Source organism: Brevibacterium sp. MGP-B1, from assembly GCF_057766545.1.
Map to the genome: position 1 here is coordinate 1,602,346 of NZ_CM173407.1, position 115,343 is coordinate 1,717,688.

Genomic DNA, 115,343 nt, shown 5'->3' on the forward strand with positions numbered 1-115,343 from the left:
CGGCGCCGAAGATGATGTTCGCCTCGGGGTGCGCGGCCTCCTGGACCAGGCGTGCGGCCTCATTGACCTCGAAGAGTCCGAGGTCGCCGCCGCCGGTGATGCAGAAGAGCACTCCGTGGGCGCCGTCGATGCTGGCTTCCAGCAGCGGGGACGCGATCGCGGATTCGGCGGCCTGCACAGCGCGGTCGTCGCCGGTTGCGGCACCGATGCCCATGAGCGCGGTCCCAGCATCCTGCATGACCGACTTGACGTCGGCGAAGTCGAGGTTGATCAGACCCGGAACCGAGATGAGGTCGGTGATGCCCTGGACACCGGAGCGCAGGACCTCATCGGCAGAGCGGAATGCTTCGACGACGGAGACGCTGCGATCGGAGATCGAGAGCAGACGGTCGTTGGGGATGACGATGAGGGTGTCGACCTCTTCGCGCAGCGCCGCGATGCCGGCTTCTGCCTGCGCGGAACGACGGCGTCCCTCGAAGGTGAAGGGGCGGGTCACGACACCGATGGTCAGTGCGCCGAGCGACCGGGCCACGCGGGCCACGACCGGGGCGGCACCGGTTCCCGTGCCGCCGCCTTCGCCGGCGGTGACGAAGACCATGTCCGCGCCCTCGAGAGCGTCGCGGATGGCGTCTTCGGATGATTCGGCAGCCTTCTTGCCGATCTCCGGGTCTGCGCCGGCGCCGAGGCCTCGGGTCTGGTCACGGCCGATCTCGAGCTTGACATCGGCGTCGGAGAGGACGAGAGCCTGGGCGTCGGTGTTGATCGCGATGAACTCCACGCCGCGCAGGCCGACGTCGATCATCCTCTGTACAGCGTTGACACCGCCGCCGCCGGTTCCGGCAACTTTGATGTCCGCTCCGGATTGTGGGAATTCAGCCAAGTCGGTTCCTCGTCTCAAGCGCTTGCGCTCCGCAGGGTCTGCGTGCGCATTCGGTCTGTGTTCTCTGCCCTGAGGCTATTGGGCGGGGCAATCTCACTGCAACCATTCTCGCCGGAGTGTCGGGGTTCGGCCAAACTTCACACCCGGTGTGTCGGGGCCAAACGGAGGCAATCGCAGCGACTGGCCCATACGGGGCAACTCACGGAGGCCCGGCGCGGCCCCGACGGAGTGTTCGACACCGGCTCAGTGCCGACGACTGGCCGGGCACGCCTCAGTCGGTCACGGGCACCGAAGGCACGGAGACATCGATCTCGGTGCGGCCCTCGGCGGCCAGCTGGGCGGCGGTGCGTACCTTGAGGCTGGAGTCCGAGGAATCGCCGAACACGACCGTGGCCTTCTGCTTTCCGGTGTCGAGACGTCCCGTGAGGCTCATGGCATCCTTGGCCTCGATCGTCACCAGCTGACGCCTCAGCTCCGGTCGCAGTTCGCCCATGAAGCGGATGACCGCGGAGACGGTCTCTCTGTCCGGCTGGTGTCCGCCGCCGCTGAGCACCGTGAGCTTCTTCGGTGCTGTGTCGACTGTGCCGAGGTCGACGGCTTCGGAGTCGTAGAGGCGATAGCCGGATTCGCCTTTGATCGCGATGACGGGCGTGCGGTCGGTGATCTCGATCTTCAGCGCTCGGGGACCCGCGTAGTGGACGGAGGCCGCTTCTGCTTTCGGGAATTCCTTCAGCACGGCGTCCTCAACGCTGCCGGGGCGCACCTGCGGAAGCGGTCGACCGCCCTGATCGTCGAGCACGAAATTGCTGACCTTATCGGTGTCGAGCAGTCGACTGCCGCTCACCTGCACCTTCTGCAGGGACAGCACGGGTGAGAACCAGGCGACGGCGACGAGGGCGATGAGCGCAGCCACGATGCCGATGCCGATGAGACGTCGTCGCCAGGTCTGGCGACGGCGGGCCCGGATGACTCCGGTGAGGTCCGCGGTGGAGTTGTCACCGGCCTGGGCCGGAGGAAGCGGCACCATGGGCGTCAGCCCTCCAGCGCGCTCAGCAGCTCGGGCCCGAGGATGGTCACGTCACCGGCACCGACAGTGAGCACGAGATCCCCGGGCTTCACTCGAGCGGCGACGAAGGGGACCGCCTCGGCGAAGGACTCCAGGAAGGTGACGTTCTCGTGCGGGACCCGGTCGGCGATGAGCGCGCCGGTGACTCCGGGCACGGGGTCTTCGCGCGCAGGGAAGACGTCGAGGACGACGACCTCATCGGCCAGACCGAGGGCCTGTCCGAATTCCTCCCGGAATTCCATCGTCCGCGAGTACAGGTGGGGCTGGAAGACGGCCCAGACCCGTCCCCCGTCGGTGACGACTCCGCGCGCGGCGCTGAGCACCGCGCGCACCTCCGTCGGGTGATGGGCGTAGTCGTCGATGACGCGCACGCCGGCGGCGATTCCGCGTTCTTCGAAGCGGCGGCGGGTGCCTCCGTAGCCGGCGAGACCCGTGGCGGCGCGTTCGACATCGGCGCCGAGGCTGTGCGCGACGGCGATGGCGGCGGTGGCGTTGAGTGCGTTGTGCATTCCCGGCTGCCGCAGTTCGACTCGCAGCTCACTGGCCCGGCCGGGCAGGTCGAGGACGAAGCTCGAGCCGATTCCGGAGTCGAGGTCGCGCAGCACGATATCGGCATCCTCGGACGTGCCGTAGAGGACGACATCGGCTCCCTGGCTGCGGGAGTGCAGGGCGACATCGTGGGAGCCTGGGTCGTCGGCGCAGGCGATGATCGTTCCGCCCCGGGTCTGGATGCCGTCGCAGAACTCGATGAAGGCTTCGCGCACCTTCTCCGGGGTGCCGTAGTGATCGAGGTGGTCGGCTTCGACGTTCGTGAGGATGCCGATGGCCGGTTCGTAAAGGAGGAACGATCCGTCGGATTCGTCGGCTTCGGCGACGAAGACGTCTCCGGTGCCCAGATGGGCGTTCGTGCCCGTCGTCGACAGCACTCCCCCGATGACGAAGGACGGGTCGACTCCGCAGGCCTGCAGTGCCACGGTGGTCATCGACGTGGTCGTGGTCTTCCCGTGGGTGCCCGCCACGGCCACGGCCCGCCGGTCGACCATGAGCGAGGCGAGTGCTCCGGAGCGGTGGAGGATGCGCAGTCCCCGGCGTTGTGCTTCGACGAGTTCGAGGTTGTCCTTGCGGATGGCCGATGAGATGACGAGGGTGTCGGCCTCGCCGAGGTTGTCGGCCGAATGTCCGATCGTGACCGTGGCGCCCAAGGTCCGGAGAACGTCGACGACGTTGGATTCCTTCGCGTCCGAACCGGAGACGGTGACTCCGTTCATGACCATGATCCGGGCGATTCCGGACATTCCCGATCCGCCGATGCCGATGAAGTGGACGGCTCCGAGTTCGCCGACGGGAACGATGTTCGCGGGGCTCGTGTTCGCAGAGGTCATGGTCAGCCTTCCAGCGCGCGGTTGACGATGGCGGCCATGCGGGCCGCGGCATCGGTGGGGTAGTTGAGATGCAGTGCCGCCTGGCTCATCTGCGTCAGACGGGACTCGTCGGCCAGCAGCGGCAGAATGGTGTCGACGACCGTCGACGGTGAGAATTCGGCATTGTCGACCATGAGTGAGGCACCGGCCGAGACGCTTCCGGAGGCGTTGAGGCGCTGTTCGCCGTTGCCGATGGCCAGGGGCACATAGACAGCCGGGACTCCGGCGACCGTGGCTTCGGAGACGGTGGCGGCACCGGAGCGGGCGACGAGCAGATCGGCGACCGCATAGGCCCGATGCATTCCGTCGACGTAGTCCACGACGTGGTAGTCGGGCAGTTCGGCCGCCGCCTCCCGCAGGGCCTCGCCCTTTCCGGCCCCCGTGATATGGAGGACTTGAACTCCGGCCTCCTGACACGCGGTCGCGGTGGCCAGGAACGCTTCGTTGATCTTCTGCGCACCGGAGGAACCGCCGGTCACGACGAGGACCGGACGGTCGTCGCGCAGCCCGAGATCGGCACGGAACCCCGCGCGCTGTCCCGCGTCGCTGCGGTCGAGATCCGTGATCTCGGTGGGCATGGGCATGCCGACGAGGGTAGAATTCCGCAGCTCGGTGTCCGGGAAGGTGATCCCGACGCGCCCGGTGGTGGTCAGTCGGGCGCCGAGGCGGTTGGCCATTCCCGGCTTCGCATTGGCTTCGTGGACGATCAGTGGGATCTTCGCCTGTTTGGCGGCGAGGAAGGCCGGCGGGCAGACGTAGCCGCCGACGCCGACGACGGCGTCGACGCTGCGGGAGGCGATGATCTGCTTGACGGCGGAGATGTTGCCGCGGAAGCGTCCCGGGAACTTCAGCAGGGCGGGACTGATCGACCGCGGCATGGGCACCTTGTCGATGGTGAGCAGTTCGAACCCGGCACGCGGTACGATTTCGGCTTCGAGCCCGTCTGGGGTGCCCAACGCGACGACATCCCAGTCGGGGTGCTGCCGGCGCAGCTCGCGGCCGATCGCCAGCATCGGCGAGATATGGCCGGTGGTGCCTCCACCGGCGAGGAGGATACTCGTCATCTCATTTCCTTTTCTTGCGGGCAAGCACGGCGAGTGAGGATCGCAGACGATCCTTGTTGGCGGCGATGGCTGCCTCGGCGCCCGGTTCGGTGCGAGCGAACGACAGCACCACTCCCACGGCGAGGAGAGAGGCGATGATCGAGGAGCCGCCGTAGGACACGAACGGCAGCGGCAGACCGATGACCGGCAGCAGTCCGGTGACGACGCCGATATTGATTCCGGCCTGCCCGATGATGAGGGCGAAGAAGCCGGCAGTGGCGACCTGGACCATGAGACTGTTCGAACGCATCACCACGCGCACCATGCCGAAACCGAGGACGGCGAAGATGAGAATGACGACGAGGGTGCCGACGAGACCCAGCTCCTCTCCGATGATGGCGAAGATGAAGTCGTTGTGGGCTTCGGGCAGCCAGGACCATTTCTCACGGCTGGCGCCGAGCCCGACCCCCAACCATCCGCCCGAGGCCAGCGAGAACAGTCCGTGGTTGGACTGCCAGGCTTGGCCCATGGTGTCCGCGGCGCTCTGATCCGCGTGACCGGTGAGCATCGACTGGATGCGATCGAGACGGTTCTGGGAGCTGAGCACGAAGAAGGTGACCGCCGCTGCGAGCACGCTGCCCAGGAGGATGAAGTACTTCATCGGGAATCCGCCGACGAACAGGCAGACGACGGCCATGGCCATGATGACCAAACCGGTGCCGAGGTCGTTGCCGGCCACGACGAGTCCGGCGGCGGCGAGGACTCCGGGCACGACGGGGATCATGGCGTGGCCGAAGGTGGTCATCTTCCCGGCCTTCTGGGCGAGGATGAAGCCGAGCCACAGGGCGAGGGCGACCTTGAGGAACTCCGAGGGCTGGATCTGGAATCCGCCGAACCCGATCCAGTTCGCATTGCCCTTCGTCTCTTTGCCGAGCCCGGGAACGAAGACCGCCGCCTGCATGAGGAGTCCGCCGATGATGGCGAACCATGCGATCCGCTTCCAGAACTGCAGCGGCATCCGACTCGCGATGTACATGAGGACGAGACCGACCCCGGCGAACATCGCCTGCTTGTTGAAGTAGGCGAATGAGGAGCCCGCTCCCCCGTCGTAGGAAGTGATCGATGAGGCGGAGAGCACCATGACCAGGCCGAGTCCTGTGAGCAGGATGACGGAGACGAGGATGAGGAAGTAGGTCGTCAGCGGGTGCGCGGAGAGGCTGGAGACGTCACCGCGCAGATGGGTCCATGCCTTCTTGAGCACCGAGGCGGTCTTGTTCTTCCCCGCGGCCTTCGCAGGCTTCTTCGCGGTCCCCGACTTCGGTCTGGAGTCGCGTGCGGCAGATGTCGACCTGCCGGTTCCTGCCGGACGTCGGCCTGCGGTCGTCGTCGGCGCTGTCTTCGCGGCAGACGCTGTGCCCGAAGACTTCGCGTTTCGCGTCTTCGGTGCGGTCTTCACTCCCGTCTGCTGCTGCCCACTCGTCGAACGTGACGTGGTCGACGTCGTCGGAGCGGATGCGGAGACAGACGTCCTCGCAAGCTTGCGGCGGCGGCGTTCATCCGCCTTCGCGGTGGTCTGCCGTCCCATTTCAGCGCTCCAGGTGCGAGTTGACGGCCTCGGCGAAGAGGTCGCCGCGAGTGTTGTAGTTGAGGAACTGGTCCATGCTCGCGGCTGCCGGTGCCAGGAGAACGGTGTCTCCGGCTTCGGCCAACCGTGCGGCTGCGTCGACGGCGGCCGCGGCGACGGCCTCACCGCGGCGTTTCGGGACTCCGGAGTCCACGGCCAGGGCCGGTTCGATGCGGACGACTTCGAGGTCGGGGACGGTCGCGGCGATGGCCTCACGGTAGGCCGAGTCGTCCGATCCGATAAGCACGAGTGCCTTCAGCCGTTCGCGGTGGTCGGCGAACAGCGAGGTGAAGTCGGCGCCTTTGGGCAGTCCCCCGGCGATCCAGATGATCGAGTCGAAGGCGGCCAGCGAGGCATTCGCGGCGTGGGTGTTCGTCGCCTTGGAATCGTCGACCCAGCGGATGCCGTCCGCCTCGGCGACGGTGACCATGCGGTGGGCGCCGAGCGAATGGTTCTGCAGTCCCGCAGCGATCGCCTGACCGGGCACGTCGATGGCGCGGGCCAGACAGGCTGCGGCCAGAGCATTGGCGACCTGGTGGGGGGCGGGCCGCGAACCCGCGACGCCGGTGGCCGTCGCCACATCGTCGAGGGAGGCGAGTTCGGCGGCCGATGAGTAGCGCTGCGGAATGAAGGCCCGGTCGACCAGCAGGTCCTCGACGACGCCGAGCTCGCCGGGGCGAGGCACACCGGTGGTGAAGCCGATGGCCTTGGCCCCTTCGATGACGTCGGCGTCCTCGACCATGTGCAGAGTCACCTCGTCGGCGCAGTTGTACACGCAGGCGAGCTTCGCATTGTGGAAGATCTTCGCTTTGTCCGCCGCATAGGCGTCGGCGCTGCCGTGCCAATCGAGGTGATCGGGAGCGATGTTGAGCACGACTGCGGCGTCGGCGCTCATCGACTCCTGCCAGTGCAGCTGGAAGCTCGAGAGTTCGATTGCGAGAACCTCGAGTTCGGGTTCGAGCACGGCTTCGAGCAGCGGGGTGCCGATATTGCCGCAGGCCCTGGCCTTGAGCCCTGCTGCCAGCAGCATCGATTCGAGCATCGTCGTGGTCGTCGTCTTGCCGTTGGTGCCGGTGATGGCGAGCCATTTGGCGTCGTTGGTGCCGCGGATCCGCCACGCGAGTTCGACTTCGCCGATGACCGGGATGCCGGCCTTCGCTGCGGCCGCGAGCACCGGCTGGTCCGGACGCCATCCGGGTGAGGTGACGACGAGGTCGAGTTCGCCTTCGGGCAGAGCTTCGACGTGTTCGGGTCCCCGTCGGATGTCGACGTCGAAGACCTCGAGGATCTGCGCCTTCTCGCTGACATCGGCGGTGGCGTCGCCGTCGATGACGATGACATCGGCTCCGCGTTCGCCGAGGTGGACGGCAGCGGGGAATCCCGTCACTCCGAGACCGGTGACGAGGATGCGCAGTCCGGCCAGGGATGAGCTCGGTCCGTGCAGTGCGGCCGGGATCTCCTTGGTGGTGGGTTCATCAGCCAATGCGCGCCACCCAATCGGCGTAGAACAGGCAGATTCCGGCGATGACGAAGAGGGCGGCGATGATCCAGAACCTCACCACGATCGTCACTTCGGCCCAGCCCTTGAGTTCGAAGTGGTGCTGCAGGGGCGCCATGCGGAACACGCGTTTGCCGGTGGTCTTGAAGGAAGCGACCTGGATGATCACCGACAGGGTGATGATGACGAAGAGACCGCCGAGGACGATGAGCAGCAGCTCGGTGCGCGACATGATCGCCAGTCCGGCGAAGGCACCGCCGATGGCCAGCGAACCGGTGTCGCCCATGAAGATCTTCGCCGGCGAGGTGTTGAACCACAGGAAGCCGAAGCAGGCCGCGGCCATGGCGCCGGCGACCATTGCGAGGTCGCGGGGGTCGCGCATGTAGTAGCAGGCGTTCGTGGCCTCGGACATGAGGTTGCAGTTCTGGGTCGACTGCCAGGTGCCGATGACGACATAGGCGGCGAAGACGACCACCGAGGCGCCGGCGGCCAGTCCGTCGAGGCCGTCGGTGAGGTTGACCGCGTTCGAGACAGCGGTGACGATGAGGTTCGCCCAGATGACGAACAGGATGAGGCCGAGGATCGCGGAGCCGAAGGCGAGGTCGAGGTTCGTGTCGCGGATGAACGAGACCTTCGTCGACGCCGGGGTCTCGCCGAAGGAGTTCGGGAACTGCAGCGCGAGCACGGCGAACGAGATTCCGACGAAGGCCTGACCGATGAGCTTCGGCATCGGGCGCAGACCCAGAGACCGCTGCTTCTTGATCTTGATGAAGTCGTCGAGGAATCCGACGACCGCCAGTCCCGCAGCCAGCCACAGCACGAGCAGGCCCGACGCCGTGGGCACGGAACCGGTGAACAGGTGTCCGAGCAGGTAGGCGAGCACTGCGGCGCCGATGATGACGACTCCGCCCATGGTCGGGGTTCCGCGCTTCGTCGCGTGCGAGGTCGGACCGTCGTCACGGACGAACTGGCCATACCCCTTCTTGACGAGCACCCGGATGAACAGCGGTGTCCCGACGAGGGCGAAGATGAGAGCCAGGCAGGCTGCGAGCAGTACGGCAATCATTGGGCCCCCGATACTCCGGCGATTTCGTCTCCCAGGTAGCGCAGACCGGCATCGCGGGAGGATTTGAACAGAACGATGTCGCCGGGAGCGAGTTCGGCGCTCAGAAGGTCCTTCGCCTCGGCCGCGGTGGCGACCCAGGCCGCCTCGTTGCCCCAGGAGCCTTCGAGGTTCGCCGCGTTGAAGATCGGCTTCGCACCCTCTCCCACGACGATGGTGCGAGTGATGTTGAGGCGCACGACGAGTTCGCCGATGTCCGAGTGCGCGGACACCGATTCGGACCCGAGTTCGAGCATCTCGCCGAGCACGGCGAAGGTGCGACGCGGGCTGGTCTCCTCATCACCGCGGCCCATCGAGGCCAGGGTCTTCAGGGAGGCCCGCATGGATTCGGGGTTCGCATTGTAGGCGTCGTTGAGCACAGTCACGCCCGACGGCGAATCGATGAGCTCCATCCGCCAGCGGCTGGCCGCCGAGGAGGTCGACAGGGTGGTGACGATCGACCTGGCCGCGACGCCGCAGGCGTGGGCGATGGCGGCTGCTGCCAGAGCGTTGCCGACGTGGTGCTCGCCGATGAGCGCCAGACGCACATCGCGGGGCTCCTCACCGGGCAGGGAGAGGGTGAACGTCGGATGACCGGAGGAATCCGTGGACACCGAGGTGCCGCGCACGACCAGGTCGTCGGCACCGACCCATTCGGGCAGGGACTCACGCTGTGAGAACCACAGAGTGGTCACGTCCGGAGCGAGCACCTCGCGCATCGCCGACACGCGGGGGTCATCGGCGTTGAGCACGGCGGTGGATCCGGCCGTCAGGGACTCGACGAGTTCGGCCTTCGCCCGCGCTGTGTTCTCGATCGAACCGAAGACTCCGGAGTGGGCGGTGCCCACGGCCAGCTCGACGGCGATATCGGGGCGGATGAGGCTCGTCAGATAGGCGAGGTTGCCGATCGACCGAGCCCCCATCTCGAGGACGAGGAAGCGGGTGGATTCGACCGCCCGCAGAGCCGTCAGCGGGACTCCGACCTCGTTGTTGTAGGAGTTCGGCGGCCACACGGTCTCGGCCTCACCGGAGAGCAGATCCGCGGCGAGGTCCTTCACCGTGGTCTTGCCGACGGAACCGGTGATCGCGATGACAGTGAGTTCGCCTTCGGCGCGCAGGCCTTCGATGCTGTGCTTGGCCAATTGACCCAGCGCTTCGGTGGCATCGGCGACGACGACGACCGGCAGCGGTTCGTCGTCGATGGTGGGGACGGATTCGCCGATGATCAGGGCCGCTCCCGCCTCGACGGCGGCGGCGGCGAATTCGATGCCGTCGAAGCTCTCGCCTCGGCGGGCGACGTAGATATCGCCGGGTCCGACTTCTCTCGAGTCGGTCACCACACCGGCGGTCAATGGGGTCTCGGGGTCGATGCCGTACAACTCGCCGCTCAGGGCGGTTGCGATTTCGGCTGCAGTCAGTCGCTTCATATCATCTGTGAACTTTACCTGGTTGTGCGCCGCCCAGTCGCATGGACAGCGCTGAGCGTGTCCTGGCCCGGTCGTCGAAATCGGTGACCGTGGTGCCCACGGTCTGGCCTGTCTCATGCCCCTTGCCCGCGATGAGCACGGTCGCCGAGGCGTCTGCTTCGGCAATCGCCTCATCGATGGCGGCACCGCGGTCGGGGACCTCGATGATCTTTTTCACACGGGCCCGTCCCGCATCCACCTCGGCTTCGATTCCCTGCCTGATGGCTGCCCGGATCGTGTCGGGATCCTCGGTGCGCGGATTGTCGTCGGTGAGAACGATCACATCGGCTTCACGTGCCGCCGCCTGACCCATGCCGAAGCGCTTGCCGCGGTCGCGGTCGCCTCCGGCGCCGAAGACGATGATGAGCTCATCGGAGTCGGCGTGGAGCGTCGCCAGCGCCTTCGCGATGGCGTCGGGGGTGTGCGAATAGTCGACGATGGCCCGCGGCAGGATCTCCGGGTGGGATTCGCTCAGCGCCCGCGGACCGGAGACGTCGATGATCTCCATCCGTCCGGGCACCGTGGCCACGAAGCTGCGGCCGATCGCATCGATCTCTTCGGCACTCACGCCGGCCTCGACGAGCATCGAGGCCGCCAGAGCCGTATTCGTGACGTTGAAATCGCCCGGCAGCGGTGAGCGGAGCCGGATGCTCTCCCCGTCGTCGAGGTGGAGCACGAAGTCCGATTCGCCCGGGGTGTGCTCGATGCGCCATTGGCTGCGTTCGTCGCGTCCCAGCGTACGCACGGGCACCTGTGCGGCCTCCGTCATCCGCTCGCCCCATTCGTCTTCGACGACGATGACGGCCTTGTCGGAGAAAGTGCGGGTGAACAGCTGGGCCTTCGCCTCGAAGTACTCCTCCATCGTGTTGTGGTAGTCGAGGTGATCCTGGGACAGGTTCGTGAACCCTGCGACGCTGAAGTGAGCCCCGTCGACGCGGTGCTGGCTGAGCGCGTGGGAGGAGACCTCCATCGAACAGGTGTCGACCTCGGCCGCGCGCATCTTCGCGAACAGGGCGTGCAGTTCGGGGGCTTCTGGCGTCGTGCGCACGCTGGGCACCGTATCGCCGGCGATGAGGATGGCGACCGTGCCGATGACGGCGGTGCGATGGCCCAGTGCCGCGAGCATCCCGTCGGCCAGGTAGGTCGTCGTCGTCTTCCCGTTCGTTCCCGTGACTCCGATGAGCTCCGGCACCGAGGTGGTCCCGTAGACGGCGGCGGAGACGAACCCGAGCACGGCGCGGGGTGCTTCGACGATGAGAGCGGTGACCCCGGCGAGCAGGTCCCGGTCCGCCTCGTCCGTGCTCAGCGCTTCGGTGATGAGGTGCCAGCCGGCGTCGTCGGTGAGGATGGCGTCGACACCGGCGCGGATCAGCTCGGGGGCGAACTTCGCACCGTGGACGTTCGCTCCCGGCAGGGCGGCGTAGAGCTGGCCGGGTGAGACCGCACGCGAGTCATGGGAGACTCCGGTGACCTCTGTCTCGGGGTCACCGTGGAGGGTGCCGGGTGCGATCGGCAGCAGCTGTGAAAAGCGCATCATTTCCATTCTCGGGCGGGCAGGTCGGGCTTCTGCGTCGACGGTGGGATCTTGAGATGCCGCATGGCGAAGCCCGCGACATCGGAGAACACGGGGGCTGCGGCCTGTCCACCGTAGTAGCCGTTCCGAGGACGTTGCAAAGTCACGGAGATCGCGAGTTCGGGATCTTCGGCGGGCAGGACGCCGACGAAGGAGGCGGTGTATCCGTCGTAGCCTCCGCCCTCGGCTGCCGGTGCCTGCGCGGTGCCGGTCTTTCCTGCGACCCTGTAGCCGGAGACCTGGGCGGACTTGCCTGTGCCTTCGGCGACGACGCCTTCGAGCATCCGCAGGGTCTCGTCGGCGGCCTTCTTGCTGACGACGCGTTCCTTCTCTCCTGCGGGGGTGGAGATGGTGCGTCCGTTCGGGGAGATCATTCCGTCGACGAGGCGGGAGGGCACGTGGACTCCACCGTTGGCGATGGTGGAGATGACGTCGGTGGTCTGGATCGCGTTCGCGGCCACACCCTGACCGAACATCACGGTGTACTTCGTCCGTCCGTCCCACTCCTCGTACGGATGCAGGATGCCCGAGGTCTCGGCCGGGAAGTCGATTCCCGAACTGGTGCCGAAGCCGAACTTCTTCATGTATTCGTAGCGCTGGGCCTCGGTGAGTTCCTTACCGGCCAGCACGGTGCCGGTGTTCGAGGATTCGGCGAGGATACCGGCGAAGGTGAGCTTCTCATCGGGGTGCTCGTGGGAGTCGCGGAACTCCTCGTCGTTCGGCGCCTTCCACTTGTCCGGGACGGTGAACTCCTGTTCGGGCGTGACGAGTCCCTGGTCGAGCAGCGCTGCGGCGGTGACCATCTTCGCGGTCGAACCGGGCTCGAACATGTCGGTGAAGATGCGCGAACCGCGGTCGGAGCCGTCGACCTTGCCGGGAGAGTTCGGGTCGACGGTGGGAGCATCCGCGGCGGTGATGATGCGTCCCGTCTTGATCTCTTTGATGACGATCGACGCGGATTCGGCTTCGTGCTTCTTCCGCTGCTCTTCGATGGCCTGCTGAGCGTAGTACTGCATCGCCGGGTCGATCGTCGTCTGCAGACCCTCGCCGTCGACGGCGTCCTTCATGTTGTTGTCGCCGAGCGGGATGATCTCTCCGCGTGCTCCGCGTTCGTACTGCTGCTGGCCGTCCTTGCCCGACAGCTGTTCGTCATAGGCCGATTCGAGACCGGCCTGGGCCGTGCCGTCGGAGCTGAGGAACCCGACGAGGTTGCCGGCGACGCCTCCGGCAGGATACGAGCGCACCGAGTACTCCTCGGCGGAGATGCCGAGGACCTCGAGCTTCTTCACCGCACGCCAGGTCTCCGAGGTCAGCCCCTTGGCGACGGGGTTCCAGCGTTTATCGCCGACGAGTTTCGGATAGAGCACACCGGGGTCGGTCTTCAAAGGCTTCGACAGGGCTTCGGCTGCACCCCAGGCTCCGACGAGCTTGCCGTCGACTTCGTACTGGGCGACGTTCTGCTGATCGACGACGAGCTGGTAGCGGGAGACGCTGTCGGCAAGCACTGTGCCGTCGGCGGCCAGGATCTGTCCGCGATCGGCCGGCAGGGTCCGGGTGACGAGTCGATTCGACAACGCCTTCTCCGCCAGTTTCATCGAGTCCATACCCTGGATCGATACGAGGCGGACGGAGGTGATGAGGAGGACGAGGACCGACACCGCGGCGATGAAGCCCATCCGCCAACGCAGATCGGGGCCACCGCCCTTGCGCTTCTTCTTCAGTCGGGTCTTGGCTGAGCCCATAGCTTGAGTCCTCGGTCCTTGGTGTGGTCGGCGAATGTTTCGGTCAGGCCGTTCCCTGGTCCCGGTGAGCTCGGACTACTTCGGCGCCTCCTGGCTCGGAGCCGCCACGTCCTGGCTCGGGCTGCCCCCGACGACCGGGAGCTTCTCATCCGATCGTAGATTGGGTCGGATGTCATCACGTGTATCGGCGCGCGGGCCGGGCACGACTGTGGGCTCTTTCTCACCGCTGACGTCGATTCCGGGGGCGTCGATCATCTTCCCGGTCTTCGCATCGAGGAATTCCGGTGAGGAATCACGGACTAGGCCGAGCTCTTCGGCGGCCAGGGCGATGTTCTGCGGGGACTCACGGTATGAGTTGTCTTCGACGAGGCGGTCCTTCTGCTCGGCCAGGGCTTCCTTCTCACTCGTCAGCTGGTCGACCTTGTAGGAGGTGTTGGCGACGAAGATGTTGAGCAGCAGCACGGCCACGAGGGTGGCGAGAAGGATCCCCACGCACAGCATGGAGAAGGGCAGACGGGACTTCGGCAGTTCGAACTTGAGCAGCCGCAGCTTCGCCCCGCCCTGCTGACCACCGGCCTCTTCGAGCCGGCGGGAGCGTTCGGTGAAGTGGGGCTGACCCGCGGTCGCCTGGGAATTCCTCACGATCGTGCCTCCCTGATCTTCTGCACTGCCCGCAGTCGGACGCTTGCCGCCCGCGGGTTGGTCTCTGCTTCTTGCTCATCAGCCATTTCGGCGCCCCGGATGATCTCGGTCAGCCAGGGCTGGTGCTCTTCGGGCACGACCGGCAGATCCGGCGGCGCCGAGGAGGTCGTGGCCGCCCGGAAGGTCTTCTTCACGATCGTGTCCTCCAAAGACTGGTAGGACTCGATGACGGCCACTCCCCCGATGTGCAGCGCTTCCAGTGCCGCCGGCAGTGCGGTGCGCAGCACCCCGAGCTCGTCGTTGACCTCGATGCGCAGGGCCTGGAAGGTGCGTTTGGCGGGATGCGACTTCTTCTTCGTCTGCGGGATCACCCGCGAGAGCATGGCCGCCAGCTGGTCCGATGTCTCCCACGGGGTGTCGACCCGGTCGGTGACGATGATCTTCGCGATCTTGCCGGCCAGCTTCTCCTCCCCGTATTCGCGGAGGATGCGGCGCAGCTCGGATTCCGAGTAGGTGGCCAGCACCTTCTCGGCCGTGAGCTCCTGGGTGCGGTCCATGCGCATATCCAGGGGTGCCGGCCGGGAGTAGGAGAATCCGCGTTCGTCTTCGTCGAGCTGCAGTGAGGACACTCCCAGGTCGAGCAGGATCGCGCTGATCGATGAGATGCCGAGGTCGTCGAGGACCTCGGGCAGCTCGTCGTCGACTGCGTGGACGATATCGATGCGGTCGGCGAACGGGGCCAGGCGTTTCGCGGCGATGTCGATGGCCTGCAGATCGCGGTCGATGCCGACGAGGTGGACATCGTCGAAGGCCGTGAGGACCGCTTCGGCGTGACCGCCCATTCCGAGCGTGCCGTCGACGACGACCGGGGTGAGTCCGGCGTCCCTGGCGGCTTCGACTCCGACGCCGATGAGTTCGACCACGCGCGTCAGGAGCACCGGTACGTGCTGAGCTGTCATTCGTGGGTCCTTCATACGGGGGTGGTCGGGGGTGCGCTGCTGGAGCCAGAACCTTGACCGCCGTGGCCCTGCCACCGGGGAAGTGTGTCAGGACGTCCGAGCTTCGGAAACGGGGAAGTTCCCCGAAACTCGAGCACGGCGGGCAAGGATCAAACCCGAGCAGAATCAGATCACTCCGGGGATCACCTCCTCTTCGCGTTCGGCGAAGGCCTGCTGAGCGCCGACGAGGTAGTCCTCCCAGGTCGGTGCATCCCAGATCTCGACTCGGTTGCCCATGCCGATCACTGCGACTTCCCGATCGAGTGATGCGTACTGCCGCAATATGTTCGGGACCGTGATGCGTCCCTGTTTGTCCGGTTGATCCGCAAATGCCGCCGACAGGAACACACGCTGGTAATCGCGGGCTTCCTTATTCGTCTTCGGCGCGTTCTGGATTCGCGCGTGCTCGGCTTCGAACTCCGTGGTGGGGAACAGGGTGAGGCAGTTCTCCTGGCCACGGGTCAGAACGAGTCCGGGCGACAGCTCCTCGCGGAACTTTGCGGGCAGGATGAGGCGACCTTTGTCGTCGAGCTTCTGCATATGAGTGCCCAAGAACATGTCGTCTCACCCCTTTCGAAACCCATCGGCTCCGATAGCAACCACAGTACTCCACTTCCCTCCACAGATTCCAGCTTTTCACCCTACCGATGCTCCAGACTCATTGTTTTCCCAGGTCAGATAGGTGGAGGAAAGTGGGGAAAATTTCTCAGAGGCGCGTCGCGGGAGTGTCGGACACGGGGAGAACGGCGGGTCCGCGAAGGCGGTGGGCCGTCTCGGCGACGAGGGTGGAAACGGCACAGATCCGCGAGAATCCGGGGATCTCAGCCGATTCCCCGCACCGAGGTGGAGGCGAGTGGGGAGGAAAGTGGAGGGTCCGCGTGGAGGAAAGTGGGGAGGGTGGTGGGGAGTGGGGTGGGGCGACTCGGGGAGGGAATGGGAGTGGGGAGGAGAGCGGAGTGACGAAGCTGAAAGAAACTCGTGTGGCTGGGGTGCGGGCTTTCAGGGACAATGGAGGGTATGTCGACCAGCCAAGAAGGTACACAGACCAATTCCGTGATCGGCGCCGAACACATCGAGTGGGTGCAGAATCTGACCTCGCGGGCACGCACAGCGATGAACTCGGTGCTCGAGGGCAAGGATGAGGCCGTCGGGCTCTCGCTCATCGCACTGCTCGCCGGCGGACATGTCCTCCTCGAAGACGTCCCCGGGGTCGGCAAGACCCTGTTGGCCCGTGCCATGGGCAAGGTCGTCGACGGTTCCGTGCGCCGCATCCAGTTCACCCCGGACCTGCTGCCCACCGACGTCGTGGGTGTGAACCTGTTCAACCAGGAGACTCGCCACTTCGAGTTCCGACAGGGACCGGTGTTCGCGAACATCGTCATCGCCGACGAGATCAACCGCGCGTCCCCGAAGACGCAGTCGGCGATGCTCGAGTGCATGGCCGAGGGACAGGCGACGATCGACGGGCAGACCTATCCGATGCCCACGCCGTTCATCGTCGTCGCCACTCAGAACCCGATCGACATGGAGGGCACCTACGCCCTGCCCGAGGCGCAGCGCGATCGCTTCCTCACCCGCATCTCCCTGGGATATCCGGCGACATCCGATGAGGTCGATCTGCTGGACAACCAGATCCAGAACGATCCCCTCGAGACCGCTGCCGCGGTGACGAACCTCGAGCAGATCACTCAGGCCCGCACCATCGTCCGCCATGTCTCCGCGAGCCGGCAGCTGCGCGAGTACATCGTGGCGATCCTCCATGCCACCCGCAACGATCAGGCGATCCTGCTCGGCAGCTCCCCGCGCGGCGGCGTCCATCTGCTGCGGGCGGCGAAGGCCCGCGCGGCACTGTCGGGGCGCACCTTCGTCACCCCCGACGATGTGCAGGCCCTGGCCCCGTACATCCTCGCCCACCGCATCATCCCCCGCGACGGAGACGACGCAGACCTGGCGGCCGACCTCATCGGTCGGGTGCTGTCCCGAGTGCCCGTCTCGGCGAACCAGTGACCGCATGCGACTGAGCACTTCGGGCATCATCTTCGTCCTGGCCGGGGCGGCCCTGATCATCACGGCCTACCGCTTCGCGCTGCCCGGCCTGCTGCCGGCCGGTCTTCTGCTGCTCGGCCTGGTCCTGCTCTCGGCGCTGCTCATCCTGTGGGGCACCCGCCGGGTGTCGATCGCGATGAGCACGAACCTCCACGAAGTGGCGATGTCCCCCTCGGGAGACCGCTACCCGCTGGCCGCCGAAGGCAAAGAGGTCGAAGTCCAGGCGCGCGTGACCAATATCGGCCAGCTCGCGATTCCCGCCGCGACGATCGATTTCACTCCGGCCGAGGGATTCGGCGACTCCACTTCCGGTGATGTCCCGGCTCTGGCCCATGGGGCATCGCAGACGGTGCTGACGTCCTTCACCCCCAATCGCCGTGGTGTCTCCGGGATCGACGCGGTCCTCATCACCGTGTTCGGCCCTTTCGGCCTGGTGAAGATGAAGAAGAAGGTCCACGGGGTCTTCCCCGTGGCTGTGTCCGTGCCGATCCTGCCCGCGCGCATCCCGCAGGATTCGTCGATCCGGCCCGCCCGCCTCGATGACGGCAAGGTCCGCACCGGTCATACCACCCGGGACTTCCACACACGTGAGTACGTGCCCGGCGATGACCTGCGGCATGTGCATTGGCCCTCGACGGCGAAGTCCGGCGAGCTCATGGTCCGGCACGAAGCCGATGAGGAGACACTCTATGCGCTCATCCTCATCGACCTCGTCGCCGATGAGGGCGCCGAGGAGCCGAGCGATCTCGAGATCGAGTTCCTGCTGGCCGCGGCGACCGCGGCCGGAACCGCGTTCCTCAAGGCCGATTACGAAGTCAATGTCGTCGCTCCCGGACACCAGATCAGATTCAAAGGAGCCCGCGAGATCGACAAGCTGCGTCTGCTCTCCGCCCTTGTGCGCCCGGGCAGGGTCGAACTGCCCTCGCACGACAACCCCAACCACATCGTCATCTGCTCCGTCGGCGATCAGCGCGGGCAGGAACTCGCCTCGCACTTCTCCCGCCGCATGCCGGTGACTCTGCGCACTCTCAGCGAGATCGACGATCTGACGATGCTCGGTCTCAGCGAGGACCTGCCGGAGTCGTGGACGACGTTCGAATCCAAGCGCTCTCGCAGCGGCACCGGTCGGACCTCGGCCGAGCCCGGAGCGGGAACCGCCGGCGCCGCCGGCGCATCCGCGGCTCCGGGTGGTGCGAGCTCGACTCCGCAGGGGGTGCGCCGATGAGTCTGAATACTCCTGACACACGTCTGCGCGGAGCCGATTCCGAGTCCCCGGCGAACGACCATTCGACACCTGTGTCGACGGGCGATGAGCGTCCGAGCACGGGTTGGCTCGAGGCGATCGTCGTCTTCGTCGCCATGGCTCTGACCGCTGTCGCCGTATCGGCGGTGTTCAAGGACTTCGCCTGGGTCTCGCCCGTCCTGGTCGCCGTCGCCGTCGTCGTCATCGTCGGCGCCGTGTTCCGCACCGTTCCGGCACTGCGCTCGACCGGAACCGCGGTCATCGCCCAGTGCGTGGCCGGTCTCATCGCGGTCTTCATCGTCTGCGCCGGGGATTCGCTGCTGTTCGGGTTCATCCCGACCGGTGAGTCCTTCGGAACGGTGATCGATCTGCTCTCCGAGGGGGTCAGCGACCTCTACGCGACCGCTCCCCCGGCGGCGAGCACACCGGGCTTCATCGCGATGCTCACGATCGCCTTCACCCTCATCACGATCCTCATCGACGGCCTCGTCTCGGATCTGCGGGCACCGAAGGTCGGCGGTGTGCTGCTGCTCGTACTGTGGATGATCCCCGTCTACTTCGCCGCGCAGGAGGTGAAGTGGTGGCACATCGTCGCGATCCTCGCGGCGTTCCTGCTGCTCATGCTCAGCCCCTATCTGCCCGCGACCCGGTGGCGCGGAGGGATGACGGCGATCCTCGCCGGAGCTCTGGCTCTGGCGATCGGCATCGGCCTGCCCATTCTGCTGCCCCCGGTGCCCACGCTGCCCGACCGGGCGTCGAAGGGCCAGGGCGACCTGACGGTGACGAACCCCTTCCTCAACCTGCGCCAGAACCTCGGCGACCGGGACGATAAGACGCTGTTCAGCTACCAGACGACGGACGAGGACGCGGATCCGGTCCGGTTGACCTCGATCGATGACTTCGACGGTGAGAACTGGGCGCCGAGCCCATTCAGCCTCGATCCGTTCGCGATCGCCTCCGACGGAATGCCGTGGCCCGCGGGGATGCCCCGGGACAAGAACTTCAAGGAGCAGACGATCAGCGTCGCCGTCGGCGACAGCTACGACCAGCAGTACCTGCCGTCGCCGTATGCTCCGCAGCAGCCGAAGGACCTGGACCGTCGGTGGATCTTCGACGAGAAGACCCTGACGATCGTCGGCAACGGTGAGAAGACCGGTGGTCTGCAGTATTCGATGGACTATCTGTCCCCGAATCCCGATGTCGAGGATCTGCAGTCGGCGACTCCGGTGTCCGAGAGCGATTTCGAGACCGAACTCGCCGTCCCCGATTCCCTGCCGACCAGTGTGAAGGAGACCGCAGAGCGAGTCACCGCCGATGCGGAGAACCAGTGGGAGGCCGCAGTGATGCTGCAGGCGTACTTCCGCGGCGGCGCTTTCGAGTATTCGCTCGATGCTCCCGAGCGGGCCAGCGGCGACGCGATCTCGGACTTCCTGGCCGATAAGCAGGGCTACTGCGTCCAGTTCTCCTCGGCCATGACGATCATGGCCCGGACGATGGGAATTCCGGCCCGCATCGGCGTCGGATACGCCGGCGGGGACGAATCCGAGAACGGCGTCGACGTGAGCATGCAGGATTCGCATGCCTGGCCGGAACTCTACTTCGAAGGTGCCGGCTGGGTGCGCTTCGAACCCACCCCCGGCGGTCCCGCCGGCGATCCGCCGAAGTGGACTCTCGCCGATGGCGCCGACCAGCAGGAGGAGGGCGACGAGACGGAGTCTGCGAGCCCGAGCGAAGAGCCGAGCGAATCTGCTTCGCCGACCGGTGGCTCCGAGGAACCCACCGAGGAGGAGACGAGCACTCAGGCCGCAGAACCGGCCGGTTCGAACCTCGGCACTGTCTTCGGCATCGCAGCGATCGTGCTCGTCCTGCTGCTGCTCGCCGCACTGCCCGCGATCTGGCGTTCGATCCTGCGCTCGCGCAGGACGAAGGATCCGCAGAATCTCGAAGCGGTGTGGACAGAGGTCCGTGCTCTGGCCACCGACTACGGGCAGAGCTTGGATTCGAGTCGGACGCTGCGCTTCAACGAGCTCGTGCTCGCCGGTGCTGTCCCAGCAACAGGTGCTGCCGGTGCCGCCGGCGGCGGGGCTGCGGATGCTTCGAGCTCGACCGGTGCGGATGCCGGCTCCACGGCACCAGAGATCGATCCGGACACCGGCGAACCGATGCGAAAGTCTGCCGCCGAGGCGGCTGCCGGTTCCGGTGCTGCCGCACAGAGCGCAGAAGGCGCCGGTTCCTCGACGCTCGATCGTTCGGACGAACGGCTGCGACGTTTGAGCAGTCCGGCCCCGTCACGTCTGTCAGAGTCGGGTCATGATGACTCTGCGCTGGGAGCGTTCGTCGATGCCCTCGAAGCCCAGCGCTACGGTGCCGCTCCCGAGGCGCTCGATGACTCGGAAGTGCGTGCGCTCGTCGACGAAGTCAGTACGGACTTGTCGGAGCGGGCCACGCCGGGCAGTCGGATCTCTGCGAAGATCTGGCCGGCCAGCCTGTTCAATCGTCCGAAATGACGATGAGCTGACGATCCTGGCCGATACCTGACGGTCCTGGTCGATGTGCGAAGAGGCGGTCCTGCGGGGCCGCCTCTTCGCTTCCTCATCCTCCACGGCGGGCTCGCCGCTCTCTCTTCCCCGCGAAGCGGCTCGTCGCAGTCTCTGAGAGCCTGGGAGCTCAGTGCGAGGGCGTGGGACCTCAGTGCCCTGCCGCGTGTTTCGCGTTCTCTCGATCGAGTACACGCAGGGCGAGCAGGCCGCGTACGGCGGCGATGGGCTTCACCAGCGGCTGTTCACCGAACCGGTAGTCTCCCCCGCGGACCAGTCGTCGTGCCAGGTCCGGGCGCATCTGCCACAGGTGGTCACGGGCTTTCTCGGCATGGTGGGAGTTCGAGACGATGCTGATCGTCGTGGCTGGGGTGAGTTCGCGGTCGATGATGGGGATCGCGTTGGCGATGTTCTCCCACGTCGTTGTGCTCTGCCCTTCCAGCACAGTTCGGCCGGTGAAGCCGAGTTCGTCCCGGGCGAAGCGTTCGAGGATGCGGGCCTCCGGTGTTCGTCCTGTGACGGCCCCTCCGCAGAAGATGAGGAGAGTCGACCGGGCTGCCGGATCGATCGACCGCAGACCCGCGCGGGCCCGAAACCGGTTGATTCCGTTCGGTCGCTGACCGCGGTTGGCATAACCGAGGACGATGATGATCTGGTCGCTGTCGGCTGTGGTCAGGGCCCGAGTGTCTGGACTCGACCGCCGGTCGCTCCGTGGTCGCCGGTCAGCAGAGCCAGAGCCAGAGCCAGAGCTATCACAGTCTCCCAGCCGACGGCGGCTCGATCGCCAGTGGGCCGCCTCGGCGAAGGCGAAGACGCCGGCAAAGACAGCAAGGACAGAACCGGCGAACGCGCGGGCCGGCATCGAAAAAGGCACCCTCATGTCGAGAGTGCCTTGATCGCCCCGAGCAGGATCATTCGCCGCGCTGGCGCTTCTCCCACCGGTCTTCCATTCGGCTCATGAACCCGGAGTTGCCCTTGGCACCGGTCTTCGCTCCGGAGTTCCGAGAGTCCGTCTGAGTGGTGTGCACATGGCCGGGACGGCTGAACGCCCAGTACATTCCGGCGACCATGAGGCCGAAGCCGACGACGCCGAGAGCGATCCACCAGGCGGAGCTGGAGACGAGCGAGATCGCGAGGATCGTCGCGGCCAGCCCGGCGAGAGCGATGAGGATGCCGAGGACGAAGCGCTTCGCCGAGAACCCGGGACCCGTGGCAGCGGCCTGGGTTTCCGAGATATTCCGGGCAAAACGAGGGTCTTCACTGCGCAGCTGCTTCTCAAGTTGATCCAACAGCTGCTGTTCGTGATCGGAGAGTGGCATCTCGAACCCCCGTTTCGCTTCCCAAGTCTTTCCCTCAATCATAGTCTCTGAGGGCCGAAAAAACATCTCCGGGGGCCGTCAGGAGCCGGATTCCCACGGGGTCTTCAGACTGTGCTCCCGCTCACCCGCTCTCAGGCCTCGGGGCGTTTGCGCAGAAGCGAGGCCTGCGAGATCGCTTCGCTGCCGAATCGCCGCCTCACCTCGTCGAGGGCGACCTCGGCTTCACGTCCGGAATGTTCCGGTTCGTCCAAGGTGGCCTGCCGTCCCGTGACGGCGAAATCGCTGAGGCCGGCGGCTCGGACGCCGAGCAGCCTGACTCCCTGGGAGCGCTGCTCACGCAGCTTGCGCAGAGCCGGGCGCAGCGCCTCGTACATCTCCCGGGCCAGATCCGTCGGCGCCGACAGAGTCACCGACCTCGACAGGGTCGTGAAATCGCCGAGGCGGTACTTCAGTCCGAGGCTTGTGGCGACCTTTCCTTCTGCACGGACTCGGTAGGCGACCTTGTCGGCGAGGCGCAGCAGTTCGTGTTCGAGCACGGCGACGTCCCAGATGTCCTCGCCGAACGTGTTCTCGGCACTGATCGAGTGTTCCTTGGCTTGGTGGTCGAAACCGGACGAGTCCTGACCGCGGGCAGCCCGCCACAACTGGTGGCCGTGCGCACCGAAGACGCGTGCGGCCCAATCCTCGTCGACTGCGGCGAGGTCGCCGATAAGACGGATTCCGTAGCGGAAGAACCCCTCCTGTGTCTTCTCCCCCACCCCGGGCAGGGCTTCGATCGGCATCGGGTCGAGGAACTCCTGGGTAGCGGCCGCGGGCACGAGCAGCTGGCCGTTCGGCTTCGCTCTCGTCGAGGCGAGTTTGGCCACGACTCGGCTGACGGCGATGCCGACCGAGGCGCTCAGACCGGTGCGCTCTTGGATCTGGGCTCGCAGCTGCGTGGTGATCTCCACCGGGGAGCCGAGCCGTCGCACGGCTCCGGAGACGTCGATATAGGCTTCGTCGACGCTGACCTGCCGTACGTCGGGGGTCACCTCGGCGACGAGATCGAAGACTTGTCGGGAGTACGAGGAATACAGGCCGTGGGACGGTGGGATCACCTCGGCGACGGGGCACAGGTTCATGGCCCGCGACATCGGCATCGCCGCATGCACTCCGAACTCGCGGGCTTCATAGCTGGCCGAGACGACGACTCCGCGTCCGCTGCGTCCGCCGACGATGACGGGACGGCCGACGAGGTGCGGGCGACTGAGCAGCTCGACGGAGACGAAGAACGAGTCCATGTCGAGGTGGAGCATGGTGGCACCGGTGTCGTCCGTGCCCAGACGGCTCAGATCACCTCCGGATCGTGCCAGCTGCTTCCGACTCATCGCCTGCCCCTCGCGTTCGTTCCTTTCGGCTCCGCCGAACAGTCCAGGTACTCTTGAAGCATGGTATCGCGCACCGCTGTCATGACACTGCCCATCGTTGCCGCGCTTGCTCTCGCGGGCTGCTCGGGAACCGGTGGAGACAAGGTCGAATCGACCCCTTCGGCTTCTCAGGAGGCCTCGACCTCCGCGTCCCCGACCGAGGACGAGACCGCCTCGGCCGAAGCATCGACCGAGGCCACAGGCTCGGACCCCGATACGTCGAACGATGTGAAGGATCTGCCCGAGTACATCAAGCCGTACCCGGATTCCGAGGTGCTGTCGGCGTCGATCGTCAAGGCTCACAACGACAAGGACAAGAAGCTGCCGGAACAGGTCAGCCTCGTCGTCCGGGCGAAGGCCGATGCCAAGGACATCTTCGAGTTCTACGAGAAGGAGCTCGGCAAGGCGGACTTCGAACGCCTCGGCGATGAGGTGAAGACGAAGAGCGCCCGCGTGGTCAACTTCAAGCACAAGGACAATGACAGCGTCCTCGTCGTCACGGTCGCCGAGGATTCGGAGGACAAAGCGAATTCGATCGTGACCGTCGGCGGAAACATCGGTTCATGACCTCGCACAGATCAGGGATGACCGGCGACCCCCATGAGCCCGCCCCGTCCGTCGCACCCAGCTCGGCCGACGCCCTTCCCACCCTCGTCGAGTCCCTCGACTCTCCCGAGTCCATCGCCGCCGAGGTGTCCGCCCAGTTGGAGGCCTTCCTCGCCGAGAAGGCTGCCGAGTTCGAGGCGATCTCACCCGATGCCACAGCGATCGGCGACGCGCTCATCGAGTTCACCCGCGGCGGCAAGAGGATCCGTCCCGTCCTGCTGTGGTGGGGCTTCCAGCTCGCCGGCGGCACCGCCGCCGAGGTCACCGCGGGTCTGGCTCAGGCAGCCGGTTCGCTCGAGCTGCTCCACGCCGCCGCGCTCATCCATGATGATGTCATCGACAATTCGGACACCCGTCGCGGCCGGCCGGCCCTGCACCGACAGTTCGAAGCCCGTCATCAGCACTCCGGCTTCCATGGCGACGGCGCGTCCTTCGGCGTCTCCGCTTCCATCGTCATCGGCGATATCTGCCTGGCGCTGAGCGAGGAGCTCTTCGAACGCTCGCAGGAGGCCCTGGGCAACAGCCGCGCCGCCCTCGAACTGCGCGGAACCGTGCGCCGAGACGTCATGGTCGGCCAGTATCTCGATGTGCTTGCCGAGGTCATCCCCCTCGGCGACGACCGGATCGCCGATCGCGCGTGGGAGGTGCTGAGCTTCAAGTCGGCGAAGTATTCGGTCGAACAGCCGCTCCTCCTCGGCGCGGCCCTGGCCGGAGCGGACGCTGGACAGCTGCAGGAGATCTCCGCTTTCGGTCTTCCCCTCGGACAGGCATTCCAACTGCGCGACGATGTGCTCGGCATCGCCGGTGACCCCGAGGCCACAGGCAAACCCGCCGGCGACGATATCCGGGAGGGCAAGCGGACCGTGCTCATCGCCGAGACCGCGGCCCGGATCTCGGCGGACCAGCTCGAGATCCTCGCCGCGCGGTTGGGCGATCCGGATCTCAGCGACGCCGAGGTGGCCGAATGCGTTGACATGATCACGGACTCGGGCGGACTCGCCGCCGTCGAATCCTTCATCGATGCCAAACACGCACAGTCGACGGCCGTCCTCGACGGCTGGCTGGAAGAGGCTTCGACGGTCACTGCTATCGGCGATCTCGCTCATGCCCGATTGCACGGATTCGCCACAGCTCTCAGCTACCGCAACAGCTGAACCCGCGAACTGCTCCAGCTGAGTCCGCGAACCGCACCGGCTGAACCCGTCGGAGCTCCGGCTGAGCCCCTCGGACAAGGGCGCTGACGACTGGACGCGCTCACGAAGACGTGGGCTCGCCACACGGAGAGGGCAGCCCCGATCAGAACGCGAGGGCCTGAGCGCGGCGGCGCACTTCCTTCTTGTTGCCGGAGCGAAGCAGGTCGATGGGCCGGCCGGGCAGGGACTCGTCATGGGTGAAGAGCCACACGATGGCTTCTTCGTAGTCGAATCCGGCGTCGTAGAGGGTGTGCAGGGTGCCCTTGAGCGGTTTGACGACCTCGCCGTCGACGAAGAAGGCCAACGGAACCCGCAGAACCTTCGGATTGCCGATCTTGATTCCGCAGATGGCGCCGTCTTCGAGCAGCCTCCGCACCTGGGAGATGCCGAGCCCGGTGAGTTCTGCGATGTCGGGCAGCGGGGCCCAGTCCTGGACGAGTTCTTCGGTATTCACGCCCTCAAGCGTAGCAATATTCGGCAGAAACACCCCGCCATGCGGTGCCGAATGCTCGGGTCGAGCCCGCCTACTCGTTAGGCTGGAGACCGTAGCTTCCCCACTCGACATGAAGTCAACAGGTGACAGATGACACGACCGCGACGGCACAGGCCCGTCACCGCCGCTCCTGACATCCGCGCCGCATCGAAGGTGAATTCGACCGGTCCGATCCCAGGAGCCGAACGGGTCGACCCCGAAAACGACTCTCCCACCGAGGTGGCCCCCACCACCGAATCCCCAGACGAGGACTCACCGGCCGCCTCGGCGACGACGAACCTGGGCTCTACCGTGTCCGCTGACGATCGGTCCCCCGCCGCCGCAGAATCGGCCACCCCCGATGATCAGTCTGAAGACGGCGTCGAGGACACATCCGACCGTCGCTCCGCTGACGAGGACGCAGCCACCTCGAGCACCGGTCCACAGTGGATCTCGGGCACCGCGAGTGCCACCGTTCCCGTCACCCACGGCGGCCGCACGTACAAGGTCAAGCAGGGCGACACCCTCTACGGTGTGGCCAGCAAACACGGCGTCTCAGTGCCCGCGCTGGCCGAACTCAACCGCATCTCGCCGCGTCAGAACCTCCACCAGGGGCAGGTTCTGTCCCTGCCGGAGAAGAACGATCTGCCCGATGATGATCCCTCACACGTCGTTGCCCCGGGTGACACCCTGCAGGGAATCGCGGCGCGGCACGGAATCTCGCCGGCGACCCTGCGGCAGGCCAACGCCATGGGCGATGACTCGTTCATCACGGTCGGCGAACTCCTCCTTCTGCGACCGTCGAAGGCCCGCCCACGTCGCACCCCGGCCGAACCGCCGAGCGACGTCCCCCGCGTCGCCGCCAGCGCGCAGGTCGAGGGCATCCGCCCCTCGGTGCTCCACGCGGCACGACTGAACAAATACACTCTGCTGCACCGCCGCCATCCGGCCCCGGCGCAGGCGAAGCTGCTCGTCGCCTCGCTGGCTGTCGAGCTCGGTGCCGATCCCGCCCTCATGCAGGCCGTCGCCGCCGCGGAATCCGGATTCCAGCACACGACGGTCTCGGCCGGCAACGCGATCGGAATCATGCAGATCACTCCCCGATCCGGTCGTTGGGCGTCCGATATCGTCGGTCGCGGACTCGACCTGCTCGACATCGAAGACAATATCGTCGCCGGCACCGTCATCCTCGGCTGGCTCATCGAAACCGCCGAATCGGAGAACGAAGCCGTCGCCGGCTACTACCAGGACCTGCGCTCGGTTCGCGCCGACGGATTGCTGCCGGAGACGAAGGCCTTCGTCCGCGCCGTCCAGCTGCAGCGGGCACGTTTGGAGGAGGCCCTGTGACCGCCCGCCGAGATCCCCTCATCGGCACGGTGCTCAATGACCGCTACCGCATCGATGCCAAGATCGCCCGCGGCGGCATGGCCATGGTCTACCGCGGCACCGACCTGCGGCTCGACCGTGAGATCGCGATCAAGGTCATGCACGAGCACCTCATCTCCGATGACACCTTCGTCGAACGCTTCCGTCGGGAGGCCATCAACGCCGGTCGGCTCACCCACCCGAACCTCGTGGCCATCCACGATCAGGCGCGCGACGGCGACATCGTCTACCTCGTCATGGAATACCTGCCGTCGGTGACGCTGCGCCGCGAGCTCAAGCACCGCGGAACCTTCACGCCCAGACAGGCGATCGTCGTCCTCGATGCGATCCTCGCCGCACTCGAGGCCGTGCACTCGACCGGGATCATCCATCGCGATCTCAAACCCGACAATGTGCTGCTGGGCACCGACGGTCAGGTCAAGCTCGCCGACTTCGGTCTGGCCCGGGCCGTGACGACGGCAACGACGACGAAGACCCTCATCGGCACGGTCGGCTATGTTGCTCCCGAGCTCGTCACCCGAGCCGGAGCAGATGCCCGCACCGATCTGTACACGGTCGGCATCATGTTCTACGAGATGCTCACCGGTGCTCAGCCGTATACCGACGACGTCCCGATCCAGGTCGCGTACCGTCACGTCCACGACACGGTTCCGCCGCCGTCGGACGTCGTTGCCCGCCTGAGTCCGCGTCTGGACGCGATCGTGCTGTGGGCGACGTCGAAGGACCCCGAGGACCGTCCTGCCGATGCCGCCGAATTCCGCTTGGCGTTGGCCGAAGCGCGCGCGGAGATGTCCGAGGCCGAGCTCGACCTCGGAGATCCGCAGATCGCCACCGGCGAGCACTCCCCCGTGCTCACCGCGAGCATCGACCTCGGCGAAGAGGTGCCGAAGGAGAAGCGCTCCCGCACCGACGAGATCCCGTATCTCGAAGGCGAAGAGGACGACACCGAGACGGACACCGGTGCGGCTGATCCGGACCGTGCCGGCGGGGTCGACAGTACCGAATCGGACGACTCTGATCCTGACGAGGACGCCGACTCCGATGACGCCGATCGTGGCGATGACGACCACACGAGCGGTGCTGCCGGCGCGGCCGGAGTCGGAGTGGCCGGAGCCGCGATTGCCGGCGCCGGTGCCGCCTCCGATTCCCCCGACGCAGACACGACAGGTGCGGAAGCCGCGGGCGCTGCTGCCGATTCAGCTGATTCTGACGCTTCGGACGGTTCCGGTGATCGAGAGGACTCCGACGACGAACCGGTGTCGAAGGAATCGGATTCCGACCGCAACGATAAGGCTGCGGTCGTCGCCGGCTCTGCGGCCGCCTCGGCGGGGGCATCTCCCGTCCGACGTCGCCGACGTCGTGTCCTCACGGGACTCGTCGCCGTGGTTGCCGTGCTCGCTCTGGTTGCCTGGTTCGTGGTGGCGAACCTGCCGACACCGAAATCGATCGTTCCCGGTGAGTTGGCGGGTCAGCCCGTCGAGGAAGTCACCTCGCAGCTGGAGGACAACGATCTCAAGGCCGAGCCCAAAGAGGTCTTCGACGACAAGGTTCCCGCCGGGACTGTCATCGGCACCGAACCCGTCAGTGGTGCGGAGCTGGCCCCCGACTCTTCCGTCACGGTCGTCGTGTCCAAGGGTGAGGAGAAGTTCGCGGTTCCGAAGCTCGAGGGCACGACCCGCGACGAAGCAGAGGCCGCGCTGAAGAAGGTCAACCTCGCGGTCGGCAAGGTCGAGGAGAAGTACAGCGACACTGTCGCCAAGGACTCCGTCATCTCGGCATCGCAGAAGGCCGGAACCAAGCTGTCGAAAGGCGAGAAGATCGATCTCGTCGTGTCCAAGGGCGTCGCGCCGATCCCGGTTCCCAACGTCGAGGGGCTGACCTTCGACGCCGCCTATGCGACCCTGGCCAAGCGCGGATTCCGCGTCGGCAAGGACGAGGTGTTCTCCGACGATGTCCCCAAGGGCAAGGTCGTCTCGCAGTTCCCGAAGAGCACCGAGGCGAAGCCCGCGAACTCGCTCATCATCGTCCGCGTGTCCAAGGGCGAGGAGAAGAAGCAAGACTCCGACTCGAAGGATGACAAGAAGGACGAGAAGGACAGCTCGAAGGACAAGAAGTCTGACGACGACAAGAAGGACGACAAAGACAAATAGGACTCGTCGGTCGGGCACGACGTCGGTCAGGCACGACGGTCGGTCAGGCACGACGGCTGGTCAGGCACGACGGCTGGTCAGGCACGACGGGTCGGTCGGGCACGACGGGTCGGTCGGGCGAAGATGATTCCCGTCGGTCAGACGACAAAGCCGGGGGCTCCGCAGAGATTCTGCGGAGCCCCCGGCTTTGTCAGTGTTGGCGATTACTGCCGACGGGTGAGGTACTCGGCGACCTGGAACGCCATCTCCAGCGACTGATCGTGGTTGAGGCGCGGGTCGACGAGGGTCTCGTAGCGGCGACGCAGGCCCTCGTCGTCGATCTCGGTGGCCCCGCCCATGATCTCAGTGACGTCATCGCCGGTGAGTTCGATGTGCAGTCCACCGGGGATCGTGCCCGCATCGCGGTGCGCGTTGAAGAATCCTTCGACCTCGGCCATGACGTCTTCGAAGCGGCGGGTCTTGTACCCGGTGTTCGAGGTGATCGTGTTGCCGTGCATCGGGTCGCAGACCCAGGTCACATGCGGCAGACGGTCGCCGATTCCCGACAGCAGAGCCGGCAGCGACTCACCGATCTGACCGGCACCCATGCGGGTGACGAAGGTCAGGCGGCCGGGCTCGGCGTCCGGGTCGAGTTTCTCGGCCAGGGCCAGGGCGTCATCAGCCGTGGCAGTGGGTCCGAGCTTGACGCCGATGGGGTTGCGCACCTTGGACAGGAAGTCGACATGGGCGCCGTCGATCTCGCGGGTGCGTTCACCGATCCACAGGAAGTGTCCGGACACGTCGTAGGCTTCACCGGTGCGTGAGTCGATGCGAGTCAGTGCACGTTCGTATTCGAGCAGCAGCGCCTCGTGGGCGGCGTAGAACTCGGTGGTCTTGAGCGCATCGAAGTCGGCTCCGCAGGCATCCATGAAGCGGATGGCACGGTCGATCTCGGCAGCGGTCTGCTCGTAGCGCTGGTAGCCGGGGTTCGATGCGAGGAAACCGCGGTTCCAGTCGTGGACGAATCGCAGATCGGCGAAGCCGCCCTGGGTGAACGCACGGATGAGGTTCAGCGTGGAAGCGGAGATGTGGTACGCCTTGAGCAGACGTTCCGGATCGTGGCGGCGGGATTCCTCGGTGAACTCGTAGCCGTTGACGATGTCGCCGCGGAACGACGGCAGGGTGACTCCGTCACGGGTCTCCATATCGGCCGAACGCGGCTTCGCGAACTGACCGGCCATGCGGCCGATCTTCACCACGGGCATCGATCCGCCGTAGGTCAGCACGGCCGCCATCTGCAGAACCGTCTGCACACGAGCCCGGATCTTGTCCGCCTGGGCTCCGTCGAAGGATTCGGCGCAGTCGCCGCCCGCCAGGACGAAAGCTTCTCCGCGCGAGGCGGCGGCGATACGCTGCTTGAGCACATCGGCTTCACCGGCGAAGACCAACGGGGGTGAGTTGCGCAGATCGGTGAGCACCTCGTCGAGCGCAGCACTGTCGAGATACGTCGGCTGCTGCTTCGGATCCATCTCTCGCCAGTCGTCGAGACCGCGGAGATTGTCGTGGCCGGCAGCGGCGATTTCTCTGTTGGACAGGACCGGATCGGTGTGGAGGCTCAATGTTTCACTTTCATGGGTTTTCGGTACCGGTCTCGAAGTCCTCGGCCGAGACATTGTCGAGGAAGTCTCTGAACTGTGCGACTTCCTCTTCATCGGCCTCGGGGGCTTCGATTCCGGATTCTTCAAGCAATTGTGTTTCGACGAACACGGGGCAGTCGGCTGTCAGCGCCAGAGTCACCGCGTCCGAAGGGCGCGCGGAGATCGACTTCCCGTCATTCGTGTGCAGCTCGGCCAGGAAGATCTGACCGTCCTTGCCGGTGATCGTCACGTCCTGCAGCTCGGCCCCGTACTTCTCGAGCACGTCGAGCAGCAGAGCATGTGACATGGGGCGCGGCGGGGTCAGTCCCCGCTGCGCGATCGAGAGCGCATTGGCCTCGATCGCACCGACCCAGATCGGCAGGTAGTACGCGGGCTCGTTGGCCTTGAGCAGCAGAATCGGTTGGTTGGCGGGCATTTCGATGCGGACGCCGACAACCTCGACTTGGACTTTTGACATTATCCCCCGGTCAGGAGCGCGGACGCTGCTGGAAGATCATTCGGAACTTGCCGATCTGCACATCGGCTCCGTTCTGCAGTTCGATGGAGTCGATGAGCTGACGGCCCACATAGGTGCCGTTGAGCGAACCCGTGTCGCGCAGAGTGAACCCGCTGGGAGTGCGGATGAACTCGGCATGCTTACGCGAGACCGTGACGTCATCGAGGAAGATGTCGGCATTCGGGCTGCGACCCACCGTGACCACGTCGGTGTCGAGCAGGATCTGTGAACCGGAGTCCGGTCCGGAGACGACGACGAGCAGAGCATCGGCGTCCTGCAGACCTTCGAGGTCGGGCACAGGGTGGATCTCGCCGGTGTGCGGATCCAGGATTCCCTGGAACTGCTGGCTGCCCGAATCGTTCATCGGGTCCTGTCCACCGTTCGTCGGAGCGCCCTGGGGCTGCCCGGACTGCGGCTGGCCACCCTGGGGCTGACCATACTGGCCGGGGCCGGGCTGGCTGCCCTGCTGCTGGTTGGGATCGAACTGGTCGTACTGGCCGGCACCGTTCGAACCGTACTGCTGCTGGCCGCCCTGCTGCGGATGGTTCCCGTACTGCGGCTGACCTTGGCTACCCTGAGGCTGCGCAAACTGACCGGCACCATTGGAGCCGTACTGCTGCTGACCCTGGCCGCCCTGAGGCTGACCGCTCTGCGGCCGGCCGTAGTTCTGCGGCGGATACTGATTCTGCTGAGGCTGATACTGCGGCTGCCCCTGGCTGCCCTGACCCTGTCCGGCATACGGCTGATTCGCCGGCTGCGACGCACCATAGTTCTGTCCGTCCTGCGGGGTGCCGCCGAACTGCTGACCGTTGCCATACTGCTGGCCACCCTGGGGCGTTCCGCCGTAGTTCTGGCCACCCTGGGGCGTTCCGCCGAACTGCTGGCCGTTTCCGTAGCTCTGTCCGCCCTGCGGTGTTCCGCCGTGGTTCTGGCCATTGCCGTACTGCGGTGCCTGCGGGGCCCCGTCGGCAGGCTGACCGTACGGAGGGGTGTTCCCCTGGCCGTTCTGGTCGACCTGAGGGTTCATCCGAGTCGCCGACTCGTCAGCGCCATTGCCGTTTCCGGCCCCGAACGGGAACTTCTTCGACTGCGGGACCTGTCCGTTGTCATACCAGGGCTGCGAGGGGGTCGGACGATTCTGATCGTGGTTCTGCGACATTACGCCTCCTCGCTCTGAATGAGCTCTTTGTACGCTTCGCTGTCCATCAGCGATTCGAGCTGTGCGGGGTCACTGAGTTCGACGAGATACATCCATCCGTCTTCGAAGGGAGACGAGTTCACGGTCTCCGGTGAATCGTCGAGTGAGTCGTTGACCTCTGTGACGGTCCCCGACACAGGTGCGATCAGGTCGGAGACACTCTTCGTGCTCTCGACTTCGCCGCAGGACTCCCCTGCGGTGACCGAATCCCCGGCTTCAGGCAGGTCGACATAGACGACGTCACCCAGCTGTTCCTGGGCGAAATCAGTGATACCCACACGGACTACTGCATTGTCTTCCGTGGTCGCAACCCACTCGTGGTCGCGCGAGTACCGCAAAGACACTGGATAATCCAGATCTGCCATGTCGACTCCTCTAGTTTGTCGGTGTACCAAGCATAGCCGCCTGGGCCACTTTCATAACAATCACGAAACGGAAATGTTACCGAGTCACCCTGTCAGGCATCTGCAAGACCCGCTTCTTCGGTATCTACCTGGGATGATACCTGTTTTTCGAAGGTCACGGAACGCGGTTTTGGCAGTTGGCCTCCGATCGGTATAGGCTAGTTCTCGTTGCCCACGAGGGAGTACGGTAACGGGCTATGGCGCAGCTTGGTAGCGCGCTTCACTGGGGGTGAAGAGGTCGTGGGTTCAAATCCCGCTAGCCCGACCACTCGGGTCATCACCCGCTTTCAATAGAATGTGTCGCCACTTCGCTGAGACGAAGGAGCGGCACATTTTTCATTCCCGAGCCTGTCAGGTCCGACGGACGCCCAAACGGTTCGCGAAGACCACTGTGAGGAGGCCGACGAGCACAAGGATGCCGAGTCCCCACCGCAGTCCCGCTCCGGTGGCGACGGCCCCGACCAGCGGACTCGTCCCGAGGTATCCCACCCGCATCAGCCAGTTCACCAGCGTCACTCCCCCGGCACGTCCGACGCCGGGCAGACGAGCGGCCGCTCCGAGTGCGCCGGGCACAAGCGTTGCTGACCCGAATCCGAGCGCTCCCATCGAGACGAGCAGCAGAACGGGTTCCTGAGCTGCGATGACGCCGATTCCTCCGGCCGCGATGAGTCCGCCCCCGAAGCGCGCGATCCGGCCGGCCCCGAACCGTGTCACGAGTACGTCCCCGCTGAACCGTCCGAGACACTGGCTGCCGATGACGATGCTGAAGGCGATCCCCGCCGAGGCGGCCGGAATTCCTGCGAATTCGACCGCGGCCAGCCCTGCCCAGTTGTTCGCAATGTCCTCGACCGCGGCACCGCAGATCGCGACGACCGCCAAGGGCAGCGCCGCCCAGAGGACCATCCGTTTCGATCGTCCCACGGCCCCGTCTCCGCCACGGCTTTCCGGGGCGGCATCGGAATCGGCGACCCGCCTCGGCGAGGCATAACCACCGATGAGGCGACGTCCCACGATCGTGATGATCACGGCGGAAACGCCGATGAGCCCCAGCCACGCTCGCATGTCGGCACCTGCGCTGGCGGCCGCCGTTGCGGCGGCTCCGCTGAGCAGACCGCCGAGGCTCCACAGCGCATGCATCGACGACAGGATCGTGCGGCCGGCCCGCTCCTGGACGGAGATGCCGACGACGTTCTGCGCGACATCGACGATGGCATCGCAGCACCCCAACAGGAGCAGACAGATCGCCATCATCACGCCGTTGACCGACCACGCCGTCGCCGAGGCGGCCGCACCGAGCATCACCGTCCCGCCGATGACGACCCGGTGTGCTCCGAATCGGGCGATGAGGGCGGCGGGCAGGGCCGTGGACAGCAGCGATCCGACGGCGAAGCAGGCGACGACGAGGCCGAACTGCCAGGAACTCAGTCCGAGTCGATCGACGAGCAGCGGATACCACGGCAGGAGGGCGGCGAAGACCGCACCGTTGCCGGTGAAGTAGAGGCCGACCCCGGCTGCGGCCCTCACTCTGCCTGGATGACTTTCGCCGCGCGCAGGTCACGCCCGGCTTGTCCGAGGATCACGAGCGCGACCAGGACTCCGAGCAGAATCCACCACAGTGAACCGGTCATGAAGATGAGCACCATCGAGGCGAGGATCGGCACCAGGCGGCGCAGCGACCACCACACGTAGCCGCCGAAGCTCGGCATCGCGACGTTCGCCGAATCTGCGACGGATTTGACCATGAAGTTCGGTCCGTTGCCGATGTAGGTGATGGCCCCACCCATGACGGCGCCGAGCGAGACCGCGATGAGCAGAGTCTCGGGCACTCCCGCCACCTTCGGTTCGCCCGGCACCTGGGCGGCCATCTCGAAGAAGGTGACATAGGTCGGGGCATTGTCGAGGACGGAGGACAGACCGCCGGTGAAGATGAACAGGGAGATCTCGCCCAGCGGGATCTTGTGGGCGATCTGTCCCAGGTACTGCAGGGCCGGCATCATCGTGAGGAAGATGCCGATGAAGAGCGACCCGACCTCGAGGATCGGCGTCCAGGTGAACTTGTTGAGGTTGAACCGGGCACCGCGGTCACCCACGAGGAATGATGTCACCGCGGAGACGAGCATGACGAGTTCACGCCACGGCACGAAGTCCGAGGCGCTCGCGTGTCCTGTTTCGATCGTATGCATGTCGACCGAGGGGATGAAAGCGACGGCCACGATGATGATCGCGAGGAACAGCAGACCGCTGGCACCGCGCAGGCCGAGTTTCGTCACATACTCGGCATCCTTGGCCAGCGCCTCGGCCGGTTCCTTCGCATACATCTTCGTATCGAGTGCGAAGTAGCTGATGAGCAGCAGGGCGTTGACGAACAGCCAGTACGGCCAGAGCCCGAACGTCCATTCGAAGGGCACTCCACGCAGCATTCCGAGGAACAGCGGCGGGTCGCCCAGCGGTGTGAGCAGACCGCCGCAGTTCGCGACGATGAAGATCGTATAGATGACGGTGTGGGTGCGGTGCTTGCGGTCCTGATTCGTGTTGAGGATCGGGCGGATGAGCAGCATCGCCGCACCCGTGGTGCCGATGAACGAGGCGAGCACGCCGCCGACGGCGAGGAAGATCGTGTTGTTCCGAGGTGTCGCCTTGATGTCGCCGACGAGGAAGATTCCGCCCGAGGCGACGAAGAGGCTGCCGATGAGCATGATGAATTGGAAGTACTCGAGCAGCGCGTGGATGACGGTCGTCGACTCTCCGCTGAGCAGGAACCACACGGCGATCGGCACACCGAGGATGAGCGCGACGATGAGTTTGACGAGGTTGCGATCCCAGATCTTCTCCGTGGCCGGAATGAGCGGGAGCACCGCGATGCATCCGAGCAGCAGAACGAACGGAATGATGCTCCACCAGGCCACGACCATCCGGGGACTCCTTTACTCATTGTCGACGAGCAGGCTCGTCCAGTCGACGTTGACGCTGTCTTACTCTACTGAACTCGCGCAGCGCATCGGACCACGGTCTGCCACACGGACGCAGCTTGCCGCGTGGACACAGAGAGCCGCGGGCGAAGATCGTTCAGTTCGCCGAGGCGGCCGGTGAGTCAGCAGGGGTGCCGTTCAGTGCGCCGAGGTGGCCGGCAAGTCAGCAGGGGTGCCGTTCAGTTCGCCGAGGCGGAGGCCGATTCCTCGGCGGGAGTGCGATCCTTGCGCAGTCCGATGAGCAGACCGCCGATCGCGACGACGAAGACGAGACCGAGCCCGACGGTCAGTCCCGGTTCGGCCTGGTAGGCCTTGGCCACCGCCTTGAAGCCGAGGAACCCGACGGTCGAATAGATGAGCGCCCACAGCGATCCGCCGACGGCGAGCGCCGGGAGGTAGCGGCGGTAGCGCATCCCCGTGGTTCCGGCAGCGAGGTTGACCACGGTCTGCAGCCCGACGGTGAGGAAGCTCAGGGCCACGACGGGTGCCCCGAAGCGGTCGATGGTGTCCTCGGCGCGGCGGTATTTGGGTCCGGCCATGATCTTCTCGACCCGATGAAACTTGCGGATTCCCTTGCGTGCGAAACGGCCGAGGAGGAAGGTGCCGCCGGCGCGGACGACGATGATGCCGAACATGATCAGCCATGTCACTGCGATCGGAAACGACCAGTCGAGCGGATTCATCGGTGCGGCGCACTCCTCTCTCTGGGCCTTCCGCTGCGCGGACGGACTGCGGCTTCACGGATCGGTCTCTCCCATCATAGCCCCGTTAGGTTAGGTTTCCCTCACAGGGCGGCCGGTCGAGACCGATCTCACCCTCCGAGGCGGCTGTGCCGTCAGGTGCCCACGAGGCGGTGCAGTCGGAGCGCCCGAGGCGGTGCCGGAGAATCCCCGGCACCGCCTCGGCGAGGTTCCTCTCAAGTGAACCCCTCAGACGTGCCCACCGTCGAGGTAGACCGAGTCGACCCGGTTCTCGATTCCACGGACGTCGGCGGTGCGCAGGTCGCCGTCCACAACGACGAGGTCGGCCAGTCCGCCCTCGCTGATTCGGCCGACCCGATCGTCATCGAGCAGGCGGGCGGCCACGGAGGTTCCGGCGGCGAGCGCCTCCGTCGTGGACAGTCCCACCTCGGCGAGCAGGCTGATCTCTTCGAGGTTCTCCCCGTGCGGGCCGACTCCGGCATCGGTGCCCAGCGCGATCGGGACTCCTGCTTCGTGGGCCCGACCGATCGACTCCTGGTGGGCGTCGACGACGCGTCGGGCCTTGTCCACGACGGAGGCAGGCAGTCCGGCACCGGCGTCGGCGGCCTTGATGACGGCCTGCGGAGCCTGCAGAGTCGGGACGAGGAAGGTGCCGTGCTCGAGCATGAGGTCGATGGCTTCGTCGTCGAGGTAGATTCCATGTTCGATCGAGCGCACCCCGGCACGGACGGCGTTCTTGATTCCCGGTGCGCCCTGCGCGTGGGACATCACATGAGCACCTTGGGCGGCCGCCTCGGCGACGATGACAGCGATCTCGGCTTCGGTGAACTGGGAGTGCCGCGGATCGTCGCGAGGGGAGAGCACTCCCCCGGTCGAGCAGATCTTGATGTGGTCGGCCCCGGCCCGCAGCAGTTCGCGGGTCTTCTTCTGCACCTCTTCGAGTCCGTCGGCCACCCCCGAGGGCCGGCCGGGGTGCGGGGCCAGGAAAGGAGACTCCGCCCCGGAGACGAGGTGGAAGTCTCCGTGGCCACCGGTCTGGGACATGATGTTGACGGCGATCGTCAGCCGTGGACCGCGCACCACTCCGGTCTCCACGGCCACCTTCGCACCGAGGTCTGTGCCTCCGGCGTCGCGCACGGTCGTGATTCCGCCCTTGAGGGTGGCTTCCATATTCTTCACGGAGTTGTAGAACTGGAGCGAGAACGGGTCGTGGAAGTTCGAAGTGGCTGCCGCGCCGCTGCTCGTGAGGTGGACGTGGCAGTCGATGACTCCGGGGATGATCGTCTTCCCCGCGCAGTCGATGTGGTCGTCTCCGGCGTTGTGCGAACCCTGCCCTCCTTCCGCCACCGAGGCGATCCGTCCGCCGTCGATGACGACGTCCCGGGTGCCGGGCAGGAAGCGGGTTCCGTCGAAGACCGTGGCGTGGGTGAGAACTGTGACCATGGGCGTGCTCCTCATCGTTGAAAATCAGCTGGTCGACCGTGAACGGCCGTCCCCTCACATCTATCACGGACGACCTCTCCGTGACGATCAGGGCGGTGTCGAGGACAACGGTGACTTAAGATCAGACATCGGAACCGGAATGCGCACTGTTCGCGCCCCGACCCGTGTTCACGTCCGCGACACCTTCCTGGGTTATGGTCACCGGCGGTACCGGCCGGCCCGGCGCCGATCAGCTCCCGAACGACCCGGAAGACACGTGAGAGAATACGCACCGCAGTTCCCGTCCCCCGCACGGCCCCGTGAGGACCGCACCCTCATCGACGTCCTCCTCGAGTCGGCCGCCGCGCATCCCGACCAGCCGGCCCTCGACGACGGCACCCGGGTGCTCAGCTACTCAGAGCTCATCACCGCGATCCGCGATCTCGCGCTGGAGATGGCCGCGACCGGGATCGGCCCCGGTGACAAGGTCGGCGTCCGTGTCCCCTCGGGGTCGGTGGATCTGTACCTGGCGATCCTCGCCACGCTCATGCTCGGCGCGGCCTACGTTCCCGTCGACGTCGACGATCCGGATGAGCGGGCGCGCACCGTGCTCGCCGAGGCGGCCGTGACCGGAGTGATCACCGCCGGACCACACATCGAATCCCGCACCGACCGCGGACCCCTCGGCCGTTCCGAGCTGCGGTCCCCCACTCCCGATGACGACTGCTGGGTGATCTTCACCTCCGGGTCGACGGGCACCCCGAAGGGCGTTGCCGTCACCCACCGTTCGGCCGCGGCCTTCGTCGACGCCGAGGCGGCCCTGTTCTGCGTCGAGGAGCCGCTGGGTCCCGGCGATCGCGTTCTCGCCGGACTGTCCGTGGCCTTCGACGCCAGCTGCGAGGAGATGTGGTTGGCATGGCGGCACGGCGCATGCCTGGTCCCGGCCCCGCGTGCACTGGTGAAGTCCGGGATGGATCTGGGTCCGTGGCTGTCGTCGCGGCAGATCACCGTCGTCTCGACCGTTCCGACCCTGGCCGCACTGTGGCCGGCGGAGAGTCTCGACAATGTCCGCCTCCTCATCTTCGGCGGCGAGGCCTGTCCGCCCGAGCTCGGGCGTCGGCTCAGCGATGACGACCGCGAGGTGTGGAACACCTACGGTCCCACCGAGGCGACCGTCGTCGCCTGTGCCGCCATGCTCGACGGATCCGAGCCGGTGCGCATCGGCCTGCCGCTCAAGGGCTGGGATCTGGCCGTCGTCGATGCCGAGGGCGTGCCCGTCGCCGAAGGAGAGACCGGTGAGCTCATCATCGGCGGGGTCGGTCTGGCCCGCTATCTCGATCCGGCCAAGGACGCCGAGAAGTTCGCCCCCATGCCGAGTCTCGGCTGGGACCGGGCGTACCGGTCGGGCGACCTCGTCGTCAACGATCCGGCCGGACTGATCTTCGTCGGTCGAGCCGACGAGCAGATCAAGCTCGGGGGCAGGCGCATCGAGCTCGGCGAGATCGATGCCGCACTGCAGGCCCTGCCCGGAGTCGAAGGCGCTGCCGCGGCGGTGAAGAAGACCGCGGCCGGCACGGACGTCCTCATCGGCTATCTCGCCCCCGGTGCCGGTTCCGGCGAGGCCGACCTTCCCTCCTGGGAGGCCCGACTGCGTGACGAACTGCCGGCCGCGCTCGTTCCCCGGCTGGCACTCGTCGAGGACCTGCCCACGAAGACCTCGGGCAAGGTCGACCGCAACGCCCTGCCGTGGCCGCTCGATGACGGCGCCGAGGCGGCCGGACCCGATGAGGTGTTCGATGAGGACACGGAGTGGGTCGCCGAACAGTGGGCTGCAGTCCTCGGTGCCCGTCCGGGCAGCGATACGGACTTCTTCACCGCCGGCGGCGGTTCCCTGGGCGCGGCGCAGCTCGTGTCCCGGCTGCGCACCCGCCATCCCAGCGTCACCGTCGGCGATATCTACGCACATCCGCGCTTCGGCGCCCTATCCAGGCTCTGCCTCGGCGAAGAAGGATCCGGCATCGGACCGACGGGTCCCAAGCGCACGATCACACGGACTTCCCGGGGGATGCAGGCGTTCCAGGTTCTGCTCGGGATCCCGGTGCACATCCTCGGCGGGGTTCGGTGGGTGGTGCTGGCGATGCTGGCGGCCAATATCGGGGTCGGGCTCGGCGCGGATCTGCCGCTGACTCCGTGGCCGGTCGTCGCCGTCCTCTTCCTCGTCTTCGTCACCGCCTGGGGACGGATGCTCATCTCCGCCGGAGCAGCACGTCTGCTCATGATCGGGATCCGGCCCGGGGATTATCCGCGCTCGGGGTGGGTGCACAAGCGGCTGTGGCTGGCCGAGCACATCGCCGATCTTGCTGCTGCGGTCTCGGTGGCGAGCGCACCGTGGGTGACCTGGTATGCGAAGCTGTTGGGCAACCGCATCGGGCCCGATGCCGATCTGCATTCGGTGCCGCCGGTGACCGGTTTCCTCACCCTCGGCGAGGGTGCGGCGGTCGAGCCCGAGGTCGATCTCAAGGGCTGGTGGGTCGACGGCGATCTGCTGCGCATCGGACGCATCGATATCAGTCGCAATGCCACGATCGGTGCCCGGTCGACGCTCATGCCCGGCGCCGAGGTGGGCGTCGGGGCCCTCATCGAAGCCGGATCCGCAGTGACCGGACGGGTGCGGAAGAATCAGATCTACTCGGGTTCACCGGCCGTGCGCGTCGGAAAGGCGAAGAAGTCCTGGCCTGCTCCCCCGCCCAGGCGGCGTCTGCCGTTCCTGTTCTATGCCGTCGGCTCCCAGATCAATGCGCTTCTGCCGTATTTCGCTGTGGTGCCCGGCGTCGCCTTGATGTTCGCGCTGTCCGGGATCGAGGTCGTCGAGTCGCCATGGCTGCTGGTGGCGTGGTCACCGGTCGTGGCCTGTCTGTGGTTCTTCACCACTGCCCTGTTCATCCTCATCGCGGTGCGGATCCTGGCGATCGGCATGGAAGAGGGAGAGTTCCCCGTCCGCTCGGCCCGCGGATATCGGGTATGGGCGACGGAGCGGCTGCTCGACATGGCCCGCGACCTGCTGTTCCCGCTGTACGCGTCGATGCTCACCCCGTGGTGGCTGCGCCTCCTCGGTGCGAAGGTGGGTCCCGGCACGGAGATCTCGACGGTCGTCTTCGTTCCGAAGATGACGACGATCGCGGCCGGTGCCTTCCTCGCCGATGACACGATGGTCGCCAGCTACGAGCTCGGCCACGGCTGGATGCGGGCCGGGCGCGCGAAGGTCGGCAAACGTGCTTTCCTCGGCAACTCGGGAATCGCCTCCCCCGGTCGCAGGGTGCCGAAGAACTCGCTGGTTGCGGTGCTGTCGGCGGCGCCGGCGAAGGCGAAGAAGGGTTCGTCGTGGCTCGGTTCTCCTCCGGTGCAGCTGCGCCGCGCCGCCGTGGAATCCGACGAGTCGCTCACCTACGCCCCGACCTTCGGGGTCAAGGCCGCCCGTGCCTTCTGGGAGACTCTGCGGATCGTCTCGATCATCGCCGGCGGTGTGCTCATCACCGCAGTCGTGCTCACCATCTGGCTCTTCCTCGGTCTGCCGGGCGGGGTGGCGGCTCAGTCGACGACGTTCCTCGCCTCCGTGCTGCTGGCCCTGCTCACCTCGGGGATCGTCATGATGGCTGCCGGTGCCGTGGCGGCGGGACTGGCCGTGGCTGCGAAATGGATCCTCGCCGGTCCGATCCGGCCCGGGGAGCATCCGCTGTGGTCGTCATTCATCTGGCGCAACGAGGTCGCCGACTGCTTCGTCGAACTCGTGGCCGCCCCCTGGTTCGCCCGGAACGCCGTGGGCACGCCGGCGATCGTGTGGTACCTGCGGGCGATGGGTGCGAAGATCGGGCACGGCGTGTGGTGTGAGTCCTACTGGCTGCCGGAGGCCGACCTCGTCGATCTCGGAGACAACTCGACTGTCAACCGCGGCTGTGTGGTCCAGACTCACCTGTTCCATGATCGGGTGATGAGCCTTGATACCGTTCAGCTCGATCCCGGTGCCACCTTGGGGCCCAACAGCGTCATCCTCCCGGCCTCCACGCTGGGCGAGAACGCCACGGTGGGAGCGACGTCGCTGGTCATGCGCGGCGAATTCGTGCCGGCCCATGCCTACTTCAGCGGCAATCCTGTCATACCCTGGGTGGATGCCCCAGAACTTCCCTCACTCGAAGAAGAAGGCCGCGACGAAGACGGCCGCGACGACGCCGGCGGAAGTGCGGCCGACGGCGACCGATCGAGCCGATCGCATGCTTGATTCCTATACCCAAGGCGTCGGCAACGCGGACCTTCACATCGACCACTACGATCTCGACCTCGACTATCGGATCGGTCCGAATCGGCTCTCCGCCAGGGCGGTGCTCAAGGGCCGTGTCCTCGCGGACACTTCGTCGATCATCCTCGATCTCACGGGTCTGCGGGTGACGAAGGCCAGCGTCAACGGCAAGAAGGTCCGCTTCTCCGCACGAGGGAAGAAGCTGCGGCTGACGACCCCGGCGCTGAAGAGCGACCAGCCGGTGGTCATCGACATCAGCTACACGGGCAATCCGGAACCGGCAATCGGCACCTGGGGCGACGTCGGCTGGGAGGAGCTCGAAGACGGAGTGCTCGTGGCCGGTCAGCCCGTCGGCGCCTCGACCTGGTTCCCGTGCAACGACCATCCCTCGAACAAATCCCAGTACAGGGTCTCCGTGCTCGTCGAGTCCGAGTACACGGTGGTGTCCAATGGGTCGCTGACGAAGAAGACCCGCAAGGCCGGGCGGACCCGCTGGACGTATGAGTCGACGACTCCCCTGGCGACCTACTTGGCGACGGTGCAGATCGGTCGCTACAAGTACGGACAGATCCCGCTGAGTTCCGGTGCGACGAGGTTCGGTGCTGCGATGCGGGGGGCTGCGAAGGATGCCGTTGCCGGCTCTGCCCGCGATGCTCTGTCGAGCGCTGTCCGAGGAGTCGCCGGTGCTGCCGGCAAGGACGTGTCTGTTCACGATTCTTCGGGGAAGCGAACGACGCACAGCCGCACCGAGTCCCCTGTTCCCCTCGGCGTCTATGCCGATGATCATTGGGATGTGGCAGTCGAGCGCCTCGGCGTCCAACACGGAATGATGAACCTGTTCATCGACCGCTTCGGTCCCTACCCGTTCGAGGTCTATGACGTGGTCGTGACCGATGACGTGCTCGAGATCCCGCTCGAGTCGCAGCCGCTGTCCGTGCTCGGGCCCAACCACTTGGGTCCCGAGTGGGAAGCCGAGCGCCTCGTCGCCCACGAGATGGCGCACCAGTGGTTCGGAAACTCGCTCACGCCGTCCCGATGGAGGGACATCTGGCTCAACGAGGGCTTCGCCTGCTATGCGGAGTGGCTGTGGTCGGAGGAGTCCGGACGTGCAAGTGCCGATGAACGTGCGCGACAGTGGTGGGAGGAGCTGTCCGCTCAGCCGCAGGACATCATGCTCGGCGATCCGGGTGGGCCGGACATGTTCGACGACCGCGTGTACAAGCGCGGTGCCCTGTGCCTGCATGCCCTGCGCCTCGAGCTCGGCGATGCGGAGTTCTTCACCGCTGTCGGCGAGTGGACCAAGCGGTACCGCCATTCGTCGGTGAGCACCGAGGAGTTCATCCGCTGCATCTCCGAGGTGGCAGACCGTGACATCGCCGAGGTGGTCCGCCCCTGGCTCGAGGAGCTCGAACTTCCGGAGCTTCCGTAAAGAGGTCAGGGACCTGAGGAGCTGACTGCGCCTCAGCCGAGCTTGCGCACGAGCACGTCCGAGTCGCCGTTGCGTCCGACGGACACGAATCCGTGATCGGTGTAGAGTTTCGCCGCACCGTTGCCGTCCTCGACGGACAGGCTGACGGCGGGAAAGCCGCTCATCCGCGCCAGCGCACAGACCGTGTCGAGAAGGGCGCCGCCGATTCCCTGCCCCTGGTGGTCAGGCAGCACTGCCATCGAGAGTTCAGGAATGTCGGCTGCGACCCAGCCGTAGCCGGTGAAGGGCATCTGCTCATCCGACGGCGTCAGATCGGCGGTTGCTGACTCAGCGGCTGCCGGCTCAGCGGCTGCGTTGTCTGCGTCTGCGGCCCCGTCGGTGTCGGTGCCGGCCGGTACACCTGAACCTGAGCCGGCCCCAGACCCAGCCCCAGCCTCACCCTCGGGCACGACTTCGCTGCGGACCACCTCGGTGCCGGTCTTGTCCAGGGCTGCGGCGAAGTCTCCGCCCACCTTTTCGTCGGCCCTCCCGACGACGTCGTCGATATCGGCCAGGCGCACCCAGGCGAGTCCGACGATCGGTGACTGCGCATCGGCTTCGGCGTGCGCGGCGACGGCGATATCTCCCTCGCGTCCCCAGCCGCGGTAGTAGAAGACGGCATCGCTGCGGTATCGGAGGTCCTCGAGTTCGATTCGGGGCCTATCCATTGACCAGTTGAAGCACAGATCGAGGAAGGGCAGGAAGGTCTCGTCATCGGTCTCGGCCGGGAGCGGACGGATCCGTCCGCGCAGAGCGGCGGCGGCCGCCTCGGCGGAGGTGTTCTGCGGATCAGCGGAAGTGTCCTGCGGATCGGCGGAGGTGTTCTGCGAATCATGAGCGTCAGTGTGTGCAGCGTTCATGAGATTCCTTTCTCGACGGCGCGTTCGATCCACGCCCGGTTGCGTACTCGCCAGCCCAGTGTCAGGGCGCGGAAACCGACGAATCCGATGCAGAAGCCGGCCCAGAGCCCGGGTGCTCCCGGCCAGATGTTGATGATCGGGATGAGCAGAATCGCGTATCCGATCACAGCGACCAATTGTGCCAGAGCCAGATATTTCGCGTCCTCAGCTCCCATGAGCACTCCGTCGAGGACGAAGACGTACCCTGCGATCGGCATGCTGAGGGCGAGGACCGGTAGGAGTGCGGCCAGGACCGACACCACAGCCGGGTCGGAGGCGAAGGCGCGAGGGATGGTTCCGGAGCCCGCGAACAGGACGACGCCGACGACGATGCCGAAGACGATTCCCCACAGGCACAGGCGGCGGTTGATCGCGGCGACCGCCTCGGTGTTCTTCGCCCCCAGCTCGAGGCCGATCATCGCCTGGCCCGCGATGGCCAAGGAATCGAGGGCGAGGGCGAGAGCGAAGAAGATGCTCTGAGCGACCTGGATCGCGGCGAGATCGGTCGTGCCCATCGCCGTGGCCAGGAAGACGAGGAGGATGAGGGCAGCGCGCAGCGAGGCATTGCGCACCAACAGCCATCCGGAAGTCTTCGCCGAGGTGAACACGCCTGTCCAGTCGGGGCGGATGCTGGCGTGGAGGCGACGAGCCGCGCGGATGGAGATGGTGAGGTAGACCGCGCACATTCCGGCCTGCGCGATGACAGTGCCCATCGCCGATCCTGCGACCCCCATGTCGAGTCCGTAGATGAAGATGGCGTTGAGTCCGATATTGGCGATGCACCCGGCGGCCGCGACGAGCAGCGGGGTCTTCGTGTCCTGGAGTCCGCGCAGCAGTCCGGTGGCCGCGATGACCATGAGCATGAATGGCAGCCCCCACCATGAGATCGCCAGGTAGGAGTGTGCGCCCGCGGTAATGATGGGATCCGGGTCGAAGGCTTCGATCGCTGTATTCAGCAGGGGCAGCCCGATGATGATGAGCAGGACGGAGGTGCCCAGAGCCAGCCAGATTCCGTCGAATCCGGCCGTGATCGCGCCCGGCCGGTCCCCCGATCCCATCCGTTTCGCCACCCGCGGCGTCGTAGCATAGGCGAGGAAGATCATCAGACCGAGCACCGTCTGCAGGATCGTCGAGGCGATCGCCAGCGATCCCAGGGCACCGGCACCGAGGTGGCCGACCATGGCCGTGTCCGTAAGCAGGAAAATGGGTTCGGCGATCAGGGCTCCGAGTGCGGGAAGGGCCAAACGGAGAATGTCTTTGTCGATCGCTGCCACGTCCCCGATTCTAGCGAACCGGGGCGCCGGGGACGGTTTCGCAGGAATGCTGCAGCGGGGACGCGAGTTCAGGCCGGATCGCAATGTCGTGTCAGTGCCGAACTGTAGAGTCGGATGACAAACAGATCAGTGACCGACCCGACTCAAACTAAAAATATTCTACGCACCACTATCGATAGTAAGTTCGATTTGCAATCGAATTGTGACATTCAATTCATTCTGTGGATCGTATAATTGAGATAGGCGACATCCCCAACCAACAACTTCCACAGAGGCGTGGAGAGGTGAGAGACCGATGAAGAACATCGGAGACAGCGACGGACAGGCATTCGGTCTGCCCACTGCTCCCCCTGCAGGGGCTGACCGTCGAGCTCTGTCCCAGTTCCACCGTGCTCACGGACGTCGCATGGAGATCGCCGAGGAGAATGAGCTTGTCGACCTGCTGAGCACCTATGCGCAGAGCAGCCTCGCCCAGGTCAATTCCTTCATCGCCACCAGCCATGTCGTGGCCCAGGATGTCGCCTACGCTCTGGGGCTCATGGGCACTCGGCTCGATACGGTCTACGAATTCGCATCTTTTACCAGAACCGCTGCCCGGCACCGTCTGCCCGAGGGCAAGGGAGTCGATCGTGAGTCCGACGGCGACGACTGCATCGTCGTCGTTGCTGACGACGACGCATTCTCGTCGACCAGAACCTGGACCCGAAGAGAGACACGTGCATGGACCCAGGCAGTGGCCGCTGTCGAGGCCGAAACCGGGAGGAAGATCAACGCAGACAAAGGACCGAAGAAGGACCGCGCTGCCGGTCGCCGCACTCGTCGCGTGAAGAAGCTGGCAAAGCAGCTGCTGACCGACCCCGCTCTGCTGCCTGACTTTCCCGGCTACGACCCGAAACTGACGTTCTTCACGTGGCTGCGCGGCAGCATCGAACCGACCGAGGCCGGGGTCTATTCGAGTCTCCTCGGCGCAACGACGAGTAACTCGCTCAGGCATATGACCTCGTCGATGACGCTGACCCAGGGACTTCCGAAGTTCCTCAAGCGATGCCTCGATGGGGACTTCACGATCGAGCACGTCGATTGTGTCACTCGCGCATGCCGTGACCTGCACTTCGAGCACCTGCCGGAGTTCGACGATTACCTGGCGCACAGACGCGCCGACATCACGATCGAGACGTTCAAGCGCTCGGTCGCCTTGAAAATCGCGGTAATCCAACCGGCCGAGGACACTCTGAAGAGTGTTTCACTGTGTCGTCGGGTCGATTTCAGCAGCGGCGACGATGGGACTGCGTACCTCACCCTGACCGGGCCCGCACCGGAGCTTCAAGCGTGCTTCAGAAGGCTCGACGCCTTTGCCCGAGCAGTGCATAAGAGCAATACGAATGCGTTCTCAGGTCAGTTGAAGGCTGGAGACTGCTTTGATGAGGAGCGTACGATCTCGGCTCTCATGTTCGACATCCTCACGCGCACGCGTCCGCAGCTGAAGCTGCGCATCATCAGCACGAACGACGCCGACAACTCGTCGACAAGCACCGATTTCCCTCTCGACGGCCTCTTCGCCGGACCCGACGGCACCCCGATGCACGAGGGTGAGTCCCTGCTCGACTACATCGAGCGGGTATTCGACGACATGGACAAGACCGGCTGCCAAACACAGGCTCAACCTGTGCCAACCGATTCGGAAACCTCCGCGCAAGATGACTCCACCACCGATGCACCCACCACACCGGCCGACCGCGTCTTCGAATCCCAGTTGCTCGAGGCCATCCTCAGCAGCAACAGCGCCACAGACCGCGACAAGGTCGACGCGCTCTCAACTTTCATCGGATCGCGTGCCGGCGGAGCTCGCCCCGCAGCTGAGGGCACCGGAGCAGAGACAGCCGGAGCAATCGATGCTTTCGGCAATCCCATCCTCGACGCCGGCGAGCGCCGCATCAGTTTCGAGTTCCTGCTTGATATGCCGACCAGTGAGTATTGGCTGGCAAATCAGGCCAGCACCTTCATCACAGTTCCTATGTTGACACTGCTCAGCCAATTCCAGTCGGAAGACGACAGCGTTCCGCCACCTACCGCCGATCCCCCGGGCGCGCCGCCGCCGACAAACGATCCCCCGGGCGCGCCGCCGCCGACAAACGATCTGCCGGGTCCACCGCCACTGAGCACCGATCCCCCTGATGCGCCACTGCCGCCCATGGGTTCCCCGGACCTGCCAGCCACTGCCGAACCACCGACAGCACCGACCGACTCAAACACACCGGCTACAGGACCTGACGGACCGCTGACCTCAAATGAGGTGTGCGATCTGGCGGGCATGCTTCCAGATGGGGCACCGATTCCCGCCGACATGGCACGGCGGGTCGCAGGATACTCCACCACCTGGACCCGGCTGCTGACCGACCCTGCGACAGGAACACCGGTCGATGCGAAGGCAACGTCATACGCCATTCCCAACAGCGTACGCAAAACTCTCGTCGCTCAGTTCGTGACGTGCACCTTCCCCGGGTGCACCCAGCCCGCTGAAGTGACAGAGGTGGACCACATCGACCCGTTCAACCACTCCGACCCGACCCAGGGTGGTCTTACCCGCTTCGGAAATCTCCATTGCCTGTGCAAAGCCCACCACATGCAGAAGACCAACGGCAGTTTCGACGTGCGGATGGCCGAACCCGGCCACCTGGAGTACGTCTTCCGCAAGGGCGTCACCGTGGAGGTCGTCTCACCGGACAACCCGATCAGCGTCGAGCATGCCCGGCTGTTCCTCGAACGGTTCGGCAGGGGCCTCTCCCGCATGGGACGACCAGCACCGGAGGAGCTGAGCACAGAGGGTCCTCTGACCCGCGAAAGCGCTCCAGCAGCCGAGCACGAGTCCGGCAGCGGTCCTGGGCCCAACAGTGATCCTGGGTCCGGCAGCGGTCCTGGGTCCGGCAGCGATCTTGAGTCTGGCGCCGAGACGTCGTCTGCACACAGCGGCGATGGACACAGCGGCGATGCAAACACCGCTGATCACGCGCCCGGCGATCGGAAGCGAGCACGGGAATGCCCTGAACCGGCCGCGGCCGACGGATCCCCTGGCTGGAGGGAGCTCACCGCCGAGGACCTCTTCGCTTTCACACCCACTCCTGCGCCGAGCAGTTCCGGCACCACATCTGGCACCGCGCGTACAGACGAGGACAACGCCGAACTGCGCAGCTGGTTCTGGGACAACGGCGAACCTCCACCGTTCTGAGACGACTCCGACAACCCCGCAATGCCCTGAGGCAAGTCCTCTCAACCCGAGAGTCGTCGGTCTCCACATCGACGGAGCACGCAGAAAGGGCCGGCGATTCTCGGTCAGAATGACCAGAGAATCGCCGGCCTTCCGTTCCTGCTGAGCTGCCGGCGGAATGCCTCAGCAGACCTCGAACAGTCCGGCTGCGCCTTGGCCGCCGCCGATGCACATCGTGACGACGACATACTTCACTCCGCGGCGACGTCCCTCGATGAGAGCGTGTCCGACGAGGCGAGCACCGGTCATCCCATATGGATGTCCGACGGAGATTCCGCCGCCGTCGACGTTGTACTTCTCCGGGTCGATGCCGAGCCGGTCACGGCAGTACAGTGCCTGCACGGCGAACGCCTCGTTGAGTTCCCACAGCCCGATGTCATCGACCGACAGACCATGAGTCTTCAGCAGCTTCGGAATGGCGAACACCGGTCCGATGCCCATCTCGTCCGGCTCGCAGCCGGCCACGGCCATGCCGCGATAGATGCCCAACGGTTCGAGTCCGCGGCGGCTGGCTTCATCGCTCGACATGACCACCGAAGCGGAGGCTCCGTCGGAGAGCTGAGAGGCATTGCCCGCGGTGATGCTCGGAACCTTCGACGCCACACCGGGTTCGAGAACCGGATTGAGTCCGGCGAGGCTTTCGATCGTCGTCGACGGCCGGTTGCCCTCGTCGGCTTCGAGAAGCACATCCTGACGCGAAGTCTCCTTCGTCTCCTTGTCGACGACGACCTTCGTCGTCGGCAGAGGCACGATCTCGTCATCGAACCGTCCGGCCTCCTGAGCAGCGGCGGTACGCTGCTGCGAAGACAAGGAGTACTCGTCCTGAGCCTCACGGCTGACGCCGTAACGTTCGGCCACGACCTCGGCCGTGGCCAGCATCGGGTAGTAGATGCCCGGGATGCGCTCCACGAGCCACGGATCCTTGGCCCGGAACGTGTTCATCTTGTCATTCTGGACCAGCGACACCGACTCCACGCCACCGCCGACGGCGATCTCCTGGCCGTCGAAGAGGACCTGCTTCGCCGCGGTCGTAATGCCCATCAGCCCGGAAGCGCACTGCCTGTCGATCGACATGCCTGGAACCGTCACAGGAAGACCGGCTCGCAGCGCTGCCTGTCGAGCGACATTCGTCCCTTGGCTGCCCTGCTGCAGAGCAGCACCGAAGACGACGTCCTCGACCTCACCGCCTTCCAGACCGGCGCGCTCCACGGCATGCTTGATGGCGTGGCCGGCCAACTCCTGAGCTTGGGTGTCGTTGAAGGCACCACGGTAGGCCTTGCCGATCGGCGTGCGAGCCGTCGACACAATCACTGCTTCTCTCATGGGTCTCACCTTTCAAAGATGTTCGTGAACTCGTCGTGAGGACGGTGGCGATCAGTCCTTCGGACCGCCGGCGACGTAGATGACCTGACCGGAGACGAATCCGGCGCCCTCGGAGGCGAGGAACGACGCGGTGTGGGCGATGTCCTCGGGCTTGCCCGATCGTGCCACGGGAATCTGCTGGACAGAGGCTTCGACGAACTCCTCGAAGCCCATGCCTACGCGCTCGGCGGTGGCCTTGGTCATGTCGGTTTCGATGAAGCCGGGAGCGATGGCGTTCGCGGTGATGCCGAACTTGCCGAGCTCGATCGCCCAGGTCTTCGTGATGCCCTGGATGCCCGCCTTAGCAGCGGAATAATTCGTCTGTCCGCGGTTGCCCTGAGCCGAGGTCGACGACATCGAGATGATGCGACCGAACTTCTCTTCGACCATGTAGGACTGCACGGCCCGCGCCATGAGGAACGCTCCCCCGAGGTGGACGGAGAGAACCTTGTTGAACTCCTCGTGAGTCATTTTGAACAGGAGGTTGTCACGCAGGATACCTGCGTTGTTGACCAGAACGGTCGGCGCGCCGAGGGTCTCGGCGACCTGCTTGACCGCAGCGTTGACCGAGTCTTCGTCAGAGACATCGGCTTCGAGGCCGAGCGCTTCGCCGCCGGCTTCCTTGATGGCGGCAACGGTCTCATCGGTGGGGCCCATATCAAGAACGGCGACCTTGAGTCCGTCGGCTCCGAGTCGCTTGGCGATGGCGGCTCCGATGCCGCGGCCTCCACCTGTGACGATTGCTGTACGAGTCATGAACAAGCTCCTAAAGATGATGTTGCGTCATTGCCGTGGGGAACCGAGTCTGCAACTGCGGTTCGCGCCCGCATCGGACCTGATGTGACACAGATCTCGCAGGCAGTAATGCCCACTGTAGACCAATTCCGTCACTGAACGATTGTTTGCTCACCTTTCAGACAGATAGCCGCCTCGAACATGTCAGCGACCCGAAACAGCTCTTGACGATTCTGCGCGCATGTCGCGCGACCTCGCCTTATGTTCTCCAAGCCAGGTCCGATCTCGAAGATTATCGAACGTTCAAAAATCTAGCTCAAAACCATTGACTTCACCAGAGTGATTTGGAAGTGTTCACATCAGTCGAAGTCCATTACGGATTGCCGACGACTCCGAGCACCGTCACTGCCGACGGCTCGGGCAACGTGTGGAGCAAACGTGTTCCAAGAGCTTTTCAAAGGAGAAAAGATGAACTCTGTCTCGCGAAGTCGCCGCCGCAGACTTTCGGCAGCCGCAATCATGGGTGCCATCGCATTGACCGCCACAGCGTGTGGAGGCGGTGGTGGCTCGGGTGAGGGCGACACGGTTGTCATCGGCTATACCGGACCGCTCAGCGGAGGTGGCGCCGCTTACGGTGAGAACGTGAAGATCGGTCTCGAAATGGCCATCGACGATCTCAATGCAGACGGCGTAGAGGTCGACGGCAATCCCGTGACACTCGAGCTGAAGTCCCTCGACGACAAATACGCACCATCCACCGCCGCAAGCAATGCTCAACGACTGGCCGATCAGGACAAGGCCCCGGTGGTCGTCTCCCCGAACGCCGGAGCGATCAAGGCGATTCAGCAGATCAACAGCGGCAGGTCGAACTTCCTCATCTCCGCCTACACCTCTGACCCGGCGATCGTGCAGGCCGACAACCCTCTGACGATGATGATTCCTCCGAACTTCGAGTCCTATGCCGAGGAATTCTCCGAAACTGCCATGGAGCACGGAGGCAAGAAGCTCGCTCTGCTAGGTACTCAGAGTGAGTACGGACAACAGTGGACCAAGTCGATCAAGGATGCCTGGAGTGAAGCCGGCGGGAAGATCGGCGGCGACAACAGCGTCGACTACGCCACCGTGTCCGACTTTGCGGGCCCCGTCTCGAAAGCCCTGTCAGAGAAGCCCGACGCCATCTTCGTCGGCGGACCGTCCCAACCGACAGCACTGATCATGGAAGAAGCTCGAAAGCAGGGCTTCAAGGGCAGCTTCCTCGTCATGGACCAGGCGAAACTGGATGAAATGGCCACGGTGACGAAGCTCGACAATCTCAAGAATTCGGTCGGTGTCCTGCCAGTCTCCGAATATGAGGATCCCGGTACCGAGGACTTCCTGAAGAAATTTGCTGAGAAGGCCGGAGAGAAGAAGGTCCCGACCAGTGAAACGGCACTGAACTACCAGGGAATTGCGATCATCGCGAAGGCGATGGAGACTGCGGGGACAACGGATGACCCCGAGAAGATCCGCGAAGCCATCAGCGAGGCACTGCCTGAGGTCGATGACAAGTACAAGGTCAATGGCTTCCCCGACGAGATCACAGAACAGGGCCACCTCCTCAACCCGAATCTGGAAGCAACCTTTCTCAATGAGGACGGCAAATACACCAAGGTGCCGATCGAACAGGTATCCGACGACAAGTAATCTCCGTCAGCGGCTGTTCTGGAGGTGAGGCGCATCGGTGCGCCTCACCCGGGCCGCACTCATGCCTGCAGAGGACCCGAAAATCATGACCCTCTTCATCCAACAACTCTTCAACGGCCTCGCGCTGGGCGGTGTCTACTGTCTCGCTGCGATCGGGCTGACATTGGTATTCGGAGTGCTGCGCATTCCCAACCTGGCTCACGGTGCGCTGTATATGCTCGGCGCCTACATCACCTACTTCTTCCTGACAACCGTCGGCGTTCCCTATATCGCCGCAATCGGCATCGCTGCGATCATGCTCTTCATTGTCGGAGTCGGTCTCGAGCGCCTCGTCTTCCACCCCTTGCGCAACTCCCCACACACTCACCACATGATCGCGGCCGTCGGTGCGATGTTCTTCTTCCAAGCACTGGCCCAAGCGATCTGGGGCGCTGACTTCCGCCGCATGGACACACCGATCACTGGCGAACTCCGCATTCTCGGCGCCGAGATCTCTGCGCAGCGAATCGTCATCATCGTCACCGCTGTGATCGTCTTGGCGCTGTTGGCGCTGTTCATCAAGCGGTCTATCCATGGCCAGACGATCGAAGCGATCGAACAGGACCGCGTCGGTGCATCGCTGGTCGGCATCAACCCGTCCATGGTGTCGATGCTGACACTGGGTCTGTCCGCCCTCCTGGCCACCATCGCGGCGGGCCTCGTCGCACCGATCAATCTTCTGTCCCCGACGATGGGCGACGCACTCAATCTCAAGGTATTCGCCATCATCATCCTCGGTGGTCTGGGGTCGCTTCCCGGCGCCATCGTCGGCGGTTTCGCACTTGCCATCGCAGAGACGATGACGGCGACCTACATCTCCTCCGCCGTCGGTGAGGCCGTGGCATTCATCGTTCTCGTCGCTGTGCTGGCCATCAAGCCGAACGGACTGTTCACGAAGGCGGTGCAGCGATGAACTCGATGAAGAATCCTCGAATCTTAGGCACCATCGCCGTCATCATCCTGCTCGGCCTGACGCCTCTGGCCTTTGCACAGGAGAACTACGCGATGCGAGTGATCACCGTGGGCATGTGTGCGGCGATCGCTGTCTACGGCCTCAACATCATCCTCGGTTTCACGGGACAGCTGAACCTGGCTCAAGGCGGGTTCTTCGGAATCGGCGCCTATGGAGTCGGGCTGCTCACCACCGATTACGACTGGAGCTTCTGGGCAGCCTTCGTCGTGTCCGTCATCGGGACCGCGGTGATCGGCTACCTCTGCGGGCTGATCGCCCTGCGGACCAAGGATGAGTACTTCGCCATCTTCACGATGGCCATCGGCTTCATCATCTTCCTCGTCATCAGTCGCTGGGAGCCCGTCACTCATGCCCATTCCGGGGTCAACAATGTGAAATTCCCCGAAGGCGGAGGGGTCATCGACTTCGAATCTCCGGTCGCGATGTTCTACCTGGTGTTCACAATCCTGCTCATCTGTGTCTACACGACCTATGCGATCAGGCGTTCAAGCGTAGGCCGCACACTGCTGACCATCAGGACCAGCGAAGACCTGGCGGATGCGATCGGAGTGCGCGTCGGCTTCAGCAAACAGCTCGCGTTCGCCGCCTCGGCTGTCTTCGGCGGAGTCGGCGGCGGCCTCTACGCAACCGTGGTCGGTTTCATCGGACCCGATGCGGCATCGATCGACAAGACCTTCGAATTCCTCATGTTCATTCTCGTCGGAGGCATGGGCACTGTCGCGGGTCCTCTGCTCGGAAGCATGATCGTGACCTTCCTGTTCGAACTCTTCCAGGACTTCCAGGCCTATCGATTCATCGTGCTGGGTCCCATCATCGTCGCCCTCGTGATCTTCGCGCCGCGGGGAATCGTCGGATACCTCGGCGGATTCGTCGACAGACGCAACCGACGGCGCAGGGTGGAGGAAGCCCGTGGTGCCGACGACGATCTCGATTCGACAGGTGCTTCGACCTCCGGCGGAACAGGCGACCACCGTGCACGGAACGCCGCCGACGGGATCGAATCGGGTGTCGGCCGGACCGGAGGCACCCCCTCTTCCGAGGAGACGAAATGACAATGCTTGAAATACGAGACCTCGGTAAGCGCTTCGGCGGGCTCGATGCGGTCAAGGACGTCAGTCTGGACGTCGAGGCGGGGCAGATCACCGCAGTCATCGGTCCCAATGGAGCAGGCAAGTCAACGCTGTTCAACCTTGTCCATGGTTTCTATCGGCCCACAGCCGGGACCATCAGCTTCAAGGGTGAGGACATCACACATTCGTCCCCGCACCGGACTGTGGCCGGCGGCATTGCCCGCACATTCCAGACAACGAACCTGTTCGATGACAGCACTCTGTTGGAAAACGTCTTGGCCGGTCGAATCGTCCGCTCGAAATCCAACGTCTTCGACGCGGTCTTCCACACGCCTCGCCATCGTCGTGAGTCACGCGTCAACGAAGACAAGGCGATGGAGGCTCTTGAGTTCTGCGGGGTCGCGGAATATCGGCACGATCTGGCGTCCAATGTTCCGCAGGAGGTGCAGAAGCGCACCGCAGTGGCTATGGCGTTGGCCACTGAGCCCGAGCTGCTGCTGCTCGACGAACCCGCCGGCGGCATCCCCGAAGAGGAGACCGTCGATTTCGGCAACCTCATTCGGTCGTTGCCACAGCGAGGCGTTTCCGTCCTCCTCGTCGAACACAAGATGACGATGATCATGGACCTCGCGGACACGATCCTCGTCCTCGACCACGGGCAGAAGCTGGCGCTCGGCGCACCGGCCGAGATCCAAACGAACCCGGACGTCATCCGTGCCTATCTCGGTTCGACAGCACAGGAGGAGAACTGATGCTCACGCTCGACAATGTCAGCACCGGGTACGATGCCACGAACGTTCTCCACGGGGTGAGCATTACGGCGAATCCAGGAGAGCTCACCGTGGTCCTCGGAGCGAATGGATCGGGCAAGACGACACTCTTCAGAACCATCAGCGGACTGATGCGTGTCCGTGCCGGGTCGATCACCTATGAGGGTCGTCAGCTGCAACGAGCCCGCCCGAATGCCATCGTCAAAGCCGGTATCGCGCACTGCCCGGAAGGTCGCCATCTGTTCGGCAAGATGTCGGTGGAGAAGAATCTGCGTCTGGGGTCGTATCCTCACCGGAACAGATCGCGAACAGAAGAGGTCTACGCTGAGGTACTCGATATGTTTCCGATCCTCAAAGAGAAGGCGAAGCATCCGGCAGGCTCCCTGTCCGGCGGACAGCAGCAGATGGTCGCAATCGGACGAGCATTGATGTCCGACCCGAGCCTGCTGATCCTGGATGAGCCGTCGATGGGCCTGGCTCCCATCGTCGTCGAGCAGGTGCTCGAGTCCGTCGCTCAGATCAATCGAAAGGGCATCGGCGTCCTGCTCAGCGAGCAGAATGCGAAGGCGTCACTGGCGATCGCCCACAGAGGATACGTCCTTGCGGAGGGGCGGATCGTTCTCGCTGACGATGCTTCCCGGCTGCTCGACAACCCCGAGGTTCAGGCGGCCTACCTCGGGCTCTGACGAGTGGACGCCTCCCATTCGTACAGGGAGACTGCGCAGAACTGAAATCTCGCCGAGGCGGCCCGGCCACCTCGGCGAGATTTCGCTGAATTGATCGTTCCGAACGTCCAGAACGGTCAGTCACACTCATTCGATTCGGTTGGGCGTGCCCGGCCGTCTCACTCATCCTGGAACCGGGAGACGTCCCCGGCTCCGACGCGAGCCACCTCGGGGTATCGCCCGGTGAAGTCGATGACCGAGGTCGGCACGACTCCGGGGACACCGGATTCGACGACGATGTCGAGGTCGTTGCCGAGCTGGTCCATGACATCCTCGGCGTGAGTCAGCGGATCCTCATCGCCGGGCAGCAGCAGCGTCGAGGACAGGATCGGCTCCCCCATCGCCTCGACGAGGGCGAGTGCCGTGACGTTCTGCGGAATCCGAGCACCGACCGAATGCTTCTTCGGATGCATCATCCGGCGCGGAACTTCCTTCGTCGCCTTCATGATGAACGTGTACGGCCCCGGCGTCATCGATTTGATGGCTCGGAAATCGGAATTGTCGACGATGACGAACTGGCCCAGCTGAGCGAAGTCATGGCACATCAGCGTGAAGTGGTGCTTCGAACCGAGGTGCCGGATGCGGGTGATCCGCTCGATGCCTTCTTTGTTGTCCAAGGCGCAGCCGAGGGCATAACAGGAATCAGTCGGATAGGCGATCAGGCCACCGCTCCTGAGTGACTCAGCGGCCTTCTCGATCAGTCGGTCCTGCGGGTTCTCCGGATGGATATTCAGTAGTGTCGCCATACTTCATGCTAACCACTCTGCCGTCACAGTGCGAGGGGTTGACGGACAAGTGCCCGGCAATGCGCAAACGGTGGGCTCTTCGAGCCGAAACCTTTCGGCGGCGTCGGGACTGTCCGTCAGACTCCCAGACCGAGCAAGAGGTATTGATCAGTCCGCCGTCATTGGCTTCTTCAGGCCCTTGACCAGGTCGGCTCGGCCGGTGCGCGGATCGGAGGCGAGAAGGATATTGACCCACCTGGCTCTGGGATCCGCGTCGACCAGCAGAGCCTTGATGAGCAGTGTCGCCGGCAGTGCGAGCAGGGCGCCGAGCCAACCGAGGATCCACACCCAGAACAGCAGTGACAGGAAGGAGATCAGCGGGGTCACCCCCACCGACTCACCTGTGAACTTCGGCTGGATGATCGCCTGGATGACGAAGTTGAGCACGCTGTAGGCGATGACCACCCACAGGGCCGACTGCCAGCCGCTATCGACCAGCGCCAGCAGGGCCGGTGGGACGAGACCGATGACGAAGCCGATATTCGGGATGTAGTTCGTCAGGAATGCGAGCACTCCCCACACCCAGATGAGCGGGACGTCGATGATCGCCAAGGCGATGACATCGAGGAACGCGACTATGAGGCCGAAGACCGTCGCCACGACCCAATAGCGGCGGACACCGCTGGCGAAGTCGCCGATCGACGCCGACAGCGAGGGCTTCACATCGAGCAGCATCGCCATCCGCTTGTCTATGCCCATCGAATCCATGGCCACGAAGAACACCGCCATGATCACCGTGGTCAGCAGGCCCGCAACCGACGACAGGTTCGTCAGCAGCGGGTAGACGGCGTCGAGGACGGAGCGGACGTCGAATGCCGAGAGCTGCTGCTGGATCACCGAGGATGTCACCCCGATGTCCGACAGCAGCGCCAGAGTGCTCTGGTAGGTGGCCACGAGTTCGTTGCTGTAGCTGGGGATGAGGATGACGAGCTCGGCGACAGACCATGCTGTGAGGCCGAAGAACGCGAAGATCATGCACAGCACGAGCACGACCGAGATGCACGCCCCGATCGCCCGCGGCACCTTGATCCTGGTGAGCAGCCGCTGCACCGGGTAGACGACGATGTAGAAGTTGAGCGCGAGGAACACCGGAGCCACGATGTCCTGGAGTCCGCGGAAGAACATCAGCGCGTACGCCAGCCCTGCCAGCGTCACCGCGATCATCAGCGCTCGCGCCGGCGGCCGCGCATGCCAGGGGGGTGCCTCGCCGGCTGTGCCGGAGTCAGTGGCAGCTTCGACTCCGGGTGGTGTGCCAGTTATCGTGCCCGATTCTCTTCCGTTGGAGGTGGAACCCACCGTCTCTCTTCCGGAAGAGGTGGAACCCACTGTCGCCGAGGCGGCAGAAACGGAGCCGTCCCCCGCTGAGGCGAAAGCCTGGGACGTCTCCCCCGCCGAGGCGGCGTGTCCGACCGTCCCCGACGCAGAGTCAGCGTGTGCGGACTTCGAGCCCGCCACGGGGCGCGTGTGCCCGGAATTCGATCCGGTCTCCGGCTTCGAGGACGGTGCAGGCTCGGCCGGGCGCGCGGCATCGCCGGCTGATCCGGCCGCACCGTCAGCGGCGTCCGACGCCTTCGCCTGCTCGTCCTCGTTCATTCAGCGTCCCCGACGCTTCTCACGGATGCGCATCGATACCTCGATGGGGGTGCCCTTGAAGCCGAAGGTCTCGCGCAGGCGGCGGATGATGAACCGGCGGTAACCGGGATCGAGGAAACCGGTGGTGAAGAGCACGAACTTCGGCGGACGCGACTGCGCCTGAGTGCCGAAGAGGATGCGCGGCTGCTTACCGCCGCGCACCGGGTGCGGGTTGGCCGCGACCAGCTCACCGAGGAACGCATTGAGTCGTCCCGTCGGAATACGGGTGTCCCAGCCTTCGAGAGCGGTCTCCATCGCCGGTACGAGCTTCTCCGCATGGCGTCCGGTCTTCGCCGAGATGTTCACGCGCGGTGCCCATGCCACATGGCCGAGATCCCGTTCGATCTCCCGCTCCAGATAGAAGCGACGTTCGTCATCGAGCAGATCCCACTTGTTGAACGCCAGCACCACGGCACGTCCCGCCTCGACGGCGGTCGTGACGATGCGGACGTCCTGCTCGCTCAGGGGATCCTGGACCTCCATGAGGACGAGGGCCACTTCGGCGCGTTCGAGCGCGGTCTGCGTGCGCAGCGCCGCATAGAAGTCGGCACCGCTGGCCTGATGGGCGCGACGACGGATACCGGCAGTGTCGACGAAGCGCCACTGCTTCCCGCCGAGCTCGATGAGCTCATCGACAGGGTCACGAGTGGTGCCGGCGACATTGTCCACAAGCACCCGGTCGGAGCCGATGAGCTGGTTGAGCAGGGACGACTTTCCGACGTTCGGGCGACCGACGAGGGCCACCCGACGCGGTCCTCCCTCCTCGATGCGGGTGTCGACGGCCGAGACCTCCGGCAGGATCGTGAGCACCTCGTCGAGCAGGTCGGCGACTCCCCGACCGTGCAGAGCCGAGACGGTCCACGGTTGGCCGAGGCCCAAGCCCCAGAGTTCGGCGGCCATGAGCTCGCCGCGCTCGTCGTCGACCTTGTTCGCAGCGAGCAGGACCGGCTTCTTCTTCCGGCGCAGCATCTTCACGACCATCTCATCGGTCGAGGTCGGGCCGGTCGTGGCATCGACGACGAGGAGCACGGCATCGGCCATGTCCACGGCGACCTCGGACTGGATCGCGATGCGCGAGGCCATGCCCTTCGAGTCCTGATCCCAACCGCCGGTGTCGACGAGGGTGAATTCCTTCGTATTCCACTCCGCCCGGTAGCTCACGCGGTCACGGGTGACTCCCGGAACGTCCTCGACGACGGCTTCGCGGCGGCCGAGGATGCGGTTGACCAGAGTCGACTTGCCGACGTTGGGGCGACCGACGACGGCCAGCACCGGTGCGGCGCCGAGGGCTTCGTCGTCGTCTTCATCGAAGCTGTAGGCGCGCAGCAGCGCACGGTCCTCGTCTTCGAGCTCATAGCTTTCGAGTCCGGCCTCGAGCGCGGTCGCCCGCTGCTCGGCTTCCTCGTCGCTGATGCTCTCGACACGATCGACGAGGTCTTCGTCGGGTGTCTCGTGGAATTCGGATTCGCTCATTGTGAGTCCTTCACCAGCTGCAGCACCGTCTCGACCACCTGGTCGAAGTCGATGTCGCTGGTATCGAGTGTGAACACTCCGTCGGCGGCCTCGAGGAAGCTCGTCGTGGCGGAGTCCTTGGCGTCACGGCCCGTGACGAGGTCTTGGGTGGCGGCGATCGCCTCGGCGTCGGCATTGCCGTGCACTTCCTTGGCCCGGCGGGCCACGCGGACCTCATCACGGGCGGTCATGAGGATGCGCACATCGGCATCGGGGGCCACCACGGTGGTGATGTCCCGGCCCTCGACGACGATGCCCTCGGGTGCGGCGGAGATATAGGCCCGCTGCATCTCGATGAGCTCCTCACGGGCGTCGATGACGCCGGAGACCGTCTGCACGTTCGAGGAGACCTCGGAACCGCGGATGTCATCGGTGACGTCGATGTCGTCGACGGAGACGAAGAATTCGTCGGGGCTGAGCGAGATCTCCAGATCCGCGCCGCGCACCTGCTCGAGCACGTCGACAGGGTCGGTGACTCCGCGGTTGAGGCACAGCCATGCCATCCCCCGGTACATCGCACCGGTGTCCAGGTACTGATAGCCCAGTCGACGCGCCACCTCCTTGGCGGTGCTCGACTTGCCCACTCCGGACGGTCCGTCAATGGCTACGACGCTCATGCAGTTCCTTCTTTCTCGATGGCGGATTCGGGGATCTGCCATCCCTTCGACAGCAATCCGATCTCCAGCTCCTGCTGGATGGCCGGGACCACGGACACGTCGACCATGCCCAGTTTCCGGCCGGAGGCGTGATCCATCCGGAAGTCCTCGACATTGACGCCGAGGTCGCCGATGTCCTTGAACAGCCGTGCCAGCATTCCCGGCGTATCCGGAACCAGGATCGTGACAACAGCATAGGTGGTCGGCGGCTGCCCGTGCTTGCCGGGAATCCGGTCGTGTCCCTCGTTGCCCAAGGCGATCGCCTTGGCGAGCAGTCCTGTCGACCCGGGTCCGAGTTCGAGCGCGCCGATGACCTCGTCGAGCTCGGTGCGCAGATCGATGAGCACGGAGCGGACCTCTTCAGCGTTTCCGGTCAGGATCTGCGTCCACAGACCCGGGTCCGAAGCGGCGATGCGCGTGACATCGCGCAGTCCCTGGCCGGCCAGTGAGATCTCCTCCAGAGGCGCGTGACGCAGCTGAGAGGCGACGAGGGAGGACACGATCTGCGGCACATGCGAGACCTTCGCGACCGCGGCATCGTGGATGCGCGGATCCAGGTGGAGCACCGAGGCGCCGGTGTCCTCGGCCATGGCGATGACCTCGCCGAGGCGGTCCGCCGGGGTCTGCTCATCCGAGCAGATCACCCAGGGACGGGCCGTGAACAGGTCCGACTGGGCGGCGATCGCCCCGGATTTCTCGCGTCCGGCCATGGGATGGCAGCCGATATAGCGATCGAGCTGAGGTTCCGTGACCAATTCGCGCACCGCTTCGAGGAGGCGGGTCTTCACGCTGGCGACGTCGGTGACCGTGGCGTTCGGGTAGTCCTCGAGCGCCGAGGCGATGACCCGTGCGGCGACGTCGGGCGGGGTGGCCACGACAACGATGTCCGGGTGCGCGGCAGGCGATGTCGCGTCGGCGGCGACGGTCGGGTCGGCCACCTCGGCGAGGCTATCGGTCGGATTGACGACCTGACCGGCACCGAGATCCGCGGCGAGCTGCTGAGCGGTCGGTGAGGTGTCTTCGAGGGTCACCTGATGGCCCTTTGCGCTCAGCGCCAACCCCAGGCTGGCACCGAGCAGGCCGGTGCCGATGATGTGGACTCTCACAGACCGACGGCCTCGAACAGTGCGCCGACCTCATCGGAGCGCAGCGGGCGGATCTTGCCCTGCTTCTGCTCGTCGAGGACGATCGGTCCGAACTTCAGCCGCACGAGCCGCTCCACCGGGTGGCCGATCTCGGCGAGGAGGCGGCGCACGATGCGGTTGCGGCCGGAGTGGAGGGTGAGTTCGACGACGGACTTGCCCGGAGTCGAATCGACGAGTTTGAAGTCGTCGACCTTGACGAACCCGTCTTCGAGGTCGATTCCGGCCTTGAGGATGGCACCGGCATCCTTCGCCAGCTGTCCCTTGACCTTCGCGAGGTAGGTCTTCGGGATCTCGTACCGCGGGTGGGCCAGGCGGTTGCTCAGCTCCCCGTCGTTGGTGAGCAGGATGATGCCCTCGGTCTCGGTGTCGAGCCGGCCGACGTGGAAGAGGCGCTCGTTGTTGTTGCGCACATAGTCGGCCAGGCAGGGGCGGCCCTCGGGGTCGCTCATGGTCGACACGACTCCCGCGGGCTTGTTGAGCACGAGGTAGAACTTCTTGGTCTGTGTCGAAATTCTCACTGTGTCCACGTACACGGACTGTGTTTCGGGGTCGATCCGGGTGCCCAGTTCGGTGACGATGGACCCATCGACCTCGACGCGGCCATCGGCGATGAGCTGCTCACAGGCACGGCGTGATCCCAGACCCGCCTCGGCGAGCACCTTCTGCAGCCGCACACCCCCGCTGACGTGGGCGTCTGATGTCTGACCGGCTCCCGAACCACCCTTGTCGGAGGCCTGATTCGCCGTCGCTGCGCGCTGTTTTCGGCTGGGTCGGTTCTGGCGCCCGCCGGGGGCGCGGTGATCACGGTAGGGACTCATACATCCATTCTCTCAAATCAATCAGCGACTCGTGACATCTCGGCGGCCGAATCGGAGTCATCGTCGAGATCGTCGTCGAGGGCGTCGTCGATCTCGGCGAGCACTTCGGTGTCTTCGGCGCCGAGTTCGGCGACGTCGGCGTCTTCGGGCAGGTAGGGGGCGATATCAGGCAGGTCGTCGATCGCGTTCATACCCATCGTGTCGAGGAACTCACGCGTGGTGGCGTAGAGCAGCGCCGAGGTGGACGCCTCCTTGCCGGCTTCGACGATGAGTCCGCGCAACAGCAGGGTGCGGATGACGCCGTCGACGCTGACTCCGCGGATGGCCGCGATGCGGGGCCGGGAGATCGGCTGCCGGTAGGCGATGACTGCCAGAGTCTCGAGCGCGGCTTGGGAGAGCTTCGCACTCTGCCCGGCCGTGAGGAAGTCCTTGACCACCTCGTGGTAGTCGCCGCGGGAGAAGATGCGGAAGCCGCCGGCGACATGGCGGATCTCGAACCCGCGCTGCCGATGGTGCTCGTCTCCGTCGTAGTCGGCCTTGAGCGTCTGGATTGCTTCTTCGACGGTGTCCTCGTCGAGGCCGAGGGAGCCCGCGAGTTCTTCGGCGGTCACGGCCGAATCGGTGATCATGAGCACGGCTTCGATACCGGCGAGGATCTCGTCATCGATCATGATTGTTCCCCTTCTTCTTCGTCTCCGCTCCAGTTGCCTTCGGTGCGCAGGTCGACTCCGTCTTCGTTCATCTCCGTGCGGTGGATGAGCAGCCGTCCCAGAGGTTCGGGCTGGTCGAAGTCGCACAGGCCGACCTTGAACAGTTCGAGCAGGGCGAGGAACCTCGCCACGACGACCAGGGTGTTCTCGGCTGTTTCGAGCAGATCCTGGAAGTCGACGTCTCCGGCGCGCAGCAGGGACAGGATGTGCCCGCGCTGCTCGGACACACTCACGAGCGGCAGGTGGATATGGTCGACGGCGACGCTCGGCGGGGTGTGGTCGCGTTGGAGCACGGTGGCGAAGATGCCGGCGAGCTCACCGGGACCGATGTTCAGTTCCAGCGGCGGCAGCACGTCCTGGAACTCCGGTTCGAGGTCGACATCGCGTGGGGCCCGGATCGAGCCGGCGGCCATCGCCTCGGCCAGATACCCGGACACGGACTTGTACGCCTTGTACTGCAGCAGCCGGGCGAAGAGGAGATCGCGGGCTTCGAGCAGTTCGAGGTCGAGGACCTCTTCACCGTCTTCGTGCGGCAGCAGGCGTGCCGTCTTGAGGTCGAGCAGGGTCGCGGCGACGAGGAGGAACTGGGAGATCTCGGCGAGGTTTGCCTGATCCTTCAGCTCTGTGGTGTAGGCGATGAACTCATCGGTCACCTCGGCGAGTGCGATCTCCGTGACGTCGAGGCGTCGTTTCGAGATCAGTCCGAGCAACAGGTCGAAGGGGCCGGTGAAGTTGTCCAACCGCACCTGGAATCCCTGTGCGGCATCATCGCCGGGCGCTGCGCCATCGCCGGAAACGGACTCGGTCGGATCAGACGCCGCTTCCTCCACGTCAGTTACGGAGTCGCTCAGGGTGCGCCTCCGCGGGCGATGAGTTCCCGGGCGAGTCGGCGGTAGGCTTCGGAGCCGGCGTGCTTCGGGGCGAAGCTCGTGATCGGTTCGGCGGCCACGGAGGCGTCGGGGAACTTCACGGTGCGGTTGATGACGGTCTCGAAGACCTTGTCGCCGAAGGCTTCGGTGACTCGCGACATGACTTCCTTCGAGTGCAGGGTCCTGGAGTCGAACATCGTGGCGAGGATCCCGTCGACCTCGAGTGAGGGGTTGAGCCGGTCCTGGACCTTCTCGATCGTCTCGACGAGCAGGGCGACGCCGCGCAGAGCGAAGAACTCGGTCTCGAGCGGGATGACGACACCATGGGCGGCGGTCAGAGCATTGACGGTGAGCAGTCCCAGCGAGGGCTGGCAGTCGATGAGGATGACATCGTATTCGTCGGCGACCTTCGACAGGGCACGGGCGAGCACCTGCTCGCGGGCGACCTCGCCGACGAGCTGGACTTCGGCGGCGGAGAGGTCGATATTGGCCGGCAGGATGTCGATGTTGTCGAATTCCGTTTCGACGATGACCTCGTGCGGGTCCAGTCGCGGGTTCATCAGCAGGTTGTAGATGCTGATGTCGAGCTCATAGGGGTTGAGTCCCAGACCGACGGACAGTGCGCCCTGCGGGTCGAAGTCGACGAGCAGCATCTTGCGTCCGTAGGCGGCCAGAGCCGCACCGAGGTTGATCGACGAGGTCGTCTTGCCGACCCCGCCCTTCTGGTTGACCATCGCGATGATGCGGGCGGGTCCGTGCGAAGCCAGGGGTGCCGGCTCCGGGAAGTCCTGGGGCTCGTTTGCGGTCCGCTGCTGGGGGATCTCCAACGCCTCTTGCGTATTCATCTCTCGGATGGCCACCTTTCGTTGCTCTACGTCCAACCCTACCGCGCTCGGGGGTGCGAGGTCGCGTACACTTCCCGCAGTGTCTCCTCGGAGACTTTCGTATAGATCTGCGTCGTCGTCACCGAGGCATGGCCGAGCAGCTCCTGGACGACGCGGATGTCCGCACCGCCCTCGAGGAGGTGCGTGGCGAACGAGTGTCGGAACGTATGCGGAGACACCTCGGCGTCGATCTTCGCCGCCTCTCCGGCGTCCTTGACGATCTGCCACGCCGAGACCCGGGAGAGCCGGGTTCCGCGTGCGTTGAGGAACAGTGCCCCGGCCGGCGCCGAGGATCTCGCCTTCGCCGCTATCGACGGACGCACGCGTGACACCCACGCACCCAGGGCGCGGGCGGCGTGGGATCCGAAGGGCACGATCCGCTCCTTCCCGCCCTTTCCGTAGAGCCGGACGAGCCCTGAGTCGAGGTCGAGATCGTCGAGGTCGACGCCCACGGCCTCGGAGATGCGGGCTCCCGTGGCGTAGAGGAGTTCGAGCAGGGCCGCGGCCCGGATCTGCACGGGTTCCTCGCCGTCGGTGGTGGCGATCATCGCTTCGATCTCGTCGAGCGCCAGTGCCTTGGGCAGTCGCAGTCCTTCCTGCGGTGGGCTGACCTCGGAGGCCGGGTCCGTGGGCGCGAGGTTCTCCCCCAGCGCGAACGTGTGGAATCGTCGCACCGCGACGAGTGCGCGTGCCCGACTCCGCGGTGCCAGTCCCGAATCGAGCAGGTGAAGCGCAAAGTTCTCCACCTTCTGTCGATCGACATCGCCGAGGCGGCTCACCCCGTCCTCGGTCAGCCAGGTTCCGTACCGGGCGAGGTCACGGGCGTAGGCGTCGATCGAGTTCATCGACAGTCCGCGTTCGAACCGCAGGGAGGCGAGATAGGACTCGAAGGCGCGCCGCAGGTCTCCGGGCAGGTCCTCTGGCAGGAGTTCGGCGCCGTGCCGAGCCATAGGGTCTCAGTCCTCGCCCGGGCCGACCTGCGAGGACACCGCGTCCCAGCCACCGGAGCCGGTCGACCCGGCACCGGAGCCGGTCGTCTCGACCTGTGCACCACGGCCGAATTCGGGGCGGCCGTCGACGAGTCGCCTCGGCGCATCGACGGGACGGAACTTCACCGGTGCTCCTGCCGCTTCGGCGCGCAGCACCCGGTCGACCTGGAAGATCGCGAGCTGGGCGATCGCGTTGGTGATCCGTCCATCGGCCACAGCCACGAGTGCTTCGTCGATGCCGACCCAGGCGTAGCGGAACCCTGCCTCTTCGTCGCCGCGTTCGTGACGGTCGGCTTCGGGAACAGAGGACAGCCCGCGGGCCAGGTAGAGACGCATCGTCTCGGAGCTGCCGCCCGGAGTCAGGCAGGAGTCGCTGAGGACGTCCCAGTGGTCGGCCGTGAGGTCGGCTTCCTCGATAAGTTCCCTCTTCGCCGCTTCGAGCGGGTCCTCTCCGGGGACATCGAGCAGACCGGCCGGGACCTCCCACAGCCTGGCTCGGACTGGATGCCGGTACTGCTGGGCCAGCAGGATCCGCTGCTGGTCATCGACGACGGCCACGCCGACGGCACCGGTGTGCGCCATGAGATCGCGAACGAGCCCGGACGCCTCGGGCAGGTCGAAGGTCTCTCTGCGGATATCCCACACTGCGCCTTCGTAGACGACCTCGGAGGAGGTGATCGGCGGGATCACCGGATCGTCCTGCAGGATCTCATCGTGCTGAGTGCTCATCGGCTGCCTCCCGAAACTCGACGGTGGTGGAACGGCGAATGCCGCCGGCGCTCTGGCCGACGGCATTCGCTGTGAAGATGGACAACGGTCACTGACGCTCGAGCGCGGCGGCGACCAGACCCGCGAACAGCGGATGCGGTGAGGTCGGACGCGACTTCAGCTCGGGGTGCGCCTGAGTGGAGACGTAGAACGGGTGCTTATCATGCGGAAGTTCGACGAATTCGACGAGCTCACCGTTCGGTGAGGTTCCGGAGAACTCGAGCCCCGCCTCGGCGAGCTGATCCCGGTAGGTGTTGTTGACCTCGTAGCGGTGACGGTGACGCTCGCTGATCGTCGTGTCCCCATACACGCCGGCCACGACGCTGCCTTCGGTGAGCTTGGCTTCGTAGGTGCCCAGACGCATGGTGCCGCCCAGGTCGCCTTCGCCTTCGACGATCGAGAGCTGCTCGGCCATGGTCGCGATGACCGGAACCGTGGTCTCGGGGTCGAATTCGGACGACGAGGCCGCCTCGATGCCGGCGACATTGCGCGCGTATTCGATGACCATGCACTGCAGACCCAGGCACAGGCCGAGGGTCGGAATGCCGTGGGTGCGGGTGTACTCGAGTGCGCCGAGTTTGCCTTCGATGCCGCGGATGCCGAAGCCTCCGGGCACGCAGATCGCGTCGAGGCCGGACAGTGCCGACTCGGCTCCGGCTTCGGTGGAGCAGTCATCGGACTGGATCCACTTGATTGTGACCTTCGCATCGTTGGCGAAGCCGCCGTGGCGCAGCGCCTCGGTGACGGAGAGGTAGGCGTCGGGCAGGTCGATGTACTTGCCGACGATGCCGATGGTGACTTCCCGGGACGGGTTGTGCACGCGTTCGAGTACCCAATCCCACTTCGTCCAGTCGACGTCGCGGAACGGCAGGTTGAGGTTGCGGATGACGAACACGTCGAGGCCGCCGTCATGGAGGACCTTCGGGATGTCGTAGATGCTCGGGGCGTCGACGCAGGACACGACAGCTTCGGTCTCGACGTCGCAGGCGCCGGCGATCTTCGCGCGGATCGAATCCGGCAGCTCGCGGTCGGAGCGGAGCACGATCGCATCGGGCTGGATGCCGATGGAGCGCAGGGTGGCCACCGAGTGCTGGGTCGGCTTCGTCTTCAGCTCTCCGGAGGGCCCGAGGTAGGGCACGAGGGAGACGTGGATGAAGAACACGTTGTCCCTGCCGATGTCGTGACGGACCTGGCGGGCCGCCTCGAGGAAGGGCTGGGATTCGATATCGCCGACGGTGCCGCCGATCTCGGTGATGATGACGTCGGGACGGTCCGCCTCGGGGCGTTCGGCCTGGGCACGCATCCGCGCCTTGATCTCATCGGTGATGTGCGGGATGACTTGGACGGTGTCGCCGAGGTACGCACCGCGGCGCTCCTTCGCGATCACCGAGGAGTAGATCTGCCCGGTGGTCACATTCGCTGCACCGTCGAGGTCGTTGTCGAGGAAGCGCTCGTAGTGGCCGATGTCGAGGTCGGTCTCGGCACCATCCTCGGTGACGAAGACTTCACCGTGCTGGAAGGGGTTCATCGTGCCGGGATCCACGTTGAGGTAGGGATCCAGCTTCTGCATGGCCACGGTGAGACCGCGCTGAGTGAGCAGATGGCCGAGGCTCGATGCCGTCAGACCCTTGCCCAACGAGGAGGCGACGCCTCCCGTGACGAAGATGTGCTTTGCCGTATGTGTGCCGCCTGGGCCAGTTCGATTCACCACGGGATTTGATTCTATCAAAGTCCGGCTCACGAATCCGAGACGGCGTCGACCTCGGCGTACAGGTCGAGCAGCGTCTCGGAGATCGCCGCACCGTTGCTCACGTCGATGACCCGCTTCTTTGCTGCCACGGCGGAGGTTCCGCGTCCGGCCGGGTCGTCGAGAAGATGATTGATCTCACGCAGCAGCGCCTCCGTGTCGTCGGCGGGAACGGCCTTCGCGGCCTCTCCCCAGATGCCGGCGCGGCGTTCGCTGCCGATGAAGACCGCGGGCTTCGACAGCTGCATGAGGTCTTCGTGGGACAGTCCCGTCATCGTCTCGCTGGCGATGACGACATCGGCGGCGGCCGCGACATCGACGAGGTCTCCGGCAGGTGCCACGAGGACGCCGCGGTCGGAGAATTCGCGGGAGATCGTCGAACGGTCCTTGCCGGTGCCGGTGAGGACGAAGACGACCTTGCGGTCACGGCGGCGCTGGTTGATCTGGTCGGCGGCGTCGAGGACCGTCGCCAGGGCAGTGTGGTCACGCAGCGCGATGGGGCTGGCGACCATCCAGGTGCCTTGCGCGAGGCCGAGTTCGCGACGGATCTCTGCACGCGGGGTGCGGACCGTGAGGTCGGCGTCGATGTCCGGGTGGACGAGTTCGGCGCGTTCGACGACCGGGACGCGGCCGCCGTAGTAGTCGACGACGGGTTCGGTCGTGCCGAGCACCGCGGTGGCCGTGCGGCCGACGATCTCGGCTCCGGTCTTCTCGATGACGTTGGCCGAGTCGAAGGATTCGATGGTCGCGACGACCTTCGGGTGCAGGCGTGCGGGCAGACCGGTGAAGGCCAGTCCGGCGAGCGTCGCCGCATGCAGTCCGTGCGCGTGGACGATGTCCACGTGCTGGTAGTGCTTGTGAAGAGTAAAGGCGGAGCCGGGGTCAGCGGTCGTGAGTCGGCGACGGGCGGTGAGTTCGATCTCGCGGAATTCGCCGGCCAGTTCCTCAGGGACTCCGAAGGTGCCCAGCAGTGACCGGTGCGCGGCGACGGCGACCTTGAAACCGGCCCGGAGGTGACCGAGCACGGCGAGCTTCGCCACTTCGACGACGGGACCGGTGGTATCGGCGAGCACGTGCAGAATCCTCGTGTCTGCGCTCAGTGGGTTGACCTCGCCGGATTCGCTCATTTCCTCATCCTCTTCTTTCGTTCGACGCTGGTTCTAGCCTACCTGGGCAGGCACGAGTTCCGTGTAAAGACCTGCGAGTTCTTCGGCAACTTCCCTCTCATCGGGAAGCTCCCCTCCGCGTGCCCGTGCCCTGGCTCCGAGTTCTGCGCGGCGAGCTGGATCGACGGCGAGTTCGGCCACGGCTGCGGCGAAGGCGGCATCGTCGTCATGGTCGATCAGCATCCCCGCATCGCCGACGAGTTCGGCGCTGCCGCCGGTGGCGGTGGCCACGATCGCCTTGCCGGAGATGAGCGCCTCCTGGAGCACGAGCGCGCGGGCCTCCCACACGCTGGTGAGCGCGTAGATGTCCGCGGCCGCCGCGAGTTCGGCGATGTCATCGCGGGGTCCGAGGAAATGCAGGGCCGGAATCGCCGAGGCGGCTGCGGCGTCGTCGTACTGAGCGCGGACGTCGGCGAGCACCTCCTCATCGGCGGCACCGGCGATGAGGGCGACGATCTCGCCCTGGTGGTTTGATCGGCCCTGGTGGTTCTCCTCGCCGAGGCGGGCGAGTGCGCGCACGAGCATCGGGTAGTTCTTCTGTTTGGCGACGCGGCCGACGGCAAGCACGATGAGGGCCCCGGGGGCGAAGTCGAACTCCTCGGCCAGTGCCGCGCGGGTGGCGGCGGCCGCCTCGGCGGATACAGGGGTCACCTCGGGTGCGGCGGCCGGGAGGAATCGGGCGGTCTGTGCGCCGAGTTCGCGGGCGCGGTCGACGAGGTCGGTGCTCGCACCGAGGACGAGGTCGGCCCCGCGGGCGAGCATCGTCTCGACACGGGTTTCGACTCGTCCGCGCAGTCCCTGTCCGCTGGCCTGGTTGTGGAGGCTGAGGACGAACTTCGGTCGGGTCTTCAGCGTGCGCAGGGTCAGCAGGGTGATGAGTCCGGCTCGGAACCCGTGGGCGTGGACGATCTGCGGGGAGAAGCTGCGCAGCAGTGTGCGCTGTCGGCGGATGAGGGCCGCGTCGGAGGCGCCGATTCCGGTGCCGAGTTCGAGGACGCCGAACCGGACTCCGGGCAGCAGCGAGAAACCGAAGTGTTCGTCGGTGGCGGCCGGTCCGATGACGCCGATCTCATGTCCGGCGGCGGCGAGGTCACGGGCGAGTGCGTGCACGTGGGTGCCGACTCCCCCGGTCGAGGTGCCGATGGTGAAGACGATTCTCATGAGTCTTCCTCCCTGTCGGTGTCGCTGGATCCGTGGTCTCTGTTCTGTGCTTCGGCGTCGTGCACGGTCGTCTCGTCGTTGACGCCGGCTCGGTTCCGGTCGGCGAGCAGGCCGCGGACTTCGCCGAGGAACCCGCGGTCGACGACGAGCACGATGAGACCGAAGACGACGCAGCCGAGGAGGGCTGCGACGATTCCGGCGATCACGGCGGAGCTTGCGGAGTTGTCGAGGAGTCCTCCGAACCACTGCGAGGTGACGACTCCGGCGGTGCCTGCGACGACGGCGGCCCCGAGCGCGAGCAGCGATCGACGTCCGACGAGGGCGAGTCCGGTGGGGCCGAGGACGCGGCGCATGTTCACGAGCAGGAATACTCCGGCGACGGTCATGCCCAGCACATAGCCGCTGCAGATGCAGATGAGGGTCAGTCCGGGATTGCCGTTCGAGCCGGTGACGAGGATGGCTCCGACCATGCCGACGATGACGAGGATCCACCCCGTCGTCGTGGCTGCCGCCGAATAGCGAGAGCGTTCCACCGCATAGAAGACGCGGGTGCCCCACGCCACGAAGGACCACCCGGGCACGGCCAAGGCCATGACCATGATCGCCGTGGCCATGGAGTCGAAGGGGGCGGCGGATTCGCTTTCGGCGTCGATGGCGATGAAGAAGGTCTGCAGGGGGCCCGCTGCCGAGAGCAGGATGACGGCGCCGAGTCCGCCGATGGCGATGATGAGGGCCGTCGTCGTCGAGGTCACCGACCGCATCCGCGCCCCGGCTTCCGCACGTCTGTGCTCGGTCGCCTCGGGGTCGGTGGATCGTCCCACCCAGGTCGACAAGGTCGGGAAGACCACCGTCGCCACGGTCACGGCGAGCACCGCGTAGGGCAGCAGGTAGACGGCGTTGATGTAGCTGAAGAGGACGAGCGTGCCGTCCCCGCCGACATGGTTGGCCAGGCTCAGGGTTGCGAGCACGGCGGCCTGCTGGGCGAGCAGGGCCGACATCCCGGCTCCAGCCAGCCGCAGCGCACGGTGAGCGACTCCGGGTGGGAAGGAGAAGGTGGGACGCAGCTTCAGCCCGGTCGTGGCCATCGGCAGGGCGAGCGGCAGCGCGAGGGCTGCGACACCGACGGTGGTGCCCCAGCCGAGCCAGCCGAGGTGGGTCTGCCAGGTGTCGTCGCTGCCGCCGACGGAACTGTAGGCGATATAGCTGCCGATGACGATGAGGCTGGAGAGCAGCGGGGCGAACGCCGGCCACAGGAACTTCCGGTGGGCCTGCAGCACTCCGGTGAGCACGGCGCCGATTCCGTAGAGGACGAGCTGCGGGGAGAACATGAGCAGCAGCTCCACGGTCGCCTGCACTCCCGCGGCGCTCGTCTTCGTATCGACGAGGATCCTCGCGATCTGCGGAGCGAACACGGCCAGCAGGATCGACAGGGGCAGGGTGACGCTGACCGCCCAGGTCAGCAGGCCGGAGGCGATGCGTCCGGCGGTCTCCCGGTCCGATCTGGCCAGCGGCACGGCGAGCAGAGGGATGACCGCTCCGGCCAGGGCGCCTCCGGCGACGACCTCGAAGAGGATGTTCGGGACCTGGTTGGCACTCTGGTAGGCGGTGCCGACGGTGCCGGCGCCGACGTTTGCCGAGAACACCAGCCAGCGTAAGAAGCCGACCAAACGGGTCAGCAGGGTGATGATCGATACGAGCAGCGCCGTGGAGGCGAGGACTCGAACGAGCTTGTTCACACGACCTCGCGGCCGAACGAGTCGATCTCCCGCAGTCCCGGAGTCGATTCGATGACGGAGGTGAAGGAAACCTTCTCGCTGGCCAGGGTGAGTCCGGCGAGCACGGCGAGGATGAGGCGTCGCTGCGCGGGTGTGGCGGTTTCGGCGAGGATCACGCCGATCGCCGCTCCCAGGGCATTGGCTCCGGTGTCGCCGAGCATCGCATCACCGGCGAGGTCGTCGGGCCAGGCCGCGGCCGTGGCTCCCGCGATCGCTCCCGACGGTGCCCAGGACACTCGGCGATCGTGGTCTGTGAAGGCCAGGGTCAGTGCTCCGGCCTTGAGCGCCCGGCCCGGCCGCAGGTCGAGGAGGTTGAACAGGTTCGCAGAGCCCGCGATCACTCCCCCGGTGACGATGACATCCGCGGTGGCCGCGTACCAGGGCCGGTCGGTTGTCGAGTGCGTGGAGCCGAAGAGCCCGGACGGGCGGGTGCGGCTGCGCAGGATCGCGGCGGCCGCGATCGAGGCGAGCGGAATGCCGGTGACCTTGATCGTCCCGGTCGTGATCTCCCCGCGGGCCAGGGCCGACAGATGACCACGCAGTCCTTTGGAGGATCCGGATTCGCAGAAGTCATCGACGGCGCCGAGGCTGCCCGCCGCGGCCGTGGCCAGCAGGGTCGCCGACCGCTGCCGAGGATCTTCGATGAGCAGGCTGCCGGCCACCAGTCCCGCTGCGACGGCAGGGCCCTCGGCGAGCGAGACGTCGTGTCCGGCGTGGTTGGTGCGCACCACGGAATCGTGAGTGCGCAGCCGCGATCTGAGCACGGCTTTCGTCGCGGCGAAGCCGGCGAGTCCGGCGACGGCGGTGCTGACGATGGAGCGGATCATTTCTCGTCTCCCTTCGGGGTGTCGTCGGACGGCTTCTCTTCGATCTTGCCCGGCAGGATGCCTTCGGCGTCCTCGGCGAATCCGAAGTGTCCGTGCTTTCCGGCTTCACCGGAGGCCAGGGCCCGCACGGTGATGACGGGACCGGCGCCGAGGCCGAGGCCGTCGACGGTGCTGGCACGGGACTTCTCCGTCCGCAGCACGTTGACGAGTCCGTTCTGTGCGGATCCGGCGTCGCCGGCGACGACCACCGAGGTGGCTTCGGCGGTGAGCGCGGTGATGAAGTCGGTGACGAGGGTGCGGGTTCCCTTGTCGTCGGTGGACTTCGGGCTGGGTTCGGTGTCCTCGGCGAGTGTCGAGTTCTCATCGTCGATGACGATGAACAGCGAGGTGGTCTTGTGGTCGGTGTCGGTGCGCAGACGGTCGGCTTCGACGAAGACGTCGTAGAGCTTCGCCGCCTGCTTCTCCGCATCGGCCTGATCGTCTTCGTCTTCGAGCATCGAGGCGTCGCCGGTCAGGGCGATGACGAGGGCGGCGCGGATCGCGGTCGAGTCGTCTTTCGGCAGGTGCGGCACGACTGTGCGCAGCCTCTTGAGGAACTGGGTGGAGTCCTCGAGGCTGAGCGTGTTCGGCACGAACGAGACGTCGCCGGCGATGGTGCCGTCGGCTTCTTTGACCCGGTTGCTGACCTCTTCGACCTGTTCGGAGTCCGCTTCGGGGGCGGCGATGATGCTCACTTCCTGCCCGTCGAGGGTGCCGTCGATGAGTTCCGGGGCCGCGGCGGTGACGAAGTCGTTCTGCTTGTCGATATTGCCCTTGGCGGCGTCGAGGTCGGAGCGCAGGTTGTCGCGGTCCGAGCGCAGGGCGTCGACCTGGCTCTGCAGGGACTCCCCGATCGGTTCCTTCAGCGGTCCCGCGCCGAGGACGATGCCGACGGCGAGGGCGAGGAACACCGAGACGAGGGAGACGAGGTGGTAGCGGAAATCAATCACTGGTCAGTCCTTGGATGAGGCCGGCGGAGTCGGTCGATACTGCGGGGTCGCCGCCGAAGAGGGAGCCGATCCAGCCGAAGAGGCCGTCGAGTTGGGCGCCGATGAGGCCGAGGAAGGTCTGTCCGGCCGAGGTCGCGGTCAGCGCCACACCGAGGGCGACGAGTCCGGCGATGACGAGCACGGCCAGCTGCAGGCTGGAGATGCGCTGCCGGTAGAGCAGGGACACGCCCTTGGCGTCGATGAGCTTCGAACCCACACGCAGTCGGGTGATGAACGTCGAGGCCATGCCCTTGCGGCCCTTGTCGAGGAACTCCATGACGGTGTCGTGGGTGCCCACGGCGACGATGAGTTCGGCACCTTTGTCATCGGCGAGCAGCATGGCGATGTCCTCGCTCGTGCCCGAGGCCGCGAAGGCCACGCATTCGACTCCGAGGGCTTCGACCCGTTCGGTGCCCGGGGCGGTGCCGTCGCGGTAGGCGTGGACGACGATCTCGGCACCCGAGGTCAGAGCGGTGTCGGACACGGAGTCCATGTCCCCGACGATCATGTCCGGTCGGTAGCCGGCTTCGATGATGGCATCGGCTCCGCCGTCGACGCCGATGAGCAGCGGCCGGTATTCGCGGATATAGGAGGCCAGCATCGCCAGGTCCTCCTTGTAGTGGTATCCGCGGACGACGATGAGCACATGCCGGTCGGTGAACGTCGTCTTCACCTCGGGCACGACGAGTTCGGCCGAGAGCAGATCGGAGTCCTTGCGGATGTATTCGATCGTGTTGTCGATGAAGTCCACGAGCACGGAGTTCATTCCGGCCTCGGCGGCGTGCATGTCCTCGGAGATCGTCTCGGCCGTCTGCAGGACTCCTGTGGCCACTTCGGTTTCGCCTGCGTATACGGTGGCGCCCTCGATGGAGATCTCGGCGTTTTCGTCGATCGCGTCGAAGATGTCGGCTCCGGCGGCGTCGATGAGGGGGATGCCGGCGTCGACGATGATGCTCGGGCCGAGGTTCGGGTAGCGGCCGGAGATCGACTTGTCGGCGTTGATCACCGCGACCGGCCGGCAGGCGACGAGGGCTTCGGCGGAGATGCGGTCGATATCGGAGTGCTTGATGATGGCGATGTCGCCTGCTTGGAGGCGTTTCGTCAGATTCTTCGTGCGTCGGTCCAAGCGGGCAGGGGCGGGGCCGAACCTGGTCGGTGCGGTGAGGTTCTCACGGTGTCTGCGCACTTTCATGGTCCGCCCATTCTCTCATCTGCTGCCAACGCCGGCCTCCTTGACCTGCCGAGCGTTGTCGAGCAGTTCGGCCGCGTGGGCCTTCGCCGAGGCTGAGTCGTCCATGCCCGCCAACATGCGGGAGAGTTCGACGACGCGTTCTTCGTCGGTCAGTTCCTGCACTCCCGAGCGCACGGTCTCGGCGTCATCGTCCTTGACGATGGTCACATGGGTGTCGGCCCAGGCGGCGACCTGCGGCAGGTGGGTGACGACGATGACCTGGGCGCCCTGGGCGAGTTTGGCCAGCCGGCGGCCGATCTCCACGGCAGCTTTTCCGCCGACTCCGGCGTCGACTTCGTCGAAGACGTAGGTGGGGATGGATTCGCTGGCGGCCCTGACGACTTCGATGGCGAGCATGACGCGGGAGAGCTCACCGCCGCTGGCGATCTTCGCGATGTCGTCGGGGATCGAAGATTCGTGGGCGGCGAAGGTCAGTCGGACCTCGTCGGCCCCGTGGGAGGTGGGTTCGCGTTCGGAGATCTCGAAGGCGACCGCTGCCTTCGGCATCGACAGGGCGGTGAGCTCTTCGCTGACCGCTGCGGAGAATTCGTCCGCGGTGGCCTTGCGGATCTCGGTGAGCGCCGAGGCGGCCGCTTCCATGGTCTCGCGGGCTGAGTCGAGTTCGGCGTCGAGTCCGTCGAGGTCGCGGTCCTCGGCTTCGAGTTCGGCGAGTTCCGCGGCCGAGCGGGTTTCGAAGTCGAGGATTTCGGCGACGTCGTGGCCGTAGGGGGCCAGGGTGCCGAGTTCCGCTCGCCGGGCTTCGGTCTCTTCCAGCGAGGTCTCGCCGAGTTCGTCGAACCCGGAGAGGTAGGAGGACAGTTCCGCGGCGGAGTCGGACAGGCGCAGCACGGCGTCGCCGAGGGCTTCGCGGATGGTGACGAGTTCCTTGTCGGAGCCTTCGACATCGGCGATCGTGCTGATGGCCTGGTGGACGAGGTCGACGGCGGCGCCGGCATCGTCGATCTCGGAACCGAGCAGCAGGTCGTGGGCGGCACCGACGGCGCGGGTGATCTCGGCGGCGGCACCGAGTTTCGCCGACTGCGCAGCCAGGGTCTCGTCTTCGCCGGGTTCGGGGCGGACCTTGTCGATGGTCTCCAGGCAGCCGCGCAGCCACAGGATGCGTTCGCGGCGGGCGGCGGTGGAGTCTTTGATGCGGCTGACGCGGGCTTCGGTCTCGCGCCAATTCTCGAAGGCGGCACGGTAACGATCGGCCACCTCGGCGAGAGCAGTGCCACCGGCGGCGTCGAGGAGGTGACGCTGTTGGGCTGCGCCCTTGAGGCGCAGCTGTTCGGACTGGCCGTGGAGGGTGATGAGGTCGGAGGAGATGTCGGTGAGCACGGAGATCGGCACGGTGCGGCCGCCGGCCGTGGCCCGGGCACGGCCCTTGAGCGCCACGGTGCGGGAGATGATCGCTTCGTCGTCGGCACTGCCGCCGGCCTCTTCGATGCGTTCGCGCACGGGTTCGGCGACATCGGTGAAGATGCCTTCGACTTCGGCTTTCTCTGCGCCTTTGCGCACGACTCCGGAGCCGACCTTGCGGCCCATGAGCAGGGACAGGGCGGAGACGAACATGGTCTTTCCCGCACCGGTCTCACCGGTGACGACGGTGAAGCCGGTGTCGAGTTCGACGGCGGCCTCGGCGATGACGCCGAGGTGGGAGATGCGCAGTTCGGAGATCATTCAGGCCTCCTTGATCGGTCCTCGCCAGCCGGAGACGGGCAGGCGGAACTTCGCGACGAGTCGGTCGGTGAAGGGGCCGGTGTGGAGGCGGGCGAGCCGGATCGGTGATTTCGAGCGGGTGGCTTCCACGCGGGCCCCGGACGGCAGTTCGAGGGCGCGGCGGCCGTCGCACCACAGCACTGCGGAGAATTCGGGGTTCATCTGGGAGATCTCCACGCCGAGGCGGGAGGTCGGGTTGACGACGAGCGGTTTGGAGAACAGGGCGTGGGCGGAGATCGGGACGAGGATGAGTGCTTCGACCTCGGGCCAGACGATGGGTCCGCCGGCGGAGAACGAGTACGCGGTCGAGCCGGTGGGGGTGGCGAGGATGACGCCGTCGCAGCCGAAGGAGGACACGGGGCGGGCGTCGACGCCGAGGACGACGTCGATCATCCGGGATTTCGAGGTCTTCTCGATGGTCGCCTCGTTGAGTGCCCAGGCGTTGAAGATGTTCTCGCCTTCGTGCCACACGGACACGTCGAGGGCGAGCCGCTCCTCGACGGAATAGTCACGCTGGGAGGCGCGGTGGACCGCCTCGGCGAGGTCTTCCTTCTCGCTTTCGGCGAGGAAGCCGACATGGCCCAAGTTGATGCCCATGAGCGGGGCGCCGGACCCGTGGAAGCGTTCGGCGGCGCGCAGGATCGTGCCGTCGCCGCCGAGGACGATGACGAGTTCGCAGGCGTTCTTCCACTCCCCCAGTTCGGAGGGGTCGATGATCGTGCAGTGGTTGAGGATGGGTTCGTCGTCGACCGCTTCGGCCTGGCGGGCGCGGATGCCGACGATCTCGTCGGAGAGGACGACGGGGGTGACTCCGTCGTCGAGGAGGGCCTTGAACACGCTGACGGCGGCCACGGCCGACTCATCACGTTGGGGGTGCAGCAGCACCATGATGTGTCTGGTCACGACTCTCCTCTCATCATTTCGTCCAGGTGGGCGGGGATGTCTGCTTGGTCGAGCCTATCGGACTGGTCATGTGTTCGGCCTGGGCGAACGCGCAGGAAGTACTCTCGGTTGCCGCTGGGGCCAGGCAGCGGTGAGGGTGCGATGTCGGTGACGCGTCCGGCGTGTTCGGTCACGGCGTCGAGGACGGAGTCGATGGCGCGGCGGCGTTTCTCCCGGCTGGTGACGACTCCGTGTTTGTCCAGCGATGCTCGTGCCAGTTCGAATTGGGGTTTGACCATGAGGAGGAGTTCTCCCGTGGCCGCGGTGGCGGTCAACAGCGGTCCGATGAGCAGGCGCAGGGAGATGAAGGAGACGTCGGCGACGACGAGGTCGACGGTCGGCACGTCGGAGTCGGTCAGTTCGCGGAGGTTGAGTCCTTCGCGGACGTGGACGCGCGGGTCGTCGCGGAGGATGGTCGCGAGTTGATCGTGGCCGACGTCGACGGCCCAGACATGTGCGACTCCGTGATGGAGGAGGACTTGGGTGAAGCCTCCGGTGGAGGCGCCCGCATCGAGGACCGTCAGACCCTCAAGTCGGTCGGTGAGGTCGAAGGCGTCGAGTGCGCCGAGGAGTTTGTGGGCGCTGCGGGCGACCCAGGGATCGGGTTCGGTGACGGCGACATCATCGGTGTCTCTCACGTCCTGGGAGGCCTTGGTCGCGGTGCGGCCGTTGACGCTGACGCGACCGGCGGCGATTTCACGGGCGGCGCGGGAGCGCGAGTTCAGCAGCCCGCGGTCGACGAGTGCCCGGTCGAGTCTGCTCACAAGGAGCCCACCTGCGCGTCGAGATCGCCCAGCAGGGAGTTGAGAAGTTCGTGCCGCTCGGCCGCCGGTGCTGATTTGGCTTCGGCGAGGCTGGACTTCCAGATCTCGATCGGCACCTCCCCGCCCACCGAGGCGGGGGTCGGTGCAGAGGCAGGGCCGGGTGTCGGGGTCGAGTTCGTGCCGGGAGTCGTTCCGGGTCCTGGGCCGGGTGTCGGGGTCTCGCTCATTCGTCCCCTCCGATCCGGCGGGGCAGGTGTCCATCGGCCAGGACCGCCTCGGCGTCGGTCTCCCCCGCATCGATGGCTGCCCAGGCTCGGCGGAGTTCGGCTTCGATCCGGGCGGACTCGCCGCGGTCGGCGCCGGTGATGAGGGCTTCGAGTCCGCGCAGATTCGGCAGGATGAACGTCGGCCGGCGCTCCGGGCCGGCACGCAGCGCATCGTGGATGTCGTGGATTCCGGTGAGGACAAGGGCGGTGTCGATGCCGGCGGCACAGCCGCCTTCGATATCGGTGTTGAGGCGGTCGCCGACCATGAGGGGCCGATGCGCGCCAAGGCGGCCGGCCGCGAAGTCCATCATGTGCGGAGCGGGTTTGCCGACGATGATGGGGGTGGCGTCGGTGAGTCGGGCGATGAGGTCGACGAAGGCACCGTTGCCGGGGACTTTCCCGGTTTCCGTGAGGAGGGAGAAGTCGGGGTTGCTCGCCCACCATTCGGCGCCCGAGCGGATGATTTCGCAGGTGCGGACGATCTTCGCGTAGTCGATCTCCGGGTCGAGTCCCTGAGCGACGGCGACGGGTTCCTCGTCGAGTGAGTCGGTGATCTCGAGGCCCGCCTCTTCGAGTGCGACCCGCAGTCCGGTCGTGCCGAGGAGGTGGACGCGGGCGCCGGGCCCGAATCGTTCGGCTAAGCGTTCGGCGAGTACCTGCGCCGAGGTGGTCACTTCGTCCTCGGAGGCGTCGACACCCATTCCGGTGATCTTCTCGGCGGTGGCTGCGGCCGTGCGAGTGGCGTTGTTCGTAACGTAGCTGACCGGGATCGACTGGGAGTGGAGCCAGTTGATGCCGTCGACGGCGCCATCGACGGCGTGGGTGTCGTGGTAGACGACTCCGTCGAGGTCGAACAGGACACAGTCGATGGGCGTGCCCGGTGATTCGGGCAGGCGCCCATCTGCTGTGTTGTGCTGTTCGGCGGTCAGTGTCACTGCTCTCCGTCGGCCTCGGCCGCTGTTGTGTCGGGCTCGGAGCCTGCTTCGGCGTCGCCTTCTGCGTCGGCGAGGATCTCGTCGAGTTCGGCTTCGATCTCGTCGTCGGTGACCTTGACCGACTTCAGTTCCTTCGCCGAGACATGTGTCTTCGACTTCGGTGCTGCGGCTGGAGCCTCGGCGCCCGTGTCTTCCGCCGAATTGTCGGCAACGTCAGATTCCGTCTGCGGCTTCTCGGCTTCGGGCTCGCTGGCCGAGCCTTCTGCGGCTTCGGCCGTCTCAGCATCGGCGGCCTCAGCGTCGGCGCCTGCAGAGGTCTCGGTGTCGGCAGCCTCACCGTTAGTTGCCTCACCGTCGGCTGGATCTACGTCGGTGCCTTCGGAAGTCTCGGTGTCGGCAGCTTCGGGCTCGTCTTCGACTTCTTCGACGGTTTCGATTTCGACGCCGGCGTTGAGGTCAGGCTCTTCGTCGCCGAAGAGGGTGCCGGTCGCCTTGGCGGTCCGGCGCGAGAGCTCTTCGTATTTGTCGGCGAGTTCGGGTTCGCCGTCGATGCGCAGCACCTCGGCGTAGGCGGCCATGAGACGGACCAGTCCGCCGCCGGGCTTCTGGGTGAAGTCCTCGGCTTCGATGAGTCGGCGCGCACCGGCGATGTCGTCGAGGTCGGACTTGGCTCCGGCAGCGACGATGACGAGTTCGGTGCGGGTGTCGTTGTCGAGATCGAGTTCTTCCGAGTTCTTCAGCAGCTCGATGGCCTTCTCGGGCTTGCCGCGGCCGCGTTCGGCGTCGGCAATCAGCGCGATGTTGTCATTCGAGCCGGAGATGCGGCGGTGGGTGCGCAGTTCGCGGACGGCTTCGTCGTAGTTCTCCACGTAGTACGCGGCGATGCCGAGTGCTTCGCGGACGACGGCGACACGACCGGCGCGGGCCATAGCGGCCTTGGCGTGTTCGTGGGCGCGCTCCGGGTCGAGGTCGAGCAGCCCGCCTGCGGCGACGAGGTGCTTGGCGACCATGTCGGCGTTCTCTTTGTCCAGGGAGCGCAGCTGTGACGAGATCTCTTTGTCGAGTTCACGGCCGGTGACGCCTTCGGGAATCTCGGGTTCCTGAATGCGCGGACGGCGGGCGCGCTGTTCGCGTGCGTAGTCGCCGGTGTCGGTCTTGCGGGAAGCACGGCGGTCGTTGTCGTTGCGACCGTAGCCGCCGCGTCCTCCGCGGTTGTCGTCCCGTCGGTTTCCCCGGTATCCGCCACGGCGGTCATCACCGTCGCGACGATCGCGGTTGAAGCCGCCCCGGCGATCGTCATCGTTCCGGCGGTTGCCCTGGTATCCGCCTCGGCGGTCGTCACTATCACGACGGTCACGATTGAACCCACCACGACGGTCACGATTGAACCCACCACGACGGTCATCGTCGTTCCGACGGTTGCCCTGATAACCGCCGCGTCGATCGTCACCATCACGGCGATCCCGGTTGAACCCACCACGACGGTCATCGTCGTTCCGACGGTTGCCCTGATAACCGCCGCGTCGATCGTCACCATCACGGCGATCCCGGTTGAACCCACCACGACGGTCATCGTCGTTCCGACGGTTCTGACCATAGCCGCCTCGGCGATCGTCGTCGTTGCGACGATTGCCCTGGTACCCACCACGACGGTCGTCATCGCGGCGGTCTCGATTGAATCCGCCCCGGCGATCGTCGTCACGACGGTCACGGTTGAACCCACCACGACGATCATCGTCGTTCCTGCGGTTCTGACCGTAGCCCCGACGGTCGTCGTCGTTGCGACGATTACCTTGGTACCCGCCTCGGCGGTCATCACCGTCACGGCGATCTCGGTTGAATCCGCCCCGACGGTCGTCGTCGTTGCGACGATTGCCCTGGTAGCCGCCTCGGCGGTCGGACTGGCGTGGCCCGCGGCCGTCCCGGCTGTCCGGTCGACGGTTGCGATTGTTGTCGCGATCTGAGCGGTGACCGCCATCTGCGCGGCGGTTGTCCTGGCTGTCTCGCGAATCCCCTTGGGCCACGATTCTCCCTATGAAGTCTTTTCGGTGTTCCGCTCTATTCTAGTCCACTCACCGCTTCGACGCCGTGTGGGCGGGGACACGTCAGCGCCTCGATTCCACTCAGCGCCGCGCCCGTTGCTCTGTGGGTCAACGCCCAGGTCACCGCCTCAGCGCTCTGTTAGAATCAAGGCGAATCCAGTGGAACGGCCGACGGCAATCGAAGAGGTTCGGCGGCAGCGGATGTCCGCGCCGCCTCGACACCAGGGGACGAATGACACCTGACGTGGAAGCTCATTGTGCGGATGACGGATGTCTCCGCGATTCCACGATCAGAATTTCAGGCCTCGTTGCCGGCCCGTCCCCCAGTTCAGCTAGCGCCGGCCCGTCCCCCAGCACGACTGGCATTCCCCACCATGAGATGACCAAGATCACTTGCCGGTGTGACCAGCATCATCGGATTGCGCATTCGGCCCCTGACTTCGCCTATTGTGATTGCCGGAAGCATGTGAATAAATGCCGCCGAAGCAGTTCGAGTCGCACGTCAAACGGCAGATCCGCGGCCGTCCGGAATCTCCCCGACACCACAGGCTCCGCTGCCGCGACTGAGCGTTCGGCCCTTTAGATCGCACAACCGTTCACCCGCTAGGAATAGGAGAAATCGTGCCAAACACACTCTTCATCGACGGACAGTGGGTTTCAGCCGTCAACGGTGGAACCCGGAAGATCCATAACCCGGCCGACGGCAGCTTCGTCGCCGAGGTGGACGAAGCCAGCCCCGAAGATACCGAGCTGGCGATCAAGGCCGCTCGCCGCGCCTTCGACTCCGGCGCCTGGTCGTCGGTTCCCGCCAGCGAACGCGGTGATCTGCTGCTGAAGTTCGCCGCCGTTCTGCGTGAGCGCAAGGACGAGTTCGCGCGTGCCGAGTCCCTCGACACCGGCAAGCGCTTCGTCGAATCGCAGATCGACATGGACGACATCGCGAACTGCTTCGACTACTTCGGCAAGCTCGCCGCAAACGATGCCGGTCGAGTCGTCGACGCCGGCACCGACACCGTTGCGTCGAAGATCGTGCACGAGCCCGTCGGCGTCTGCGCGCTCATCACTCCATGGAACTACCCGTTGCTGCAGGCCGCGTGGAAGATCGCCCCGGCCATCGCCGCCGGCAACACCTTCATCCTCAAGCCTGCCGAGCTCACCCCGCACACCGCGATCCTCACCATGCAGGTCCTCGAAGAGCTCGGTCTGCCGGCTGGAGTCGGCAACCTCATCCTCGGTGCGGGTGCCGATGCCGGTGCTCCGCTGTCGACGCATGAGGACATCGACATGGTCTCGTTCACCGGCGGCCTCGTCACCGGTCGACTGCTGTTCCGCAACGCCGCCGACTCGATCAAGAAGATCGCGCTCGAACTCGGCGGCAAGAACCCGAACGTCGTCTTCGCCGATGCCGACTTCGATGCGGCTCTGGACAATGCTCTCAACGGCGCCTTCGTCCACTCCGGTCAGGTGTGCTCGGCCGGTGCCCGACTCATCGTCGAGGAATCCATCGCCGAGGAATTCGTCAAGCGCCTCGTCGAGCGTGCCGAGCAGATCCGCCTCGGCGGTCCCTTCGACGAGAACGCCGAGACCGGTCCCCTGATCTCCGCAGCACACCGCGACAAGGTGCATGCCTATGTGGAGAAGGGCATCGCCGAAGGTGCGCGTCTGCGCTGCGGCGGCAAGTTCGGTGAAGGCGACCTGGAGAACGGCTTTTACTACCTGCCGACCGTGCTCGACCAGGTCAAGCGCGGAATGTCCGTCGTCTCCGATGAGGCCTTCGGCCCCGTCGTCACCGTCGAGACCTTCTCCACCGTCGACGAGGCCGTCGAGATCGCCAATGACACCTACTACGGTCTGGCCGGAGCAGTGTGGAGCCAGGATGCGGGCAAGACCCAGCTGGTCGCTCAGCGTCTGCGCCACGGCACCATCTGGATCAACGACTTCCACCCCTACCTGCCGCAGGCCGAATGGGGCGGTTACAAGCAGTCCGGCTTCGGTCGCGAGCTCGGCCCCACTGGTCTGGCCGAATACCAGGAAGCCAAGCACATCTACCAGAACCTCGAGCCGGCAGTCACCGGCTGGTTCCCCGATCACACCAAGTGATCCGCCGCAGCCTGTAGACGAATACCGCAGTACAAGGAGAGATGAACAGTGAAGACTACTCATAGCTTTGATTACGTCGTCGTGGGCGGCGGCTCCGCCGGCGCAGCGGTCGCGGCCCGACTGAGCGAGGACCCCGAGGTCACCGTCGGACTCCTCGAAGCCGGCCCCACCGACACGGACAAGGACGTCGTCCTTGAGCTCAATCGGTGGATGGAGCTCCTCGAATCCGGTTACGACTGGGACTACCCGATCGAAGAGCAGGAGAACGGCAACTCGTACATGCGCCACGCTCGCGCCAAGGTGCTGGGCGGCTGCTCGTCCCACAACTCGTGCATCGCATTCTGGGCTCCGCGCGAGGATCTCGACGAATGGGAAGAGAAGCACGGCGCAGCCGGATGGGGTTCGAAGGACACCTTCGGCCTGTACAAGAAGCTCGAGAACAATGAACTGCCCGGCGACCACCACGGCCATGACGGCCCGGTCCGTCTGATGAACGTGCCCCCGGTCGATCCCTGTGGTGTCGCGCTCCTCGATGCCTGCGAGCAGGCCGGCATCCCTCGCGTGCAGTTCAATGAGGGTCAGACCGTCATCAACGGTGCGAACTTCTTCCAGGTCAACCGCAAGGACGACGGCACTCGGTCGTCCTCCTCGGTGTCGTACCTCCACCCGATCCTCGACCGTGAGAACCTCACGATCCTCACCGATACCCAGGCCAAGGAGCTCGAGTTCGACGAGGACGACAACTGCACGGCTGTGCTCGTGGTCAACAATGCCTTCGGCACGACCAACCGGATCGAGGCGAAGAAGGAAGTCATCGTCTCCTCCGGTGCGATCAACACCCCGCAGCTGCTCATGCTCTCGGGCATCGGCCCGAAAGCCCACCTCGCCGAGGTCGGCATCGAGGCTCGCGTGGATTCGCCGGGAGTCGGCGAGCACCTGGGCGATCACCCGGAGGGCGTCATCTCCTGGGAGGCCAAGAAGCCGATGGTCGAAGATTCCACCCAGTGGTGGGAGATCGGCATCTTCTCCCCCACCGAGGACGGGCTCGACCGTCCCGACCTGATGATGCACTACGGCTCGGTGCCCTTCGATATGCACACCCTGCGCCAGGGATTTAAGACCTCGGAGAACTCCTTCTGCCTCACCCCGAATGTCACTCATGCGAAGTCGCGCGGCACCGTGCGCCTGCGCTCGAAGGACTTCCGTGACAAGCCGAAGGTCGATCCCCGCTACTTCACCGATCCGGAAGGCCATGACATGCGCGTCATGGTCGCCGGCATCAAGAAGGCCCGCGAGATCGTCGCCCAGGACGCGATGTCCGAATGGGCCGGCGAGGAACTGTTCCCCGGCAAGGATGTCCAGACCGACGAGCAGATCGCCGATTACATCACCCGCACCCACAACACCGTCTACCACCCGGTCGGCACGGTGCGTATGGGTGCTCAGGATGACGAGATGTCGCCGCTGGATCCGCAGCTGCGGGTCAAGGGCGTCAACCGTCTGCGCGTCGTCGATGCCTCGGCGATGCCGGAGATCACCACGGTCAACCCCAACATCACCGTGATGATGATGGGTGAGAAGTGCGCGGAGATGATCAAGAACGGTCAGTGATCTGACCAGGCCGTGAGATGCTCAGACCACCGAGGCGGCCCTGCGCTGATTCGATAGCCTGAGTGGGAACTTCGGCCCAGACTCGCGACGACGAAGGGGGCGCTGCGTTCGCAGCGCCCCCTTCGTCATGTCCGGCCGCGACGATCGGCTGTCGCCTCTGAGCCGAACCGCCTCAGTCGGCGTCGTCGCCCTTACCGTGGCTGCCCGAACGGCTGCCGGTGCGGCTGGCCAGTGTCCCCTCACGCCGCCCCTTCTTTTCATGGGTGATTTCGATATAGGGGTCACGGAACTTCGGTGCCGGTTCGACGGCTTGCGGTTCGGTGACGACCTCCTCATCGTCGTCGTATTCGTGGCCGAACTGCTCGTCCCCGCCCTGTCGGCGTTCGACCTCTTCGGGCGGCAGCACCTTCTTCCAGCGGCGCATGCGCACCCGCGGCAGAATGCCGGCGTCCTCGCGCAGCGCTCGCATGAGGGCGTAGATCTGGAAGTAGGCGATGATGAAGAACGGCAGGCCGACGAGGATGATCGTCGACTGCAGCGCTTCGAGTCCGCCGGAGCCGGAGAACACCAGCAGAGCCGCGGTGACGACGGCGACGGCAAGGGCCCAGAAGATCCGCTGCGGCAGTGGGTTGAAGTCCTCGTGGCCGTTGTTCATCGTGTCGACGACGAGCGCTGCGGAATCCACCGAGGTGACGAAGAAGATCACCACGAGGACGATCGCGATCACCGACACGGGGCCGGCCAGCGGGTAGTGGTCGAGGAACGCAAACAGAGCTCCCGGGATGTCTCCCTGATCGACGACTCGGTCGACGAGTCCCCCACCCTGATTGAACTCGATGTCGAATGAGGCGTAGCCGAAGATGCCGAACCACAGGATCGAGAAGGCCGAGGGGATGGCGAGCACGCCGATGACGAACTGGCGGATGGTGCGTCCGCGGGAGATGCGGGCGATGAAGATCCCAACGAAGGGCGACCAGGTGATCGTCCATGCCCAGTAGAAGACCGTCCAGGTGTTCTGCCAACCCGTGTTGGCGAACGTGTCATTCCACAGCGCGAGTTCGGGCAGCTGATGGATGTAGGTGCCGAAGGATTCGAAGACGCCCTTGGCCATGAACAGGGTCGGGCCGAAGACGACGATGAAGATGAGCAGCAGCACGGCCATGACGATGTTGAGGTTCGACAGGACCTTGATGCCTTTGTCGAGGCCGAGAGAGACCGAGATCGTGGCCAGCCCGCAGACGACGCCGATGATGATCAGCTGCCACAGAGCGTTCTCCGGAACGCCGATGACCTGAGCGAGTCCGCCGTTGATCTGCAGCGTGCCCAGACCGATCGAGACGGCGATGCCGAAAACGGTGCCGATGATGGCGACGACGTCGATGGTCTTGCCGATCGGTCCATGGATCTTCTCACCGAGGATGGGCTGGAAGATCGAGCTCACCCGCGGCGGCAGGTTCCGTTTGTGGATGAAGTAGGCGAAGCACAGCGCGGGCAGGGTGAAGATCGCCCAAGTGTGCAGGGTGAAATGGTAGTACGTGAAGTTCATGGCATCGACCGCGGCGGCGGGCGTTCCCGCTTCGATACCGAGGGATCCGCGCGGCGGATCGCCGAAGTGGCTGACGGGTTCAGCGACACCCCAGAACATGAGGATCGAACCGATGCCGGCGGCGAAGAGCATGGCGAACCAGGCACCATTGGAGTGCTCCGGCGGTTCGTCATCGGGGCCGAGTTTCGCTCGCCCATACCGGGATGCGGCGATGTAGATGAGGAACGCGACGAAGACTGTGACGCCGAGGATGTAGAACCATCCGAGGTTCGTCAGCAGCCAATCCGAGGCGACAGAGACGCCGGCGTCGAGCTGATCGGTGAAGAAGATCGTCCCGAGGACGAAGATGATGATCACGGCCGCTGAAGAGAAGAAGATGGCCGGGTTGGTGCGGAGTCGGAGTGCGTCGTGCAGCTTAACGAGCATGGCGTACCTTCCGTAGGGATGTTGCCGTCCACACTACAGAAGCATCAATTGATTTCAACAGAATCGCTTGTCACGAATCCGTCTCACTGCACTCCTGGCTAACCCCTCACCGAGGCGGCCCTCCCCATGTTCATCCCGTTCATCTGCAATACCCAGAAGCCCGAAAACAACGAGACGGTGCCCGAACCTTGTATGGTTCGTGCACCCTCTCGTCTGTCTCAGGAGACTCAATTGCGTCTGAGGCGAAGCGTGTCAGTGTTTCGGCGCCTCGGTATCTCCGCTGTCGTCGAGAGGATCGACTCGCCGATCATTCTGAGCATATGGATCTCGCCCCTCACGCCGGTCGACTCGAGGATCGTACTCCTCGGCTAACGGTTCCTCGGCACGACGACGGGCGCCCTGTTCTGGCATCTGCTGATCAGCACGGACGTCCTGCTGCTGTACGGAGGGATCCCGGCGCACCGATTCCTGCGAGCCAGGCTGGTCCGGACGAGCCGCCTCCTGCTGAACGGGCTGGTCCGGACGAGGCGCGTCTTCGCGAACAGGCTGCTCGGGGAGAACGTCGTTGCGCGGTACCGACTCGTCAGGACGATGTTCGGGTTGCTGCGTGTGTCGAGCGCCGTACGGATCAGTCTGCTGGACTGTCGGTTCCTGACGCCCGTAATCCTGCTGCGCCCGCTCGTCATATCGAGGCGCGTTCTGCTGTGTAGCTTCGTCGACACGGCGCTCATTCTGGTTGCCCGACGACGTTCCGTGAGCGCCAGCTGCTGCCCCAGCGCCGCCGGCGCCGTCTGCACGAGGGGTGTCCCCGGCGCTCTCCGGCGTGTCCGGATCCAGTTCGTCGGCACGTTGCAGCCTGCGATCGTGCTCGACGCGTTCCGCTTTCACTGCTTCTTCGCGTTTCGCTGCCTCGGAATCCAGCTGCTCGGCCTCAGCCGCCTGACGATCAGCCTCGGCAGCTCGAGCATCGGCCTCAGCCTTTGCGCGCTTTGCCTCTGCTCTCTGTTTCTCGACTTCGGCTTCTCGAGCACGAACATCATGTTCGGACTCGGCAGCCTCCTGCCGAATCTGTGCGGCTTCCTGCCGCTGGTGTTCGCGCTTCTTCGCTGCCGCCTTGCGGCTGACTGCGATGATGATCCCGACAATGATCAGGACCACAACGATGGCGACGACGATCCAGATGATAGTTGATACGTTCATGCGGTCTCTCCCTTGCTGTCTATTCGGATGTCGCTATTCACTTGCATCCGGCGCAGCGGACAGTTTCATCGTGACATGCAACACATCTATCGACAAGCATTTGGACTTCGGAGGGAGTTCGCGCCTCCAACTATCCGGACGGATCTATTCGGTGGGCCACCGGCTTGATGGCCGTCATTTGGTCGCTGGGCCGAACGTCAGATCGGATTGCCGCGAACCATCAGTTCCATGACGATCCATTTTGCGAGAGTCTCGGGGTCGACGTCGAGCATATGGGGCATCCGCAGCGTCCGTCGGCGGTCGGGAGTATCCGGAGTCCTGATGCTCACGTCGATATAGGAGCTGACGTTCACCTTGGTGATGTGGACTTCGAGAATACGGGCCCATGGCACGCCGCCCTCGGGGAATCCGTCAACAGCGGCCCAGACACCGAAGTCGTTGACGATCACTTGTGGTGCGGGCTGCTCGGTCCGCCGCAGTCCAAGGAAGCCAGCAGGATTGCGCAGAAATTGTTTCGCCTTGTTGAACCCGATTGCGACTTCACCGTCGCGAGCAAGTTCGGCTCTGAGAGCGTCTATTGTCTTCGTCTCCATGCCTACCCCTCCTCTCCTAATTACTACCTGACGGGGGCGCAGCAACCCCGCGCCAGGTAGCCCAGCCCCCGTCAGGTAGCAACAAGCACCGGCTATCCCACCCACACACGAATACAAACACCACACGTTCGTGAATACAGCAATGGCCCCACCCAACACAGTTGGACGAGGCCATCACCTTAAAAAATATTGCGGCAGTCACTTACTCTCCCACAACCACCAAGTTGCAGTACCATCAGCGCGAATGGGCTTAGCTACCGGGATCGGAACGGTTAACCGGGCGTTTCCCCACCACTATCACCACCGCAAAACCAACAAACCACACTCACCCAAACCCAAGTTTGGGCGGTAGTGGTCCAAGAACCGCACAGCGAACGCGAACACCAAAAACTATGTCATGCACACCCACAAAACGGGGCGCATTCTCTCATCACAACTAGAAAAGACTACTCATAGAAACATTCTTCGCACACACCAACCCCGCTAAAGGGAAAAGTTGGTGAGTGATCGGTGTATTAGTACCAGTCAACTCCACACCTCACAGTGCTTCCATACCCGGCCTATCAACCCCATCATCTATAGGACACCTCCCCTGACAAAGTCAGTTGGAAATCTCATCTCGGAGCCGGCTTCCCGCTTAGATGCTTTCAGCGGTTATCCATCCCGAACGTAGCCAACCAGCCATGCTCCTGGCGGAACAACTGGCACACCAGAGGTTCGTCCGTCCCGGTCCTCTCGTACTAAGGACAGACCTCCACAAATTTCCTACGCACGCAGCGGATAGGGACCGAACTGTCTCACGACGTTCTAAACCCAGCTCGCGTACCGCTTTAATGGGCGAACAGCCCAACCCTTGGGACCGACTCCAGCCCCAGGATGCGACGAGCCGACATCGAGGTGCCAAACCATGCCGTCGATATGGACTCTTGGGCAAGATCAGCCTGTTATCCCCGAGGTACCTTTTATCCGTTGAGCGACCACGCTTCCACAAGCCATGGCCGGGTCACTAGTCCCAGCTTTCGCTCCTGCTCGACACGTCCGTCTCACAGTCAAGCTCCCTTGTGCACTTACACTCGACACCTGATTGCCAACCAGGCTGAGGGAACCTTTGGGCGCCTCCGTTACTCTTTAGGAGGCAACCGCCCCAGTTAAACTACCCATCAGGCACTGTCCCTGAACCCGATCAGGGTCCGAAGTTAAGGAATCCACTATGGTCAGAGTGGTATTTCACCGATCGACTCCACCCCAACTAGCGTCAGGGCTTCACAGTCTTCCACCTATCCTACACAAACCACACCGAATCCCAATACCAAACTATAGTGAAGGTCTCGGGGTCTTTCCGTCCTGCTGCGCGTAACGAGCATCTTTACTCGTAATGCAATTTCGCCGAGTTCGTGGTTGAGACAGCAGAGAAGTCGTTACGCCATTCGTGCAGGTCGGAACTTACCCGACAAGGAATTTCGCTACCTTAGGATGGTTATAGTTACCACCGCCGTTTACTGGGGCTTAAATTCTCCGCTTCACCCTTACGGGTTAACAGGTCCTCTTAACCTTCCAGCACCGGGCAGGCGTCAGTCCGTATACATCGACTTACATCTTCGCACGGACCTGTGTTTTTAATAAACAGTCGCTTCTCTCTGGCCTCTGCGACCACCACCAGCACATCCCCAAGCAAGTTGGGTTCACCGGGATGGTCCCCCTTCTCCCGAAGTTACGGGGGCATTTTGCCGAGTTCCTTAACCACGATTCTCTCGATCACCTTAGTATTCTCTACTCGACCACCTGTGTCGGTTATAGGGTACGGGCAACACACACCCTCACGTCGATGCTTTTCTCGGCAGCAGAGGATCACCAGATCACCCCACCAATGTGGGGCGCCCATCAGCTCTCACACACCTGTGGGGACGGATTTACCTACCCCCACGTGCTACAACCTTAGACCGTGACTACCATCGCACGGCCTGGCTACCTTTCTGCGTCACACCTCACGCTTACCGACTCCACACTCAGGTCCCACCCGCAACCCCAACATCAAGTCCGAAGACTCAAAGGAGGAATTGGATGGTTAGTATCGTGTGTTTTGGTACTGTCGGTTGTGTGTCGGTACCAGAATATCAACTGGTTGTCCATCGACTACGCCTGTCGGCCTCGCCTTAGGTCCCGACTTACCCAGGGCGGATTAGCCTAGCCCTGGAACCCTTGGTCATCCGGTGGACGGGTTTCTCACCCGTCTTTCGCTACTCATGCCTGCATTCTCACTCGAATCGCCTCCACCACTCGTTCACACGGCAGCTTCTCCGGCAACTCGACGCTCCCCTACCCAACACCACACCATTACGGTTATAAGTGGTGCTGCCACAACTTCGGCGGTGTACTTAGCCCCGCTACATTATCGGCGCTCAATCACTTGACCAGTGAGCTATTACGCACTCTTTCAAGGATGGCTGCTTCTAAGCCAACCTCCTGGTTGTCTTCGCAACTGAACATCCTTTCCCACTGAGCACACGCTTAGGGGCCTTAGTTGATGGTCTGGGCTGTTTCCCTCTCGACAATGAAGCTTATCCCCCACTGTCTCACTGCCACGCTGAACCTTGACTGGCATTCGGAGTTTAGTTGACGTCAGTAACCCGGTAGGGCCCATCAGCCATCCAGTAGCTCTACCTCCAGCAAGAACCACGCAACGCTGCACCTAAATGCATTTCGGGGAGAACCAGCTATCACAGAGTTTGATTGGCCTTTCACCCCTAACCACAGGTCATCCCCTCCATTTTCAACTGAAGTGGGTGCGGGCCTCCACGCGCTCTTACACACGCTTCACCCTGCCCATGGCTAGATCACTCCGCTTCGGGTCTAGGACACGCGACTCTATCGCCCTATTCGGACTCGCTTTCGCTACGGCTACCCCACACGGGTTAACCTCGCCACGCACCGCTAACTCGCAGGCTCATTCTTCAAAAGGCACGCCATCACAGTCATCTAGATACTGCTCTGACGGATTGTAAGCACATGGTTTCAGGTACTCTTTCACTCCCCTCCCGGGGTACTTTTCACCATTCCCTCACGGTACTAATTCCGCTATCGGTCATCAGGAAGTATTTAGCCTTACCAGGTGGTCCTGGCAGATTCACACGAAATTCCACGAGTTCCGTGCTACTCGGGCGTCTACATACTGTGAACGGTTGATGTTTCGTCTACGGGACTCTCACCCACTCCGGTCCTGTTTCCCACCAGGTTCGACTACACCAACCACACTCACAGACCGGCCATGCTGGACCGGACCATGTACACCCCACAACACCGTGTACGCAACACCAGCACGCTTGACACGCACACGGTTTAGGCTCATCCAGTTTCGCTCGCCACTACTCCCGGAATCATTGTTATTTTCTCTTCCTGCGGGTACTGAGATGTTTCACTTCCCCGCGTTCCCTCCACATGCCCTATATATTCAGACACGGGTCACCACCCTCACGAGTGGCGGGGTTTCCCCATTCGGAGACCCTCGGATCAACGCCTGTTTATCGGCTCCCCGAGGCTTATCGCAGATTTCCACGTCCTTCATCGGCTCCTGATGCCAAGGCATCCACCATGCGCTCTTACACACTCACCCAACCCCCAAAAGGGATCGGCTCATGTGCGCGAAAAATATTGTTTCATTCACCTTTACTAGATGATGACAAGAAAAATCACATTACATAAACAACACAAAGAATTGTGTTGTTTGATGCTCGCGTCCACTATACGATTCTCAAACCACTACCAAACACCCACCACCACACACCCACACTGTGGCTGCCTGGTGGTCGGGTTGGTCCTGTTGGTTGAAACCACACCCACACACTGTGTGGGGTTTGTGATTCCAGGACCCAATAACGTGTTTGTTCTAGCCCATCCGGATACTCATCGTCGTCGAGGCACTAACCCCAACAACGCTGAGTGGACGAGCGGAAGAAGTGATGTTCCACCCTTGAGCTCTCATGATGACCACATGCGGGTCATGCCATGAGGATCTGAATGTGTGCTCCTTAGAAAGGAGGTGATCCAGCCGCACCTTCCGGTACGGCTACCTTGTTACGACTTAGTCCCAATCACCAGTCCCACCTTAGACGGCCCCCTCCACAAGGGTTGGGACACCGGCTTCGGGTGTTACCGACTTTCGTGACTTGACGGGCGGTGTGTACAAGGCCCGGGAACGTATTCACCGCAGCGTTGCTGATCTGCGATTACTAGCGACTCCGACTTCACGTAGTCGAATTGCAGACTACGATCCGAACTGAGACTGGCTTTAAGGGATTCGCTTACCCTCACGGGTTCGCCTCTCTCTGTACCAGCCATTGTAGCATGCGTGAAGCCCAAGACATAAAGGGCATGATGATTTGACGTCATCCCCACCTTCCTCCGAGTTGACCCCGGCAGTCTCCTATGAGTTCCCACCATCACGTGCTGGCAACATAGAACGAGGGTTGCGCTCGTTGCGGGACTTAACCCAACATCTCACGACACGAGCTGACGACAACCATGCACCACCTGTACACCAGCTCCAAAGAGAAGAACTGTTTCCAGAACGGTCCAGTGTATGTCAAGCCTTGGTAAGGTTCTTCGCGTTGCATCGAATTAATCCGCATGCTCCGCCGCTTGTGCGGGCCCCCGTCAATTCCTTTGAGTTTTAGCCTTGCGACCGTACTCCCCAGGCGGGGCACTTAATGCGTTAGCTACGGCGCGGAGAACGTGGAATGTCCCCCACACCTAGTGCCCAACGTTTACGGCATGGACTACCAGGGTATCTAATCCTGTTCGCTCCCCATGCTTTCGCTCCTCAGTGTCAGTTACAGCCCAGAGTCCCGCCTTCGCCACCGGTGTTCCTCCTGATATCTGCGCATTTCACCGCTACACCAGGAATTCCAGACTCCCCTACTGCACTCTAGTCAGCCCGTACCCACTGCACGCGCAACGTTAAGCGTTGCGTTTCCACAGCAGACGTGACCAACCACCTACGAGCTCTTTACGCCCAATAATTCCGGACAACGCTCGTACCCTACGTATTACCGCGGCTGCTGGCACGTAGTTAGCCGGTACTTCTTCTGCAGGTACCGTCACTTTCGCTTCTTCCCTGCTGAAAGCGGTTTACAACCCGAAGGCCGTCATCCCGCACGCTGCGTCGCTGCATCAGGGTTTCCCCCATTGTGCAATATTCCCCACTGCTGCCTCCCGTAGGAGTCTGGGCCGTGTCTCAGTCCCAGTGTGGCCGGTCGCCCTCTCAGGCCGGCTACCCGTCGTCGCCTTGGTAGGCCATTACCCCACCAACAAGCTGATAGGCCGCGAGCCCATCCCCGATCGAAAAACTTTCCACCACCCAACATGCGTCGGATGGTCGTATCCGGTATTAGACCCAGTTTCCCAGGCTTATCCCGAAATCAGGGGCAGGTTACTCACGTGTTACTCACCCGTTCGCCACTCATCCACCAACAGCAAGCTGTCGGCTTCAGCGTTCGACTTGCATGTGTTAAGCACGCAGCCAGCGTTCGTCCTGAGCCAGGATCAAACTCTCCATAAAAAACTTTATGTTACGAATGAATCCCAGCAAGACAGCCAACCCCTCACGGGGTGAGAAGGTTGACCAAAAAATACTGACCAAACACACAGCCACCCAATGTGATGCGGGAGGTTCGGCGAAGAACCACCCACCACGGGGTGAACCACTGTTTGGCCAGGTGATTGTCTTACCAGAAAATAAATTGTTCTGGCATCACAACTTGTTCAAACAAACACGCTATTGGATTCTCAAACCACAAACACACACCCATCACCACCACCCGAAAAACGAGCGTGTTCACTGGGGGTATCAGTTTCATTTTGTGTCACCCACCCGGTGTTCTGAACCCTCGGATCAAACTGTGTTTGTCCTGGTCAGACCCGGTGGAAACTCTGTCTCAGTGACGGTGTTTCCGGCGGGGCAACGAGATATAACTCTAGACCACCCCAGAGGCACCGTGCAACTCGAAACCGGAAATTCACCTGTGACACCCGTCACCAGCTCGAGATGCCCGGTTTCGCGCCTACTTCCACGGGCACAAACGTACGGCTGCAGAACCCCGCCATGCTCTGGCCGGCGGCAGCAGATTGCCCTCATTGTGCAGATGATTCCCAGCGTTTCAGCGCGTCCCGACCCCTACACTGACGGGATGACTCAGAAAGAGCAGCGAGAACGACTTGGCCGCAACGACCTCGATCTCGAAGACGCCCTCATCGACGAGGCGGCCAATACAGTCACTGAGGGTGCCAAGCGGCTCAACCGGAAGTGGCCGGAACTTATCGTCACCGGGCTCTTCGGCGGCATCGATGTCGGTCTCGGCATCTTGGCCATGGTGCTCGTCAAGCAAGCGACCGGGTCGACGATCCTCGCCGGGATGGCATTTGGCATCGGCCTTCTGGCATTGAAGCTGGCGCACTCGGAACTGTTCACCGAAGAATTTCTCCTTCCGATCAACGCCGTCATCGCCGGCCAGGCGAATTGGATCCAGGTGCTCCGCCTCTGGCTGACCACTCTCGTGACGAACCTGATCGGGGGCGCGGTCTTCGCCTGGTTGATCGTTATCGCCCTCCCGGATTACCACAAGACGATTGCGGATATGGCGCTCGGCTATATCAACCAGTCTTCGCTCATCGTCATGCTCGCCCTCTCACTGCTGGCCGGCGCGACAATCACTTTGTCAACCCGTATGCAGCAGGGGACACAGAACGACGTCGTCAAGGCGATCGTCTGTATGATCACCGGTCTGTTGGTGATCGGCGTCAGCATGCTGCACGGAGCTATCAATGCGATCGTCATCTTCGCCGCCATGATGACGGGCGCGGACATTTCGATCCTCGATTTCCTGCAGTGGTTCGGAATCGTGATCCCGTGCAACATGCTCGGCGGACTGCTGATCATCACCCTGCCCCGAATTGTGCGCACTCGCCGCGTGCTCTGGGCAGTGCGCCAAGGCCGCATCTCTCTCGAGGAACTCGAGGAGCAGAGCTCCTAAACCGTTGACTCAGGCTCCGCGGTAGCCGGGCATCAGCCGGTCGCTGTCGACGATCTGCTTGCCCAGCGGCATAAGAGAGACCGGGATGAGCTTGATGTTCGCCCAGCCGAGAGGGATTCCGATGATCGAGATGAACAGCGGGATCGAGGTGACGACGTGTCCGATAGCGAGCCAGACCCCGGCGACGATGAGCCAGATGATGTTGCCCAGGGTGGTCGCCACTCCGGCCGGGCGGGTTTCGATGACCTCGCGGCCGAAGGGCCACAGTGCGTAGTTGCCGATACGGAAGGATGCGATGCCCCAGGGGATGGTGACGATGAAGATGCAGGCGATGATGCCGGCGGCCCAGTATCCGAGTGCCAGCCAGAGGCCGGAGAAGATGAACCAGATGATGTTGAGCAGGGTGCGCATGATCTCCTCGTGCGTTCGTCAGTCGGTATTCGTTCGATTGTCCGTCATCTGCCAGTCTGCTCGATGACAGCATGCTTTTCCATGGTGATGGCCCCACTTCGCCGGTCCGGTTGACCGCAGACTGCCGGATCGCACGCTGATTGACCGCGTTCCCTTGGCTACAGTGCTGCCGCAGAAGCTGCCTCTACAACGCGATCTCTTGTATTCGCCGATGACAAGGTTTTCCGTTGTCGAACGGATCCAACCGTCGTGGATACGACAATGCCGCGCCCTCCCAATGTGGAGGACACGGCATTATCAGTGACGGAGGCTGCTCAGCCGACGATGTCGACAGCACCGAGGGTCTTCTTGCCTCGGCGCAGGAGGACGACTCCTCCAGCTTCTGTCGAGAGCACATCATCGGAAGTCAGGGTCTGCTCCTGGTCCGCAACCTTGACGTTGTTGACGTACGCTCCCCCGTCCTTGATGGCACGGCGAGCCTCACCCTTGGACTTGACGATGCCGGAAGCGACGAACGCATCAGCAACAGGCAGGCCCTCGGCCAGCTGGGTCGTAGACACCTCACCCCGAGGCAGCTCGGAAGTTGCCGCACCCAGCGTCGACGAATCAAGACCGGCGAGCTCTCCCCCACCGAACAGGGCGGAAGCCGCAGCGATGGCCTGCTCGTAAGCCTGACGTCCGTGGACCAAAGTCGTGACATCCTCGGCGAGGGCCTTCTGCGCCACACGGGTGTGCGGGGCAGCGGTGAACTCGGCTTCGATGGCTTCGATCTCGTCGAGCGGGCGCAGCGAGAACACCTTGAGGTACTTCACCACGTCGCGGTCGTCGGCGTTGAGCCAGAACTGGCTGAACGCGTACGGGCTGGTCAGCGACGAATCGAGCCACACTGTGCCGGATTCGGTCTTGCCGAACTTCGTGCCATCGGCCTTCGTGATCAGCGGGGTGGCCAGGGCATGGACGGACTTCTGCTCGACGCGGCGGATGAGGTCGACGCCCGAGGTGAGGTTGCCCCACTGGTCGGAGCCGCCGGTCTGCAGGGAGCAGCCGTAGCGGCGGTTGAGCTCGAGGTAGTCGTTTCCCTGGAGGATCTGGTACGAGAACTCGGTGAAGGAGATGCCGGCTTCGCTGTTGAGCCGCGCGGAGACGGATTCCTTCGACAGCATCCGATTGACCGGGAAGTGCTTGCCGATGTCGCGGAGGAAGTCGATGGCCGACAGCTGCGAGGTCCAGTCCAGGTTGTTGACGATCTGAGCGGCATGGGGGCCTGAGAAGTCGAGGAACTTCTCGACCTGGGTGCGGATCTTCGCCACCCACTCCTCGACGACCTCACGCGGGTTGAGCGTCCGCTCCCCCGACATGCGCGGATCGCCGATGAGGCCGGTGGCGCCACCGACGAGGGCGAGCGGGTTGTGGCCGGCCTGCTGGAGGCGGGCGGCGGTGAGCAGCTGGACGAGGTTGCCCATGTGCAGGCTCGGGGCCGTCGGATCGAAACCGACATAATAGGTCAGCGACTCCTCGGCCAGGGCTTTCTGCAGGGCGGTCTCGTCGGTGGAAACTGCGACGAGCCCGCGGGCCTTGAGTTCACTGAAGATGTCGGTCACTTCGGTCCTTTCGAATCTGTGGTCTGTGTCGGCGCGGAGCCGACGGGGTCAATTCTACGTGCTCGCCGAGGCGGCTGTGCCCTTGGCTCGGGACTGCCGCGCTCCCCTCATCGGTAGACCTCCCGACGGTGCCCGAGATGGAGAACCAACACGACGAGCTCGCTGTCGATGACTTCGTAGATCACCCGATAGTCCGAATCCGGAACTCCCCGGAACCGCCCTTCAGCTGCACGCAACCAGGAGGGCGTGGTTCATCGGACAACTCCTTGATCGACGCGACCAGGCGTCGGGCGATGGGGCGATCAAGTTTGCGCAGTGCCTTCGCCGCTGAAGGCACGTAGCTGATCGAGTACGACACAGCGGCGGGTCAGAGACCGAGTTCTTGTTCCAGCTCTTCCTGAGACACTCGTCCACGCTCTTCTCGAGCCAACGCTGCAGCTCGCACATCTGCCTGATCCTCGAGTGCCTGGAGTGCACGATCATAGAAGTCAGGAGAGACCACCACTGCACGACGAACAGAACCACGGGAAGTGATCTCGACGGGCTCGCGCTGCGCGGCGGCGATGAGACTGCTCTGTTGGCTGCGGAATTCGGACATCGTTACTGAACTCATGCCACTATTGTACAACTTGTACAAGTTGTGCGGAAGATTGGGACGTTGCCGAGTTGCCTGTTGCTCCCCCGGATCCGAAAACAGAGACCTGTTGGAGTGACGATGGAACCTCGCTCAGTCACGAAGGACGAACGGTGCTCCGACCGCGGAATAATCAGAGCACCGCTGACACAGTTCCGATCAGCCGACCGGAAGATTGAGGTCGTAGGGAGGTGAAGCTCACACGCTCCGCGCCGACCCTGCGAACTCCCGCAGGCGCGCCACCTCGGCCTTCGCATTCGCCAGCTGCGCCTCGACGGCCGACCGAGCCGTGCCGCCCTTGGAAAAGCGCGAATCGATCGAGCCGAGGGTCGTAAGCACCTCGCGCACGTCCGGTGTCAGATGCGAAGAGATCCCGGCAAAGTCTTCGTCGGTCAAGTCCCAGAGTTCAACATCGCGGGATTCAGCCAGCTGCACGCAGGCACCCGACAGCTCATGGGCCACACGGAACGGCACGCCCTCACGCACGAGCCACTCGGCGATGTCAGTGGCCAGGGCGAAACCGCGCGGCGCCAGATACGCCATCCGCTCGGTATCGAACTTCAGAGTCGCGACCATTCCGGTGAACGCGGGCAGCAGCAGCTCGAGAGTGTCCGTGGCGTCGAAGACCGGCTCCTTGTCCTCCTGCAGGTCCCGGTTGTACGCCAACGGCAGCGCCTTGAGCGTCGACAGCAGCCCGGTGAGATCGCCGATGAGGCGACCTGACTTGCCACGGGTGAGCTCGGCGACGTCCGGGTTCTTCTTCTGCGGCATGATCGACGATCCCGTCGAGTACGCATCGTGGAGGGTGACGAACGAGAATTCCTTCGTCGCCCACGCGATGACCTCCTCGGACAGACGGGAGAGGTCGATGCCGATCATCGTCGTGATGAACAGGTATTCGGCGAAGACATCGCGCGACGCGGTGCCGTCGATGGAGTTCTCCACCGAATCGGTGAACCCGAGGTCCGCGGCCACCGCCTGCGGATCAAGACCGAGCGACGACCCGGCCAGAGCACCCGAACCATACGCAGAGACTCCCGCCCGCGCATCGAAATCAACGAAGCGGGCGACGTCGCGCAGCAGCGGCCACGCATGAGCGAGCAGATGGTGAGCCAGCAGCACTGGCTGTGCGTGCTGGAGATGTGTGCGACCCGGCATCGGGGCCTCGGGATGCTCTTCTGCCTGAGCGATGAGCACCTCGACGGTGTCGAGGACGAGACCGGCGACCTCACGAGCATGGTCACGCAGGTACATCCGACCCATCGTCGCGATCTGGTCGTTGCGGGACCGTCCGGCACGCAGCTTCCCGCCGAGCTCGGGTCCGGCGATCTCGATGAGCCCGCGCTCCAACGACGAATGCACATCCTCATCGGATTCGGCCGCGACGTATTCGCCGGCGTCCACCCGACGCAGCAGCTCGTCGAGAGCCGAATGCATCCCCGACAGCTCGTCATCGGTGAGCAGTCCCGCGTGGTGGAGGACCTTCGCGTGGGCCTTGGACCCCGCGATGTCGTACTTCGCCAGGCGCCAGTCGAAGTCCGTGGACTTGCTCAGCGCGGCCAGCGCATCGGCGGGACCGTCGGAGAATCGTCCGCCCCACAGGCTCAGTCGTTCGCTCACAGATCGTCCTTTCCCACCAGCACGGATGCGCCGGCCCGTTCATTGAAATGATGAAACTCAGTTGTCATTGTTCCAGTTTTCCCTCGCCGAGGTGGCCGTCCGTCCCGTGGATTCCCACCAAGGCGGCCCGCCCGGTTACTGGCCGCACCGACAGAAGCTCAGCCCTCGGCCAACCCGCCTGCCGCGTATTCGAGGAAGGCCTCGGCCACGGCCGCGCCCCCGACTGCGGCGTCGGCGATGACGAGCACCGTGTCGTCGCCGGCCAGGGTGCCGAAGATGCCGACCATCGACGACCGGTCAATCGCCGACGCCAAGTACTGCGCGGCTCCCGGCGGGGTGCGCAGCACGACCGTGTTGTCCTGGGACACCGCGGAAACGAGCAGCTCCTCAAGGATCCGCGGCAGCTTCGCATCGAGGCTCTCCCCCGTCGACTGCTGCAGGGACCGGTCCCCGCCCTCACCGGGAACGGCGTACACGGATCCTGCGGTGGACCGGATCTTCACGGCCCCCACCTCAGCGAGGTCGCGCGACAGAGTCGCCTGGGTGACGGTGATGCCCTGCGTCGCGAGCGCCTCGGCGAGTTCGATCTGGGACCGCACGGACTGGCGGGTGATGAGATCGATGATCTTCTGCTGCCGGGCGGTCTTCGTCAGCGGTGCGCTGTTCGCCCCGGAATTCGCCTCGGTCATCGTCGCTCCAGGAGGAAGGTCATGAGCGCCTTCTGCGCGTGGAGGCGGTTCTCGGCCTCGTCGAAGACCACCGAGGCGGGGCCGTCGATCACCTCAGCCGTGACCTCTTTGCCGCGGTAGGCGGGCAGGCAGTGGAGGAAGATCGGGTCGTTGCCGAGGTTCATGAGTTCCTGGCTGACCTGGTATTTCACGAAGGGTGAGGCGTGGTCGTCGCGGCCGGCTGAGTCCTGGCCCATGGACACCCAGGTGTCGGTGACGAGGACGTCGGCGCCGGTGGCTGCGGCGACCGGGTCGTCGGTGACGGTGAGCGATCCCCCGGTCTGAGCGGCGAGTGCCTCGGCCTCGGCGGCGATCTCCGGGGCCGGCTGATAATCGGCCGGTGCGGCGATGCGCACGTGCATGCCGGCGTTGGCCCCACCGAGGGCGTAGGAGTTCGCCATATTGTTGGCCCCGTCGCCGAAGTACGTCATCGTCTGACCCTTTACGTCGCCGCGGTGTTCGCGGATGGTGAGCAGGTCGGCCAGGATCTGGCAGGGGTGGAAGTCATCGGACAGGGAGTTGATGACGGGCACGGAGGAGTGCTCGGCCATCTCTTCGAGACCGACCTGGGTGTAGGTGCGCCAGATGATCGCCGAGACCATCCGCGACATCACCTGCGCGGTGTCGGCGATCGATTCCTTGTGTCCGAGTTGCGCCTCACCGGGGTTGATGATGAGCGGCTGCCCGCCGAGTGCGGCGATGCCGGCGGCGAATGAGACCCGGGTCCGCGTCGAGGTCTTGTCGAAGATGACCGCGGCGGTCTGCGGGCCGGCAAGCGGGGTCCGCGAATAGGGGGCGGCCTTGAGCTCGACGGCGAGGTCGAGGACCTCAGCCTGTTCGGCCGGGGTGAGGTCGGTGTCCTTGAGGAAATGGCGTGTCATGGTGGGTCCTTTGGAAAGTCTGTTCTCAGGGGGTGCCGTCAGCCGTGCAGCAGGCCGGGCAGCGCCTCGAGGAAGGGGGCGAGCTCGGTTCGGGTGATGGTCAGCGGCGGGGCCAAGCGCAGGCGGCCGGGGGCAACGGGGTTGATGATGAACCCGGCGTCGCGTGCTCGGTCGGCAATCGCCTTCTCATCGAGGCCTTCGGTGAGCTCGAGGCCGAGGAGCAGACCCATTCCGGTCACGGCGGTGATTCCGTCGATGGCGGTGAGCTGTTCGGTCAGCCAGGACCCGGTGGCCCGTGTGTGCTCGAGCAGGTTCTCGTTCTCGATGGTCTCGAGCACGGCCAGTCCGGCCGCGCAGGCGATGGGGTTGCCGCCGAAGGTCGTGCCGTGCTGACCGGCTTCGAGCAGCTTCGTGTTCGCATCCCCGACGGTGATCGTCGCGCCGATCGGCATGCCTCCGCCCAGACCCTTCGCCGAGGTGATGATGTCGGGGACGACGCCCTCGCCGATCTCTGGGTCCTGGTGGGCGAACCAGGTGCCGGTGCGGGCCACTCCGGACTGCACTTCGTCGAGGACGAGCAGTGCTCCGGCGTCTCGGGTGAGTTCCCTGGCGGCCCGAAGGTAGCCGGCGGGGTGCTGCCGCACGCCCACCTCGCCCTGGATGGGTTCGATGAAGACAGCCGCGGTGGTGTCGTTGACGGCCGCGGCGAGTGCGTCGACGTCGCCGTAGGGCACGTGGACGACTCCGGGCACGCCGGGGGCGAAGGGTTCCCGGTATGCGGCCTTCGCGGTCAGTGCGAGGGCGCCCATGGTGCGGCCGTGGAAGGCACCTTCGACGGCGATGATGATCGGCCGGCCTCCTCCCCCGGCACGGCGGGCCATCTTGAAGGCCGCCTCGTTGGCCTCGGTGCCGGAGTTCGAGAAGAACACGGCGGATCCGGTCGGCAGGTCGAGGACCTCGTGGAGTTTCGTGGCGAGGTTGATCTGGGGCGGCGAGGTGAAGAAATTCGAAATGTGGCCGAGAGTTGACGCCTGCTCGGTGATGGCCTTGACCCAGGCCGGGTGGCAGTGGCCGAGCGCGTTGACGGCGATGCCGGCGAGTAGGTCGAGGTACTTCTTGCCCGAGGCGTCCCACACGTACGAACCCTCACCACGGACGAGGTCGAGCTGGGGTGAGCCGAAGACCGGAGAGAGGACGCGGGAGAAGTCATCGCGCCAGGTCTGTGCCTGATCCGTTGTGGCTTGCTGGTGCGTTGCTTCACTCATTGTCGTCCTCCTGTGTTCCTTGGTGTCCGTCGCCCAGCGGTGCGGGTGCGACGACGGTGTCTTCGACCATGGTGCCGATGCCCTCGGAGGTGAACACCTCGAGCAGCAGGGAGTGCGCCATCCGGCCGTCGATGATGTGGGCCTGCTGCACCCCGTGCTCGATGGCCTCAAGCGCGGCGGTCATCTTCGGGATCATCCCCGAGTCGAGGCTCGGCAGGAGTTCGCGCAGCTTGTCCGGGCCGATGCGGGAGATGAGCGAGGACGTGTCCGGCCAGTTTGCGTAGAGGCCGGGCACATCGGTGAGCATGATGAGTTTGTCCGCCTTCAGTGCTTTCGCCACCGCCGAGGCGGCCAGGTCCGCATTGATGTTGAGCGGCTTTCCCGCTTCTCCCCCGATCTCGGAGGCGATCGAGCAGATGACGGGAACGCGGCCGGCGTCGAGGAGTTCGGTGAGTACGGTGGTGTTGACCTGGGCGATCTCGCCCACCCGGCCGAGATCAACGGTCTGCCCGTCCACCTCGGCTGTGGTCTTGTGCGCGAGCATGAGGTCTGCGTCTTCACCGGACAGGCCGATCGCGGCGTTGCCGTTCTGGTTGATCCGGGAGACGATGTCGCGGTTGACCTGGCCGGAGAGGACCATGCGGATGACCTCGGCGGCCTCCTCGGTGGTCACGCGCTGCCCGGCCTTGAACTCGGATTCGATGCCCAAGCGCTTCAGCATGGCGGAGATCTGGGGGCCGCCGCCGTGGACGACGACGGGGCGGATGCCGGCGAAGCGGAGGAAGGCGATGTCATCGGCGAAGGACTGCTGCAGCTCCGGAGAGACCATGGCGTTGCCGCCGTATTTGATGACGATCGTGGCACCGGAGAAGGTCTTGATCCAGGGCAGCGCCTCGGTGAGTGCTTCGGCCTTGACCTGGGCGGCGGCGAGCCGGGTGGCCGTGGATTTCGTGGACATGTCTACGGGGCTGTTCATGAGGAGTAGGCGCTGTTCTCTTCGACGTAGTCGTGGGTGAGGTCCGAGGTCCACACGGTGGCGATGTCGTCTCCGGCGTGGAGGTCGATTGACACATCAACTGTGCGCTCGAACGTCACGTTCGCGGGGTCTTCGTCGGGACCGGAGGCCGTGCACACCTGGACGCCGTTGATGATCACGTCGATGAGGGTGGGATCGAAATCCGCCGAGGTGGTTCCCACCTGGGCAACGACGCGACCCCAGTTGGGGTCCTCCCCGAAGATCGCAGCCTTGAACAGGGCCGATCGGGCGACGGAGCGGGAGACTTCGACGGCGTCTTTTTCGCTGGCGGCGCCGCGGGTGGTGATGGCGATGTCGTGGTGAGCGCCTTCGGCGTCGACGTGGAGTTGGTGCATGAGGTCGAGGCAGAGTTCGCGCAGCAGGCTGGTGAATTCTTCCGCGTCGACGGCGGCGTCGTGGGCGCCGGAGGACATGAGGATGACGGTGTCGTTCGTCGACATGCACCCGTCGGTGTCGAGGCGGTCGAAGGACAGGCTCGTCGAGGCACGCAACGCCTGGTCGAGCACGGTCTGGTCGAGTTTCGCGTCGGTCGTGATGACGACGAGCATCGTGGCCAAACCGGGAGCGAGCATGCCCGCACCTTTGGCCATGCCGCCGATGGTGAACCCGGTGGAACCGGTGCGGCTGGCGGTCTTCGCGACGGTGTCGGTGGTCATGATCGCTTCGGCAGCCGAATGTCCTGCTTCAACACTCGTGTCGGCAGCGGCGACGAGTGGGGCGAGGTTGCCCACGATGGAGTCGCGGAATTCCTGGCCGCCGACGCCGATGAGCCCGGTCGAGCAGACGAGGATGTCCTCGGGCTTTGTGTCGGTGCCGGCATCGGTGAGGAGTTCAGCGGTGGTCTGCGCGGTCAGGGTGGTCGTCTCGTACCCGAAGTCGCCGGTGTAGCAGTTCGCTCCCCCGGAGTTGAGGACGACGGCACGTGCCTGACCATCGGCCGAGGCCTTCTGGGACCACAGGACAGGGTTCGCCTTGCACCGATTGGAGGTGTAGACGGCGGCGACGGCGGTGTCGGGGCCGTTGTTGACCACGAGTGAGAGGTCTTTGGTGCCGGAGGGTTTGAGTCCGGCGGTGAGTCCGGCGGCGGTGAAGCCGAGTGGGGCGGTGACGCTCATGGGGCGACTCCTTCGAAGGGAAGGGCGGTGGTCTCGTCGAGACCGAGGGCCAGGTGGATGGATTGGATGGCTTGTCCGGCCGTGCCGCGGACGAGGTTGTCGAGTGCCACGACGACGAGGATCTTTTCGGCTCGTTCGTCGACGGTGAACTGGATCTGTGCGACGTTCGATCCGGTGGTGGCCGCGGTCTGCGGCCATTGGCCGTCGGGCAGGATGCGGACGAAGGGTTCGTCGGCATAGGCCTGAGCGAACGCCGTTGCCAGTTGGTCCTTGAGCGCAGCGGCGTCGAGGAGCCCTTCGGCGTTGCGCGGTGCGGCTTCGCCGGCGTCGGCGGTGATGGTCGCGAGAATTCCGCGGGCCATTGGCACGAGTGTCGGGGTGAAGGAGATCCGGGTGGGGCCGTCGCCAGCGTCGGCACCGAGGACTCCGTTGAGGTTCTGTTCGATCTCTGGCACATGGCGGTGGGTGCCGCCGGTGCCGTAAGGCGAAGCATTGCCGAGGATCTCGGCGGCGGTGAGATGCGGCTTGAGTGCCTTGCCCGCCCCGGAGACTCCATTGGCGAGCACGGCGTTGAGTCCGGTCGGTGCCGCAAGTCCGGCTTGAATGAGCGGTGCGAGGCCGAGGGTCACGGCGGTGACGTTGCAGCCGGGCACCGCGATGCGCTTCGTCGACTTGAGCGCCTCGCGCTGTTTGGTGCCGTCGGCGGTCAGCAGCTCGGGCAGGCCGTACGTCCAGGTGCCCTGGTGTGCGGAGCCGTAGAACTTCTCCCATGCGGCTGCGCTGATGAGGCGGTGGTCTGCGGCGAGGTCGACGATGAGGGTGTCCGGGCTCGTCTGTTCGAGCTCGGCGGCGATCTGTCCGGACTGACCATGCGGGAGCGCGAGGATGACGACATCATGGCCGGCGAGCACCTCGGCGGTGGACTCCTGGACCACGAGGTCAGAGAATCGGGGAAGATGGGGTTGATGTCGGCCGAGCTTCTCACCCGCGGTGGAATGTCCGCACACCGTGGTGACGTTCAAGTGGGGGTGAGTGCTCAGCAGCCGGAGGACCTCTCCCCCGGCGTATCCGGTGGCACCGGAGACGGCAACCGTAAGATCGTTCATATGTATAACCATACCAGGCAATTAATTTATATGCAGGAGGCGTCATGACCCAGGCAGTTCGTGCGATGCAGGCTGGTGGACCGGAGGTCCTGGAGTTCGGTGAGATCGAGACTCCGAAGCCGGGCCCCGGTGAGGTGCTCGTCAACATCGAGGCTGCGGGCGTGAATTTCATCGACACGTACCGTCGTTCGGGTGTGTATCCGATGGAGTACCCGCATGTCGTCGGCGTTGAGGGAACCGGATATATCGCCGAGGTGGGCGAAGGCATTGAGAGCTGGCAAGTCGGCGACCGTGTTGCCTGGCACGAGGGTCCGGGTTCGTATGCGACGCAGGTCGTCGTGAAGGCTGATTTCCTGCTGCGCGTGCCCGAGGGCGTATCCGCCGAGGTGGCTGCGGCAATGCCGCTGCAGGGCCTGACAGCGCAGTATCTGGCGACGAGCTCGCATGAGATCAAGCCGGGTCAGACGGCGCTCGTTCACGCTGGCGCCGGTGGAGTCGGCCTGCTGCTGACGCAGATCATCAAGCACTTGGGTGGCAATGTCATCTCGACGGTGAGCACCGAGGAGAAGGCAGAGCTGTCGCGGAAGGCCGGCGCGGATGAGGTCTTCCTCTACGGTGAGGGCGTCGACATTACGGCGAAGGTCAAGGAGCTCACTGATGGCGAAGGCGTTGATGTCGCTTATGACGGTGTCGGCAAGGACACCTTCGATGCGTCGCTGGCGTCGATCAAGCCATTGGGATCGATGGTGCTCTTCGGCGGGGCGTCAGGTCAGGTGCCGCCGTTCGACATTCAGCGTTTGAATTCTTCGGGCGGAATCTTCCTGTCCCGCCCATCGCTGGCATGGTTCGTCCGCAGCTCGGAGGAGCTGGCGAAGCGTTCGGCGATGCTCTTCAACGGCATCGAGCACGGCTGGCTCAACTTCCGCGTCGGCGCGACGTTCGGGTTGGCGGAAGCTGCTGATGCGCATCGTGCGCTCGAGGGCCGTAAAACTACCGGCAAGGTTGTCCTGACCGCCTGACTCAGCCACATGAGGTTGGGCCCGGAGTTGCTGAAAATGAACAGGAACTCCGGGCCCCATTTGTCGGAATAACGGCGTATGACTGAACACACACCAATCCCGCTTGGTTGATACATGAGATCCAATTTGCGTTTGGCTTCGCCCACTTGTCGCACGTCGCTGATACCTTGAAGTCATGTACGAAGATTCTGTTCGCGACACAATCCGTCAGTTCATGGCAGAACGCGATTGGCAGCAGTTCCACTCCCCCGAGAATCTCGCGAAGAGCGTTTCCATCGAAGCGGGAGAACTACTCGAATGTTTCCAATGGGGAGATGCCGACCTCGAGTCCGCAAAGGACGAGTTGGCTGATGTGCTGACCTATTGCATGTTGCTCGCGGACAAGCTGGACCTGGATCCCGACACCATCATTTTGGACAAGCTGGCCAAGACTCGCGAGAAGTATCCGGTGGAAAAGGCTCGAGGCACGAGCGTGAAATATGACCAGCTTTAAAGTCGAACGCTTCCCCTTCGACGCCGACAAGGTCAAAGCGTGGGGATCCGTCGACCCTCGTCACAGTAATTGGCCCGTCGTGTATGTCATGAACAATACAGAAGAGGTCTATGTCGGCGAGTCCCTCAACGTAGAGGGCCGGATGAAGCAGCACCTCGAGTCTGACTCTAAGCGGAACCTTAAATCGGTCAGAGTTGTTCTCGACGACACGTTTAATAAGTCTGCCTGTTTAGATCTAGAGTCGTTTCTCATTCGAATGTTCCACGGCGACGCGAGTCGACAAGTCCTCAACCTCAACGCCGGAATCACCGATGCCGACTACTACGACCGGGACAACTACAACAAGACGTTCCGACAGATCTTCGAAGAGTTGCGAACTCAAGAAGAACTCTTCAAACGCACCATTCCGCAGATCGTCAACAGCGACCTCTTCAAGCTTTCGCCATTTAAAGCGCTGAATCATGACCAGGCTGCCGCGGTGAATGACATACTCGAAGGCTTCTTCGATGACCTCGAAAGCGGCGTCGACAATACTGTAGTGGTCGAGGGCAACCCCGGTACGGGCAAAACGGTGGTGGCCATCTATCTGCTCAAACTGCTCGAGGACATCCGGCGGCATGATTCGGAGGAGCCTCTCGACATAGATTCCATCTTCAGCGACTACTTCACCCCTGGACATGCAGAGTTGCTCGAATCTCTGCGATTCGCCATCGTCGTCCCTCAACAGTCGTTGCGCGACTCGATCGCTAAGGTGTTCAAACAGACGCCCGGTTTGAGTAAAGGCATGGTGTTAACGCCGTTCCAAGTCGGCGAGAGCTCAGACCGATTCGATCTCCTTGTTGTAGACGAGGCACACAGGCTCAACCAGCGAGCGAATCAGGCCTCGGGACCACTCAACAAGAAGTTCATTGAGATCAACGAGAAACTGTTCGGCTGGGACGATCCGCAGAAGACGCAGCTAGATTGGATTCAGAAGCAGAGCCACCACTCGATCCTCATGCTCGATGTCGGTCAAACCGTTCGACCTGCTGATCTGCCAGCGACCATGACTCGGGAGCTCGCCTCCCGAGCCAGAGCAGCCAGCCGCTTCTACCGCCTACAAACGCAGATGCGGATCTCTGCCGACAAAGACTATGTCAGATACATCCGTGACATACTCAGCGACACCCCACCGGCATCACGCGAAGACTTCGGAGACTACGACCTGCGGATGTTCACCGATCTAGGCGAAATGCGACGGGAACTTCAGAAACGCGAAGCGGAGCACGGGCTGTCACGTCTGGTAGCTGGCTATGCATGGCCGTGGAAGAGCAAGAATGACAAAACCGCGTACGACATCGAACTTGATGGCCAACATATGCGCTGGAACACAACCACTACTGATTGGATCAACTCTCCAAAATCGGTGAACGAGGTCGGTTCGATCCACACCGTTCAGGGGTACGACCTCAATTATGTCGGGGTCATAATCGGCAACGACCTCCGATACGATCCCGTCGCAGGCAAACTCTTCTTCGACCGCTCTAACTATCACGACAAGAAGGGACGCGAGAACAACCCCAAGCTCGGAATCAAATACACTGACGAAGATCTACTCGAGTACGTGAAGAATATTTATAGCGTGTTACTCACGCGAGGAATTCGGGGCACATATCTGTACGTCTGCGACAACGCTCTACGAGACCGACTCCAAGAATTGTTTTGAGGGCACCGATCAACTCAACTGAGTGTCCGAGTCCCGCAACCTATAGGATCTGAGACACGTTGGTTACGAAACACTTTCGCTTCTGGCTCTTCAATGCTCAAGAGCTTAGGAATAGTTGTCTAGCCCGCTCCGGCTGTGCTTACGCGGCAGTGAAAGTAAAACTCCATCTGATGCTTGCCGCGGAAGGACGACTCGGGCAGTGCCGGGCATTCCGGTTCGCCGATGAGGTTCTAACGAGCTACAAGCGTCAAGGACTCGTGGCATGACAAGGCGATGGACGGCTTGTGACCGATGAGAGTCGTGAAACACTCAACTAGTGCGCAATATACAGTTGAGCAAATCGACTATGTTTGGTGACGACTCTCTTCGATGTATTGACACAACATACAACTGCTACATGGAGCTGTAGGAGAAGTGCCACCGGAAAATTCGGAAATTGCGAAAGTACAATTAGTGGAGCGTGCTCTCTCGCATGCTTTAGAGGGAGGCTGTGCAGTCCAATGGCGATTACACCTTATTCAGTTCGGAGTTTCAAGGCCCTTGCGGAACGAGAGTCACGCCGTGGTGAGAACCTAACACGTTCCGTACCGGCAGTAAAAGACGCTGTTGTTGCCCTTCGGCTCAGACGAGACCAATACAAAAATGAGGTGACCTCCCTCAGCCTGGACAGCCCCGCCAGGCTTCTTGCCCGCGACCGATTCCATTCGGATCGCAAAAAGTTGCGCCAATACCGCGACGAAGCTCTTGAAGACGCGCTACATGAAGCGTTAATCCAGTTCGAACAGGCCTTATGGGACGGCAGTTTCACCTTTGGCCTCACTCAAGCAGTAAAGCTCGGAGATCGGCAGACCTATCGAATCAGAGACACGTTGGAAGTTGCCTTCCCTGCAAAGCAAGCAGCTGCCGTCATTCGAGGTCTCCGTGCCGCCGAGATGCAGAGCCGCAATGGAATAGTGCGTTCGCTCAAGGAGGCCCTTGGAAAGAAGTACTCGCATGCCATCTATCGGATTGACATCACGTCGTTTTTCGGATCAATTCCGCACGATAAGCTAATAGCACGACTTGGCTCTTTGAAGCGACTCGACACAGTGAGCTTGGCTCTTGTATCTCAGCTACTCGATGAATTTGCAAAAATCAACGGCACACGTACGGGAATTCCACAAGGTGTAGGCATGAGTTCCCATCTCGCTGATTTCTATCTTCATGAGTTTGACCGCGTCATGAAGGCCATCCCCGGCGTGCTGTTCTACGCACGATACGTCGACGACATGGTCCTCGTCTTAACGGATGAGGCAGCGCTGGATATTGTAAAGGCCGAAATCGAGATGCAATTTCGCAAACTCTCCTTGACACAGAATCTTGCGAAGACTGTTGCAATCGTTACTGACGAGAACGGCGACTATCCGGCGGGTAGCGCGTTGCAGTATCTGGGATACAGGTTCACCCGAACCCGTGGGAAGCTGACGACTGGCCTTACTGAACGCCGCCATCAGCGCAGAATGAAGCGCTTGGAATTGACCTTTCAGTCGTGGCTGAGTTCCTCGCCCGACGCAGCACGTCCCAATCACGGCCACGATGGCCTGTTGATGGATCGGTTGCGCTATCTGGCTGGCAATACCAAACTGTTGAACTCGAAAGATAATGTGGCAATTGGACTCTTCTTCTCGAACAGCGCCTTGGACACTGATGCGACGGAGTTAACAGAACTTGACGCCGCGCTGGAGAAATTCAGGAGGGATCATTCGAACAAGATGTCTGAGCATCTGAGAAAGAAAATTAAAGCCATTTCGTTTCAGGAGATGTTCACTCAGAAACCTTTCTATAGATTCAGTCAGCGAAAAGCACAACGAGTTATTCAGATTTGGAAAGGGTTCTTATGAAGCATGAAACAGTAAGGCGCGATCCACTTAGGGCTCTAACCTCAGAAATGCTACCCTATGAAGTGCCACTCCCTTTCAACACGTCTATGTTGTATGCATTTTTACGCAAGATCAAATTCGCCTGGCTCGACGAGCATAAGTTCAGAGTTTCCAAGAACCGATTCGGGAAGGCCGAAAAGTACTGGCTTGAGCTCGTGTTCGACGGCATGTCATTCGGAGGAGGAGCATGCCAGGGTGACTATATTTTCTTCGACTTAAAATCACAAAAGGGAGCCGCGTATGACCTACGTCATCCATACAAATATCGTGCCAAGCGAAATAACGGAAAGAACCGCAATTTAGCTTTGCCCCACCCGCAGTCGATGCTTGCGATGGCGTATTTCATTAGCAAGTACCGCGACTCAATCCTTTATTACACAAATAGAAGTAGCTTCTCGATTCGTTACCCGCAGAGAGTCGCTCGCCTCTATACCAAGAGAGACTCTGAGTTCGCTCATCGTAGGGACAATGAGGCATACGGATTTGAACAATACGACCTGGAATACGAGCATGTCACCTCGTTCTTCTCGTACCGACGCTACAACAACATTAACCGTTTTTACTCATCTCCTGAGTTTCGGGCGTGTGAACGAAAATATCCAAGACTGGTGCGAGCTGACGTGTCTAAATGCTTCGACAGCATCTATACACATACTGTTTCGTGGGTCACGAATGGCGTTCGGGCGAGCAAAGAATTCCACAGCGAGGGCAGAGTCGATGCAACTTTTGGCGCCAAGTTTGACCGATACATGCAGTATTTGAATTACGCGGAAACCAGTGGGATCATCATTGGTCCGGAGTTCTCGCGTATTTTTGCAGAGATCATCCTGCAGGAAGTTGACGTACGGGTCGAGCGGCTGCTGCTGGCTAAAGAAGGCATGAGGACTGGCCGTGATTACGAGATAATGCGTTACGTTGACGACTATTTCATTTTCCTCTCGGATGCTAAGAATAGCCAGCGAGTCGAGGAACTGCTGGCGAGCCAGTTGAGCGAGTTTCGGTTGCACCTCAATGATCACAAACAGCGCGAATTTGACACTCCTCTCCACTCGCATGTCTCCGTCGCAAAACTCAGAATTCGAGAGAGCCTCGAGCGTCGCACAGATTGCACCATCAATCTTGAAGCCGAAAATCCGAATGCAAATCTTTATTTCTCGAGCAGTAAGGCGATTCTCGACTATAAAGCCACGTTGATTAACACAGAGCTCGAGCCCGGAGACATTGCTAACTCGTACTTATACGAGGTTGGAAGGAGAGTGTCTGCGACAACCAAGAAGTATCGGAAGTACATGGACTTAGTCCGCGCAGAAGGCGACGCGAAGAAGCTCGCTTCCGCTCAAACTGCGTTGGTCAGCTACCTCGTTTCAAACCTGGACACAGCTATGTTTATATACGCGGGAGCGCAGTCAGTCTCTCATAGCATTAAGGTCACTCGACTCATAGTCGGTGCCTTGAAGGAATTGGAAGACAATCACCTCGGTCCCCTTCAGATTCAATCATTTAAGGACAAGGCGTTGCGGGAAATAGAGGCCCAGTTGACTGCTGTCCGAGATGAAGCTGAGTTTGGTGTGCATACCCTACTGCTTGCTGACTGTTTGATCTACCTGAACCCGAACGTCGCCGAAAGCCAACTCTTAGAGATTCTGAGCCGAAGGGGCGTTGAACCTGATGAGCTAGACGCGTTCGGAGTACTCACATTCTTGCGGAGGTATGGCGAGAGGACTGAACGTAGCCCACTCAAGACAAGCTTGCTTAAACGAGCAAGAGCACTTGTTGATCTAGGAGCATCAGACCGTAAGTTCAATGCAGCCAGGGTCATTCTGCGAATGAGCCTGGCTGCAATGCCAGGGCTGTCTGAGACGGAAGTGAAGGAAGCCACTGGTCTTTCGGGGGGAAAGGTGAAGGCTCTGATGAAGAGCAAACTGCAGCCATCGCTGTTCGCTTGGAACGCTAGCGATGACTACCATCAGCGCCTGCAACTCAAAATTGCCCAAATGGTATACTAGGCGATGCAGCCACGACGCAATAGTCTTTAAGACTCACACACTGGCGCAGGGAGCCGGGCGTCTCGAAGCTCCAAGTGTCGACCAGGCTTTTGCCTGGTCGATGCGCGTATTGTAGGAGTTTCTCGCTTAGTGGCT

Annotated in this window: 90 protein-coding genes, 1 tRNA gene and 3 rRNA genes (1 of these 94 running past the window's edge); 25 read left to right on the forward strand and 69 right to left on the reverse strand. The window is 64.0% G+C overall.

Annotated elements, in window-relative coordinates:
• The 13 genes from ftsZ to mraZ form a co-directional block, all read right to left on the reverse strand.
• Nucleotides 1-880: the 5' portion of a cell division protein FtsZ gene (ftsZ, locus tag AC3CD9_RS07375; protein ID WP_488367023.1), read on the reverse strand. It extends 308 nt beyond the left edge of the window; the window shows 880 of its 1,188 coding nt (coding positions 1-880); it begins with the start codon at nucleotides 878-880; its stop codon lies beyond the left edge, outside the window.
• A 271-nt stretch (nucleotides 881-1,151) separates the two neighbouring features.
• A complete protein-coding gene (locus AC3CD9_RS07380; protein WP_488367024.1) occupies nucleotides 1,152-1,907 on the reverse strand; it encodes a cell division protein FtsQ/DivIB in 756 nt (251 codons plus the stop codon).
• Between the two features lie 5 nt (nucleotides 1,908-1,912).
• Nucleotides 1,913-3,328, reverse strand: coding sequence for a UDP-N-acetylmuramate--L-alanine ligase (gene murC / locus AC3CD9_RS07385; protein ID WP_488367026.1), 1,416 nt, complete (start codon nucleotides 3,326-3,328; stop codon nucleotides 1,913-1,915).
• A 2-nt stretch (nucleotides 3,329-3,330) separates the two neighbouring features.
• The gene (murG, locus tag AC3CD9_RS07390) at nucleotides 3,331-4,431 is read right to left on the reverse strand and encodes an undecaprenyldiphospho-muramoylpentapeptide beta-N-acetylglucosaminyltransferase (RefSeq protein ID WP_488367028.1); all 1,101 of its coding nucleotides are present in this window, start codon (nucleotides 4,429-4,431) and stop codon (nucleotides 3,331-3,333) included.
• Between the two features lies 1 nt (nucleotide 4,432).
• On the reverse strand, nucleotides 4,433-5,995 hold the full coding sequence (gene ftsW, locus AC3CD9_RS07395; protein WP_488367029.1) for a putative lipid II flippase FtsW: 1,563 nt from the start codon (nucleotides 5,993-5,995) through the stop codon (nucleotides 4,433-4,435).
• 1 nt (nucleotide 5,996) lies between these two features.
• Nucleotides 5,997-7,517 (reverse strand): UDP-N-acetylmuramoyl-L-alanine--D-glutamate ligase, encoded by a 1,521-nt coding sequence (gene murD / locus AC3CD9_RS07400; protein WP_488367030.1) that lies wholly within the window; start codon nucleotides 7,515-7,517, stop codon nucleotides 5,997-5,999.
• On the reverse strand, nucleotides 7,510-8,598 hold the full coding sequence (gene mraY / locus AC3CD9_RS07405) for a phospho-N-acetylmuramoyl-pentapeptide-transferase (protein WP_139469765.1): 1,089 nt from the start codon (nucleotides 8,596-8,598) through the stop codon (nucleotides 7,510-7,512). The genes murD and mraY overlap by 8 nt, the downstream gene beginning before the upstream one ends.
• Nucleotides 8,595-10,061 (reverse strand): UDP-N-acetylmuramoyl-tripeptide--D-alanyl-D-alanine ligase, encoded by a 1,467-nt coding sequence (locus tag AC3CD9_RS07410; RefSeq protein ID WP_488367031.1) that lies wholly within the window; start codon nucleotides 10,059-10,061, stop codon nucleotides 8,595-8,597. The genes mraY and AC3CD9_RS07410 overlap by 4 nt, the downstream gene beginning before the upstream one ends.
• A 1-nt stretch (nucleotide 10,062) precedes the next feature.
• Nucleotides 10,063-11,634 (reverse strand): UDP-N-acetylmuramoyl-L-alanyl-D-glutamate--2,6-diaminopimelate ligase, encoded by a 1,572-nt coding sequence (locus AC3CD9_RS07415; RefSeq protein ID WP_488367033.1) that lies wholly within the window; start codon nucleotides 11,632-11,634, stop codon nucleotides 10,063-10,065.
• Nucleotides 11,634-13,415 (reverse strand): peptidoglycan D,D-transpeptidase FtsI family protein, encoded by a 1,782-nt coding sequence (locus AC3CD9_RS07420; RefSeq protein WP_488367034.1) that lies wholly within the window; start codon nucleotides 13,413-13,415, stop codon nucleotides 11,634-11,636. Before AC3CD9_RS07420 ends, AC3CD9_RS07415 begins: the two co-directional genes overlap by 1 nt.
• Nucleotides 13,416-13,490: 75 nt before the next feature.
• On the reverse strand, nucleotides 13,491-14,057 hold the full coding sequence (ftsL, locus tag AC3CD9_RS07425) for a cell division protein FtsL (protein ID WP_488367035.1): 567 nt from the start codon (nucleotides 14,055-14,057) through the stop codon (nucleotides 13,491-13,493).
• Nucleotides 14,054-15,016 carry a 16S rRNA (cytosine(1402)-N(4))-methyltransferase RsmH gene (gene rsmH, locus AC3CD9_RS07430; protein WP_488367036.1) on the reverse strand — a complete coding sequence of 321 codons (963 nt, stop codon included), beginning with the start codon at nucleotides 15,014-15,016 and terminating at the stop codon, nucleotides 14,054-14,056. Before rsmH ends, ftsL begins: the two co-directional genes overlap by 4 nt.
• Before the next feature lie 165 nt (nucleotides 15,017-15,181).
• A complete protein-coding gene (gene mraZ, locus AC3CD9_RS07435; RefSeq protein WP_039208349.1) occupies nucleotides 15,182-15,613 on the reverse strand; it encodes a division/cell wall cluster transcriptional repressor MraZ in 432 nt (143 codons plus the stop codon).
• A gap of 459 nt (nucleotides 15,614-16,072) precedes the next feature.
• Between mraZ and AC3CD9_RS07440 the strand changes: the two genes are divergently transcribed.
• The 3 genes from AC3CD9_RS07440 to AC3CD9_RS07450 are packed head-to-tail and all read left to right on the forward strand — an operon-like array spanning nucleotide 16,073 to nucleotide 20,851.
• On the forward strand, nucleotides 16,073-17,062 hold the full coding sequence (locus AC3CD9_RS07440; RefSeq protein ID WP_101546280.1) for an AAA family ATPase: 990 nt from the start codon (nucleotides 16,073-16,075) through the stop codon (nucleotides 17,060-17,062).
• 4 nt (nucleotides 17,063-17,066) lie between these two features.
• Nucleotides 17,067-18,326, forward strand: coding sequence for a DUF58 domain-containing protein (locus AC3CD9_RS07445; RefSeq protein WP_488367037.1), 1,260 nt, complete (start codon nucleotides 17,067-17,069; stop codon nucleotides 18,324-18,326).
• Nucleotides 18,323-20,851 carry a transglutaminase TgpA family protein gene (locus tag AC3CD9_RS07450; RefSeq protein WP_488367038.1) on the forward strand — a complete coding sequence of 843 codons (2,529 nt, stop codon included), beginning with the start codon at nucleotides 18,323-18,325 and terminating at the stop codon, nucleotides 20,849-20,851. Before AC3CD9_RS07445 ends, AC3CD9_RS07450 begins: the two co-directional genes overlap by 4 nt.
• A 181-nt stretch (nucleotides 20,852-21,032) precedes the next feature.
• Here AC3CD9_RS07450 and AC3CD9_RS07455 read toward each other — a convergent pair whose 3' ends face one another.
• From AC3CD9_RS07455 to dinB, 3 genes are all read right to left on the reverse strand, one after another.
• Entirely contained in the window at nucleotides 21,033-21,761 is a 729-nt protein-coding gene (locus tag AC3CD9_RS07455) for a YdcF family protein (protein WP_488367040.1), read from the reverse strand.
• A 31-nt stretch (nucleotides 21,762-21,792) separates the two neighbouring features.
• Nucleotides 21,793-22,200 (reverse strand): DUF3040 domain-containing protein, encoded by a 408-nt coding sequence (locus AC3CD9_RS07460; RefSeq protein WP_139469756.1) that lies wholly within the window; start codon nucleotides 22,198-22,200, stop codon nucleotides 21,793-21,795.
• 131 nt (nucleotides 22,201-22,331) lie between these two features.
• Entirely contained in the window at nucleotides 22,332-23,567 is a 1,236-nt protein-coding gene (gene dinB / locus AC3CD9_RS07465) for a DNA polymerase IV (RefSeq protein ID WP_488367042.1), read from the reverse strand.
• Between the two features lie 60 nt (nucleotides 23,568-23,627).
• Here dinB and AC3CD9_RS07470 point away from each other — a divergent pair, with 60 nt between their 5' ends.
• Nucleotides 23,628-24,173: a hypothetical protein gene (locus tag AC3CD9_RS07470; RefSeq protein ID WP_488367043.1), complete on the forward strand. Its 546-nt coding sequence runs from the start codon at nucleotides 23,628-23,630 to the stop codon at nucleotides 24,171-24,173.
• The gene (locus AC3CD9_RS07475) at nucleotides 24,170-25,366 is read left to right on the forward strand and encodes a polyprenyl synthetase family protein (RefSeq protein WP_488367044.1); all 1,197 of its coding nucleotides are present in this window, start codon (nucleotides 24,170-24,172) and stop codon (nucleotides 25,364-25,366) included. The genes AC3CD9_RS07470 and AC3CD9_RS07475 overlap by 4 nt, the downstream gene beginning before the upstream one ends.
• Nucleotides 25,367-25,508: 142 nt before the next feature.
• Here AC3CD9_RS07475 and AC3CD9_RS07480 read toward each other — a convergent pair whose 3' ends face one another.
• Complete coding sequence (locus tag AC3CD9_RS07480) at nucleotides 25,509-25,859, reverse strand: Rv2175c family DNA-binding protein (RefSeq protein WP_101546273.1); 351 nt, start codon at nucleotides 25,857-25,859, stop codon at nucleotides 25,509-25,511.
• A 129-nt stretch (nucleotides 25,860-25,988) separates the two neighbouring features.
• Here AC3CD9_RS07480 and AC3CD9_RS07485 point away from each other — a divergent pair, with 129 nt between their 5' ends.
• Nucleotides 25,989-27,224, forward strand: a complete 1,236-nt coding sequence (locus AC3CD9_RS07485) for a lytic transglycosylase (protein WP_488367046.1) — start codon at nucleotides 25,989-25,991, stop codon at nucleotides 27,222-27,224.
• Complete coding sequence (locus tag AC3CD9_RS07490; protein WP_488367048.1) at nucleotides 27,221-29,413, forward strand: protein kinase domain-containing protein; 2,193 nt, start codon at nucleotides 27,221-27,223, stop codon at nucleotides 29,411-29,413. Before AC3CD9_RS07485 ends, AC3CD9_RS07490 begins: the two co-directional genes overlap by 4 nt.
• A 203-nt stretch (nucleotides 29,414-29,616) precedes the next feature.
• On the opposite strand, the gene AC3CD9_RS07495 is transcribed toward AC3CD9_RS07490, so the two are convergent.
• From AC3CD9_RS07495 to gcvH, 4 genes are read right to left on the reverse strand one after another with little or no spacing between them, the layout of a single operon-like run.
• Complete coding sequence (locus tag AC3CD9_RS07495; RefSeq protein WP_173153058.1) at nucleotides 29,617-31,011, reverse strand: class II 3-deoxy-7-phosphoheptulonate synthase; 1,395 nt, start codon at nucleotides 31,009-31,011, stop codon at nucleotides 29,617-29,619.
• A 10-nt stretch (nucleotides 31,012-31,021) separates the two neighbouring features.
• Nucleotides 31,022-31,507 (reverse strand): bifunctional nuclease family protein, encoded by a 486-nt coding sequence (locus AC3CD9_RS07500; RefSeq protein WP_488367049.1) that lies wholly within the window; start codon nucleotides 31,505-31,507, stop codon nucleotides 31,022-31,024.
• Between the two features lie 10 nt (nucleotides 31,508-31,517).
• Nucleotides 31,518-32,705, reverse strand: coding sequence for an FHA domain-containing protein (locus AC3CD9_RS07505; protein ID WP_488367050.1), 1,188 nt, complete (start codon nucleotides 32,703-32,705; stop codon nucleotides 31,518-31,520).
• Nucleotides 32,705-33,109: a glycine cleavage system protein GcvH gene (gene gcvH, locus AC3CD9_RS07510; RefSeq protein ID WP_101553342.1), complete on the reverse strand. Its 405-nt coding sequence runs from the start codon at nucleotides 33,107-33,109 to the stop codon at nucleotides 32,705-32,707. Before gcvH ends, AC3CD9_RS07505 begins: the two co-directional genes overlap by 1 nt.
• Nucleotides 33,110-33,339: 230 nt before the next feature.
• On the opposite strand from gcvH, the gene AC3CD9_RS07515 reads away from it, so the two are divergent.
• Nucleotides 33,340-33,416: transfer RNA gene (locus AC3CD9_RS07515), tRNA-Pro, on the forward strand.
• A gap of 83 nt (nucleotides 33,417-33,499) precedes the next feature.
• Here the strand turns inward: AC3CD9_RS07515 and AC3CD9_RS07520 are convergent.
• The 4 genes from AC3CD9_RS07520 to AC3CD9_RS07535 all read right to left on the reverse strand — a co-directional run bounded on the left by AC3CD9_RS07520 (nucleotide 33,500) and on the right by AC3CD9_RS07535 (nucleotide 38,261).
• A complete protein-coding gene (locus AC3CD9_RS07520; RefSeq protein ID WP_488367052.1) occupies nucleotides 33,500-34,672 on the reverse strand; it encodes an MFS transporter in 1,173 nt (390 codons plus the stop codon).
• Nucleotides 34,669-36,060 (reverse strand): sodium:proton antiporter, encoded by a 1,392-nt coding sequence (locus AC3CD9_RS07525; protein WP_488367053.1) that lies wholly within the window; start codon nucleotides 36,058-36,060, stop codon nucleotides 34,669-34,671. The genes AC3CD9_RS07520 and AC3CD9_RS07525 overlap by 4 nt, the downstream gene beginning before the upstream one ends.
• A gap of 236 nt (nucleotides 36,061-36,296) precedes the next feature.
• Nucleotides 36,297-36,800 (reverse strand): DedA family protein, encoded by a 504-nt coding sequence (locus AC3CD9_RS07530; protein ID WP_488367054.1) that lies wholly within the window; start codon nucleotides 36,798-36,800, stop codon nucleotides 36,297-36,299.
• Nucleotides 36,801-37,046: 246 nt separating this feature from the next.
• A complete protein-coding gene (locus AC3CD9_RS07535; RefSeq protein ID WP_488367055.1) occupies nucleotides 37,047-38,261 on the reverse strand; it encodes a metal-dependent hydrolase family protein in 1,215 nt (404 codons plus the stop codon).
• 256 nt (nucleotides 38,262-38,517) lie between these two features.
• Between AC3CD9_RS07535 and AC3CD9_RS07540 the strand changes: the two genes are divergently transcribed.
• Complete coding sequence (locus AC3CD9_RS07540; RefSeq protein ID WP_488367056.1) at nucleotides 38,518-42,516, forward strand: Pls/PosA family non-ribosomal peptide synthetase; 3,999 nt, start codon at nucleotides 38,518-38,520, stop codon at nucleotides 42,514-42,516.
• The gene (locus AC3CD9_RS07545) at nucleotides 42,407-43,963 is read left to right on the forward strand and encodes a M1 family metallopeptidase (protein WP_488367057.1); all 1,557 of its coding nucleotides are present in this window, start codon (nucleotides 42,407-42,409) and stop codon (nucleotides 43,961-43,963) included. The genes AC3CD9_RS07540 and AC3CD9_RS07545 overlap by 110 nt, the downstream gene beginning before the upstream one ends.
• A 32-nt stretch (nucleotides 43,964-43,995) precedes the next feature.
• Here the strand turns inward: AC3CD9_RS07545 and AC3CD9_RS07550 are convergent, their stop codons facing one another.
• Nucleotides 43,996-44,862 carry a GNAT family N-acetyltransferase gene (locus tag AC3CD9_RS07550; RefSeq protein ID WP_488367058.1) on the reverse strand — a complete coding sequence of 289 codons (867 nt, stop codon included), beginning with the start codon at nucleotides 44,860-44,862 and terminating at the stop codon, nucleotides 43,996-43,998.
• Nucleotides 44,859-46,175: an MATE family efflux transporter gene (locus AC3CD9_RS07555; RefSeq protein ID WP_488367060.1), complete on the reverse strand. Its 1,317-nt coding sequence runs from the start codon at nucleotides 46,173-46,175 to the stop codon at nucleotides 44,859-44,861. The genes AC3CD9_RS07550 and AC3CD9_RS07555 overlap by 4 nt, the downstream gene beginning before the upstream one ends.
• Before the next feature lie 295 nt (nucleotides 46,176-46,470).
• Here AC3CD9_RS07555 and AC3CD9_RS07560 point away from each other — a divergent pair, with 295 nt between their 5' ends.
• Nucleotides 46,471-49,401 carry a hypothetical protein gene (locus AC3CD9_RS07560; protein ID WP_488367061.1) on the forward strand — a complete coding sequence of 977 codons (2,931 nt, stop codon included), beginning with the start codon at nucleotides 46,471-46,473 and terminating at the stop codon, nucleotides 49,399-49,401.
• Between the two features lie 162 nt (nucleotides 49,402-49,563).
• Here the strand turns inward: AC3CD9_RS07560 and AC3CD9_RS07565 are convergent, their stop codons facing one another.
• Together AC3CD9_RS07565 and AC3CD9_RS07570 are read right to left on the reverse strand one after the other, a co-directional pair.
• Entirely contained in the window at nucleotides 49,564-50,763 is a 1,200-nt protein-coding gene (locus AC3CD9_RS07565) for an acetyl-CoA C-acyltransferase (protein ID WP_488367062.1), read from the reverse strand.
• Between the two features lie 51 nt (nucleotides 50,764-50,814).
• A complete protein-coding gene (locus AC3CD9_RS07570; RefSeq protein ID WP_262774934.1) occupies nucleotides 50,815-51,558 on the reverse strand; it encodes an SDR family oxidoreductase in 744 nt (247 codons plus the stop codon).
• A 447-nt stretch (nucleotides 51,559-52,005) separates the two neighbouring features.
• Here AC3CD9_RS07570 and AC3CD9_RS07575 point away from each other — a divergent pair, with 447 nt between their 5' ends.
• The 5 genes from AC3CD9_RS07575 (at nucleotide 52,006) to AC3CD9_RS07595 (ending at nucleotide 56,758) form a co-directional block, all read left to right on the forward strand.
• Entirely contained in the window at nucleotides 52,006-53,220 is a 1,215-nt protein-coding gene (locus tag AC3CD9_RS07575) for an ABC transporter substrate-binding protein (RefSeq protein WP_259358865.1), read from the forward strand.
• Nucleotides 53,221-53,305: 85 nt separating this feature from the next.
• A complete protein-coding gene (locus AC3CD9_RS07580) occupies nucleotides 53,306-54,172 on the forward strand; it encodes a branched-chain amino acid ABC transporter permease (protein WP_139469740.1) in 867 nt (288 codons plus the stop codon).
• A 5-nt stretch (nucleotides 54,173-54,177) separates the two neighbouring features.
• Nucleotides 54,178-55,284: a branched-chain amino acid ABC transporter permease gene (locus tag AC3CD9_RS07585; RefSeq protein ID WP_488367064.1), complete on the forward strand. Its 1,107-nt coding sequence runs from the start codon at nucleotides 54,178-54,180 to the stop codon at nucleotides 55,282-55,284.
• Between the two features lie 2 nt (nucleotides 55,285-55,286).
• Nucleotides 55,287-56,054 carry an ABC transporter ATP-binding protein gene (locus AC3CD9_RS07590; RefSeq protein WP_488367065.1) on the forward strand — a complete coding sequence of 256 codons (768 nt, stop codon included), beginning with the start codon at nucleotides 55,287-55,289 and terminating at the stop codon, nucleotides 56,052-56,054.
• A complete protein-coding gene (locus AC3CD9_RS07595) occupies nucleotides 56,054-56,758 on the forward strand; it encodes an ABC transporter ATP-binding protein (protein WP_488367067.1) in 705 nt (234 codons plus the stop codon). Before AC3CD9_RS07590 ends, AC3CD9_RS07595 begins: the two co-directional genes overlap by 1 nt.
• Before the next feature lie 158 nt (nucleotides 56,759-56,916).
• On the opposite strand, the gene AC3CD9_RS07600 is transcribed toward AC3CD9_RS07595, so the two are convergent.
• The 24 genes from AC3CD9_RS07600 to AC3CD9_RS07715 all read right to left on the reverse strand — a co-directional run bounded on the left by AC3CD9_RS07600 (nucleotide 56,917) and on the right by AC3CD9_RS07715 (nucleotide 83,150).
• Nucleotides 56,917-57,543, reverse strand: a complete 627-nt coding sequence (locus tag AC3CD9_RS07600; RefSeq protein WP_488367068.1) for an L-threonylcarbamoyladenylate synthase — start codon at nucleotides 57,541-57,543, stop codon at nucleotides 56,917-56,919.
• 147 nt (nucleotides 57,544-57,690) lie between these two features.
• Nucleotides 57,691-59,175 carry an AI-2E family transporter gene (locus AC3CD9_RS07605; RefSeq protein ID WP_488367069.1) on the reverse strand — a complete coding sequence of 495 codons (1,485 nt, stop codon included), beginning with the start codon at nucleotides 59,173-59,175 and terminating at the stop codon, nucleotides 57,691-57,693.
• Nucleotides 59,176-60,687, reverse strand: a complete 1,512-nt coding sequence (gene der, locus AC3CD9_RS07610) for a ribosome biogenesis GTPase Der (RefSeq protein ID WP_488367070.1) — start codon at nucleotides 60,685-60,687, stop codon at nucleotides 59,176-59,178.
• Nucleotides 60,684-61,343 (reverse strand): (d)CMP kinase, encoded by a 660-nt coding sequence (gene cmk, locus AC3CD9_RS07615; RefSeq protein WP_488367072.1) that lies wholly within the window; start codon nucleotides 61,341-61,343, stop codon nucleotides 60,684-60,686. The genes der and cmk overlap by 4 nt, the downstream gene beginning before the upstream one ends.
• A complete protein-coding gene (locus AC3CD9_RS07620; RefSeq protein WP_488367073.1) occupies nucleotides 61,340-62,488 on the reverse strand; it encodes a prephenate dehydrogenase in 1,149 nt (382 codons plus the stop codon). The genes cmk and AC3CD9_RS07620 overlap by 4 nt, the downstream gene beginning before the upstream one ends.
• Nucleotides 62,485-63,345 carry a pseudouridine synthase gene (locus AC3CD9_RS07625; RefSeq protein WP_488367074.1) on the reverse strand — a complete coding sequence of 287 codons (861 nt, stop codon included), beginning with the start codon at nucleotides 63,343-63,345 and terminating at the stop codon, nucleotides 62,485-62,487. The genes AC3CD9_RS07620 and AC3CD9_RS07625 overlap by 4 nt, the downstream gene beginning before the upstream one ends.
• Before the next feature lie 17 nt (nucleotides 63,346-63,362).
• Nucleotides 63,363-64,016, reverse strand: a complete 654-nt coding sequence (gene scpB / locus AC3CD9_RS07630; RefSeq protein ID WP_488367075.1) for an SMC-Scp complex subunit ScpB — start codon at nucleotides 64,014-64,016, stop codon at nucleotides 63,363-63,365.
• Nucleotides 64,013-64,801, reverse strand: coding sequence for a segregation and condensation protein A (locus AC3CD9_RS07635; RefSeq protein ID WP_488367519.1), 789 nt, complete (start codon nucleotides 64,799-64,801; stop codon nucleotides 64,013-64,015). Before AC3CD9_RS07635 ends, scpB begins: the two co-directional genes overlap by 4 nt.
• A gap of 101 nt (nucleotides 64,802-64,902) precedes the next feature.
• On the reverse strand, nucleotides 64,903-65,769 hold the full coding sequence (locus AC3CD9_RS07640) for a ParA family protein (RefSeq protein ID WP_101546302.1): 867 nt from the start codon (nucleotides 65,767-65,769) through the stop codon (nucleotides 64,903-64,905).
• Between the two features lie 38 nt (nucleotides 65,770-65,807).
• A complete protein-coding gene (gene xerD, locus AC3CD9_RS07645; RefSeq protein ID WP_488367076.1) occupies nucleotides 65,808-66,758 on the reverse strand; it encodes a site-specific tyrosine recombinase XerD in 951 nt (316 codons plus the stop codon).
• A 6-nt stretch (nucleotides 66,759-66,764) separates the two neighbouring features.
• Nucleotides 66,765-67,526: an NUDIX domain-containing protein gene (locus tag AC3CD9_RS07650; protein ID WP_488367077.1), complete on the reverse strand. Its 762-nt coding sequence runs from the start codon at nucleotides 67,524-67,526 to the stop codon at nucleotides 66,765-66,767.
• Between the two features lie 88 nt (nucleotides 67,527-67,614).
• Nucleotides 67,615-69,294, reverse strand: coding sequence for a CTP synthase (pyrG, locus tag AC3CD9_RS07655; RefSeq protein WP_488367078.1), 1,680 nt, complete (start codon nucleotides 69,292-69,294; stop codon nucleotides 67,615-67,617).
• Between the two features lie 8 nt (nucleotides 69,295-69,302).
• A complete protein-coding gene (locus tag AC3CD9_RS07660; RefSeq protein WP_488367079.1) occupies nucleotides 69,303-70,439 on the reverse strand; it encodes a glycosyltransferase in 1,137 nt (378 codons plus the stop codon).
• A gap of 33 nt (nucleotides 70,440-70,472) precedes the next feature.
• A complete protein-coding gene (locus tag AC3CD9_RS07665; RefSeq protein WP_488367080.1) occupies nucleotides 70,473-71,639 on the reverse strand; it encodes a glycosyltransferase family 4 protein in 1,167 nt (388 codons plus the stop codon).
• A complete protein-coding gene (gene murJ, locus AC3CD9_RS07670; protein ID WP_488367081.1) occupies nucleotides 71,636-73,375 on the reverse strand; it encodes a murein biosynthesis integral membrane protein MurJ in 1,740 nt (579 codons plus the stop codon). Before murJ ends, AC3CD9_RS07665 begins: the two co-directional genes overlap by 4 nt.
• The gene (locus AC3CD9_RS07675; RefSeq protein ID WP_488367082.1) at nucleotides 73,372-74,241 is read right to left on the reverse strand and encodes a hypothetical protein; all 870 of its coding nucleotides are present in this window, start codon (nucleotides 74,239-74,241) and stop codon (nucleotides 73,372-73,374) included. Before AC3CD9_RS07675 ends, murJ begins: the two co-directional genes overlap by 4 nt.
• Nucleotides 74,238-75,230, reverse strand: coding sequence for a copper transporter (locus AC3CD9_RS07680; protein WP_488367083.1), 993 nt, complete (start codon nucleotides 75,228-75,230; stop codon nucleotides 74,238-74,240). Before AC3CD9_RS07680 ends, AC3CD9_RS07675 begins: the two co-directional genes overlap by 4 nt.
• On the reverse strand, nucleotides 75,223-76,461 hold the full coding sequence (gene steA, locus AC3CD9_RS07685) for a putative cytokinetic ring protein SteA (RefSeq protein WP_488367085.1): 1,239 nt from the start codon (nucleotides 76,459-76,461) through the stop codon (nucleotides 75,223-75,225). Before steA ends, AC3CD9_RS07680 begins: the two co-directional genes overlap by 8 nt.
• A gap of 15 nt (nucleotides 76,462-76,476) precedes the next feature.
• Nucleotides 76,477-78,180, reverse strand: a complete 1,704-nt coding sequence (gene recN / locus AC3CD9_RS07690) for a DNA repair protein RecN (protein WP_488367086.1) — start codon at nucleotides 78,178-78,180, stop codon at nucleotides 76,477-76,479.
• Entirely contained in the window at nucleotides 78,181-79,122 is a 942-nt protein-coding gene (locus tag AC3CD9_RS07695) for an NAD kinase (protein WP_211167984.1), read from the reverse strand.
• Nucleotides 79,119-79,925 (reverse strand): TlyA family RNA methyltransferase, encoded by an 807-nt coding sequence (locus tag AC3CD9_RS07700; RefSeq protein WP_488367087.1) that lies wholly within the window; start codon nucleotides 79,923-79,925, stop codon nucleotides 79,119-79,121. Before AC3CD9_RS07700 ends, AC3CD9_RS07695 begins: the two co-directional genes overlap by 4 nt.
• On the reverse strand, nucleotides 79,922-80,152 hold the full coding sequence (locus tag AC3CD9_RS07705; RefSeq protein WP_488367088.1) for a hypothetical protein: 231 nt from the start codon (nucleotides 80,150-80,152) through the stop codon (nucleotides 79,922-79,924). Before AC3CD9_RS07705 ends, AC3CD9_RS07700 begins: the two co-directional genes overlap by 4 nt.
• On the reverse strand, nucleotides 80,149-81,126 hold the full coding sequence (locus tag AC3CD9_RS07710; protein ID WP_488367089.1) for an HAD-IIA family hydrolase: 978 nt from the start codon (nucleotides 81,124-81,126) through the stop codon (nucleotides 80,149-80,151). Before AC3CD9_RS07710 ends, AC3CD9_RS07705 begins: the two co-directional genes overlap by 4 nt.
• The gene (locus tag AC3CD9_RS07715) at nucleotides 81,123-83,150 is read right to left on the reverse strand and encodes a tetratricopeptide repeat protein (protein ID WP_488367090.1); all 2,028 of its coding nucleotides are present in this window, start codon (nucleotides 83,148-83,150) and stop codon (nucleotides 81,123-81,125) included. Before AC3CD9_RS07715 ends, AC3CD9_RS07710 begins: the two co-directional genes overlap by 4 nt.
• A gap of 639 nt (nucleotides 83,151-83,789) precedes the next feature.
• Between AC3CD9_RS07715 and AC3CD9_RS07720 the strand changes: the two genes are divergently transcribed.
• On the forward strand, nucleotides 83,790-85,268 hold the full coding sequence (locus AC3CD9_RS07720) for an aldehyde dehydrogenase family protein (RefSeq protein WP_488367091.1): 1,479 nt from the start codon (nucleotides 83,790-83,792) through the stop codon (nucleotides 85,266-85,268).
• Between the two features lie 48 nt (nucleotides 85,269-85,316).
• The gene (locus AC3CD9_RS07725; RefSeq protein ID WP_488367092.1) at nucleotides 85,317-86,879 is read left to right on the forward strand and encodes a GMC family oxidoreductase; all 1,563 of its coding nucleotides are present in this window, start codon (nucleotides 85,317-85,319) and stop codon (nucleotides 86,877-86,879) included.
• 172 nt (nucleotides 86,880-87,051) lie between these two features.
• Here the strand turns inward: AC3CD9_RS07725 and AC3CD9_RS07730 are convergent, their stop codons facing one another.
• On the reverse strand, nucleotides 87,052-88,851 hold the full coding sequence (locus AC3CD9_RS07730) for a BCCT family transporter (protein ID WP_488367093.1): 1,800 nt from the start codon (nucleotides 88,849-88,851) through the stop codon (nucleotides 87,052-87,054).
• Nucleotides 88,852-89,442: 591 nt separating this feature from the next.
• Here AC3CD9_RS07730 and AC3CD9_RS07735 point away from each other — a divergent pair.
• Nucleotides 89,443-90,042, forward strand: a complete 600-nt coding sequence (locus tag AC3CD9_RS07735; RefSeq protein WP_488367094.1) for a hypothetical protein — start codon at nucleotides 89,443-89,445, stop codon at nucleotides 90,040-90,042.
• Nucleotides 90,043-90,248: 206 nt separating this feature from the next.
• On the opposite strand, the gene AC3CD9_RS07740 is transcribed toward AC3CD9_RS07735, so the two are convergent.
• The 4 genes from AC3CD9_RS07740 to AC3CD9_RS07755 form a co-directional block, all read right to left on the reverse strand.
• Nucleotides 90,249-90,644, reverse strand: a complete 396-nt coding sequence (locus AC3CD9_RS07740; RefSeq protein WP_488367095.1) for a hypothetical protein — start codon at nucleotides 90,642-90,644, stop codon at nucleotides 90,249-90,251.
• Nucleotides 90,645-90,833: 189 nt separating this feature from the next.
• Nucleotides 90,834-90,952: ribosomal RNA gene (gene rrf, locus AC3CD9_RS07745) — 5S ribosomal RNA — on the reverse strand.
• 187 nt (nucleotides 90,953-91,139) lie between these two features.
• Nucleotides 91,140-94,254 (reverse strand): 23S ribosomal RNA (locus tag AC3CD9_RS07750).
• A gap of 419 nt (nucleotides 94,255-94,673) precedes the next feature.
• Nucleotides 94,674-96,198, reverse strand: a 16S ribosomal RNA gene (locus AC3CD9_RS07755).
• Together the 16S, 23S and 5S rRNA genes form the textbook arrangement of a ribosomal RNA operon.
• 628 nt (nucleotides 96,199-96,826) lie before the next feature.
• Between AC3CD9_RS07755 and AC3CD9_RS07760 the strand changes: the two genes are divergently transcribed.
• Complete coding sequence (locus AC3CD9_RS07760) at nucleotides 96,827-97,669, forward strand: formate/nitrite transporter family protein (protein ID WP_488367521.1); 843 nt, start codon at nucleotides 96,827-96,829, stop codon at nucleotides 97,667-97,669.
• A 9-nt stretch (nucleotides 97,670-97,678) separates the two neighbouring features.
• Here the strand turns inward: AC3CD9_RS07760 and AC3CD9_RS07765 are convergent, their stop codons facing one another.
• The 11 genes from AC3CD9_RS07765 to argC form a co-directional block, all read right to left on the reverse strand.
• Nucleotides 97,679-98,080 (reverse strand): YccF domain-containing protein, encoded by a 402-nt coding sequence (locus AC3CD9_RS07765; protein WP_025780405.1) that lies wholly within the window; start codon nucleotides 98,078-98,080, stop codon nucleotides 97,679-97,681.
• Between the two features lie 314 nt (nucleotides 98,081-98,394).
• A complete protein-coding gene (gene tyrS, locus AC3CD9_RS07770) occupies nucleotides 98,395-99,681 on the reverse strand; it encodes a tyrosine--tRNA ligase (RefSeq protein ID WP_488367096.1) in 1,287 nt (428 codons plus the stop codon).
• Nucleotides 99,682-99,788: 107 nt separating this feature from the next.
• Entirely contained in the window at nucleotides 99,789-99,866 is a 78-nt protein-coding gene (locus tag AC3CD9_RS07775; protein ID WP_488367522.1) for a type II toxin-antitoxin system RelE family toxin, read from the reverse strand.
• 182 nt (nucleotides 99,867-100,048) lie between these two features.
• Complete coding sequence (locus tag AC3CD9_RS07780) at nucleotides 100,049-100,294, reverse strand: type II toxin-antitoxin system prevent-host-death family antitoxin (protein ID WP_488367097.1); 246 nt, start codon at nucleotides 100,292-100,294, stop codon at nucleotides 100,049-100,051.
• Between the two features lie 219 nt (nucleotides 100,295-100,513).
• Nucleotides 100,514-101,935 carry an argininosuccinate lyase gene (gene argH / locus AC3CD9_RS07785; RefSeq protein ID WP_488367098.1) on the reverse strand — a complete coding sequence of 474 codons (1,422 nt, stop codon included), beginning with the start codon at nucleotides 101,933-101,935 and terminating at the stop codon, nucleotides 100,514-100,516.
• Between the two features lie 158 nt (nucleotides 101,936-102,093).
• The gene (locus tag AC3CD9_RS07790) at nucleotides 102,094-102,624 is read right to left on the reverse strand and encodes an arginine repressor (protein ID WP_488367099.1); all 531 of its coding nucleotides are present in this window, start codon (nucleotides 102,622-102,624) and stop codon (nucleotides 102,094-102,096) included.
• Nucleotides 102,621-103,544 (reverse strand): ornithine carbamoyltransferase, encoded by a 924-nt coding sequence (argF, locus tag AC3CD9_RS07795; RefSeq protein ID WP_488367100.1) that lies wholly within the window; start codon nucleotides 103,542-103,544, stop codon nucleotides 102,621-102,623. Before argF ends, AC3CD9_RS07790 begins: the two co-directional genes overlap by 4 nt.
• Nucleotides 103,545-103,582: 38 nt before the next feature.
• The gene (locus AC3CD9_RS07800) at nucleotides 103,583-104,809 is read right to left on the reverse strand and encodes an acetylornithine transaminase (RefSeq protein ID WP_488367102.1); all 1,227 of its coding nucleotides are present in this window, start codon (nucleotides 104,807-104,809) and stop codon (nucleotides 103,583-103,585) included.
• A complete protein-coding gene (gene argB / locus AC3CD9_RS07805; protein WP_488367104.1) occupies nucleotides 104,802-105,767 on the reverse strand; it encodes an acetylglutamate kinase in 966 nt (321 codons plus the stop codon). Before argB ends, AC3CD9_RS07800 begins: the two co-directional genes overlap by 8 nt.
• A gap of 14 nt (nucleotides 105,768-105,781) precedes the next feature.
• Nucleotides 105,782-106,960, reverse strand: a complete 1,179-nt coding sequence (argJ, locus tag AC3CD9_RS07810; RefSeq protein ID WP_488367105.1) for a bifunctional glutamate N-acetyltransferase/amino-acid acetyltransferase ArgJ — start codon at nucleotides 106,958-106,960, stop codon at nucleotides 105,782-105,784.
• On the reverse strand, nucleotides 106,957-108,066 hold the full coding sequence (argC, locus tag AC3CD9_RS07815; RefSeq protein WP_488367106.1) for an N-acetyl-gamma-glutamyl-phosphate reductase: 1,110 nt from the start codon (nucleotides 108,064-108,066) through the stop codon (nucleotides 106,957-106,959). The genes argJ and argC overlap by 4 nt, the downstream gene beginning before the upstream one ends.
• A gap of 44 nt (nucleotides 108,067-108,110) precedes the next feature.
• On the opposite strand from argC, the gene AC3CD9_RS07820 reads away from it, so the two are divergent.
• The 5 genes from AC3CD9_RS07820 (at nucleotide 108,111) to drt3b (ending at nucleotide 115,208) form a co-directional block, all read left to right on the forward strand.
• The gene (locus tag AC3CD9_RS07820) at nucleotides 108,111-109,085 is read left to right on the forward strand and encodes a quinone oxidoreductase family protein (RefSeq protein ID WP_488367107.1); all 975 of its coding nucleotides are present in this window, start codon (nucleotides 108,111-108,113) and stop codon (nucleotides 109,083-109,085) included.
• Nucleotides 109,086-109,260: 175 nt separating this feature from the next.
• On the forward strand, nucleotides 109,261-109,578 hold the full coding sequence (locus AC3CD9_RS07825; protein ID WP_410711329.1) for a nucleotide pyrophosphohydrolase: 318 nt from the start codon (nucleotides 109,261-109,263) through the stop codon (nucleotides 109,576-109,578).
• Nucleotides 109,565-111,283, forward strand: coding sequence for a DNA/RNA helicase domain-containing protein (locus AC3CD9_RS07830; RefSeq protein ID WP_488367109.1), 1,719 nt, complete (start codon nucleotides 109,565-109,567; stop codon nucleotides 111,281-111,283). The genes AC3CD9_RS07825 and AC3CD9_RS07830 overlap by 14 nt, the downstream gene beginning before the upstream one ends.
• A 500-nt stretch (nucleotides 111,284-111,783) precedes the next feature.
• Nucleotides 111,784-113,163, forward strand: coding sequence for an antiviral reverse transcriptase Drt3a (drt3a, locus tag AC3CD9_RS07835; protein ID WP_488367111.1), 1,380 nt, complete (start codon nucleotides 111,784-111,786; stop codon nucleotides 113,161-113,163).
• The gene (drt3b, locus tag AC3CD9_RS07840) at nucleotides 113,160-115,208 is read left to right on the forward strand and encodes an antiviral reverse transcriptase Drt3b (RefSeq protein ID WP_488367112.1); all 2,049 of its coding nucleotides are present in this window, start codon (nucleotides 113,160-113,162) and stop codon (nucleotides 115,206-115,208) included. Before drt3a ends, drt3b begins: the two co-directional genes overlap by 4 nt.
• The last annotated feature ends 135 nt before the right edge of the window (nucleotides 115,209-115,343 follow it).

Bases quoted from the DNA above. Each gene is read 5' to 3' on its own strand.
- AC3CD9_RS07380 (WP_488367024.1), bottom strand. From the start codon at position 1,907: ATGGTGCCGCTTCCTCCGGCCCAGGCCGGTGACAACTCCACCGCGGAC.
- murC (WP_488367026.1), bottom strand. From the start codon at position 3,328: ATGACCTCTGCGAACACGAGCCCCGCGAACATCGTTCCCGTCGGCGAA.
- murG (WP_488367028.1), bottom strand. From the start codon at position 4,431: ATGACGAGTATCCTCCTCGCCGGTGGAGGCACCACCGGCCATATCTCG.
- ftsW (WP_488367029.1), bottom strand. From the start codon at position 5,995: ATGGGACGGCAGACCACCGCGAAGGCGGATGAACGCCGCCGCCGCAAG.
- mraY (WP_139469765.1), bottom strand. From the start codon at position 8,598: ATGATTGCCGTACTGCTCGCAGCCTGCCTGGCTCTCATCTTCGCCCTC.
- AC3CD9_RS07410 (WP_488367031.1), bottom strand. From the start codon at position 10,061: ATGAAGCGACTGACTGCAGCCGAAATCGCAACCGCCCTGAGCGGCGAG.
- AC3CD9_RS07415 (WP_488367033.1), bottom strand. From the start codon at position 11,634: ATGCGCTTTTCACAGCTGCTGCCGATCGCACCCGGCACCCTCCACGGT.
- AC3CD9_RS07420 (WP_488367034.1), bottom strand. From the start codon at position 13,415: ATGGGCTCAGCCAAGACCCGACTGAAGAAGAAGCGCAAGGGCGGTGGC.
- rsmH (WP_488367036.1), bottom strand. From the start codon at position 15,016: ATGACAGCTCAGCACGTACCGGTGCTCCTGACGCGCGTGGTCGAACTC.
- mraZ (WP_039208349.1), bottom strand. From the start codon at position 15,613: ATGTTCTTGGGCACTCATATGCAGAAGCTCGACGACAAAGGTCGCCTC.
- AC3CD9_RS07440 (WP_101546280.1), top strand. From the start codon at position 16,073: ATGTCGACCAGCCAAGAAGGTACACAGACCAATTCCGTGATCGGCGCC.
- AC3CD9_RS07445 (WP_488367037.1), top strand. From the start codon at position 17,067: ATGCGACTGAGCACTTCGGGCATCATCTTCGTCCTGGCCGGGGCGGCC.
- AC3CD9_RS07450 (WP_488367038.1), top strand. From the start codon at position 18,323: ATGAGTCTGAATACTCCTGACACACGTCTGCGCGGAGCCGATTCCGAG.
- AC3CD9_RS07455 (WP_488367040.1), bottom strand. From the start codon at position 21,761: ATGAGGGTGCCTTTTTCGATGCCGGCCCGCGCGTTCGCCGGTTCTGTC.
- AC3CD9_RS07460 (WP_139469756.1), bottom strand. From the start codon at position 22,200: ATGCCACTCTCCGATCACGAACAGCAGCTGTTGGATCAACTTGAGAAG.
- dinB (WP_488367042.1), bottom strand. From the start codon at position 23,567: ATGAGTCGGAAGCAGCTGGCACGATCCGGAGGTGATCTGAGCCGTCTG.
- AC3CD9_RS07470 (WP_488367043.1), top strand. From the start codon at position 23,628: ATGGTATCGCGCACCGCTGTCATGACACTGCCCATCGTTGCCGCGCTT.
- AC3CD9_RS07475 (WP_488367044.1), top strand. From the start codon at position 24,170: ATGACCTCGCACAGATCAGGGATGACCGGCGACCCCCATGAGCCCGCC.
- AC3CD9_RS07485 (WP_488367046.1), top strand. From the start codon at position 25,989: ATGACACGACCGCGACGGCACAGGCCCGTCACCGCCGCTCCTGACATC.
- AC3CD9_RS07500 (WP_488367049.1), bottom strand. From the start codon at position 31,507: ATGTCAAAAGTCCAAGTCGAGGTTGTCGGCGTCCGCATCGAAATGCCC.
- AC3CD9_RS07505 (WP_488367050.1), bottom strand. From the start codon at position 32,705: ATGTCGCAGAACCACGATCAGAATCGTCCGACCCCCTCGCAGCCCTGG.
- gcvH (WP_101553342.1), bottom strand. From the start codon at position 33,109: ATGGCAGATCTGGATTATCCAGTGTCTTTGCGGTACTCGCGCGACCAC.
- AC3CD9_RS07525 (WP_488367053.1), bottom strand. From the start codon at position 36,060: ATGGTCGTGGCCTGGTGGAGCATCATTCCGTTCGTTCTGCTGCTCGGA.
- AC3CD9_RS07530 (WP_488367054.1), bottom strand. From the start codon at position 36,800: ATGAATCCGCTCGACTGGTCGTTTCCGATCGCAGTGACATGGCTGATC.
- AC3CD9_RS07535 (WP_488367055.1), bottom strand. From the start codon at position 38,261: ATGGTCACAGTTCTCACCCACGCCACGGTCTTCGACGGAACCCGCTTC.
- AC3CD9_RS07545 (WP_488367057.1), top strand. From the start codon at position 42,407: ATGCCCCAGAACTTCCCTCACTCGAAGAAGAAGGCCGCGACGAAGACG.
- AC3CD9_RS07550 (WP_488367058.1), bottom strand. From the start codon at position 44,862: ATGAACGCTGCACACACTGACGCTCATGATTCGCAGAACACCTCCGCC.
- AC3CD9_RS07560 (WP_488367061.1), top strand. From the start codon at position 46,471: ATGAAGAACATCGGAGACAGCGACGGACAGGCATTCGGTCTGCCCACT.
- AC3CD9_RS07565 (WP_488367062.1), bottom strand. From the start codon at position 50,763: ATGAGAGAAGCAGTGATTGTGTCGACGGCTCGCACGCCGATCGGCAAG.
- AC3CD9_RS07570 (WP_262774934.1), bottom strand. From the start codon at position 51,558: ATGACTCGTACAGCAATCGTCACAGGTGGAGGCCGCGGCATCGGAGCC.
- AC3CD9_RS07575 (WP_259358865.1), top strand. From the start codon at position 52,006: ATGAACTCTGTCTCGCGAAGTCGCCGCCGCAGACTTTCGGCAGCCGCA.
- AC3CD9_RS07580 (WP_139469740.1), top strand. From the start codon at position 53,306: ATGACCCTCTTCATCCAACAACTCTTCAACGGCCTCGCGCTGGGCGGT.
- AC3CD9_RS07585 (WP_488367064.1), top strand. From the start codon at position 54,178: ATGAAGAATCCTCGAATCTTAGGCACCATCGCCGTCATCATCCTGCTC.
- AC3CD9_RS07590 (WP_488367065.1), top strand. From the start codon at position 55,287: ATGCTTGAAATACGAGACCTCGGTAAGCGCTTCGGCGGGCTCGATGCG.
- AC3CD9_RS07595 (WP_488367067.1), top strand. From the start codon at position 56,054: ATGCTCACGCTCGACAATGTCAGCACCGGGTACGATGCCACGAACGTT.
- AC3CD9_RS07600 (WP_488367068.1), bottom strand. From the start codon at position 57,543: ATGGCGACACTACTGAATATCCATCCGGAGAACCCGCAGGACCGACTG.
- AC3CD9_RS07605 (WP_488367069.1), bottom strand. From the start codon at position 59,175: ATGAACGAGGACGAGCAGGCGAAGGCGTCGGACGCCGCTGACGGTGCG.
- der (WP_488367070.1), bottom strand. From the start codon at position 60,687: ATGAGCGAATCCGAATTCCACGAGACACCCGACGAAGACCTCGTCGAT.
- cmk (WP_488367072.1), bottom strand. From the start codon at position 61,343: ATGAGCGTCGTAGCCATTGACGGACCGTCCGGAGTGGGCAAGTCGAGC.
- AC3CD9_RS07625 (WP_488367074.1), bottom strand. From the start codon at position 63,345: ATGAGTCCCTACCGTGATCACCGCGCCCCCGGCGGGCGCCAGAACCGA.
- scpB (WP_488367075.1), bottom strand. From the start codon at position 64,016: ATGATCGATGACGAGATCCTCGCCGGTATCGAAGCCGTGCTCATGATC.
- AC3CD9_RS07640 (WP_101546302.1), bottom strand. From the start codon at position 65,769: ATGAATACGCAAGAGGCGTTGGAGATCCCCCAGCAGCGGACCGCAAAC.
- xerD (WP_488367076.1), bottom strand. From the start codon at position 66,758: ATGGCTCGGCACGGCGCCGAACTCCTGCCAGAGGACCTGCCCGGAGAC.
- AC3CD9_RS07650 (WP_488367077.1), bottom strand. From the start codon at position 67,526: ATGAGCACTCAGCACGATGAGATCCTGCAGGACGATCCGGTGATCCCG.
- AC3CD9_RS07660 (WP_488367079.1), bottom strand. From the start codon at position 70,439: ATGAGCGAATCCGGCGAGGTCAACCCACTGAGCGCAGACACGAGGATT.
- AC3CD9_RS07665 (WP_488367080.1), bottom strand. From the start codon at position 71,639: ATGAGAATCGTCTTCACCATCGGCACCTCGACCGGGGGAGTCGGCACC.
- AC3CD9_RS07675 (WP_488367082.1), bottom strand. From the start codon at position 74,241: ATGATCCGCTCCATCGTCAGCACCGCCGTCGCCGGACTCGCCGGCTTC.
- steA (WP_488367085.1), bottom strand. From the start codon at position 76,461: ATGAAAGTGCGCAGACACCGTGAGAACCTCACCGCACCGACCAGGTTC.
- recN (WP_488367086.1), bottom strand. From the start codon at position 78,180: ATGATCTCCGAACTGCGCATCTCCCACCTCGGCGTCATCGCCGAGGCC.
- AC3CD9_RS07705 (WP_488367088.1), bottom strand. From the start codon at position 80,152: ATGAGCGAGACCCCGACACCCGGCCCAGGACCCGGAACGACTCCCGGC.
- AC3CD9_RS07730 (WP_488367093.1), bottom strand. From the start codon at position 88,851: ATGCTCGTTAAGCTGCACGACGCACTCCGACTCCGCACCAACCCGGCC.
- AC3CD9_RS07735 (WP_488367094.1), top strand. From the start codon at position 89,443: ATGTTCGGGTTGCTGCGTGTGTCGAGCGCCGTACGGATCAGTCTGCTG.
- AC3CD9_RS07740 (WP_488367095.1), bottom strand. From the start codon at position 90,644: ATGGAGACGAAGACAATAGACGCTCTCAGAGCCGAACTTGCTCGCGAC.
- AC3CD9_RS07760 (WP_488367521.1), top strand. From the start codon at position 96,827: ATGACTCAGAAAGAGCAGCGAGAACGACTTGGCCGCAACGACCTCGAT.
- AC3CD9_RS07765 (WP_025780405.1), bottom strand. From the start codon at position 98,080: ATGCGCACCCTGCTCAACATCATCTGGTTCATCTTCTCCGGCCTCTGG.
- AC3CD9_RS07780 (WP_488367097.1), bottom strand. From the start codon at position 100,294: ATGAGTTCAGTAACGATGTCCGAATTCCGCAGCCAACAGAGCAGTCTC.
- AC3CD9_RS07790 (WP_488367099.1), bottom strand. From the start codon at position 102,624: ATGACCGAGGCGAATTCCGGGGCGAACAGCGCACCGCTGACGAAGACC.
- argF (WP_488367100.1), bottom strand. From the start codon at position 103,544: ATGACACGCCATTTCCTCAAGGACACCGACCTCACCCCGGCCGAACAG.
- AC3CD9_RS07800 (WP_488367102.1), bottom strand. From the start codon at position 104,809: ATGAGTGAAGCAACGCACCAGCAAGCCACAACGGATCAGGCACAGACC.
- argB (WP_488367104.1), bottom strand. From the start codon at position 105,767: ATGTCCACGAAATCCACGGCCACCCGGCTCGCCGCCGCCCAGGTCAAG.
- argJ (WP_488367105.1), bottom strand. From the start codon at position 106,960: ATGAGCGTCACCGCCCCACTCGGCTTCACCGCCGCCGGACTCACCGCC.
- argC (WP_488367106.1), bottom strand. From the start codon at position 108,066: ATGAACGATCTTACGGTTGCCGTCTCCGGTGCCACCGGATACGCCGGG.
- AC3CD9_RS07820 (WP_488367107.1), top strand. From the start codon at position 108,111: ATGACCCAGGCAGTTCGTGCGATGCAGGCTGGTGGACCGGAGGTCCTG.
- AC3CD9_RS07825 (WP_410711329.1), top strand. From the start codon at position 109,261: ATGTACGAAGATTCTGTTCGCGACACAATCCGTCAGTTCATGGCAGAA.
- AC3CD9_RS07830 (WP_488367109.1), top strand. From the start codon at position 109,565: ATGACCAGCTTTAAAGTCGAACGCTTCCCCTTCGACGCCGACAAGGTC.
- drt3a (WP_488367111.1), top strand. From the start codon at position 111,784: ATGGCGATTACACCTTATTCAGTTCGGAGTTTCAAGGCCCTTGCGGAA.
- drt3b (WP_488367112.1), top strand. From the start codon at position 113,160: ATGAAGCATGAAACAGTAAGGCGCGATCCACTTAGGGCTCTAACCTCA.